Annotated in this window: 103 protein-coding genes (1 of these 103 only partly in view); 80 read left to right on the top strand and 23 right to left on the bottom strand. The window is 41.4% G+C overall.

The genetic code is table 11. From position 1 onward, the window contains the following. From CYO89_RS02255 to mraY, 4 genes are all read right to left on the bottom strand, one after another. Positions 1–1,014, bottom strand: a 1,014-nt coding sequence (locus tag CYO89_RS02255) for a hypothetical protein (RefSeq protein ID WP_141090714.1), incomplete at its 3' end; no start/stop codon positions are given. Between the two features lie 148 nt (positions 1,015–1,162). After that, positions 1,163–2,380, bottom strand: coding sequence for a UDP-N-acetylmuramoyl-L-alanine--D-glutamate ligase (gene murD, locus CYO89_RS02250; protein WP_103596989.1), 1,218 nt, complete (start codon positions 2,378–2,380; stop codon positions 1,163–1,165). 4 nt (positions 2,381–2,384) lie between these two features. Next, entirely contained in the window at positions 2,385–2,900 is a 516-nt protein-coding gene (locus CYO89_RS02245) for a hypothetical protein (protein WP_103596988.1), read from the bottom strand. A 3-nt stretch (positions 2,901–2,903) separates the two neighbouring features. Beyond that, entirely contained in the window at positions 2,904–3,968 is a 1,065-nt protein-coding gene (mraY, locus tag CYO89_RS02240; RefSeq protein WP_002941305.1) for a phospho-N-acetylmuramoyl-pentapeptide-transferase, read from the bottom strand. 79 nt (positions 3,969–4,047) lie between these two features. Between mraY and gpmI the strand changes: the two genes are divergently transcribed. The 7 genes from gpmI (at position 4,048) to CYO89_RS02205 (ending at position 10,707) form a co-directional block, all read left to right on the top strand. Then, a complete protein-coding gene (gene gpmI, locus CYO89_RS02235; protein ID WP_103596987.1) occupies positions 4,048–5,511 on the top strand; it encodes a 2,3-bisphosphoglycerate-independent phosphoglycerate mutase in 1,464 nt (487 codons plus the stop codon). 36 nt (positions 5,512–5,547) lie between these two features. Beyond that, the gene (fabG, locus tag CYO89_RS02230; protein WP_009294788.1) at positions 5,548–6,291 is read left to right on the top strand and encodes a 3-oxoacyl-ACP reductase FabG; all 744 of its coding nucleotides are present in this window, start codon (positions 5,548–5,550) and stop codon (positions 6,289–6,291) included. 86 nt (positions 6,292–6,377) lie between these two features. Then, complete coding sequence (gene acpP, locus CYO89_RS02225; RefSeq protein WP_002941395.1) at positions 6,378–6,611, top strand: acyl carrier protein; 234 nt, start codon at positions 6,378–6,380, stop codon at positions 6,609–6,611. Positions 6,612–6,645: 34 nt separating this feature from the next. Continuing rightward, positions 6,646–7,857 (top strand): beta-ketoacyl-ACP synthase II, encoded by a 1,212-nt coding sequence (locus CYO89_RS02220; RefSeq protein ID WP_021085320.1) that lies wholly within the window; start codon positions 6,646–6,648, stop codon positions 7,855–7,857. Position 7,858: 1 nt separating this feature from the next. Further along, the gene (accA, locus tag CYO89_RS02215) at positions 7,859–8,794 is read left to right on the top strand and encodes an acetyl-CoA carboxylase carboxyl transferase subunit alpha (protein WP_002941254.1); all 936 of its coding nucleotides are present in this window, start codon (positions 7,859–7,861) and stop codon (positions 8,792–8,794) included. A 204-nt stretch (positions 8,795–8,998) separates the two neighbouring features. Further along, a complete protein-coding gene (locus tag CYO89_RS02210) occupies positions 8,999–9,853 on the top strand; it encodes a CbrC family protein (protein WP_103596986.1) in 855 nt (284 codons plus the stop codon). 11 nt (positions 9,854–9,864) lie between these two features. Continuing rightward, entirely contained in the window at positions 9,865–10,707 is an 843-nt protein-coding gene (locus tag CYO89_RS02205; RefSeq protein ID WP_103596985.1) for a YwqG family protein, read from the top strand. Between the two features lie 459 nt (positions 10,708–11,166). Here CYO89_RS02205 and CYO89_RS02200 read toward each other — a convergent pair whose 3' ends face one another. The 4 genes from CYO89_RS02200 to CYO89_RS02185 all read right to left on the bottom strand — a co-directional run bounded on the left by CYO89_RS02200 (position 11,167) and on the right by CYO89_RS02185 (position 14,100). Further along, positions 11,167–11,364 (bottom strand): hypothetical protein, encoded by a 198-nt coding sequence (locus tag CYO89_RS02200; RefSeq protein WP_258032495.1) that lies wholly within the window; start codon positions 11,362–11,364, stop codon positions 11,167–11,169. 101 nt (positions 11,365–11,465) lie between these two features. Further along, on the bottom strand, positions 11,466–11,870 hold the full coding sequence (locus CYO89_RS02195; protein WP_103596984.1) for a cyclophilin-like fold protein: 405 nt from the start codon (positions 11,868–11,870) through the stop codon (positions 11,466–11,468). 15 nt (positions 11,871–11,885) lie between these two features. Beyond that, positions 11,886–13,034, bottom strand: coding sequence for an iron-containing alcohol dehydrogenase (locus tag CYO89_RS02190; RefSeq protein ID WP_103596983.1), 1,149 nt, complete (start codon positions 13,032–13,034; stop codon positions 11,886–11,888). Between the two features lie 46 nt (positions 13,035–13,080). Further along, entirely contained in the window at positions 13,081–14,100 is a 1,020-nt protein-coding gene (locus CYO89_RS02185) for an alpha/beta hydrolase (protein WP_258032494.1), read from the bottom strand. 225 nt (positions 14,101–14,325) lie between these two features. On the opposite strand from CYO89_RS02185, the gene CYO89_RS02180 reads away from it, so the two are divergent. The 13 genes from CYO89_RS02180 to argS all read left to right on the top strand — a co-directional run bounded on the left by CYO89_RS02180 (position 14,326) and on the right by argS (position 25,664). After that, positions 14,326–15,234, top strand: a complete 909-nt coding sequence (locus CYO89_RS02180) for an AraC family transcriptional regulator (RefSeq protein WP_103596982.1) — start codon at positions 14,326–14,328, stop codon at positions 15,232–15,234. Positions 15,235–15,337: 103 nt separating this feature from the next. After that, the gene (locus CYO89_RS02175; protein ID WP_103596981.1) at positions 15,338–15,952 is read left to right on the top strand and encodes a riboflavin synthase; all 615 of its coding nucleotides are present in this window, start codon (positions 15,338–15,340) and stop codon (positions 15,950–15,952) included. 10 nt (positions 15,953–15,962) lie between these two features. Further along, positions 15,963–16,682 carry a peptidoglycan editing factor PgeF gene (gene pgeF / locus CYO89_RS02170; RefSeq protein WP_103596980.1) on the top strand — a complete coding sequence of 240 codons (720 nt, stop codon included), beginning with the start codon at positions 15,963–15,965 and terminating at the stop codon, positions 16,680–16,682. Beyond that, positions 16,672–16,881, top strand: a complete 210-nt coding sequence (locus CYO89_RS02165) for a hypothetical protein (RefSeq protein WP_021092152.1) — start codon at positions 16,672–16,674, stop codon at positions 16,879–16,881. Before pgeF ends, CYO89_RS02165 begins: the two co-directional genes overlap by 11 nt. 10 nt (positions 16,882–16,891) lie before the next feature. Beyond that, positions 16,892–18,031, top strand: a complete 1,140-nt coding sequence (gene iadA / locus CYO89_RS02160) for a beta-aspartyl-peptidase (RefSeq protein ID WP_103596979.1) — start codon at positions 16,892–16,894, stop codon at positions 18,029–18,031. Between the two features lie 190 nt (positions 18,032–18,221). Next, positions 18,222–19,010 carry a 30S ribosomal protein S2 gene (gene rpsB / locus CYO89_RS02155; RefSeq protein ID WP_002941277.1) on the top strand — a complete coding sequence of 263 codons (789 nt, stop codon included), beginning with the start codon at positions 18,222–18,224 and terminating at the stop codon, positions 19,008–19,010. After that, positions 19,010–20,074: a translation elongation factor Ts gene (gene tsf / locus CYO89_RS02150; protein ID WP_103596978.1), complete on the top strand. Its 1,065-nt coding sequence runs from the start codon at positions 19,010–19,012 to the stop codon at positions 20,072–20,074. Before rpsB ends, tsf begins: the two co-directional genes overlap by 1 nt. Continuing rightward, the gene (locus tag CYO89_RS02145) at positions 20,074–20,718 is read left to right on the top strand and encodes an ABC transporter ATP-binding protein (RefSeq protein WP_002941236.1); all 645 of its coding nucleotides are present in this window, start codon (positions 20,074–20,076) and stop codon (positions 20,716–20,718) included. The genes tsf and CYO89_RS02145 overlap by 1 nt, the downstream gene beginning before the upstream one ends. 90 nt (positions 20,719–20,808) lie before the next feature. Beyond that, a complete protein-coding gene (fliR, locus tag CYO89_RS02140; RefSeq protein ID WP_103596977.1) occupies positions 20,809–21,570 on the top strand; it encodes a flagellar biosynthetic protein FliR in 762 nt (253 codons plus the stop codon). 56 nt (positions 21,571–21,626) lie between these two features. Next, the gene (locus CYO89_RS02135) at positions 21,627–23,186 is read left to right on the top strand and encodes a Highly acidic protein (RefSeq protein WP_103596976.1); all 1,560 of its coding nucleotides are present in this window, start codon (positions 21,627–21,629) and stop codon (positions 23,184–23,186) included. Then, entirely contained in the window at positions 23,187–23,798 is a 612-nt protein-coding gene (gmk, locus tag CYO89_RS02130) for a guanylate kinase (RefSeq protein WP_103596975.1), read from the top strand. It abuts the gene before it with no gap. A gap of 51 nt (positions 23,799–23,849) precedes the next feature. Then, on the top strand, positions 23,850–24,071 hold the full coding sequence (locus tag CYO89_RS02125; protein WP_103596974.1) for a Sec-independent protein translocase subunit TatA/TatB: 222 nt from the start codon (positions 23,850–23,852) through the stop codon (positions 24,069–24,071). Between the two features lie 9 nt (positions 24,072–24,080). Then, positions 24,081–25,664 (top strand): arginine--tRNA ligase, encoded by a 1,584-nt coding sequence (argS, locus tag CYO89_RS02120; RefSeq protein ID WP_103596973.1) that lies wholly within the window; start codon positions 24,081–24,083, stop codon positions 25,662–25,664. 49 nt (positions 25,665–25,713) lie between these two features. Here the strand turns inward: argS and CYO89_RS02115 are convergent, their stop codons facing one another. Then, a complete protein-coding gene (locus CYO89_RS02115; RefSeq protein ID WP_103596972.1) occupies positions 25,714–26,649 on the bottom strand; it encodes a sugar transferase in 936 nt (311 codons plus the stop codon). Between the two features lie 104 nt (positions 26,650–26,753). On the opposite strand from CYO89_RS02115, the gene CYO89_RS02110 reads away from it, so the two are divergent. Further along, the gene (locus CYO89_RS02110; protein ID WP_103596971.1) at positions 26,754–27,737 is read left to right on the top strand and encodes a YeiH family protein; all 984 of its coding nucleotides are present in this window, start codon (positions 26,754–26,756) and stop codon (positions 27,735–27,737) included. Here CYO89_RS02110 and nadD read toward each other — a convergent pair. Then, the gene (gene nadD / locus CYO89_RS02105; RefSeq protein ID WP_103557731.1) at positions 27,721–28,602 is read right to left on the bottom strand and encodes a nicotinate (nicotinamide) nucleotide adenylyltransferase; all 882 of its coding nucleotides are present in this window, start codon (positions 28,600–28,602) and stop codon (positions 27,721–27,723) included. The genes CYO89_RS02110 and nadD overlap by 17 nt on opposite strands. Positions 28,603–28,681: 79 nt before the next feature. Here nadD and gap point away from each other — a divergent pair, with 79 nt between their 5' ends. From gap to CYO89_RS02080, 5 genes are all read left to right on the top strand, one after another. Further along, positions 28,682–29,680, top strand: coding sequence for a type I glyceraldehyde-3-phosphate dehydrogenase (gene gap, locus CYO89_RS02100; RefSeq protein ID WP_103596970.1), 999 nt, complete (start codon positions 28,682–28,684; stop codon positions 29,678–29,680). Between the two features lie 16 nt (positions 29,681–29,696). Beyond that, a complete protein-coding gene (locus CYO89_RS02095; protein ID WP_021092107.1) occupies positions 29,697–30,896 on the top strand; it encodes a phosphoglycerate kinase in 1,200 nt (399 codons plus the stop codon). A 3-nt stretch (positions 30,897–30,899) separates the two neighbouring features. Beyond that, entirely contained in the window at positions 30,900–31,583 is a 684-nt protein-coding gene (locus tag CYO89_RS02090) for a triose-phosphate isomerase (RefSeq protein WP_103596969.1), read from the top strand. 168 nt (positions 31,584–31,751) lie between these two features. Beyond that, positions 31,752–32,570: an enoyl-ACP reductase FabI gene (gene fabI, locus CYO89_RS02085; protein ID WP_012140237.1), complete on the top strand. Its 819-nt coding sequence runs from the start codon at positions 31,752–31,754 to the stop codon at positions 32,568–32,570. Between the two features lie 78 nt (positions 32,571–32,648). Further along, entirely contained in the window at positions 32,649–33,317 is a 669-nt protein-coding gene (locus CYO89_RS02080) for a DUF2625 family protein (protein ID WP_103596968.1), read from the top strand. Between the two features lie 387 nt (positions 33,318–33,704). Here CYO89_RS02080 and CYO89_RS02075 read toward each other — a convergent pair whose 3' ends face one another. Continuing rightward, entirely contained in the window at positions 33,705–34,811 is a 1,107-nt protein-coding gene (locus CYO89_RS02075; RefSeq protein WP_021088649.1) for an FtsW/RodA/SpoVE family cell cycle protein, read from the bottom strand. 52 nt (positions 34,812–34,863) lie between these two features. Between CYO89_RS02075 and CYO89_RS02070 the strand changes: the two genes are divergently transcribed. The 25 genes from CYO89_RS02070 (at position 34,864) to CYO89_RS01945 (ending at position 65,184) form a co-directional block, all read left to right on the top strand. Next, positions 34,864–35,835, top strand: a complete 972-nt coding sequence (locus CYO89_RS02070; RefSeq protein ID WP_103596967.1) for an RluA family pseudouridine synthase — start codon at positions 34,864–34,866, stop codon at positions 35,833–35,835. Beyond that, entirely contained in the window at positions 35,768–36,442 is a 675-nt protein-coding gene (locus tag CYO89_RS02065) for a fibronectin type III domain-containing protein (protein ID WP_180385121.1), read from the top strand. The genes CYO89_RS02070 and CYO89_RS02065 overlap by 68 nt, the downstream gene beginning before the upstream one ends. 118 nt (positions 36,443–36,560) lie before the next feature. Next, positions 36,561–36,974 (top strand): hypothetical protein, encoded by a 414-nt coding sequence (locus CYO89_RS02060; RefSeq protein WP_103596966.1) that lies wholly within the window; start codon positions 36,561–36,563, stop codon positions 36,972–36,974. Continuing rightward, positions 36,974–38,161 (top strand): tRNA (guanosine(46)-N7)-methyltransferase TrmB, encoded by a 1,188-nt coding sequence (gene trmB, locus CYO89_RS02055; protein WP_103596965.1) that lies wholly within the window; start codon positions 36,974–36,976, stop codon positions 38,159–38,161. Before CYO89_RS02060 ends, trmB begins: the two co-directional genes overlap by 1 nt. Continuing rightward, positions 38,145–38,816 (top strand): cell division ATP-binding protein FtsE, encoded by a 672-nt coding sequence (locus CYO89_RS02050; protein ID WP_004317228.1) that lies wholly within the window; start codon positions 38,145–38,147, stop codon positions 38,814–38,816. The genes trmB and CYO89_RS02050 overlap by 17 nt, the downstream gene beginning before the upstream one ends. Next, on the top strand, positions 38,803–39,618 hold the full coding sequence (locus CYO89_RS02045; RefSeq protein WP_103596964.1) for a cell division protein FtsX: 816 nt from the start codon (positions 38,803–38,805) through the stop codon (positions 39,616–39,618). The genes CYO89_RS02050 and CYO89_RS02045 overlap by 14 nt, the downstream gene beginning before the upstream one ends. Beyond that, positions 39,615–40,832, top strand: coding sequence for a murein hydrolase activator EnvC family protein (locus tag CYO89_RS02040; protein WP_021088579.1), 1,218 nt, complete (start codon positions 39,615–39,617; stop codon positions 40,830–40,832). The genes CYO89_RS02045 and CYO89_RS02040 overlap by 4 nt, the downstream gene beginning before the upstream one ends. 73 nt (positions 40,833–40,905) lie before the next feature. Further along, on the top strand, positions 40,906–41,622 hold the full coding sequence (pyrH, locus tag CYO89_RS02035) for a UMP kinase (protein WP_103596963.1): 717 nt from the start codon (positions 40,906–40,908) through the stop codon (positions 41,620–41,622). A gap of 18 nt (positions 41,623–41,640) precedes the next feature. After that, positions 41,641–41,856, top strand: a complete 216-nt coding sequence (locus CYO89_RS02030) for a DNA-directed RNA polymerase subunit omega (RefSeq protein WP_004317259.1) — start codon at positions 41,641–41,643, stop codon at positions 41,854–41,856. After that, the gene (locus tag CYO89_RS02025; protein ID WP_021088672.1) at positions 41,843–44,032 is read left to right on the top strand and encodes a RelA/SpoT family protein; all 2,190 of its coding nucleotides are present in this window, start codon (positions 41,843–41,845) and stop codon (positions 44,030–44,032) included. The genes CYO89_RS02030 and CYO89_RS02025 overlap by 14 nt, the downstream gene beginning before the upstream one ends. 9 nt (positions 44,033–44,041) lie before the next feature. Then, a complete protein-coding gene (tyrS, locus tag CYO89_RS02020) occupies positions 44,042–45,250 on the top strand; it encodes a tyrosine--tRNA ligase (protein ID WP_103596962.1) in 1,209 nt (402 codons plus the stop codon). Next, positions 45,251–46,342, top strand: a complete 1,092-nt coding sequence (locus tag CYO89_RS02015; RefSeq protein ID WP_103596961.1) for a nitronate monooxygenase — start codon at positions 45,251–45,253, stop codon at positions 46,340–46,342. Next, the gene (locus CYO89_RS02010) at positions 46,339–47,784 is read left to right on the top strand and encodes an N-acetylmuramoyl-L-alanine amidase family protein (protein ID WP_103596960.1); all 1,446 of its coding nucleotides are present in this window, start codon (positions 46,339–46,341) and stop codon (positions 47,782–47,784) included. Before CYO89_RS02015 ends, CYO89_RS02010 begins: the two co-directional genes overlap by 4 nt. Further along, a complete protein-coding gene (gene mnmC, locus CYO89_RS02005; RefSeq protein ID WP_103596959.1) occupies positions 47,781–49,646 on the top strand; it encodes a bifunctional tRNA (5-methylaminomethyl-2-thiouridine)(34)-methyltransferase MnmD/FAD-dependent 5-carboxymethylaminomethyl-2-thiouridine(34) oxidoreductase MnmC in 1,866 nt (621 codons plus the stop codon). The genes CYO89_RS02010 and mnmC overlap by 4 nt, the downstream gene beginning before the upstream one ends. 73 nt (positions 49,647–49,719) lie before the next feature. Next, positions 49,720–50,364, top strand: a complete 645-nt coding sequence (locus tag CYO89_RS02000) for a cupin domain-containing protein (protein WP_103596958.1) — start codon at positions 49,720–49,722, stop codon at positions 50,362–50,364. 111 nt (positions 50,365–50,475) lie between these two features. Continuing rightward, on the top strand, positions 50,476–51,636 hold the full coding sequence (locus CYO89_RS01995) for a multidrug effflux MFS transporter (RefSeq protein WP_103596957.1): 1,161 nt from the start codon (positions 50,476–50,478) through the stop codon (positions 51,634–51,636). Continuing rightward, positions 51,629–52,267 carry a uroporphyrinogen-III synthase gene (locus tag CYO89_RS01990; protein WP_103596956.1) on the top strand — a complete coding sequence of 213 codons (639 nt, stop codon included), beginning with the start codon at positions 51,629–51,631 and terminating at the stop codon, positions 52,265–52,267. The genes CYO89_RS01995 and CYO89_RS01990 overlap by 8 nt, the downstream gene beginning before the upstream one ends. 232 nt (positions 52,268–52,499) lie before the next feature. Next, positions 52,500–53,744: a phosphoribosylamine--glycine ligase gene (gene purD / locus CYO89_RS01985; protein ID WP_103596955.1), complete on the top strand. Its 1,245-nt coding sequence runs from the start codon at positions 52,500–52,502 to the stop codon at positions 53,742–53,744. Further along, a complete protein-coding gene (locus tag CYO89_RS01980) occupies positions 53,741–54,190 on the top strand; it encodes an RDD family protein (RefSeq protein WP_103596999.1) in 450 nt (149 codons plus the stop codon). Before purD ends, CYO89_RS01980 begins: the two co-directional genes overlap by 4 nt. Next, on the top strand, positions 54,183–56,345 hold the full coding sequence (locus tag CYO89_RS01975; protein ID WP_103596954.1) for an LPS-assembly protein LptD: 2,163 nt from the start codon (positions 54,183–54,185) through the stop codon (positions 56,343–56,345). Before CYO89_RS01980 ends, CYO89_RS01975 begins: the two co-directional genes overlap by 8 nt. 13 nt (positions 56,346–56,358) lie before the next feature. Then, positions 56,359–57,057 (top strand): sodium:proton antiporter, encoded by a 699-nt coding sequence (locus tag CYO89_RS01970; RefSeq protein WP_002941705.1) that lies wholly within the window; start codon positions 56,359–56,361, stop codon positions 57,055–57,057. Further along, positions 57,047–59,245 carry a polyribonucleotide nucleotidyltransferase gene (locus CYO89_RS01965; RefSeq protein ID WP_103596953.1) on the top strand — a complete coding sequence of 733 codons (2,199 nt, stop codon included), beginning with the start codon at positions 57,047–57,049 and terminating at the stop codon, positions 59,243–59,245. The genes CYO89_RS01970 and CYO89_RS01965 overlap by 11 nt, the downstream gene beginning before the upstream one ends. 18 nt (positions 59,246–59,263) lie before the next feature. Beyond that, positions 59,264–60,115: a universal stress protein gene (locus CYO89_RS01960; RefSeq protein ID WP_103596952.1), complete on the top strand. Its 852-nt coding sequence runs from the start codon at positions 59,264–59,266 to the stop codon at positions 60,113–60,115. A gap of 734 nt (positions 60,116–60,849) precedes the next feature. Then, a complete protein-coding gene (gene dnaE / locus CYO89_RS01950) occupies positions 60,850–64,461 on the top strand; it encodes a DNA polymerase III subunit alpha (RefSeq protein ID WP_103596950.1) in 3,612 nt (1,203 codons plus the stop codon). A gap of 15 nt (positions 64,462–64,476) precedes the next feature. Then, on the top strand, positions 64,477–65,184 hold the full coding sequence (locus tag CYO89_RS01945) for a DUF6882 domain-containing protein (protein WP_103596949.1): 708 nt from the start codon (positions 64,477–64,479) through the stop codon (positions 65,182–65,184). Here the strand turns inward: CYO89_RS01945 and CYO89_RS01940 are convergent. From CYO89_RS01940 to CYO89_RS01930, 3 genes are all read right to left on the bottom strand, one after another. Next, positions 65,170–66,063 (bottom strand): glutamate--tRNA ligase family protein, encoded by an 894-nt coding sequence (locus CYO89_RS01940; protein ID WP_103596948.1) that lies wholly within the window; start codon positions 66,061–66,063, stop codon positions 65,170–65,172. The two genes, CYO89_RS01945 and CYO89_RS01940, sit on opposite strands and share 15 nt — an antisense overlap. Next, on the bottom strand, positions 66,041–66,286 hold the full coding sequence (locus tag CYO89_RS01935) for an RNA recognition motif domain-containing protein (protein ID WP_009294719.1): 246 nt from the start codon (positions 66,284–66,286) through the stop codon (positions 66,041–66,043). Before CYO89_RS01935 ends, CYO89_RS01940 begins: the two co-directional genes overlap by 23 nt. Positions 66,287–66,510: 224 nt before the next feature. Next, on the bottom strand, positions 66,511–67,062 hold the full coding sequence (locus tag CYO89_RS01930) for a DJ-1 family glyoxalase III (protein WP_103596947.1): 552 nt from the start codon (positions 67,060–67,062) through the stop codon (positions 66,511–66,513). Positions 67,063–67,143: 81 nt separating this feature from the next. On the opposite strand from CYO89_RS01930, the gene CYO89_RS01925 reads away from it, so the two are divergent. Next, a complete protein-coding gene (locus CYO89_RS01925) occupies positions 67,144–67,401 on the top strand; it encodes a SelT/SelW/SelH family (seleno)protein (RefSeq protein ID WP_257639680.1) in 258 nt (85 codons plus the stop codon). Positions 67,402–67,444: 43 nt separating this feature from the next. Here CYO89_RS01925 and waaF read toward each other — a convergent pair whose 3' ends face one another. Further along, entirely contained in the window at positions 67,445–68,398 is a 954-nt protein-coding gene (gene waaF / locus CYO89_RS01920) for a lipopolysaccharide heptosyltransferase II (RefSeq protein ID WP_103596946.1), read from the bottom strand. Beyond that, positions 68,395–69,426 (bottom strand): glycosyltransferase family 4 protein, encoded by a 1,032-nt coding sequence (locus tag CYO89_RS01915; RefSeq protein WP_103596945.1) that lies wholly within the window; start codon positions 69,424–69,426, stop codon positions 68,395–68,397. Before CYO89_RS01915 ends, waaF begins: the two co-directional genes overlap by 4 nt. Positions 69,427–69,615: 189 nt before the next feature. Here CYO89_RS01915 and CYO89_RS01910 point away from each other — a divergent pair, with 189 nt between their 5' ends. Together CYO89_RS01910 and CYO89_RS01905 are read left to right on the top strand one after the other, a co-directional pair. Next, positions 69,616–70,665: a glycosyltransferase gene (locus CYO89_RS01910; protein WP_103596944.1), complete on the top strand. Its 1,050-nt coding sequence runs from the start codon at positions 69,616–69,618 to the stop codon at positions 70,663–70,665. Continuing rightward, entirely contained in the window at positions 70,662–71,432 is a 771-nt protein-coding gene (locus CYO89_RS01905) for a polysaccharide deacetylase family protein (RefSeq protein WP_103596943.1), read from the top strand. Before CYO89_RS01910 ends, CYO89_RS01905 begins: the two co-directional genes overlap by 4 nt. A 9-nt stretch (positions 71,433–71,441) precedes the next feature. Here the strand turns inward: CYO89_RS01905 and CYO89_RS01900 are convergent, their stop codons facing one another. The 6 genes from CYO89_RS01900 to waaC are packed head-to-tail and all read right to left on the bottom strand — an operon-like array spanning position 71,442 to position 76,931. Then, positions 71,442–72,239 (bottom strand): polysaccharide deacetylase family protein, encoded by a 798-nt coding sequence (locus CYO89_RS01900; protein ID WP_103596942.1) that lies wholly within the window; start codon positions 72,237–72,239, stop codon positions 71,442–71,444. Next, entirely contained in the window at positions 72,236–73,309 is a 1,074-nt protein-coding gene (locus CYO89_RS01895; protein WP_103596941.1) for a glycosyltransferase family 4 protein, read from the bottom strand. The genes CYO89_RS01900 and CYO89_RS01895 overlap by 4 nt, the downstream gene beginning before the upstream one ends. Further along, positions 73,306–74,376, bottom strand: coding sequence for a putative lipopolysaccharide heptosyltransferase III (gene rfaQ / locus CYO89_RS01890; protein WP_103596940.1), 1,071 nt, complete (start codon positions 74,374–74,376; stop codon positions 73,306–73,308). Before rfaQ ends, CYO89_RS01895 begins: the two co-directional genes overlap by 4 nt. Further along, on the bottom strand, positions 74,373–75,077 hold the full coding sequence (locus CYO89_RS01885; protein ID WP_103596939.1) for a glycosyltransferase family 2 protein: 705 nt from the start codon (positions 75,075–75,077) through the stop codon (positions 74,373–74,375). The genes rfaQ and CYO89_RS01885 overlap by 4 nt, the downstream gene beginning before the upstream one ends. Then, positions 75,071–75,964, bottom strand: coding sequence for a lipid A biosynthesis lauroyl acyltransferase (locus CYO89_RS01880; RefSeq protein WP_103596938.1), 894 nt, complete (start codon positions 75,962–75,964; stop codon positions 75,071–75,073). Before CYO89_RS01880 ends, CYO89_RS01885 begins: the two co-directional genes overlap by 7 nt. Further along, positions 75,957–76,931: a lipopolysaccharide heptosyltransferase I gene (waaC, locus tag CYO89_RS01875; protein ID WP_103596937.1), complete on the bottom strand. Its 975-nt coding sequence runs from the start codon at positions 76,929–76,931 to the stop codon at positions 75,957–75,959. Before waaC ends, CYO89_RS01880 begins: the two co-directional genes overlap by 8 nt. 63 nt (positions 76,932–76,994) lie before the next feature. Between waaC and CYO89_RS01870 the strand changes: the two genes are divergently transcribed. From CYO89_RS01870 to CYO89_RS01860, 3 genes are read left to right on the top strand one after another with little or no spacing between them, the layout of a single operon-like run. Then, positions 76,995–78,005: a 3'-5' exonuclease gene (locus CYO89_RS01870; RefSeq protein WP_103596936.1), complete on the top strand. Its 1,011-nt coding sequence runs from the start codon at positions 76,995–76,997 to the stop codon at positions 78,003–78,005. A 20-nt stretch (positions 78,006–78,025) separates the two neighbouring features. Next, positions 78,026–79,084 (top strand): NAD-dependent epimerase, encoded by a 1,059-nt coding sequence (locus CYO89_RS01865; RefSeq protein WP_103596935.1) that lies wholly within the window; start codon positions 78,026–78,028, stop codon positions 79,082–79,084. Then, entirely contained in the window at positions 79,081–79,947 is an 867-nt protein-coding gene (locus CYO89_RS01860; RefSeq protein ID WP_103596934.1) for a DNA ligase, read from the top strand. Before CYO89_RS01865 ends, CYO89_RS01860 begins: the two co-directional genes overlap by 4 nt. Here CYO89_RS01860 and CYO89_RS01855 read toward each other — a convergent pair. Further along, positions 79,944–80,984, bottom strand: coding sequence for an LLM class flavin-dependent oxidoreductase (locus tag CYO89_RS01855; RefSeq protein ID WP_103596933.1), 1,041 nt, complete (start codon positions 80,982–80,984; stop codon positions 79,944–79,946). The genes CYO89_RS01860 and CYO89_RS01855 overlap by 4 nt on opposite strands. Positions 80,985–81,173: 189 nt before the next feature. On the opposite strand from CYO89_RS01855, the gene galE reads away from it, so the two are divergent. The 23 genes from galE to ftsH form a co-directional block, all read left to right on the top strand. Continuing rightward, positions 81,174–82,157 carry a UDP-glucose 4-epimerase GalE gene (galE, locus tag CYO89_RS01850; protein ID WP_103596932.1) on the top strand — a complete coding sequence of 328 codons (984 nt, stop codon included), beginning with the start codon at positions 81,174–81,176 and terminating at the stop codon, positions 82,155–82,157. An 8-nt stretch (positions 82,158–82,165) separates the two neighbouring features. Continuing rightward, complete coding sequence (locus CYO89_RS01845; protein ID WP_103596931.1) at positions 82,166–83,488, top strand: UDP-glucose dehydrogenase family protein; 1,323 nt, start codon at positions 82,166–82,168, stop codon at positions 83,486–83,488. Then, the gene (locus CYO89_RS01840; protein ID WP_103596930.1) at positions 83,485–83,928 is read left to right on the top strand and encodes an ecotin; all 444 of its coding nucleotides are present in this window, start codon (positions 83,485–83,487) and stop codon (positions 83,926–83,928) included. The genes CYO89_RS01845 and CYO89_RS01840 overlap by 4 nt, the downstream gene beginning before the upstream one ends. Continuing rightward, complete coding sequence (locus CYO89_RS01835) at positions 83,925–85,157, top strand: nucleotide sugar dehydrogenase (protein ID WP_002939912.1); 1,233 nt, start codon at positions 83,925–83,927, stop codon at positions 85,155–85,157. The genes CYO89_RS01840 and CYO89_RS01835 overlap by 4 nt, the downstream gene beginning before the upstream one ends. A gap of 8 nt (positions 85,158–85,165) precedes the next feature. Next, positions 85,166–87,295 carry an STT3 domain-containing protein gene (locus tag CYO89_RS01830; RefSeq protein WP_103596929.1) on the top strand — a complete coding sequence of 710 codons (2,130 nt, stop codon included), beginning with the start codon at positions 85,166–85,168 and terminating at the stop codon, positions 87,293–87,295. After that, positions 87,295–88,812 (top strand): MATE family efflux transporter, encoded by a 1,518-nt coding sequence (locus CYO89_RS01825; RefSeq protein ID WP_103596928.1) that lies wholly within the window; start codon positions 87,295–87,297, stop codon positions 88,810–88,812. Before CYO89_RS01830 ends, CYO89_RS01825 begins: the two co-directional genes overlap by 1 nt. Beyond that, entirely contained in the window at positions 88,813–89,574 is a 762-nt protein-coding gene (locus CYO89_RS01820) for a glycosyltransferase family 25 protein (protein WP_103596927.1), read from the top strand. It begins immediately after the preceding gene. Further along, on the top strand, positions 89,575–90,507 hold the full coding sequence (locus CYO89_RS01815; RefSeq protein ID WP_103596926.1) for a glycosyltransferase family 2 protein: 933 nt from the start codon (positions 89,575–89,577) through the stop codon (positions 90,505–90,507). Next, positions 90,504–91,562: a glycosyltransferase gene (locus tag CYO89_RS01810; protein WP_103596925.1), complete on the top strand. Its 1,059-nt coding sequence runs from the start codon at positions 90,504–90,506 to the stop codon at positions 91,560–91,562. The genes CYO89_RS01815 and CYO89_RS01810 overlap by 4 nt, the downstream gene beginning before the upstream one ends. Then, positions 91,559–92,602, top strand: coding sequence for a glycosyltransferase (locus tag CYO89_RS01805; protein ID WP_103596924.1), 1,044 nt, complete (start codon positions 91,559–91,561; stop codon positions 92,600–92,602). Before CYO89_RS01810 ends, CYO89_RS01805 begins: the two co-directional genes overlap by 4 nt. Then, a complete protein-coding gene (pglJ, locus tag CYO89_RS01800; RefSeq protein ID WP_103596923.1) occupies positions 92,599–93,723 on the top strand; it encodes an N-acetylgalactosamine-N,N'-diacetylbacillosaminyl-diphospho-undecaprenol 4-alpha-N-acetylgalactosaminyltransferase in 1,125 nt (374 codons plus the stop codon). The genes CYO89_RS01805 and pglJ overlap by 4 nt, the downstream gene beginning before the upstream one ends. Further along, positions 93,716–95,815: an STT3 domain-containing protein gene (locus CYO89_RS01795; RefSeq protein WP_103596922.1), complete on the top strand. Its 2,100-nt coding sequence runs from the start codon at positions 93,716–93,718 to the stop codon at positions 95,813–95,815. Before pglJ ends, CYO89_RS01795 begins: the two co-directional genes overlap by 8 nt. 2 nt (positions 95,816–95,817) lie before the next feature. Then, the gene (gene pglA / locus CYO89_RS01790) at positions 95,818–96,933 is read left to right on the top strand and encodes a N,N'-diacetylbacillosaminyl-diphospho-undecaprenol alpha-1,3-N-acetylgalactosaminyltransferase (protein WP_103596921.1); all 1,116 of its coding nucleotides are present in this window, start codon (positions 95,818–95,820) and stop codon (positions 96,931–96,933) included. Beyond that, entirely contained in the window at positions 96,926–97,531 is a 606-nt protein-coding gene (pglC, locus tag CYO89_RS01785) for an undecaprenyl phosphate N,N'-diacetylbacillosamine 1-phosphate transferase (RefSeq protein WP_103596920.1), read from the top strand. Before pglA ends, pglC begins: the two co-directional genes overlap by 8 nt. Continuing rightward, the gene (gene pglD, locus CYO89_RS01780; protein WP_103596919.1) at positions 97,518–98,108 is read left to right on the top strand and encodes a UDP-N-acetylbacillosamine N-acetyltransferase; all 591 of its coding nucleotides are present in this window, start codon (positions 97,518–97,520) and stop codon (positions 98,106–98,108) included. The genes pglC and pglD overlap by 14 nt, the downstream gene beginning before the upstream one ends. A 49-nt stretch (positions 98,109–98,157) precedes the next feature. Beyond that, positions 98,158–99,249, top strand: a complete 1,092-nt coding sequence (gene pglE, locus CYO89_RS01775; protein ID WP_103596918.1) for a UDP-N-acetylbacillosamine transaminase — start codon at positions 98,158–98,160, stop codon at positions 99,247–99,249. Further along, complete coding sequence (gene pglF, locus CYO89_RS01770; protein ID WP_012140180.1) at positions 99,250–101,031, top strand: UDP-N-acetylglucosamine 4,6-dehydratase (configuration-retaining); 1,782 nt, start codon at positions 99,250–99,252, stop codon at positions 101,029–101,031. It abuts the gene before it with no gap. Between the two features lie 2 nt (positions 101,032–101,033). Beyond that, positions 101,034–101,930, top strand: coding sequence for a PDC sensor domain-containing protein (locus tag CYO89_RS01765; RefSeq protein ID WP_103596917.1), 897 nt, complete (start codon positions 101,034–101,036; stop codon positions 101,928–101,930). Next, entirely contained in the window at positions 101,927–102,538 is a 612-nt protein-coding gene (gene hisH, locus CYO89_RS01760; RefSeq protein WP_103596916.1) for an imidazole glycerol phosphate synthase subunit HisH, read from the top strand. Before CYO89_RS01765 ends, hisH begins: the two co-directional genes overlap by 4 nt. Next, complete coding sequence (gene hisA / locus CYO89_RS01755) at positions 102,538–103,248, top strand: 1-(5-phosphoribosyl)-5-[(5-phosphoribosylamino)methylideneamino]imidazole-4-carboxamide isomerase (RefSeq protein WP_103596915.1); 711 nt, start codon at positions 102,538–102,540, stop codon at positions 103,246–103,248. The genes hisH and hisA overlap by 1 nt, the downstream gene beginning before the upstream one ends. Positions 103,249–103,311: 63 nt before the next feature. Beyond that, positions 103,312–103,677 carry a chemotaxis response regulator CheY gene (locus CYO89_RS01750; RefSeq protein WP_002939933.1) on the top strand — a complete coding sequence of 122 codons (366 nt, stop codon included), beginning with the start codon at positions 103,312–103,314 and terminating at the stop codon, positions 103,675–103,677. Further along, positions 103,677–104,510 carry a 50S ribosomal protein L11 methyltransferase gene (locus CYO89_RS01745; RefSeq protein WP_103596914.1) on the top strand — a complete coding sequence of 278 codons (834 nt, stop codon included), beginning with the start codon at positions 103,677–103,679 and terminating at the stop codon, positions 104,508–104,510. The genes CYO89_RS01750 and CYO89_RS01745 overlap by 1 nt, the downstream gene beginning before the upstream one ends. Next, a protein-coding gene (gene ftsH / locus CYO89_RS01740) for an ATP-dependent zinc metalloprotease FtsH (protein ID WP_103596913.1) crosses the window boundary here: on the top strand, positions 104,503–104,549 show its 5' portion. It continues 1,879 nt past the right edge of the window; only the first 47 of its 1,926 coding nucleotides appear in the window; it begins with the start codon at positions 104,503–104,505; its stop codon lies off the right edge, out of view. Before CYO89_RS01745 ends, ftsH begins: the two co-directional genes overlap by 8 nt.

Here is a 104,549-nt window from a genome sequence, read left to right as displayed (position 1 = left end):
GGTTAAATTTACGCAGTAGATATTTTCGGTACTAAATTTATTTGATGTTTGGGAGGCTAAAAGAGAATTTAGCTTATCGGCAAATGGCTTAAATAGCTCCTCGCACTTTGAAGCGGTGCTGTTTGATCTCTCTTCGTCTTTTTGCATAAATTCTAAATGAGTGACGTCTTCTTTGTGCTCTTTGCCGTTTTTGTGTTTTGTGACATACGTAGCTTTAGAGATATTTAGGTGGGTAAAGATGTCTATGCACTCGCCAAAGCTGACGCGCTCCATGCTAGCCGCACTAGATGAGTCGCTTAGAGCTCTGTTGTTTTCGTCTGACTCATAAAGGCCAAACTGAGCTGATATCTTTTTTCTTAAAAGTTTAAGGTTGTGTGGATTATCACCGCTAAAGCTCTCGAAAGCAAGCCAAAACCACGCTTTAAAGCGACTTTTGCTCTTAATGAAGCTTGCTAAGGCCGGGTCGATGTTTTTCTTGCTACTTATGTGAAGCAGGGCTAAAAGCGCCACATTCTCTTTTGAGATCTGTGACGTCCCAGATGAAGTGAGCTTGACCTCTTCTAAATTTGCAAGTGATGAGCCTCTTAGCTTATCTTGTATATCAGCTGCTAGTGGCTTTAGCTTGGACTCTAAAATGGCATTTAACTGCTCATCTTGGCTAAATTTAAACTCAGGCAACGACTCTGCACTAGCGCCGCCAGATGCCTTTGCGTAAGCAGCCCTTGCGGCGTCATTTATATTGTTAAAAAGCTTTTCTGTATCTATCTTTGAAACAACAGTTTTGGTTGTAGTATCGGTTATGGCTTTTCTAACAGCCTCGATCACTTTTGCTTTGCTAGCACCATAAATCTGAGCGCATATCGCGTCTAGATCGTCTTTGAGGCTAAAGCTATATCCCATAAGTAACTTGTCGTCAGAGATGAAAGGCTTATTGATGTCGGCACTATATGATAGTTTGATGATATCTATTAAGTTTTCTTTAAAATTTGCATCATTTCTAGGGGTAATTGGCATAAAATTCTTCCTTAATTTTTTCGCCAAATATTAGCATAAACTTAAAAAGTATTCAATAAAAAACTCTTATAGAGAAAATTTTTGCTTTTTTCTTTAAATTTAGTGACAAAATTTAGACAAAACGCCAAGATCTAAAAATAGCTTAAACTCAAAGAGCCCTTATAAACTCTTTAAATTTATCTCCTCGCTCGGCGTAGCTCTTAAACTGATCAAGGCTCGCAGCTGCTGGGCTTAGAAGCGCTATCTCGCCACTTTTAAGCTCTTTGCTTATCTCATTTACAGCGTTTTGTAAAAAGTCGCATTTTAGAGCAGGGATACCAAATTCATCGGATAAATTCATAAGCTTGTCGCTGTTTGAGCCGATGGCGTAAATTTTGACCTTAAGACCCTTTAAATTTTCAAAGAGCTCATCCATGCTAACGCCCTTGTCGTCGCCGCCTAAGATTAGGTGCATGAAGTGGTCTTTGTAGCGTTTTACAGCTTGAATGCTGGCGTCTATGTTGGTCGCTTTTGTGTCGTTTACCCAAGTTCGCCCCATTTTGTCGGTGAGCTCTTCAAGCTTGTTTGCCTCGATGACAAATGTGTTTAAAAGTGCCACGTCGCAGCGGTCAAATAAAATTTTCTCCACCGCAAGTGCCAGCAGTGCATCAAGCAAAAATGGCGTTTTAAAGGCTATATCGTCTAAATTTACACCGCAAAAACGAGCAAGATCGCTCTCATCTTTATAGGCGATCACTTTGGCTTTGGTCGGCGTGCTAGCGTAAATTTCAGGCACGATCGCTACGCTAGTTTCGCTCATGCTAGCAAGCGGCTTTAGCTTTGCCTTTTCGTACTCGCTCATGTTGCCATGCCAGCTTAGATGGTCTGGAGTGATCGGCAAAAGCACGTAAATTCCTGGTGTGGCGCGGTTTGTGTAGTGAAGCGTAAATGAGCTAGTCTCAAGTATCCAAATTTTAGTGTGCGGGTCTAAATTTGCCAGCGCGATACCGACGTTTCCGCCCATCACTGAGCCCTTGCTCTCTAGCAGGTGCTGCATCATCTTTGTAGTCGTCGTCTTGCCGTTTGTGCCGCTTATCCAGACGTTAAATGGCAAATGCGCCTTGTAAATTTCATAAAAATAGTCATATTCGCTAACTAAATTTTTAGCTTTTTTGATAAGCTCGTGGTGAGGCGGGATGCCCGGGCTTGGTATCTCTAGGCCGCTTTTTGCTGGGTCAAATTCGCTAACTGGCAAAAGAGCGTTGCCAAACTCATCTTTTGAAATTTCGCTAAATTTATCATCATAGATATCCCAAAAGCCGTCGTTTACGAAGTTTTTAGCGATAGCTTTTGTCGTGCCACCATAGCCAAATAGTGATTTTCTCATGCTTTTATCCTCTTTTGCCCCATAAAATTTCTACTATCTCATTAGCACTTAGCTCACGCATCACGCCGTCTATTTTTTGCCGTTCAAAGAGCTCAAATCTAAACGTATCAGCAAAATTTAGCTTCAAAAACTCTGCAAAATATGCGCCTTTGCAGGCAAATTTTACTCTTATATAAAATGCCTCTAAAAAATCATCATCAAATTTAGGCACAGGCGCCAACATGCGCTCTACGATCACGCTAAGTTCGTCTTTTGTTATATCAGGCACCAGTTTTGGCTCTGGCAGGGCGATGTCAAAGGCTAAATTCTCAGCCCCCTCGGCCTCCCACCACTCATGCAGGCTAAATTTACTCATATCCTTGCCGCTTATCTTGGCTAGACGCTCTTTAACTTTGCGGTACTCTTCGCCGTCCTCATCGTCATTTTCGTCGCAAAAGTCGGTGTAGGCTAAAATTTGCTCCAAAATTTCATCATATTTTTTTCTAGCACTCTCAAAGTCAGGCTCTATCTGCGCTCGCATGATCTACCTGATCTTTAGCGCCGTTAGTGCGATCAAATTTGCCAAAAGCGCGATAATCCAAAAGCGCACGATGATCTTATTTTCTGCCCAGCCTTTTATCTCAAAATGGTGATGTATAGGCGCCATGAGGAAAATTCTGCGTTTAAAAATTTTAAAGCTACCCACCTGCAAGATGACGCTTAGTGTCTCAACGACAAAGATGAGACCGATGATAATGAGCAAAATTTCATTTTTGGTCGCAACGCCCATAAAACCGATATATGCACCAACGCTTAGGCTGCCGCTATCGCCCATAAAGACTTCAGCCGGATGGCAGTTAAACCACAAAAAGCCCATGAGCGAGCCAATGAGCGCAGAGGCTACGACGACGCTCTCGCCAACGCCTGCGATCTTTGGTAAAAGCAGGTATGAGCTAAAGACAGCGTGGCCGCAGATGTAGGCAAAAACGCCAAGTGTTAGAAGTGAAAATATCGATGGCACGGCAGCAAGTCCGTCAAGTCCGTCTGTTAAATTTACCGCATTTGAGGCTGCGACGATGACAAGCGTCCAAAAGAAAATGGCAAAAATTTTCATATCAAAGATCGGCTGCTTGTAAAATGGCAGGTAAAACTCGGTGTTTAGCTCTTTGCTAAAGTAGAGAAATGCTGCGAGTAAAAAGGCGATGAGAAACTGAAAAAAGAGCTTTGCCTTTGGGCTTAGGCCGGCGTGGTTTTTCGCACCTAAAATTTTGCTGTAGTCATCCTTGTAGCCAAGCAGAGTAAAGCAAACTAGGCAAAAGAGCGAGGCTAGCACGAAAGCGTTATCAAGCCTAGCACAGATGATCGTAGCGATCACGGCTGTAAAGACAAAGACAAGTCCGCCCATGGTTGGCGTTTTAGCCTTTTTTTGGTGAGTTTGCGGGGCAAGCTCGTAGATAGGCTGAGCGGCGTTTTTTGCCTTTGCCCAGGCGATAAATTTAGGCATCAGATAAGCTGTCAAGATAAATGCTATGAAAAACGCGATGCCAGCGCGAACGGTGATATACTGAAAGATATTAAAATTTAAAATTTCGTAGATATAGTAAAACATAGGGGCCTTTATTTTAAAAAAAAGCAATTTTAGTATAATGGCCTTAAAAATTATCTAAATTTAAGGATAAAATTTAAAAATGGCTCAAAAAACTATACTTATAATAACTGATGGCATTGGATCAAACAAAAATGGTAAATTTAACGCATTTGAGGCGGCAAAAAAGCCAAACTACGATAAATTTTTTAAAGAAATTCCAAACTCACTCATAAAAACTTCTGGAAACGCTGTGGGACTACCTGAAGGGCAGATGGGAAATAGCGAAGTAGGGCACATGTGCATAGGAAGTGGGCGAGTTTTATATCAAAATTTGGTCAAAATTTCACGCGGCTTTAATGACGGCTCAGTAGCAGAAAATGAAGTGCTAAAAGCTCTTTTTAAAAAGTGCAAAAAAATCCACGTCATAGGGCTTTATAGCGACGGTGGCGTGCACTCTCACATGGAGCATTTTGATGGCATGTGCGAGCTTGCTAGCAAAAATGGCTGCGAAGTTTTTGCCCACGCTATAACCGACGGACGTGACGTTAGCCCAAATAGCGGTCTAAATTTCATAAAAAGCTTGGAGGCTAAATTTAAGGTAGCAACCGTTTGCGGCAGATTTTACGCGATGGATAGAGATAAACGCTGGGAGCGCGTAAAAGAGGCCTATGATAGCTTGGTAAAGGGAGCAAATTTAAGCAGCTTATCGCCAAGCGAGTATCTACAAAAAAGCTACGATGATGGCGTGACAGACGAGTTTGTAAAGCCAGCAAGCTTTAATGGCTTTAGTGGCATGGGCGAAGATGACGGCGTGATCTTTATAAATTTTAGAAATGATAGGGCAAGAGAGATTTGCCAGGCTCTAGGCGAAGAGAAATTTAGCGAGTTTGAGCGACCTTTTGCTATTAAAAATTTAATCACCATGACCGAATACGACGCAAATTTTAAATTTGAAGTGCTCTTTAAAAATGAAAAGATAAAAAACACTCTAAGCGAGGTCATAGCAGCTGCTGGACTAAGGCAGCTTCACACGGCTGAGACTGAAAAATACGCCCACGTAACATTTTTCTTTAATGGTGGCGTCGAGGAGCTAGCGAGCAACGAAACAAGGGTGCTAATCCCTAGTCCAAAGGTCAAAACCTACGACGAAAAGCCAGAGATGAGCGCTGCTGAGGTTTGCAAAGCCGTGCTAAAGGGCATGGATGATGAGCAAGACTTTATCGTGGTAAATTTCGCAAATGGCGATATGGTGGGACACACTGGCAACTACGAGGCTGCTATAAAGGCGGTTGAAGCAGTGGACACGGCTCTTGGAGAAATTTGCGCCAAGGCAAAAGAGAAAAACTACGCGATGATCATCACGAGCGATCACGGAAACTGCGAAGAGATGCGTGATAGCAGCGGTGAGCTACTGACAAACCACACAACTTATGACGTCTTTTGCTTTGTGATGGCTGATGGGGTTAAAGAGCTAAAAAATGGCGGCCTAAACAACATCGCGCCTAGTGTTTTAAAGCTCATGGGGCTTGAAATTCCAGCTGAAATGGACGAGGCGTTATTTTAAATTTGATAATATAAGCAAAATTTATAAGGAGAAACTATGAAATTTAGCGGAAAAAACGTGCTAATAACAGGTGCAAGCAGAGGTATCGGCGCACAAATCGCAAAGACGCTTGCAAATATGGGCTTAAAAGTGTGGATAAACTATCGCTCAAAGCCTGAAGTAGCAGACGCTTTGCAGGCTGAAATCGAGCAAAATGGAGGCAAGGCTGCAGTGATAAAATTTGACGCGACAGATGAAGATGAGTTTATAAAAGGTATAAATTTGATAGTTGATAGCGACGGCGAGCTAAGCTACCTCGTAAATAACGCTGGTATCACAAATGACAAACTAGCGCTTCGCATGAAAACTAGCGAATTTACAGATGTGATAAATGCAAATTTAACTTCAGCTTTCATAGGATGCAGAGAGGCTTTAAAAGTGATGAGTAAAAAGCGCTTTGGAGCAGTCGTAAACGTCGCATCTATCGTCGGTGAGATGGGAAATGCTGGACAGGTGAATTATTCAGCCAGCAAGGGCGGACTAATTGCCATGAGCAAGAGCTTTGCAAAAGAGGGTGCGAGTAGAAATATCCGCTTTAACAGCGTAACTCCGGGCTTTATCGAGACTGATATGACGCATGGACTAAGTGACGAGGTGAAAAAAACTTATAGCGATAATATCCCGCTAAAACGCTTTGGTAGCGCTAGCGAGGTGGCTGAGGCTGTGGCATTTTTACTAAGTGATCACGCGAGCTACGTGACTGGCGAGACGCTAAAAATAAACGGCGGACTTTATATGTAATGAAATTTCAACAAGTTTTGAAATTTAAAATAAATAAAAGCGTAAATATTATAAGATAACAGACATTTTTTATAAGGAGACCTTAAATGGCAGTATTTGAAGACGTAAGAGATGTAGTTGTAGAGCAACTAAGCGTAGATCCACAAGCGGTAAAACTAGAGTCTAAAATCATCGAAGATTTAGGCGCTGATTCACTTGACGTTGTAGAGCTAGTTATGGCTTTAGAAGAGAAATTTGAAGTAGAAATTCCTGATAGCGAAGCAGAGAAATTAGTAAGCATTCAAGACGTTGTAAATTATATAGAAAAACTAGGCAAATAATTTAAATTTGCATAGTTTGATTTAAGGAGATGTATTGAAACGAGTCGTTGTAACTGGTATTGGCATGATAAACGCACTTGGTCTTGATAAAGAGAGCTCTTTTAAGGCTATTTGCGAGGGTAAAACAGGTGTGAAAGAGATCACGAGCTTTGATGTAAGCGAATTCCCTGTTAAAATTGCTGCCGAGATAACTGATTTTGATCCAAATAGCATTTTAGACGGCAAAGAGGTGAAAAAAGTAGATCGTTTCATACAGCTTGGCATAAAAGCATCTAATGAAGCTATGGCTGATGCAAATTTTAAGGAGTTTGATGCTCATAAATTTGGCGTTAGCTCAGCTGCTGGCATAGGTGGTTTGCCAAATATTGAGAAAAACTCAATCACATATTTTGAAAAAGGTGTAAAGAGAATTTCACCATTTTTCATCCCATCTGCACTTGTAAATATGCTAGGTGGCATAGTTTCAATAAATCACGGACTAAAAGGTCCAAATTTATCAAGCGTAACAGCTTGTGCAGCAAGCACTCATGCGATATCACAAGCTGCAAAATGCATAATGATCGGTCAAGCAACAAATATGCTAGTTATCGGTGCTGAGTCAACTATTTGCGGCGTTGGTATAGGTGGTTTTGCAGCGATGAAAGCACTCTCAACTAGAAATGATGAGCCAAGCAAAGCTTCAAGACCATTTGATGCAAACCGCGATGGCTTTGTAATGGGCGAAGGCGCTGGCGCACTTGTGCTTGAAGAGTATGAGTCAGCTGTTGCAAGAGGTGCTAAAATTTACGCTGAAGTAGTTGGCTTTGGTGAGAGCGGAGACGCACACCACATCACATCACCAACACTTGAAGGTCCATTAAGCGCGATGAAACAAGCACTTGATATGGCAAAAGGCGTAAAGATAGACTATGTCAATGCACATGGTACTTCAACACCAGTAAATGATAAAAATGAGACAGCTGCACTAAAGGCTGTTTTTGGTGATAAATGCCCACCAGTTAGTTCAACTAAAGGTCAGACTGGACACTGCTTAGGTGGTGCTGGTGCGATCGAGGCTGTCATATCTATAATGGCAATGAGAGATGGCATCATCCCTCCAACGATAAACTACGAAACGCCAGATCCAGATTGCGATCTAGACTACGTTCCAAATAAAGCTAGAAAAGCTGATATAAAAGCTGTTATGAGCAACTCATTTGGCTTTGGCGGAACAAACGGCGTCGTGATATTTAAAAAGTTGGATTAAGATGTCAAATTATTTAGATTTTGAAAAGAGCATAAAGCAAATTGATGAAGATATAGCAAATGCTAAGATCAGAGGCGATGAACATGCTGTTGAAATTTTAAATAAGAACCTATCTAAAGAGATATCAAAAGTATATAAAAATTTAAACGAATATCAACGTTTACAACTTGCTCGTCATCCAGATAGACCATACGCTATTGATTATATAAATTCATTTTTAGTTGATGGCTATGAGATCCATGGCGACAGGGCATTTCGCGACGACCCAGCAATAGTCTGCTACATCGGCTATATCGGAGGCAAAAAGGCTGTCGTTATAGGTGAGCAAAAAGGTCGTGGCACTAAAAATAAACTAAAAAGAAATTTTGGTATGCCTCATCCGGAGGGTTACCGAAAGGCTTTACGCGTAGCAAAATTGGCTGAGAAATTTAACCTACCTATCTTATTTTTGATAGACACTCCGGGCGCATATCCTGGTGTTGGCGCTGAAGAGCGAGGTCAAAGTGAAGCCATAGCTAGAAATTTATTTGAATTTGCAAATTTAAAAACTCCAATAATAGCTGTCGTTATCGGCGAAGGCGGAAGTGGCGGTGCTTTAGCTATTGGTGTGGCTGATAGACTTGCTATGATGAAAAACTCTGTCTTTTCAGTCATCTCGCCAGAGGGTTGTGCAGCGATACTTTGGAATGACCCAGCTAAACAAGAGCAAGCCACAAAATCTATGAAGATAACGGCTGATGACTTAAAAAATTTATCGCTTATAGATGACGTGATAAACGAGCCGATAAATGGAGCTCATAGAGATAAAGATGGTGCCGCAAAAGCACTTGCAAACTACTTCATCTCAGAGCTAGCCGAGCTTGAGAAGCTTGATATAAACGAGCTTGTCGCAAAAAGAATAGACAAAATCCTCTCTATCGGGGCTTACGAAGAGTAAAATTTATAGTCGCAAGTGAGTTAAAAGTTTAAGTAAATTCGCTTGTGGCTCTCCTTGATGCTAAATTTAATGTACCTTTTTTTAAATTTTAAAAATTAAACAATTTTATATTTTTATCCCACTCTTTTAAATTTTAATAACTCATCTATGCGACTTTTAAGTGTTTAAAGCTAAAATTCTTAGCAAATTTCATAAAGGCTATTTGTGGATAAATTTCAAGAAAAATATATAAAGCTTTCAAAAGATTACTACAAAAATAACGGCAATGCAGCGAGCGTAGAGGCTTTGTATCAGTTCAAAGAAGAGCTTGAGGCAAGCGAGGATATGCAGGCAAAGAAAGTTCTGGTAGATCTTTATCAGCTTTTGTCTATGCAAAAGAGTGCTTACGAGCTACTTTTAAAGATACACGATAAAAACGACAAAAAGCAGCTAAAAACGCTTGGCTACCTCACGCAGTTTGTGGATGAAGGCGACAAATGGGCGGTGCCAAGGCCAAAGAGCAAAGAGCAAATTTTGGCTCAAAAGGCAAAGGCTGCCACCTTGTCAAAATTTCGCTATCACCCAGAGCCATTAAAAACTGGCGCATTTAAAGATGATATGAGTGTCATCTGCGAGTGTTGCGGTAAAAACACAGAAATTTATTACAACAATGGCGTCTATAGCGAGCAAGACGTCACCTATCTTTGCCCAGCCTGCATCGCAAATGGCGAAGCTGCTCATAAATTTGACGCTACCTTTGTGCAGGGCGCCGACAAACTCGCCACAGATGACGCCACAAAAGATAAGGAGCTCTTTGAAAGAACACCTGGCTATGAGAGCTGGCAGGGCGAGCACTGGGTGGCGTGCTGTGATGATTATTGCGCATTTTTGGGCGATGTGGGCACGAAGGAGCTTGAGGAGCTCGGCATTGCAGACGAGGTCTTTGCGGACTACGCAAAAAGAGACGATTACGACGTGAAAATGGCTCGCGAGCTACTCGTAGCGGGCGGCGATTTTGCTGGGTATTTGTTTCGCTGCTTGCACTGCAAAAAGTATCACATCTACATTGATGCTTGCTAGAAAGGGAAAATATGGATCTAAATGAAATTTATAAAGGCTGCAAAGAGCGCGGTTTGGAGGGGCTTTTCGAGTTTTTAAAGCCAATGGCCAAAAATGCTATAAAGATAGATACGCAGGCTAAAGATGACGGTGATATCGTTGTTGGAGCGTCTAAATTTGGCGGGCAGCCAGATCTACCAGCTAGCGTGCCTTGGCCATCAAATGAAAACGGCACGCTTAGCTTTGTGGCGCAGATAAATTTTGCTGAAGCTAGCAAATTTGACACCGACGGGTTACTACCAAAAAGTGGCATGCTCTATCTTTTCTATGATATAAATTTACGCATTTGGGGTTACGACCCTGCTGATAAAAAGGGCTTTGCCGTGATCTTTAGTGAGGCAGCTCAAGACCAGCTTGCTCGACAAAATGTGGATAGCGGAAATTTCACATTTGGCGCACGCTCTCTTAGCTTTAGAAACGAGCAAAATTTGCCAAGTTTGCAAAGCTCGCTTGTGCCATTTGGCAAATTTAGCGAGGAGGAGTGGGAGGCCTATCACGAGATTATCGAGCCAAGCTGGCAGGCCAAAGAAAACAAGCTCCTTGGTCACTCTGACAACATTCAAGATGGCATGGAGCTAGAGTGCGAGCTCGTGGCAAATGGCCTTGACTGCGGCGATGGCAGCGCTTATCACCACCCAAATATCGCGGAGTTTGAGAAAAATGCCGCCCAGTGGCAGCTGCTTTTGCAGATAGATAGCGACTGGGATAGCGACATGGACTGGGACGGAGAGGGCAGAGTTTATCTATGGATAAAGAGGGACGACCTGGCGGCGCGCGACTTTAGCAAGACGTGGCTAGTTTTGCAGACGAGCTAGGGGCGAAATTTAGCCAAAAGCTTTTGATATGCATCTGGTAGTAAAATTATTATTGCTGTTTTTGGCACGCTATCTAAATTTTGCGATTAGAGCGTGTGAATTTAAAGGCAAATGACAGATGAAATTTATACTGGCTAGATCAAATTTAAAATTTTTTGTAATTTGCCGCCAGTTAAATTTACCTTGCAAGTGACTTTTGCTACCAAACTAGTGGCTCATCGCTAAAATTTCCAGCGCCCTTTATGTTCTTTAAATTTCTGCTTGGCTAATCATCTCGCTCTTTGAGTGAATTTTTGCAATCTTTTATTAGTTATACTTGCAATTTTTTGGTGCAACCACTAAAAAGTTAGCCATATGCACAAAGTGCCTCATTTTACTGCAAAAGCTCTTTCTACCGTCATTGGCAAATAAAATATACCAAAATCAAAGGCAAATTTTTGATCAATTTCGTATTTTTCTTCATTTAAATGCTTTATCTACGTTATTTTTTTGCTGTCCGCTGCGCCGGTGTAAATTTTGCCCTGCGGGATGTGTATGCCACGCCGTGCGAACTCCGCGCGGACAAAGCACTAGCGCTGCTCCTGCGTTTGCATAAGGTGTCGCACCAGAAAGCAGCGTGACTTTTGGCAGACCGTCTGCAAAAATTTTACTACTCACCTTGTCGTGGGTGGCAGTTGTCTTTTTTAACTAAAATTTAAGCGTTTTAATTTTATTGATCAAGATTTTCAAGCATCCTAAAATTTATATTATTTTACTAACTAGATCTTGATCTGCCCGTCTTTTGCGACCGAGCTCACGTCGCCCTCGATCACGCCTAAGCGCACGATGCCTTCATAATAGGGCTGGTAGCCGTAGTAGATGACAAAGTTGTTCCACGGAGCAAAGTACGAGATCTCGCCTTTTTTGCCGTCGCTGCCGCTCGGAGCGCCTCTTGTATCAAGCGGTTTTGGCAGCTTAGCGACCTTTTCGTGTCCGCCGTAGTCCTCTAAATTTAGTGTTAGCGGCAGCTGTGCGGCAAAGCTTCTTGCTGCTGCCGTATCGTCTAGGATAGCCGTCGCTTCGCTGTTAGAGCTCTTTAGGATTATCTTTAAATTTTGCATTTTCTCTCCTGCTGCCAAATTTAACCCCGCAAAAAGCATTAAAACGGCTAAAAATTTTCTCATTTTCTCTCCTTAAAATTATTTTGCCAGTTCAAGGATTTGGACGATATTTTTCTTTGGATAGAGCTCTTGCATCGCCCACGCCTTTGCGTTTTCATAGGCAACACCCGCGATCTCATTTATAAGCGCCTCGCTATCTATCTTTAGCTGCGATAGACTTGTTGGAGTGCCTATTTTGTCAAACCACACTTTTAGCGCCTCTATGCCCTCATCTGCGGTTTTAAGCCCAAAAATTTCTCTCGCAAAACGCTCAAATACACCTAAATTTCTATCCTTATACCACTTCATCCACGCAGGCATCACTACGCTAAGTCCCGCTCCGTGCGCACAGTCTGTTACCGCACTCATCGCATGCTCGATCATGTGATTTGGATACTCGATGCCTGAAGTACCGACCATAGTTATGCCATTTAGCGCCATCGTCGCAGCCCAGGCAAACTCAGCTCTAGCGTCGTAGTCATCAGGGTTTGCGAGTAAAATTTCAGTCGTTCGGATGATAGTTTTGATGTTTGCTTCTACCTGCATTCTGGCGATTAGCGGATAGTTTGTAGCTGTGAAATAGCCCTCGATGCTGTGCGCGATAACGTCGCTTGCGCTATAAACTAGATAGTCGCGGCTGACGGTGGCTTGTAGCTGCGGGTTTACGACAGATACTTTTGGGAAAAGGCACGGCGCGCCCAGATGAAGCTTTAGTTTAGCCGCTTCGTTGGTCACAACGCCGTTTTGATTCATCTCAGAGCCAGTTGCCGCTAGCGTGATGATGTCAAATACCATGAGCGACTCGGCCGGATTTTTACCTACGAAAAAGTCCCACACGTCGCCATCGTATTTAGCTCCGGCAGCGACTGCCTTTGCAGAGTCTAGCACCGAGCCACCGCCAACAGCCAGCACGCTATCGGCGCCAAATTCGCGTGCTATTTTGATCGCTTCATTTACTTTGCTTAGCACCGGGTTTGACTTTACGCCGCCAAGCTCAGTAAATTCGATGCCATTTGCTTTTAGACTATCGGTAGCTACGCCAAGCAGACCGCTCTTTTTTACGCGCTCACTACCATATAGCACAAGGGCTTTTTTAGCACCAAATTCTCTCATATACTCGCCGATATGAGCCTCTTTGCCTTTGCCAAATTCTATTCTTACTGGGTTATAAAATGTAAAATTTTCCATTGTTTTCCTTTCTAAATTTACCCCTGCAAGATGCAGGGGCAGCGGTTTATTTCAAATTTGCTTTGAAAAATTCCTTAAATTTATCGTATGGGATCTTGTTGTTTTTATTGTCATATAGGTCTGTATGCACAGCGCCAGGGATGATAACTAGCTCTTTATTTTTATTGCCAAGAGATTTAAAGGCGTCCTCGCTAAAGTATCTTGAGTGCGCTTTCTCGCCGGCTACGATAAGAGTTGGAGTTCTCATCTCGCTTGCGTAGGCAAGGATTGGCATATTTATAAACGAGATAGGATTTGTAACTATCCAGCCGCTCTCACCGCTGTTTGAGTTTACGGAGCGTTTGTGATAGCCGCGTGGCGTGCGGTAATAGTCAGCATACTGAGCGACAAACTGCGGCGTGCTCGCGTCTATCTTTTTTGGATCAACATTTATCGCACCAGTATATGCTGGTTTGCCATTTTGGAGATCGAGCCAGCGTTGCTCGGCTAGCTTCTTTTTAGTTTCATATCTCTCATCAGCGCCCACACTATCGTTGTAGCCTTTTGCCATCACTCGCGTCATATCATACATCGTGCTGGTTGCAACCGCCTTTATGCGAGGATCGGCAAGAGCTGCGTTTAGAGCAAAACCGCCCCAGCCGCATACGCCTAAAATGCCGATTTTATCTCGGTCCATATTACTCTGGGTGCCTAGAAAATCCACCGCCGCACTAAAATCATCAGTGTTTATCTCTGGGCTTGCTAAATTTCTTGGCTCGCCGCCGCTCTCTCCGGTGTAGCTTGGATCAAAGGCAAGCGTGATAAAGCCGCGCTCGGCTAAAGTTTGGGCGTAAAAGCCGCTTGATTGCTCTTTGACCGCTCCAAAAGGTCCGCTAACTGCGATCGCAGCTGCTTTGCCGTGCAAATTTTTAGGCGTATAAAGATCGCCGACGATCTCAACACCGTAGCGATTTTTAAATTTAACTTTCTTGTGATCTACCTTACCGCTTTTAGCGAAAACTTTGTCCCACTCGCTTACCATAGATACCGCTTCTAGCGGTGATTTTACTACGTTTGTACTAGCCATTAAATTGCCTCCTAAAATAAAACTTGACGCTACAAGCGCCGACATAAATTTTTGATATTTTGGCGAGCTTTGGTTTTTGCTTGTCCCGCATACCCTTTTGTTGTAGTGCATTATATCTGTATTATAAATTTTACGTTAGAACGATCCTCTAAATTCCATGCCTAATCCTGCAAAATTTCTAAAAAGTTGTATAATCTTGCAAAATTTGACTTGGGGAGCGCGAAAATGGCTGATGTAAATTTACTAAAAGAGCAGACAAAAGAGTTTTTATTAGATAGATGCGGCATAGTGGGATCTACGCAAAGTGACATTGGCTCGCTTGACTTTTATATCAGTGATAAAACGCATGATTTTATCAGCACGGTTTATGAGCCGTCTTTGTGCATAATACTGCAAGGAGCAAAGGCGATTGGCTTTGGTGATGAGATGTATGGATATGACGAGCGAACCTACGCGCTAGCTTCTACTCATGTGCCCTTAAATGTAAGCCTAACAGACGCCTCAAAAGAGAAGCCCTACATCTCGCTTTGCATTAAATTTAGCCTAGATGAGGTCTATGAAGTGCTAAAAGGCGTGGATGTAAAAGAGCAGAGCTTGCAAAAAAGCGAAAAAGGCATATTTTTTGGCGAGCTAACTGATGAGATTTTAGAGCCTGTTTTGAGGTTTGTTTGGTTGCTAGAAAAGCCAAAAGATAAGGTCAAATTTCTCTCAGACCTTGCTAAAAAAGAGATACTTTACATGCTCGCAACAAACGATAAAAGCGGCTATTTTTTAAGTAAATTTGCGATGCAAGGCAGCGTTTCAAATAAAATTTCACGAGCCGTAGCAAAGATAAAAAACGAGTTTTCGCAAAAGCTAAGCATGAAAGATGTCGCTAGAGAGTGCGATATGAGCGAGTCTTCGCTATATCATAACTTCAAAATCGTAACCTCGCTAAGCCCAGTAGCCTTTCAAAAAAAGATCCGCCTTGAAGAGGCTAAAAACCTGCTCGTAAATAAAAATATCGGCGTTGCGCAGGCTGCTTTTGATGTGGGCTATGAGAGCGCGTCGCAGTTTAGCCGCGAATACGCAAGGATGTTTGGCATGTCGCCTAAAGTTCATAGCGAAATTTTACGCTCTGGCGTGGCGTCATAAATTTATTTTGGTGCGGTTTAAATTTCAAAAAACTAGCAAATCTATCCATGCGCCAAATTTAGGCAAAATTTAGTAAAATCCTTAAAAAATTTAAAGGCAAAATATGTTTAATGGCTTAATCAGAGAGCTTGCCGAGGTCATTAGCTACTCGCAAAATGTTTTACGGCTAAAGGCTAAATTTCGCCCAAATTTAGGCGACAGCATCGCAGTAAATGGCGCTTGCTTAAGCGTGACCAAACTATATGAGGACGGCTTTAGCGTGGAGCTAAGCGCAGAGAGCAGGGCAAATGTCGCGGTTGAAAATTTAAGTGGCTTGGTGCATATCGAGTCAGCGATGAAGCTTGGCGAGCGAGTAGATGGGCATTTGATGCAGGGGCACATCGACTTTATCGGCGTGATCTCGGCTATAAAAAAGCATGAAAACGGCGTTGATTTTTACATCGATCTACCGCGCGAGGCGATGGCTCTTATGGCAAATAAGGGTTCGGTGGGCGTTGAGGGCGTGAGCCTTACGATAAATGAAATTTTGCCAAAGGGCATAAGACTAACCATTATTCCAATCACGTTTAGAGATAGTCTTTTTGGCACTTTCAAGGTCGGCAGACGCGTAAATATCGAGAGTGACCTGCTGGCTCGCTACGTGGCTAGGATGCTTGAGGCTAAGCAAAATGGCGGCCTTAACTGGGACGATGTCGAGAGAATTTCGAGCCTTTACTAAGTGAGCGAAGATGCGTGAAAATTTAGAGATCGTTTTTGATAAAAATGGTATCACTGCTGGCTTTACAAACAGGCTTGGTGGCGTGAGCAAGGGTAAATTTAGCTCACTAAATTTGGGCGATCACGTGGGTGATGAGCCAAGGGATGTCATAAAAAATAGAGAAATTTTGGCTCAAAATTTAGGCGTGAAAAAGCTTAAATTTATGAAGCAGGTTCATTCAGACAAGGTCTTTGTCCTTGAAAACGAGGACGACGAGCTGCCAGAGTGCGACGCTGTGATCACAAATTTAAGCGATGTTGGCATCTGCGTTTTGGTGGCGGACTGCTCGCCAGTTGTGATGATAGATGAAAAGCGCGGTGTGATCTGCGTGGCTCATGCAGGAAGAGCTGGCGTGACGCTAAAAATTTGCACAAAAGCAGTTACGCTCATGGGCGATAAATTTGGCTCAAGAGCGGGCGACATCAGTGTCTTTATCGGAGCAAATATAAAAGGTGGCTGCTACGAGGTAGGCGAGCTTGATCTTGGGGAATTTAACACATATAAGATAGGTAGAAATTTTGATATGAACGCGGCCTTGAGAGATGAATTTAAGGCACTTGGAGTTAAAAATTTAAACTTTAGCGAGGTCTGCACGCACTGCGATGAGAGATATTTTTCGTACCGAAGAGACGGCGTGTGCGGTAGATTTTGCGGATTTGCGGTCAAATTTAAGGATAAAAATGGGATATGAGAGCTTTAAAAATCCACTAGCGGCAAAAATAGCTCAAAACGCTAGAAATTTGGGCTTTGAGCAGCTTATGAACGAAGAGTTTGTGCAGATGCTTCTTAGCTCAAAAAAGATGGAGCTAAGTGCCGTGGATAGGGAAAATGTGGAGCAAATTTTTATAAAACTGATGGAGATAGAAGAAAAAGTACAACTTAGTAAATAAAGGAGAAAATATGCTTTTGCTTAAAAATGCTAATCTATACACGCCAAAATTTCTTGGCAAGTGCGATGTTTTGGTAGGTGGCGGTAAAATTTTAGCTATCGGCGAGGGGCTAAGCTTTAGTGCAGAAGAGCTAGAAATTTACGACCTAAAAGGCAAAATTTTAGCCCCGGGCCTCATTGATCAGCATGTGCATATCACGGGTGGTGGCGGCGAGGCTGGATATCACTCAAGAACGCCTGAGATCACGCTTAGTCAGATCGTAAAATACGGCACTACGACGCTTGTAGGTGTCTTGGGGACCGATGGTGTCACCAGAAGCCTAGAAAATCTCTACTCAAAGGCAAAAGCGCTCGAGTTTGAGGGCATCTCGACCTTCATACACACCGGCTCATACGCAAGCCCCTGTGTGACATTTACCGGCGACATCGCAAAAGATCTCATATTAATCGACAAGGTGATCGGCGTAAAGATCGCACTGACCGATAACCGCGGCAGCTACGTCTCAAAAGAGGAGCTCATCAAGATCCTAAGCAAGATACGCATAGGCGGCATGGTCTCTAAAAAAGGCGGTGTGCTTCACATGCACATGGGCGGACTAAGCGAGAAATTTGACAACGTCTTTAAGGTGATAAAAGACTATGAATTCCCAGTTCATTACTTCTCGCCGACACACTGCGCTAGGACAAAAGACCTGTTTAACGAGGCTTTGAAATTTCAAAAAATGGGCGGAAACATCGATATCACAAGCGGTGGAAGTAAATTTGCCCCGCTTCATGAGGTGGTAGCATATGGCCTTGAAAATGGGCTAAATTTAGAGCGCCTAACGATGAGCTCAGACGGAAACGGCAGCGTGCCTAAATTTAACGAAAATGGCGAGCTAGTGGGATATGGCTGTGCCTCATGTGCGTCAAATTTAGAAGTATTGCAAGCTTTGGTAAGAAATAAAATTTTAAAGATAGAAGATACTTTGGCTTTGATGAGCAAAAATGTGGCGAGATATCTAAATTTAAGCCAAAAAGGCGAAGTAAAAGTTGGCAACGACGCCGATCTTTGTGTCTTTGACGAGGAGCTAAATTTATATGACGTGATCGCAAAAGGCGAGTTTTGCGTTAAAGATGAAAAGGTCGTTAAAAAAGGCTTTTTCGAGTAAATTTAAAGAAATTTGAGCTTTATTTGTAGTTAAAAATATCTTTAAATTTAGCTTCAATAAAGCCAAGTTTCAATATAATCCAAGCTTTATTTCACACACGACAATCCTAAATTTGGTTGTGCGAAAGCATTAATGGTCGTGGAGGATAAAACTAAATTCAAGGCAAAATGCCTAAAACAAGGAGAAACTCATGGTAACTATGAGAGATTTATTAGAGTGTGGCGTACATTTTGGTCACCAAACACGCCGCTGGAACCCAAAGATGAAAAAATTTATCTTTGGCGAGAGAAAAGGTATCTATATTATAGATCTACAAAAGACTATCCGCTACTTCCGCTACACTTACAACATCGTTCGTGACGCAGCTGCTGAAGGCAAGTCAGTGCTTTTTGTCGGTACTAAAAAACAAGCTATCGACGCTATCAAAGAGTACGCTGAAAAATGTGGAATGCCTTATGTAAATCACCGCTGGTTAGGTGGTATGATGACAAACTTCGGTACTATCCGCCAGTCTATCCGCAAACTAGAAGTTATCGAGACTATGGAAGAAGATGGTTCGATAAATTTACTAACTAAAAAAGAGGCTTTGATGCTTCGCCGCAAAAAAGAGAAACTTATCGCAACTCTTGGCGGTATCCGCAATATGAAAAGCCTACCTGATATGATATTTGTCGTTGATACAGTTAAAGAAAAGATCGCCGTTCAAGAGGCAAATCGCCTAAAAATACCAGTTGTAGCACCGATCGATACAAACTGCGATCCTGACGTTGTTGATTATCCTATCCCAGGAAACGATGACGCGATCCGCTCTGTTCAGCTTTTCTGCCAAGAGATGGCTGAGGCGATCAATGAAGGCAAATCACTTCTTGAGCAAGATGGTGGCGAGCAAGCTGCTGGCGAAGAAGTAAGCCAAGACGAGAAAGATGCAGTTGTAGCTGAGGCTATGAGCGAAGAAGACTTTGGCGAGGACGAAGAGTAATGGAAATAACTGCACAAATGGTAAAAGAGCTCCGCGAATCAACCGGAGCTGGCATGATGGACTGCAAAAAGGCACTTGGCGAAGCAAATGGCGACATGGAAAAAGCTGTTGATATCCTTCGCGAAAAAGGCCTAGGTCAAGCTGCTAAAAAGGCTGACCGCCTTGCAAGCGAGGGCTTAGTAAGCGTTGAGGTTTGCTCAAAATGCAAAAAAGCAACTATCAGCGAGATCAACTCTGAGACCGACTTCGTTGCTAGAAACCCACAGTTTCAAGCACTTGCAAAAGACACAACAGCTCACATCCAATCAAGCGGCATAAAAACAGTTGAAGAGCTAAACACAAGCACCTTAAACGGTGTTAAATTTGAAGAATACTTCAAAACTCAGATCGCAACTATCGGCGAAAACCTTGTAGTTCGCCGCTTTGAGACTATTAGTGCTGATGATAAGGGCGTGGTAAATGGCTATGTTCACTCAAATGGCCGTGTTGGCGTGCTTATCGGTGCAGCTTGCGAAAGTGCTGAAGTTGCAAACAAGGCAGCTGAATTTATAAGAAATTTATGTATGCATGCAGCTGCGATGAAGCCAAGCGTTATAAGCTACAAAGACCTTGATAAAGAGTTTGTTGAGAAAGAATTTATCGCACTTCGCGCTGAGCTTGAAAAAGACAATGAAGAGCTAAAACGCCTAGGTAAGCCACTTCACCACATCCCTGAGTATGCTAGCCGTTGCCAGATAGGCGACGCAGAGCTTGCAAAAGCTACAAAAGCGATCGAAGAAGAGCTAAAAGCTGAGGGCAAACCTGAGAAAATTTGGGATAAGATCATCCCTGGTAAGATCGAGAGATTTTACGCTGACAACACAGTGCTTGACCAACGCCTTACACTTTTAGGTCAGTTTTATGTAATGGACGATAAAAAGACTATCGAACAAGTTATCGAAGAGAAGAGCAAAGAGCTTGGCGGCAAGATCGAGATCGTAAAATACGTTCGTTTCGAGCTTGGCGAAGGCTTAGAGAAAAAAGTAGATGACTTTGCTGCAGAAGTTGCTGCCCAAATAGGCTAATGGAAATTTTAAGAGCGTCTAATCTAGGCTTTGCGTATGATTATACGCTCTTTAACAATATAAATTTAACCCTCAATCAAAAACAAAGCATCGCGATAACAGGCGTTAGCGGTTGTGGCAAATCAACGCTTTTACACATACTTTCAACACTTTTAAAGCCAAATTTTGGCGAGGTCATCTATCAAGATAGATCGATCTATGAGCTTTCTCAAAACGAGCTTTTGGCTATTAGAAGGCTTCATTTTGGCATCATTTTCCAGTCGCACTACCTTTTTAAAGGTTTTAGCGCTTATGAAAATATCGAGCTTGCAAGCATCTTATCTGGCGAAAATATAGAAAAAAATGATCTTGAAGCACTTAAAATTTCAAGCGTTATTAACCAAAAAGTTGGAGAGCTAAGCGGCGGCCAGCAGCAACGCGTCAGTATCGCTAGAGTGCTTACCAAAAAGCCAAAGATCATCTTTGCAGACGAGCCAACGGGCAACCTTGATAAGCAAACAGCAAATGAAGTGATGCAAGTTTTATTTGACTATATAAATGAAAACAATGCTGCTCTTGTTCTAGTCACTCACGACAACGACCTAGCCGCAAAATGTGACAACTCATACAAGCTTGAGAACAAAGAGCTTGTGCAAATTTCTTAAAATTTAGCTTCAAATTTCTAAAAACGACCGCTTAAATTTAAAAAACAAAGTAAAATTTTGTAAAATTAGCAAAAAATTTAAAAGAGCAAAATGGAACTAGTAGAATTTTTTGGAGCCGATAAGACAATAGTTTTTATGCTTTTGTTTGCACGCCTAAGCGGTCTCATCTTCTTTTTCCCATTTTATTCACACAATCAAATTCCACTTAGCGTAAAAACGCTTTTAGTTTTTGTTCTTTGTGTCGTGTTATTTCCCATCTCAAAAGCTCATGAAAACTCTATAAATTTCTTAGTCGGCGAGATATTGGGCGAGGTCATGCTGGGTCTAAGTGCAGGTCTTATGCTAACTATCATCTTTGCCACACTTCAAATGGCAGGCGAGCAGATCTCGATGGTCATGGGCTTTTCGATGGCGTCGGTGCTTGATCCGCAAACTGGCACAAACTCTCCAGTCATAGCAAACCTTATAAATTTCATCGCGCTACTAACATTTTTGGCATTTGACGGTCACCATTTGCTCCTTCAGTTTTACGCCAGCTCGCTTGCTGTGGTGCCTCTTGGCGATTTTTATCCGCGCCCTGGCATCATGAGCTATACGATAAATTTATTTACAAATTTGTTTATGTTTGGCTTTATTATGTCATTTCCCATCATCGCCCTCTCTTTGCTCTCAGACTCTATCTTTGGCATGCTCATGAAGACGATGCCGCAGTTTAACCTACTGGTCATCGGCTATCCTATCAAAGTGACGATCGGATTTTCCGTTTTGATAGCCATTTTAGCAGGCATTATGAAGATCATGAGCGACCTACTTTTAAAAGTGATAAATGATCTGCCGGCTCTGTTTTTTTAAGAAAATAGCAATGAAATTTATCATAGAATAGGCTTTTACTATTACAAGGAGGGATGATGAAAGTTGCTCTAATAAATAAAAATCCAGCAGTTTCACGTCTGATAACTTTAAGTCTGAATAAAATCGGCACTGAATATAGCGAATTTGAGGATCTAAATGGATTTGACGATGCTCAGTTTGACTTTATCATAATCGACAGTGACGTGGATAGTAGCGAGCTAGCTACAGACAAAAAGGTGATGTATCTAGCAAGTCGTGGCGAGAGCAAACCAGAATTTGCTACTTTAATGCTTGAAAAACCATTTTTACCGACTGAATTTATAAGTGTTTTTGAGCAAAATATCCCAAAAGATGAGCCAGATGACCAGCAAAATGCTAGCGAGCAGGGCGAAAGCGACTTTGGTGATTTTAGCGACGAGGCTATAAATTTTGATGAGATGTCAGGGTTTAAGCTGCCTGATATAGATACAAATTTAGAAAATTTCGCAGACCTTGACAAAGAGCTTTTAGAAAGTGGCATAGATGGCCCAAGCGAGGAGATTAGCCAGAGTGACTTACAAGAGGAAAATGAAACTAGCGATGTGGAGTCTTTAGAAGAGCTTGAGGACCTGCAAGAGCTTGCTAGCGAAGACCTTGCTGATGAGAGCGTGGATGAAGAGACTAGCGAAGCGATAAGTGATGCAAATGAGAGCGAAGAGAGCAAAGACGGTGATCTAGCAGAGCTTAGCGCGCTTGTCGATGAGATAGAAAATATGCCAGAAGAGTCTGAAGCAGATGAAGAGCTGAATAAAAATTTAGATGATATTATTAGCCAAAATGACGTTGCAGGCTTGGTTGATGAAAAGAACGCTGGTAGCGAGCTTGATGAGATAGATCAGAGTAAATTTGAGCTTAGTGAGATCGATTCGCTTGATGAAGAGCTAAATAGTGAAGAGGCTTATGAGGAAAATAAAAATTTAGATGATGCTGACGAGACTGATACTAAAAATTTAGAGCAAGAAGAGCTAAATTTAGACGAGATAGCTAAATTTGATGATGAAGATAGCCTTGAAAATGAGCTAAATTTAGAAGATGAGCCTAAAGATGAGGAGAATTTAGATGAGATCTCTGAGGCTGATGAAGAGCAAATTCAAGTAGATGATGAAAAAGCAGAAGAAGATATAGAAGAAGAGGCTCTGGATGAAATTTCAAGTGAGGAGCTAGAAAATTTAGAGCCTAGTGATAGCGAAAACGCTTCTAGTGAGATACCAGTAGAAGAGCTAGAAGATGTTAGCGAGCCAGAAGCCAAAGAAGATCTAGGCCTTGCGGACGAAACTTTTGAAGAAGAAAATGCTCAAGAAGAAAACGCACAAGATGATAGTAAAGATGCGGCATCAAGTGAGTTAAATTTTGACGCGGCATCGATAGATGATATAGATGAAAACACGATGTTAGCGGCATTTGGATTAAAAGATATACCTCAAACAAGCTCAAAAAATGATGCAAAAGAAGACTATAAAGAAGAGCTAACTAAAAAGATCACAAAACACGTCCATGAGTCACTAAATGAGAGCTCGCTAAGAGATGTGCTAAAAGATATGAACATCAAGATAAATATAAGTTTCGAGGAAAAGTAGTTGCAAGGACAAATTTTAGTAGTTTCGGGACCTAGTGGAAGCGGTAAAAGCACGCTTTTGGGCCGTCTTTTAAAGGAAGAGAAAGACCTATATTTTTCTATCTCAAGCACGACTAGAGCAAAAAGGGATGGCGAAGTTGATGGGGTGGATTATTATTTTATAAAAGAAGATGAATTTAAAAGCGGTATAGAAAAAGGCGAGTTTTTAGAGTGGGCGCAGGTGCATAAAAACTACTATGGTACAAGCTTAAAGCCAGTTTTAGAGGCACTTGAGGCTGGAAAGATAGTGATATTTGATATCGATGTGCAGGGCTTTCACATCGCACTTGAGAAATTTAAAAGCTACATCACTTCAGTTTTTATCACAACTGCGAATAAAAAAGAGCTAAAAAGGCGCTTGAAAAACCGCGGAACAGATAGTGACGAGACGATAGAAAACCGCTTAATGAACGCAGTTGGTGAGATGGAGCATATTTTAGAGTATGATTATTTTTTAGTAAATGATGATATAGAAAAGAGCTATAAAGGGCTAAAATCAATCCTTCAAGCGATGAGGTTAAAAAGTGCTAAGATAAATTTAAGAAACGTCATCGACGAGTGGATAGATTGTTAGAAATTCAGGAATTTATGATAATATTTTGAGAAAATTTGATAAGGAGAAAAGATGGGTTCTTTTAGTATTGGCCATTGGTTGATCGTTTTAGTGATCATTGTATTACTTTTTGGAGCAAAGAAGATCCCAGAGCTTGCGAAAGGACTAGGCAAGGGCATAAAGACTTTTAAGGCTGAGATGGAGGACACAACACCTGAAAAGAGCGAGAAAGTCGAGCATAAAGAAGAGAGTGCAGCTAGTCAAAAGATAGAAGAAACAACTAAAAACGCGTAGGTTTTAGAGTTGAAAGATAAAGTAAAAGCTGAAATTTCAAAGGTTTTAGAGCGAGAATTTGTACTTGAAAAGCCAAAGGATAAAAATTTAGCCCACTATGCGACGCCACTTTTTAGCCTCGCAAAAGAGCTAAGAAAGTCTCCAGCTATGATAGCTAGCGAGTTTGCTGGTAAATTTAGTGATAGCAAGATAGTTGAAGCTAGCGCGGTAAATGGCTATTTAAATTTCAAGCTTAAGAGCGAATTTTTAGATGAAATTTCAAAGCAAATTTTGCTAGATAGTGAAAATTTTGCAAAAGAAGATGTAAAAAAAGACAGCTATTTAATAGAATACATCAGCGCAAATCCAACTGGACCGCTTCACATCGGACACGTTAGAGGCGCAGTTTATGGCGATACTTTGGCAAGACTTGGCAAAAGACTTGGCTACGCTATCTCAACAGAATACTACATAAACGATGCGGGCAATCAAATAGATCTGCTTGGCACATCGATATCTCTCGCGGCCAAAGAGCAGCTTTTTAACGAAAGTGTCGTCTATCCAGAGAAATATTACCGCGGGGATTATATTTTAGATATCGCTAAGCTTGCAAATGAGAAATTTGGCAAGGAAATTTTTTATGACGAGAGCAGAAACCTTGAACTTGCTGAGTTTGGCAAGGATATCGTGCTTGAGATCATCAAAAAAGACTTGGCTGATGTTGGGATATTTATAGAGAGCTGGGCTAGCGAAAAAGCTCTTTACGACCGCCTGGAGCCAACCATAAACAAGCTAAAACGCTCAAACCAAATGTATGAAAAAGAGGGCGCTATATATATCGCTTCTACCACACTTGGCGACGATAATGATAGGGTAGTGGTTAGAAATGATGGCAGACCGACATATTTAGCTGGTGACATCATCTATCATAACGCTAAATTTGAGAAAAATTTTGACCACTATATAAACATTTGGGGCGCGGATCACCACGGATATATCGCAAGGCTAAAGGCTGCGATAAATTTCCTTGGATACGACGAAAATAGGCTTGAAGTGATACTTATGCAAATGGTTAGTTTGCTAAAAGAGGGCAAGCCATATAAAATGAGCAAGCGCGCTGGCAATGCGGTGCTGATGAGCGATATCGCGAGCGAGATCGGTGCTGAGGCGCTTAGATTTATCTTTATAAGCAAGGCAAATACGAGTAGTTTGGAATTTGACGTGGATGAGCTTAAAAAAGAGGATAGCTCAAACCCTATTTTTTATATAAATTACGCTCACGCTAGGATAAATCAGATCTTTGCAAAGGCTGGAAAAAGCGTTAGTGACGTGATAAACGCGGACTTTGAGTGCCTAGATGAAAATGCTAAAAATCTACTTTTTGAAGCGCTTATCTTGCCTGAAATTTTAGAGGATGCTTTTGCCTCAAGGCAGCTTCAAAAAATACCAGACTATCTAAAGTCACTAGCTGCTAGCTTTCATAAATTTTATAATGAAAACCGCGTAGTTGGCAATGAAAATGAAGATAGCTTGCTAAAAGTCTTTGCAGTCGTTGCTGTCTCAATAAAAACAGCATTTAATATAATGGGAATCACAGCTAAAGATAGGATGTAGCTTTATATCCACCAGACAAATTTAGTCAAAAGCGCATATACGGTTTTGACTAAACTCCCCTTTTTTCAAATATAATTGCAATAGTTTTTGTTATGATCTTTATCTCCAGCCAAAGTGACCAGTGCTTTATGTAGTAAAGATCATACATTAGCTTTTGCTTAGCGTCGTGTGTGTTTGCGCCGTAAGGGTAGTTTACCTGTGCCCAGCCAGTGATGCCTGGGCGGACGATATGGCGTTCATTGTAGTAAGGTATCTCTTTTTCAAAGAAATTTATCCAGTATCTTCGCTCTGGTCTTGGGCCTATTAGGTGCATCTGACCGCGAAGTACATTTAGGCACTGCGGCACCTCGTCGATGCGAGTTTTACGCATAAATTCGCCAAATTCAAAGACTCTCTCATCATTTTTGCTAGCAAATTTAGCCCCGTCTTTTTCAGCGTCAACCACCATCGAGCGAAATTTGATGCATTCAAATTCCCTGTTGCCCAGCCCAACCCTGTTTTGCAAGAAGTAAAGGCTGCCAGGGGACTGCTCGTCTATCTTTTTCTTTACGTAAAATTTAAGCACAAAAAGTATCACAAGAAGTAGTGAGCAGCTTACATAGTCGATCACGCGTTTTAAGGCGTATTCAAGGGCATTATAAGGCTTGATATCGTTTAAAAAGTTTAAATTTTCGCCATTTTCTGGGATGTAGCACTTTTGCAAGTAAATTTCTAAAAAGCTCTCCACATTTAGAAATTTGATATTTTTATACTTCGTCTTAAACTGTAAAAGCGTGAGAAATCTCACCAGTTTGCTATCAACGGGCTTTTGGGTATTTAGCACTATTAGCCTCTGATTACCTGATTTTATGAGATTTTCTAGCGCACTTCGCAAAGCTTTAGCGTCGCTATTTTCAGGGGATAAAAAATTCACCTGGCCAAATTTCTTCCTAAGCTTCTCTAGCTCGAGTTTGGTGAAAGTATATTTTTCGCCAAGGATGATCATAGGCCTATCCCTTTATCTTTATTTTAAATTTGCATTATAAAATTCGTCTAATTATACCCAAACGTGCTAATTGCATTTTTAAAAAAAAGAGTTAAGGTTAAAATATGTATCACAAATTTCTCGCTGTCTTGGTTTTAGCGCTCATATGCGGCGTTTCTTTTGCGCTCTCAAACACGGTCTTGGCTAAATTTCACACTAGCCCACTCATCATCTCTATCATTTTAGGTGCCATTTTTGCAAATCTTTTCACCAAACAGACTCAAATTTTAAAAAGTAGTGGCGTCGTAGCGATCGCTGGGAAGCAAATTTTAAGGCTAGGCATCATACTTTTTGGCTTTAACATAAGCCTTGGCGAGATCGCAAGTGTCGGCACTCTAGGCGTGATATATGCGGCTTTTATGGTATTTGCGACCTTTTGCTTTGCACTTTTTGCCGCTAAAGCTTTGGGGCTTAGCAAGGATAGCGCCGTGCTCATTGGCTCAGGGGCTAGCATATGCGGCGCAGCTGCTGTTATGGCTACTCAAAATGAGATAAAAGCAGACGCAAACAAGCTTGCTATCGCCATTTGCACGGTGGTGCTCTTTGGAACGATTGGCATGTTTATCTATCCATTTATCGCTAAATTTCTAGCTCTCACGCCACACCAAACTGGCTTTTTTATCGGCGGCTCGCTTCACGAGGTAGCCCATGTAGTGGCAGCTTCAGCAGCATTTGATAGCACAGCAAGTAGCACTGCCCTCATCATAAAAATGCTTCGCGTCATCATGTTAGTGCCATTTTTGTTTTTGCTAAATTTCTTAAATTTAAGCCAAAATAGCAGTAGCTCAAAGCTAAATAGCATACCTTGGTTTGCGCTATTTTTCCTAGTGGCGATCTGCGTTAGATCTTTGCCATTTTTCCCTGAAAATTTGGTGGAGATTTTAAAGCTAGCCGCTAGTATCTGCCTTTGCGTCGCGATGTGTGCTTTGGGGTTTGGGATAGATAGGAGTATATTTAAAGCGACGGGCAAAAAGCCATTTTTGCTAGCATTTTTTATATTTTTATGGCTTATTTGCTCATCGCTTGTCTTTGTTAAGACTCTTTGCTAGTTTTTAGCTTTTGCAAAAACTCTTCGATGTTGTATTTTGCTCTGTAAGCTGGGCTCAAAAGGTGTATCAAAATGTCGCCAAGGTCCATCACGATCCAATCAGGCGAGCTCTCAGTGCCTATAAATTTCTCACCAAGAGGCTTTAGCTCCTCTTTTAGATCCTCAGCCAGCGAGTAAGCGTGCCTCTCGCCAAGCGTAGTAGCGATAACTACGGCCTTTACGAAATAATCATCTCCGCTCATATCAAACACTTGTATCTCTTCAGCCTTTTTTGCGTCTAAAACCTTAACTATACTTTCGGTGCGCTCTTGCATCGATCTTTCCTGCATCTTTAATCCTTGGTAAAAATTTATAATCTCATCTTTTATCTCGCTAGGCAGCTCATCAAGCCCCTTTTGGTGTCTGATCTGCGACGAGCTAACATCTACGTGCACGTCCATTTTTTGTAAATTTTGCGGAATTTCTATGTGATTGCGCTTAGCGATCACAAACTGCACTAAATTTTTTAGCTCCTCGTAGCCATGCCACTTATCAAGCGTGGCTAGGTGGTCCGCGCCTATTATGAGATAAAATTTCTCTATCTTGAATTTCTCATACAAATACTTAACCGTCTCTATGGTAGGCACCGGGCGAGCTAAATTTATCTCATAGTCTGAGATCTCGACCTTCTCTAGGCCGCCCCAAATTTCTCTTATCCACTTTAGGCGAAGCTCTGGCGGAGCTGAAAATTCGCTCTTAAAGGGACTTATAAAAGTTGGCATGATGATGAGCTTGTCGATGTCAAGGCCGCTTAGTGCCATTTTCACAATGCTATCGTGTCCTAAATGAACCGGATCAAAGCTCCCGCCAAAAAGTGCTAACTTCATCTATTAAAGTGCCTTGTTTATATTTGTTTTAAAATTCTTTTTTGTAGAATTAGGCGTAATTATATCAAAAGGAGCTAAGATGTCAGTTAAAGTAGCAATAAACGGCTTTGGGCGTATCGGTAGGTGTGCTGCTCGTATTATTTTAGAGCGTGATGATGTTGAGCTTGTCGCTATTAACGACACCGCAACAAGGGATATGACGAGGTATTTGCTCAAATACGACAGTGTTCATGGCGAATTTAAGCAAGACGTTAAGGTGATAAGCGACGATTTTATAGAAGTAAATGGCAAAAAGATAAGAGTTTTTTCTACAAGAGATCTAAACGAGCTTAGCTACGCAGACTACGGCGTAGACGTGGTTTTAGAGTGCACTGGCAAGTTTTTAACCACTGAAAAATGTGAGCCATATCTTGCTCGTGGCGTCAAAAAAGTCGTCATGAGCGCTCCAGCAAAAGATGACACTGCCACATTTGTAGTTGGCGTAAATGACGATAAATACGCAGGCGAGGCGATCGTCTCAAACGCAAGCTGCACTACAAACGGCCTAGCTCCAGTAGCAAAGGTGCTAAACGATAAATTTGGCATCGTAAAAGGGCTCATGACTACGATCCACGCATATACAAATGGCCAGAGCCTAGTTGATGTAAAAGCTAAAGACTTCCGCCGCTCACGTGCAGCAGCGCTAAATATCGGACCAACAACAACCGGAGCTGCAAAAGCGATCGCTAAAGTGCTTCCAGAGCTAAGCGGCAAGCTACACGGCCAAGCAGTGCGTGTGCCAGTGGCAAACGTCTCAATGGTCGATCTAACAGCGGTTTTAAAAAGACCAGCTAGTAAAGATGAGATAAACGATGCATTTAGAGCGGCTGCGGAGTCAAATTTAAAGGGAATTTTATTCGTCGATGACGACTACAGAGTTAGCAGCGACTTTTGTACAAGCACCTTTAGCAGCATCGTAGCCAGCGACACTACGCAGGTTATCGCTGATGATATGGTGAAGGTCTTTGCGTGGTACGACAACGAGTGGGGCTACTCAACAAGGCTTGTTGATCTTGCTAAGATCGTGGCTACAAAGTAAATTTAAAGGGTGAAAAATGAGTGATATTTTATCGATCAACGACCTTGAGCTTAATGGTGCAAAAGTCTTTATAAGGTGCGATTTTAACGTGCCTATGGACGAATTTTTAAACATTACCGACGACCGCAGGATCCGCTCGGCGATACCAACTATCCGCTACTGCCTAGATAATGGCTGCAGCGTGGTTTTGGCCAGTCACTTAGGGCGTCCAAAAAACGGCTATGAAGAGAAATTTTCACTTCAAGGCGTGGCTAAGAGGCTATCAAGACTGCTTGATAGAGAGGTGATATTTGCTGAAGATGTGATCGGAAATGACGCTAAAACAAAGGCTGCGGCTCTAAAAGCTGGTGAAATTTTGATGATAGAAAATTTACGCTTTGAAAAGGGCGAGACCAAAAACGATGAGGCTTTGGCAAAAGAGCTTTCAGGATTTGGCGAATTTTACATAAATGACGCATTTGGCGTTTGCCACAGGGCTCACGCATCTGTCGAAGCGATCACTAAATTTTATGATGAAAAGCACAAAGCAGCGGGATTTTTACTACAAAAAGAGATAAATTTCGCTCAAAATTTGATAAAACATCCATCACGTCCATTTGTCGCAGTCGTGGGTGGCTCAAAGGTTAGTGGCAAGCTTCAAGCCCTACATAACCTTCTGCCACGCGTAGATAAGCTCATAATTGGCGGCGGTATGGCATTTACATTTTTAAAATCACTTGGCGAAAACATCGGAAATTCGCTTCTTGAAGAAGAGCTCATCGAAGATGCAAGGCAAATTTTACAAAAAGGTAAAGAGCTTGGTGTAAAAATTTATTTGCCAGTAGATGTCGTCGCTGCTCAGACATTTTCAGCTGAAAGTGCCGTAAAATACGTCCCTGCCCAAGAGATCCCAAATGGCTGGATGGGACTTGACATTGGGCCTGCGTCGATTAGGCTATTTAAAGAGGTCATCGCCGATGCGCAAACCATTTGGTGGAACGGACCTATGGGCGTTTTTGAGATGGATAAATTTAGCAAAGGTAGTATCAAAATGAGCCACGCTATCATCGACACTCACGCAACAACCGTCGTTGGCGGTGGCGATACGGCTGACGTGGTCGAGCGCGCTGGGGATGCTGATGAGATGACATTTATCTCAACTGGCGGCGGTGCTAGCTTGGAGCTAATAGAGGGCAAAGAGCTGCCTGGCATAAAGCCGCTTAGAAAAGAGGAGTAGGTCTTGAAATTTCTAGCGAATTTAAAGTGCAACCACACAAGAGAGAGCTTTAGAGAGTACGCGAAAATTTTAGACGAAAATTTAAGCGCAAACGATGATGTGAGCGTCTTTGCTCCGGCTAGTGCCTTTAATGAAAAAAGGCATATTTTTAGGCTTGGGGCGCAGAATTTCTACCCGTGCGAGAGTGGGGCATTTACTGGCGAGATCGGCAAGGCGATGCTTGATGAATTTGAGATCAAAGATGTGCTGATCGGCCACTCTGAGAGGCGTGAAATTTTAAACGAAAGCGAGGAGTTTTTGCGAGCGAAATTTGACTTTGCCGCAAAAAATGGCTGGAATGTCATCTACTGCATCGGCGAAAATTTAAGCACAAATGAAAGCGGAGCGACCAAAGAATTTCTAAGCCGCCAGCTTGAAAATATAGACCTAGATTATAAAAATTTAGTCATCGCCTATGAGCCGATCTGGGCGATAGGAACTGGCAGGAGCGCTAGCATAGAGCAGATAGATGAAGTGCTAAGTTTTTTAAAGACAAAGGCAAATGTGCCGCTACTTTACGGCGGAAGCGTCAATGCAGCAAACATCGCTGATATCGCAGGTATAAAGAGCTGCGATGGGGTTTTAGTAGGCACGGCCAGCTGGGATGCGAATAATTTTCTAGGGCTTATTAGCGCGGCATCTCGCTGATAAATTTAAACGATCTTGCAAATTTCACCCTGCGACAGGCTATTTGCCTAGTCTTGGGATGAAATTTACTGCGAAACATTTAAATTTACCTAGCGATATATCCGCTTGTTGGTTTGTGTTTAAAATTTAAATATCGCTTAAAAGTCAAACAAAATAAAAGGAGAAATGATGATTTTAAAAGGTAAAAAAGGTCTAATCGTAGGCGTTGCCAATGCCAAGTCAATAGCTTACGGCATCGCAAAAGCTTGTCACGATCAAGGTGCGCAGATGGCATTTACATACCTAAACGACGCTCTTAAAAAGCGCGTAGAGCCGATCGCTGAGGAGTTTGGTAGTAAATTTGTCTACGAGCTTGATGTAAATAACCAAGCACACTTAGACGGCCTTGCTGATAGGATCAAAAAAGACCTTGGCGAGATCGATTTTGTCGTGCATGCTGTGGCTTACGCACCAAAAGAGGCGCTTGAGGGCGAGTTTGTAAACACAACAAAAGAGGCATTTGATATAGCGATGGGCACTAGCGTTTATTCGCTACTAAGCCTTACTCGCGCGGTGCTACCGGTGCTAAAAGAGGGCGGCTCGGTGCTTACTCTTACATACCTTGGCGGACCAAAATTTGTGCCACACTACAACGTCATGGGCGTTGCCAAAGCGGCACTTGAAAGCTCAGTTCGCTACCTAGCGCACGACCTTGGCGCTAAAAATATCCGTGTAAATGCGATCAGCGCAGGCCCTATCAAAACGCTTGCAGCAAGCGGAATAGGTGACTTTAGGATGATTTTACGCTACAACGAAGTAAATAGCCCGCTAAAACGTAACGTCACCACTGAAGACGTCGGCAACAGCGCTATGTACCTACTTAGCGACCTAGCTAGCGGCGTAACAGGCGAAGTTCATTACGTAGATTGCGGCTACAACATCATGGGCATGGGCGACGTGGCTACCGACGCCGAGGGCAACACGATCCTAGCTTGGGACGCAAAATAATCTACTGACATAAATTTGGCGGGGCGACTCGCCAAATTCTTCTTTTAAATTTCACCAAATTTATCGCAAGGACAGAAAATGAGAGCTTTAGACGAGCTTATAGACACAAATGAACCAGGCTGGGCGCTGATCGAAGAGTGGCTAAAAGAGGCCAAAAATGGCTATGAAATTTTACCTAGAGATGAGAGTAGGGCGCAAAGCGAGCTTTTAGGGCTTCAGGTCACCACTCGCTCGCCTATGGGAGCGCTTGTTTATGGGTGCGGCGGCATAGTGATAGATGGCGGTTGGTTGCGCCTGCTTGGCTCAGGATGCGAGCAGATGAAGCGCGGAATTTACAGCTTCAACCTTGGAAAAAGTTTTAGCGAAGCAGGGCAGATGCCTAGCTATTTGCTCGTGGCGGATGATGTTTTGGGCGGATTTTTTGCGGTAAATGGCGGCGCTTTTGGTGGCAAAGCTGGCAACGTCTTTTACTACGCACCAGATAGTGGCAAATGGGAAGATACACAGCTTGGCTACTCTCAGTTTTTATACTGGGCGCTATGTGGGGATATATCTAAATTTTACGAGCTTTACCGCTGGGATGGCTGGCACAATGATGTAAGAAATTTTAGCCTTGATAAGGTTATGTTTGCGCTACCACCGCTTCTTTGGCAAGACGCCGACATAAGGCTAAGGCTAAAAGATATGAAAAAAGATGGCATTAATATCGATGAACATTTTGTTTCTTTGTTTAAAGGGGAGAAATAGGATTGATTTTGTAAATTTCGGCTTTTACAAATTTTAAAATTTGTTATAAATTTTTAGAACTAAATGCATGCAGCGCTTTAGCGCTGAGGCATGCCACTCATAACGTTATCGGGGTTAGGGGATTGTTAAGGGGGAAGGGAGCTCTTTTACTTCGCAAGCTCGTAACTGCAAGCAGACCGTAATTCAAGCCTCTTCCCCTTTAACGAAGAAATAAAAATCTAAATTTATACTCGTAAATTTTAAAATTCCATTCACTCGCAAGAATTGACTACTAAAATTTGGCTTCGCTTACAGCTTAGCTCAAATTTTAGAGCCGAAATTGCTCGTTTATGAAATTTTAGAATTTACCTGATACCCACCTGATTTGACAAAGTAAATTTACAAATTTTAAAATTTAAATTTCACCGAGCGGTAGGTCTGATCAAACCTAAACGTTAGCAGATTTTGCAGTATCCCAAAAAGTACCATGAAGGTGACAAAGCTGCTTCCGCCGTAGCTAAAAAACGGCAGTGGCACGCCCACAACCGGCGCAAAACCGATCGTCATCGAGACATTTACCCCCACGTAAACAAAGATGAGTGCGGCTATGCCAGTGGCGGTCACCTGCGTGAAATAATCATTCTTAAGCCCGTAGTTTAGGCTAAGTAAGTGCGTTATAAGCGCTCCATAAAGCCCCAGTAAAAGAAGCGCTCCGTAAAAGCCAAAACGCTCGATATTATAGGCAAAGATGAAGTCACTTGTGGCGATTGGCAAAAATTTAAAGTGTGTCTGCGTTGCCTCGTCCTTTGGCTTGCCTTTTAGTCCGCCGCTACCTATGGCGATGATACTTTGTTTGACGTGGTAGCTTGGCTCTTCTGCGATGAAGTCGTGGATCCTCTTTTTTTGATAATCATGCAAATTTTCATACAAAACCGGTGCCGAAAAGCCTATGGCAAGGATGATGCAGATCCAAATTTTCTTATTTACGCCGATGACAAAAAGGATGGTGTAGCCAACTATCAAAAGTATGAGCGCGGTGCCAAGATCAGGCTCTTTCATGATGAGCGCAAATGGCAAAAGTATGTAAAAACTAAGCCTTAAAAAGTCTTTTAGCCCATACCCATCGACCTCTGGAGGGCGCTGCTTAACTAGATAGGCTAGCATCAACAAAAAGGCTGGCTTCATGAGCTCTGAGGGCTGAAGCGTGAAGTGAACGAAGGGAATTTCCAGCCAGCGCCTAGCTCCAAGCTTGCTAACGCCAAAGATATCAACGCTTAAAAGCAGCACGATGCAGACCCAGTAAAACATCGGGATGATCCAGTCGATACGTCTAATAGGCAGCAAAAATGCGATACAAAATGAGACAAATCCGATGCCAAAATATACAAGCTGTTTGTTTGCCAAAATGTCGTTTGCTTCGGAGACTAGGATGTATGATATGGCTATGATTGGGATGATCAAAAACGGCTGAATAAAATCAAAATGTGTTAAAATACGCCGATCTAGTTTTATCAATAAGCAAACCTTAATTTTTGGGCTAGATTATATCACAAACAAGGCTTTGATTTTGGTTAAATTTAATGTTTTAAATAGCTCAAGACTCGACGTTGCAGTGGCCAAAGAGCTTCAAATTTCACGTAATCAAGCTTTAAATTTGATAAAAGACTCCCTTGTAAGCGTAAATTTAAAACCAGTCTCAAAACCAAGCTTTTTACTGAGCGAAAACGATGAAATTTGCATAAATTTTGCCCCAAAAAAAGAGGTACAAAACGAATACGAAGTAAATTTTGACATCCCGATCATCTACGAGGACGACGATCTCATAGTGCTAAACAAGCCCCCGCAAATCGTCGTTCACCAAGCCCCAAGCGTCAAAGAGGCGACACTTGTTGAGTGGCTAAACAAAAAGGGCTTTATGCTCTCAAATTTAAACGGCGACGTAAGAGCTGGCATCGTCCACCGCCTAGATAAGGGCACGAGCGGCGCTATCGTCGTTGCTAAAAACAACTTCGCCCACGCAAAACTAAGCGAGCAGCTAAGCGATAAAAGCATGGGGCGAATTTATCTAGCGCTGACCGACCTGCCTCTAAAAGAGGACGTCATCATCGACAAGCCAATCGGCAGAAATCCAAACAACCGCCTAAAAAAAGCGATCGTCGCGGACGCTAAATTTGCAAAAAGCGCCTTTATAAATTTGCTAAGTGAAGGCGGAGTAAATTTGATAGCGGCAAAGCTTTTTACAGGCAGGACGCACCAGATAAGAGTGCATCTTGCTAGCATAAATCGCCACATTTTAGGCGATGATTTATACGGATTTAAGAGCCAAGGCGATAAAATAAGCAGGGTTATGCTTCACGCTTATATGCTCTATTTTATCCATCCGCGAACTGGCAAAAGGGTAGAATTTACCGCAAAAACGTATGATGACTTTAACCAGATAATTTACAAAAAAATTCCCAAGGAGATTTTTGATGAAAAAATTTGCCCTACGCATATTGACACCATTTTTAGTAGCTTTCTTAGCGGGATGCGGCTCTAGCGTACCGACTCAGCAAAGCACGTCACTACCAACGATTACAAGCTTAAAAACTATTTCAGATATGACAGAAGTTGGCTTTGAGTGGAACCCAGTGACCGATGAGAGCGTCGTTGGCTACTACCTTTACCGCTCAAATCCAAACGATGCAAACTCAAAAATGCAACTAGTTGCAAACATAAAAGACCGCTTTGCTACGCACTATGTGGATCGCGACCTAGCTCCAGAGACGACTTACTCATATCAGATGAGAACCTACTCAAGCAACGCCATCTCTCAACCAGGTGCGATTGCAACTGCGACAACTAAGCCACTACTTGACTCTGTGCCATTTGCGCAAGCTATCACAGGACTTCCAGGCCGTGTAAAAGTGATCTGGAGACCACATCCTGATAGCACAGTAGCAAGCTACATCATCCAAAGAAGCGATGCAGGAGCTAATAAATTTAGCCAAGTAGCAGAGGTAAATGGCAGACTAAATGCCGAGTATATCGACACTGAGGTAAAACCTGGTAGGTCTTATGAGTATAGGATCTTAGTTAAAACTTCTTCTGGCGTCATCTCAAAACCAAGCCAAAACATAAGCGCCACAACAAAGGAGTTACCCTAAATCAGTAACGAACGTCCAAGCAACCAAAAATGCGCCAAAAAAGATCATCTTAACGTGGGATTACGCGCCAGCTGAGGATTTTGCTTATTTTAAGGTTTATAGAACGACAAGTAAAATTTTGCCTTACACATACCTAGCAAAAACGACTAGCAACACCTACGAGGACCTCATAAACACAAACGCAGCGACAAGGTATTATAGAGTCACAGCTGTCGATAAAGACGGTCTTGAGAGCTTGAAGCAAGAAGAGCCGATCGTTGGTAGCACACTTAGCGCACCAAAAACTCCAAGCATAAGTGCTAGCTACGATGGCAGCGGCGTAAATGTAAGCTGGAGTGCAGTTGATAGAGCTAGCTCATATACAGTTTATAGAAGCGGTGCTAGCGAGAAAGTCTTTAGCGGCATAAGTGATACTGGGCTTAGAGATGACAGCGTCCAAAAAGGAGCTAGCTACTCTTACAGCGTCGTAGCAGTCGATGAATACGGCATCGCCTCTGATAAGTCGTCAAAAGCAGAAGTTAGCATAAAATAATGCCAAATTTCATCGCTTCGTCCTTAAAAGAGCTCTCGTTTCCATTTGGTAACGACAAGATCAAATTTCTTTGGCAGGCAAATGGCCGAAACGAGAGGCTCATCTACACAAAAAATGAAGAAGAGGGCTTTTTTCTAGTCGTAAAGCCAGGCAAAAATGGCGTCGTCGTAAAGGGAGAAAAGCTTACAAAGCCTGCTAAAGTCGGACTTTTACAAGAGGCACTGGAGCTTTTTAAAGAGCAAAGTTGTAACGACATCATCAGTCAAGCATTTGCTGTAAAAAAGACAAATTTGACAAAAAAAGTTAGTGAAATTTTAAACCTTGAAGAGTTTGTGCCAGCTTTTTGCGAGCTAAAAGATAAATTTAAAGAGATTTTTATCGAGATCGGCTTTGGCTCTGGCAGGCACTTGCTCTATCAGGCTAAAAACAACCCAAATGCCCTAGTTATCGGCATAGAGGTCTATAAACCAAGCATCGAGCAAGTAGCAAAGCTTGCTAAGGCAAATGCCCTAGAAAACGTGCGGCTTATAAATACCGACGCAAGGCTCTTGCTCTCACTTGTTGGATCAAATTTAGTTGATAGAGTATTTTTACACTTCCCAGTACCTTGGGACAAGGCTGAGCATAGACGCGTAGTCTCATCGGCGTTTGCGCTTGAGTGCGAGAGGATACTAAAGCTTGGCGGTAAATTTGAGCTACGGACTGATAGCAAGGAGTATTGCGACTTTAGTTTGAGTAAATTTTTAGAGCCCACAAACTCAAAGATAGAGGCTTTTAAAAATAGAAATTTAGAAGTAACAAGCAAGTATGAGGACCGCTGGAGACGCCAAGATAAGGACATTTACGATGTTATTTATACTTGTGAGGTTGAAAGTAGCCAGAGCGTTTTGGCTGGGGATTTTAGCTTTAAAGAAAAGACAAGCGTAAAAAATATCATTAAAAATTTCAAAAATTTCATCATAAAAAAAGAGGATCATTTTTTACATTTTGAGGAAATTTATACCATAAACGAGAGTGAAATTTTGCTAAAAGTCGCCTTTGGAGCGTTTAACAAACCAGAGCAATGTTTCATCAAAATAAGCGATGAAAAAAGCGAATATTTTATAAAAAAACCGATCTTAATACGTGAAAATTTAGCAGCACACGAGCTTTTGAAGGAGTATTTGGCTGATGCAAGAGATAATTAGCGCAAGAAATTTAAGCCTAGCTTACGAGCGCAACGAGGTTGTGATCAATAGCGTAAATTTAGACATCTACGCAAATGACTTTGTCTTTATCACAGGCAAGAGCGGAAGCGGAAAGAGCACGCTTTTAAAGTCATTTTACGGAGAAATTTCACCACTTGCAGGCGAGCTAAATGTCTGCATGACGCAAATGGACGATATCGATGACAAAAGACTTTGCGAGCTTAGGCAGCGAGTTGGCATTATATTTCAAAACTACCGCTTGATAAATGAGTGGAATGTCGAAAAAAACGTCATGCTGCCCCTCATCATCAAAGGCGTCAATCAAAATGTGAGCAAAAAGCAGGTGGCTAAACTTTTAAAACATGTAAATATGCTTCACAAAGCCGATAAATACCCTCGCGAGCTAAGTGGCGGCGAACAGCAAAGAGTTGCCATGGCAAGAGCACTCGCGCACAATCCAAATTTGCTTTTATGTGACGAGCCAACGGGAAATTTAGACGAATACTCAAGCGATGTCATCTGGTCGCTTCTAAAATCAGCCAGAGAATTTCTAGGCACAAGCGTCGTCGTGGTGACGCATCACATCCCATCAACGCTTCGCATCCCATACCGCCACTTCGTCATAGAAAATGGAGGCGTGCATGAGATCGCTTAAAAACCACCTTGGATTTATCCTGCCGTTAATCGCGCTTTTATTTTCAGTGCAGTTTAGCCTCACAGCAGACAAGATCGTAAGAGAGTATGAGAGGCTTATGGGAAATGACTACAACATCGTGGTGGTCTCAAACAAAGAGCTAAGCGAGCCAGTGCTAAAGCCAGTGGTTAGCACGCTAGCAAGTGTAGAGCCACTAAGCCCACAAAAGATCATCGACCGCCTATCAAACGACATCTCGGCTAAAAATTTATCCATCCTTCAAAACGCCTTGCCTAAATTTTACTCGCTAAGACTAAGCGAATTTCCATCGCCAGAGTATATGGAGGAGATAAAGCAAAAGCTTTTGAAATTTGATGGTATAAGCAAGGTCGAGACGTTTTCAAAGACCCATGATAAGGTCTTTAAGATGCTAAATTTAGCCAAAAGCATATCTTATGCATTTATGGCGATACTTTGCGTCGTTGGGCTTATGCTTATGCTTAAGCAGACTAAAATTTGGCTATTTGAGCATAGAGAGCGCATCGAGATCATGACGCTTTTTGGCGCGCCATTTTGGCTAAAATCAGCCATGCTCTATAAATCAGCCATGGTTGATAGCATAGTTGCGACCATTGTTGTTGGCGTGTTTTTCTTTTTCTTGCCAAATTTTGAAATATTTAGAGAAAATGCCGCAAGCATCGATGTAGTCTTGCCTAGTCTTGATATTTCAAGAGACATATTTATCTTATTTGGCGTGGCTGTGGTTTTAAGCATTTTTGCTGTTAGTTTAGTGATGAGTAAGGCTAGAAAAAGCACGATATGAAAAAAGGAATTTTTACACTTTTGCTAGCTTTTAGTCTAGCTTTTGCATCAAATACTAAAGAGAAGATAAAAGACTCCAAAAACTCGCTAAGATCGACGCAGGCGATGAGCGAGCAGCTTAGTAAAAAGCTTGATGACTTGGCTGGCGATATTGTAAATGGCGAGAAAAAACTGCGCGGCATAAGCGGCGATATCACAAATTTAAAAGGTCAAATTTCTGTTCTTGAGACAAATGCTTCAAAAGCGCTTCTTGAGCTTGATGATCTAACAAAGCAAAACAAAGAGCTAGAGCGCACCCAAAAAGAGCTAGAGCAAAATATGATAAGGATCATCGCAGAAGATCTCTCATTTGATCTCATGATGTCTGCAAGCGAGGGCAAACAAAGCGAAGAGAGCATCATCTCATCGCAAATTTTAACCAAGCTAAATGCCATAGCAAAAGAGGACTTTAAAAGGCTTAGTGAGAACTACGAAGATACGATAGAAAAGATAAAAAATAAATCAAGCAAGATAAATGAGATAAACTCAAGCATAAAAAACTATAGGCGCAAGCAAAATGATCTACAAAGCCTAGAGAGCACGCAGAAAAATACAATAAACGGGCTAAAACGTGATAAAGAAATTTACAGCAAAAAGCTAGCCAAGCTTCAAGCTCAGCAAGACGAGCTAAGAAAGACACTTGAGCAGCTTGCTATCATGCAAAAGCAAGAGGATGAAGCAGCTAGAGCTGCCAGAGAAAAACAAGAAAGAGCAGCTAGTAAAGGTGGCAAAAAGGGCGAAAAGAGCCAGCCAATGGGTGGGGGCTATCAGACAAGCTCGGTTAAAAGATACTCAGGTGCAAGGACGATCGCTCCGCTTGATAGCTACTCTGTAAAGCAAAAATTTGGCAACTACGTAGATCCGATATATAACATCAAAATTTTCAACGAATCAGTCATACTTCGCTCAAGCACGCCAGATGCGAAGGTTAAAAGCGTGCTAAATGGCAAGGTCGTCTTTGCAAAAGCAACTCCGATGCTTGAAAATGTCGTCATCATCGAAAACGAAAACGGCATCCACACGATCTACGCCCACCTAAGCCAGATCGCGCCAACTGTAAAGGTCGGCTCAGTCGTGCAAAAAGGCTATGTTATAGGTAGGGTAAGGAACGATCTAACCTTTGAAGTAACGCAAAGAAACTACCATATCGACCCGCTTGAAATGATCTCAAAATAGTCACTTTGTAAGCGTTATTAGCTAAATTTAAAGCCTTTTTGGCTAAAATGCGTGAATTTCAAGGAGCATGACAATGAGTAAGAGAAAACGCGTATTGGTCAAATTTTCAGGCGAGGCCTTGGCTGGGGAAAATGGTTTTGGTATAGACACAGCTGTACTTAAATTTATAGCAAGCGAGATAAAAGAGCTCATCGACAATGGAATCGAAGTTGGCATCGTAATAGGCGGTGGTAACATAGTGCGCGGCGTGAGTGCTGCAAAAGACGGTATCATCAAACGAACGAGCGGCGATCACATGGGCATGCTAGCAACCGTTATCAACTCGATCGCGATGCGTGAAGCGCTTGAGAGAAGCGGGCTTGAAGTAAGAGTGCAAAGCGCGATCAAGATGGAAGCGATCTGTGAGACGTTTATCGTGGGACGTGCGCAGCGTCATTTAGAAAAGGGCAGAGTTGTTATCTTTGCAGCAGGCACGGGCAATCCATTCTTCACAACAGACACCGCAGCCACGCTAAGAGCTATCGAGATCGGCTCAGATATGATCATAAAAGCGACAAAAGTTGATGGCGTTTTTGACAAAGACCCAAAAAAATTCAAGGATGCAAAACTTTTAAAATCACTAAACTATGAAAAGGCGATGAGCGATGATATCAAGGTTATGGACGATACTGCCATAGCTTTGGCAAAGGACAACGCACTGCCGATCTTAGTTTGTAATATGTTTAAGGCTGGAAATTTATTAAAAATAATAAATGAAGAAGAAGCAGCCCTATACTCAGTTGTAAAATAAATTTCAAAAAGGATAAAAATGAGAACAGAACAAATCACAGCAAGAGCACTAAAACAAGTAGGAGATGACAGATATAAGCTTTCACTTATCGTTGCAAAGCGCGCAGAAGCGCTAGCAAATGGTGCAATAGCTTTAGTCGATGCTGATACTTCAAAGATGAAATTTGCCGACATCGCACTACTTGAAGTGGCTGAGGGCAAAATAGGCTTAGAGGCAATAGTTGAAGGAAAATAGTCTTTTTTTAGAGCAGTTAATAGAGCAAATTTTAGCTTGTAAAAACGTTTCAGAAGCGATAAAACTGCTCTTTTCTCTTTGTGAAAGAAGTGAAATTTTAGACAAAGCTATCGACAGCTGCGTCACATCTCACGCTGGACAATACCGCAAAAGTGGCGAACCATACGCCATCCATCCCATCTTAGTAGCCTCTATCGTAGCAAACATGGGCGGCGATGAGAGCATGGTCATAGCTGCACTTCTTCATGACGTGGTCGAAGATACCGACGTAACGCTAGGTGAGCTTCAGGCTGAATTTGGCGATGAGGTGGCAAAGCTGGTTGAGGGGCTTACAAAGATAGTTGCCATTAGAGAAAACAAGCTCGCAAGCTCAGATAGCAACGAAAAACTAGCAAGCTCAGCGCTAACTTTTAGAAAGATGCTCTTAATCTCTATAGAAGACGTCAGAGTCCTTGTCGTAAAGCTTTGCGACAGACTTCACAACATGCTAACTCTTGAGGCGCTAAGGCCTGAAAAGCAAAAACGCATAGCCGAAGAGACGCTTATGGTCTATGCTCCGATCGCTCATAGGCTGGGAATTTCATCGATCAAAAACATGCTTGAAGATCTAAGCTTTAAATACGCGATGCCAGAAGAATACGCAAAGATCGATAGCTACCTAAACAAAAATAAGCAGCAACTTAGCTTAAAACTAAATGCTTTTCACGAAAAGGTAAGTCAGATTTTGCTTGAAAATGGCTTTATTGAAGGCACTTTTGAGATACAAAAACGCATAAAACACTACTACTCGATCTATCTAAAGATGCAAAGAAAGGGCATTTCTATCGAAGAGGTGCTTGACTTGCTTGCCATTAGGATCATCGTGCAAAAGCCGCTTGATTGCTACCTTGCACTTGGAAATTTGCATATAAATTTTAATCCTCTCATCTCAAGATTTAAAGACTATATCGCGCTTCCAAAGCAAAATGGCTATCAAACGATACACACAACCATTTTTGATAACAAAAGCATATTTGAGGCGCAAGTTCGCACTTATGATATGCATAAAACCGCTGAATACGGCGTCGCTGCTCACTGGAAATATAAAAACGGCGAGGGTAGCTTACTCAATCCAAAGCTTGACTGGCTAAATGACATCAGCATGCAAAATAGCGAGAACGAGAGCAATGTCGAAGAGCTATATGAATATGCAAAAGATAGCCTTTATATCGAAGATATCGCAGTTTATTCTCCAAAGGGCGAGGTCTTTACTTTGCCACGAGGTGCAACGGCGCTTGATTATGCTTATGAGATACACTCAGAGATCGGACTTTACGCAAAAGAAGCTTATATAAACCGCGTTAGAATGCCACTTCTAACAGAGCTAAAAAATGGCGACATCGTTAGGATAGTAACTGGCGAAGAGGCTAAATTTCGCTGTTCGTGGATAAATAGCGTGCGAACAGGCAAGGCAAAGGCGACGATAAGGTCATTTTGTAAGCAAAAGATAAGAGATATAAACTACAAAATGGCGATAGATATCTTAAAATCAGTATTTAACGTCTCAAAAGATAGAATTTTAGAGTGGGTAGAGAGTGAAAATTTAGGCAAAAAGGTCTTTCGTGCAGCAACCGATAGCGAGTATCTGCAAGAAGTGGCAAATATGCTTAAAAAATACATCAGAAAAGAGCGTCCATTTATGATCTCTTTGGGCGACAAGTACCAGATCAAAAAGCAAAAATTTGAAAATATAGTGATCTACTCAAACCACAAAATTTCAAATGTCGAGTTTGATTATTGTTGTAATCCAAAAAGGGGCGATAGTATAGTTGGCTTTAAAAATGGTCACACCGTGACGGTGCATCACAAGCTTTGCGAGCGTGCTGGCAAGCTAATGGATAAAGGCGATGAGATCATCTTTGTCAAATGGACGAGAAATGCCCCGCATAGGTATAAAATTTTATTAAATTTAGAAAACAGAAAAGGTGCGTTGGCTGAATTTTTAACATATCTTGCTAGACTTGATATAAATTTAGCTACAATCTCGCTAAACGAAGCAAATGATCTTAGCGGAGATACGTTTGAAATAAGCGTCGAAATAGCAGAAAACATCGACGCAAACGAGATCAAAGAGAAGATCAAAGATAGATATAAGATTATTGATTTTGTTTCGCAAAGCGATCCATATCATAATTAGGAGAGAAAAATGGTTCAAGATATAGACGATATTTTACAAGAGATAAACCGCGGCGTTGCCGAGATGATCGATGCTGAGAGAGTTGAAAATTTGGTTAAAAATTATTATGAAAAAGGCGAAAATTTCTACGTAAAAGCAGGCTTTGACCCAACAGCTCCAGACCTTCACCTAGGTCACACAGTCGTTTTAAACAAGATGGCTTTGCTTCAAAAACATGGCGCGATAGTGCAGTTTTTGATAGGCGATTTTACCGCTCAAATAGGCGATCCAACAGGCAAGTCAGCTACTAGAAAAAAGCTAGATCAAGAGACTGTTTTAAAAAATGCTAAAACTTACGAAGAGCAAGTTTTTAAAATTTTAGATCCAAAAAAAACCGTGATAATGTTTAACTCAAAATGGTCAAATGAGCTAGGAGCTGCTGGGATGATCGAGCTAACTAGCACATTTTCAGTAGCTAGGATGCTAGAGCGTGATGACTTTGAAAAGAGGATAAAAGCGGGCAATCCTATATCAATCTCAGAGTTTATGTATCCGCTTCTTCAAGGCTATGATAGCGTTGCTATGAAGTGCGACATCGAGATGGGCGGCACAGATCAGAAATTTAACCTTCTAATGGGCAGAACTTTACAGCGAACATATAATATCGGCAAAGAGCAAGCTGTCATCATGATGCCACTTCTTGAGGGGCTTGATGGCGTAAATAAGATGAGTAAGAGCCTTGGCAACTACATCGGCGTAACTGAAAATGCAAATGATATGTTTGCAAAAACGCTTAGCATAAGTGATGAGCTTATGTGGCGCTGGTACGAGCTACTAAGCACAAAAACTCTTGGCGAGATAGAAGAGCTGATGAATGAAGTAAATAGTGGCAAATATCATCCAAAAAAGGCGAAAGAGGATCTTGCTTATGAGATAACAGCGAGGTATCACGGCGAGGAGGCTGCTAAGGCTGCTATGGCTGAATTTAACAGTGTTCACTCTCAAAATCAGCTCCCAACTGACATGAAAGAATTTAGCTTAAAAGCGCCGATTTGGATAGTAGAGGCCTTATCTCAGTGTGGGCTAAGTGAGTCAAATTCTCAAGCAAGACGCGACATAAAGGCAAACGCAGTTAGCATCAATCAAGAAAAAATTAGTGATGAGCAGTTAAAATTAGGAGCAGGCGAGTATATCTTGCAGGTTGGAAAGCGTAAATTTGCAAAAGTAAAGGTTGAATAAATGGAGTTAAAGCCATTAAAAATAGGAAAATATGAGATAAAGTATCCGATATTTCAAGGCGGTATGGGGCTTGGTATCAGCTGGGACAAATTAGCTGGCAGCGTGAGCCTAGAAGGTGGCCTTGGTATCATAAGCTCCGTTGGCACAGGCTACTATGAAAACCGCAAATTTATAGATAAAGAGCTAAATGCAAAGCCTTTTGGAAGCGAAAATTTCTACTCTACAAGAGGTCTTCGAGCAGTCATAGAAAATGCACGTAAAATTTGCGGCGATTTGCCACTTGGCGTAAATATAATGTATGCTGCAAACGACTACGCAAGGGTGGTTAAAGACGCCTGCGAGGCTGGTATAAATATCATAGTCTCAGGTGCAGGCTTGCCTACAAATTTACCTGAATTTACACAAAATTTTAAAGAGATAGCACTAGTGCCGATCGTCTCAAGCGCAAAAGCACTAAAGATCATCTGTAAGCGCTGGCTTCAAAGATATGAGCGCTTGCCAGATGCTGTCGTGCTTGAAGGGCCGCTAAGTGGCGGCCATCAGGGCTTTACATACGAGCAGTGCCTTGATCCTGAGTTTTCACTATTTAATCTCATCCCACAGGTAAAAGCTGAGATCAAAGAGTGGGGCGACTTCCCGCTCATCGCAGCTGGTGGAATTTGGGATAAAAACGACATCGAAAAGGCGATATCGCTTGGAGCAAATGGCGTTCAGATGGGCACACGCTTCATCGGCACTCACGAGTGCGACGCAGACATCGGCTTTAAAGAGATCTTGCTAGCGGCTGAAGAGAAAGACATCGAGCTTATAAAGAGCCCAGTTGGCTATCCAGCTCGCGGGATAAGAACAAATTTGATAAATTTAGTCGATAAAAGAATGGGTCCAAAGATCCAGTGCATAAGCAACTGCGTGAGCCCTTGCCAAAGAGGCAAAGAGGCAAAGCAGGTGGGATACTGCATCGCGGATAGGCTATTTGACGCATATAGCGGCAAAAAAGAGAGCGGGCTATTTTTCACGGGAGCAAACGGCTACAAACTAAAAGAGCTAATAAGCGTAAAAGAGCTAATGCATAAGCTGGTACATGGTGAATGAAACGGGTTTTAATATCTCTTTTTCTAGCATTTAGTTTTCTTTTTGCGGCGACAAATTCGGAGACTTTTGCCAAATTTGATAGAAATTTTATGGCTCTAAACAGAAGTGCTAAGATCAAGCTTCACAACGATATAAAAAATATCTACGTCGATGCGATCATTAAAAACGACAAAAACACGAAAAAGCAGGCACTCACTAGGCTCATAACAAGCTCAAAGGCGCTTGGCTTTGACTCAAGCGCATATATAAGAGACCTAAATGCGATAAATGGTGTAAAAGGTGCCAGCGCGCCAGCGGTTTTGCCAGCTTTAACGCTACTAAGTGCCACAAAGGTAAATGATACCTTGGTGCTTAAATTTAACACAAAGCTAGATACCGCAAGGCTAAAAACATCGTTTGTCAAACAGCAAAATGCCTACAAAAATATCATGGACATCGATGGCAGGCTAAATGGCAACCCACTAACTTATAAAAATTTCATCTCAGACTACATCCACATCTCGCAGTACGACAAAAACACCGTCAGGATCATCTTTTCTGACAAGGTGCAAAAGACAATAAAGGCAAATGCGACTGGGGATTTGCTAATAATCAGCGCTCAAAATTTCATCTCAAATGAAAATGTAAGAGCACCACTTCATAAGCTTAAAAATAAAAATGAAAAGCCAGCACAAAGCGCAATAGAGCCAAATTTAAAGTCTGAGCCAGCACAGAGTGAGCCAGTAGAAGAGCCTTTGCCTCCAGTTGCTGCGGGTAAATTTTCACGCAACAAAACGATCGTCATCGACCCAGGGCATGGCGGCACAGACCCTGGTGCTGTAAATGGCAGTTTAAAAGAAAAAACAGCCGTTTTAGGTGTAGCCAAAAAGCTTGGCGAGATACTAAAATCTCGTGGCTACAAGGTCTATTTCACCAGATCAACTGACGTTTTTATAAATTTAAGATCAAGAACAAAATTTGCAAACGACAAGATGGCTGACCTCTTTGTCTCCATCCACGCAAATGCCGCTCCAAACGCTGCTAAAGCAAAGAGCATGCACGGCATCGAGACATTTTTCTTATCGCCTGCAAGGAGCGAGCGCAGCAAAAACGCAGCCGCACTTGAAAACAAATCAGACATCGAAGAGATGAACTACTTTTCGCAGCAAACGTTTCTAAACGTGCTAAACCGCGAGAAAATCATCGCCTCAAACAAGCTTGGTATCGACATCCAAAAAGAAATTTTAGCAAGTGCTAGAAAGGTCTATGCAGCCAGCGACGGCAGCGTGCGAGAAGCGCCATTTTGGGTGCTCGTGGGCGCTCTTATGCCGGCGGTTCTTGTAGAAATCGGCTACATCACACATCCAGTCGAGGGCGAAAAACTCTTTGACGAGGCCTATCAAAAAGCCCTTGCAAACGGCATCGCAAACGGCATAGATGGATATTTCGCAAAAAATAGATGAAAAATGCAAATTTAAGCTTTAAAGGACAAATTCCATTTAACGAAGAGTTTGGCGATATCTACTTTAATACCGACAAGCCTTGGCTTGAGAGCGAATTTGTCTTTGCAAGCGCACTTGATGAAATTTGGCAGAGCAAAGATAGCTTTATAGTCGCCGAGACTGGCTTTGGTGCTGGGTTAAATTTCTTCACACTTTGCAAGAAATTTAAAAATAGCTTTAAAAAACTTCACTTCGTTAGCATCGAAAAAAGCCCCATTAAAAAAGAAGATCTTTTAAAAATTTATGAAAATTTAGGCATTTTTAAAGCTTATGCTAAAAAGCTAGTTTCGCTCTATCCGCCGCTAATTTCTGGCATACACCGCATAAATTTCGCCCCAAATATCACCCTTGATCTTTGCTACGGCGAGGCAGATCAAATTTTGCCCGAGCTTGATTTTGCCGCTGATATCTGGTTTTTAGACGGCTTTGCCCCAAGCAAAAATGGCTCGATCTGGAGCGAAGAGGTCTTTAAGCAGATCGCAAGGCTAAGCAGGGTTGGCACCATAGTTAGAACCTACTCGTGCGCAAAAATGGTAAAAGATGGACTAAAAAATGCTGGCTTTTTGCTGAGCCTAAAAGAGGGCTACGCTAGAAAACGCCAGATGAGTAGCGCCGTGCTAGAGAAAAAGGATGAAAATTTAAAGGACGCTTGGTTTGCGAGGTGTGAGCCAGTTGCCAGCATAAAAGGTAAAACGGCGCTTGTTATAGGAGCAGGTGTGGCTGGACTTGCCACAGCTGGCGAGCTAGCTAAAAATGGCTTTAAAGTGGTGATCGCCGAGGCAAAGAGCGAGGTCGCGACAAATGGCTCAGGTAATCACTGCGGCGCCTTGATGCCATTAGTTACGAAGCCTGGGGTAAATTTAGGCCGCATGCACATAAATGCGTTTTTGCAAGCAGTGAGATTTTACAAGGCAAATTTACCAAAAAGCCTCATCAAATTTAATGGCTGCATCGACTATGCATTTGATGATGAGCTCGTTAAAAGATACGCTTCATGGCAGGATCAAAGTGCGGAGGATCTTTTTAAATTTGACGAGAGTTTAAAGCCATATCCTGGGATATTTATAAAAGAGGCGGCATACGCTAGACCAAAAGAAATTTGTAAATTTCTATCAAGTAACTTTGAAATTTTATTTAACCACGAGTACGAAAGCAGGGCGCACCTGAAAAATGGCAAGATAAGCGTTAAATTTAAAAATAAAAAAAGCTTGGAGGCTGATATCTTGGTCTTTTGCACAGGTAGCAAGAGTAGCGAGATATTTAGAAGTTACGACATGCAAATAAGTAGTGTCAGAGGTCAAGTCACGCACCTAAAACCAGTGCTAAAAAACACCTTGCCACTAAGCGCAAAAGGCTACATATGCCCAGCCGTAAAAGGTGTGCAAGTCATCGGCGCAACCTACGCTAGAAATGAAATTTGCGACACGCCTAAAGATGAGGATAATGCTAAAAATTTAAGCGACGTGAGCGAGTTTTTTGACGCCACAAAAGCCACCATCATCGGCTCACGTGTGGGATATAGAAGTTACAGCGGAGATAGGTTTCCAATAATTGGCGCCCTGCATGACGAGGAGTTTTACAAGCAAAACTACAAAGGGCTATTTTGGAGTAAAAATAAAGATAATAATCCAAAAGCAAGCTACGAAAAAAATGTATTTGTAAATTTCGCTCACGGCTCACGTGGCCTTGGCACGGCGATACTTGGAGCAAATTTGATAACCGATCTTGTGCTTGCACGCCCACTTTGCATAGAAAGATCGCTATTTTTTGAGCTTCATCCTGCTAGATTTTTGATAAGAAAGCTAAAAAAAGGACTAAAATAGTCAAATTCCTTAACATAAGTTAAGAACTGTTATCAAAACTTGCATTATAATCCTTCGCAAAAAAGGATATAACTTGAGCAAAATTTATAATCTTGACAAAGACACAAAGATAGTTGAAAAAAGCGTCGTTAGCAAAAGGCTCTTTCAAAACAAAAACGCAAGTGTCGATATATACGCATTTGACGAGGGCGAGGAGCTTGATCACGAGATGCTTTTTATAGATAGCCTTGCCTTCGTCATTGACGGCGAAGCGCAGCTTGAATACGGCGAAAAGCAGATGAGGCTTGGGCGTGATGAGGCCTGCCTTATCGAGGCAAAAACCTGGCGAAAGCTCAAATTTACAAAGAAGACAAAATATTTACTAATAGATTTTAAGGAGAATGTTATGATAGATCATTTAGACAAAGCGAGTGTCTTTAGTCTCGCAGATGCCGTTAGCTACGAGAGTGGCAAGATAGTTAGCAAGACGCTTGTCAAAAACGAAAATGGCTCGATGTCGCTGCTTAGTTTTGACAAAGACCAAGAGCTCTCAACCCACGCTGCCCCTGGCGATGCGCTACTTATCGCGCTTGATGGTGAGCTTGATTTAAAGATAGCTGATGAGAGCTTTCATCTAGTAAAGGGTGATAGCATCGTGCTTCCAGGCAAGATCCCACACGGCCTAAAAGTGAAAGATAAATTCAAAATGCTTCTAATCGTCACAAAAGACAAAATGTAAAAATAAGCCCTATTTTAGGGCTTTTCTCTTTTATAAATCACATTAAATTTACCCTTAATAACCCAAAAAGCAAAGTCATAATATAATCCCTTTAAAATTTAAAGAAGAGCTATGAAAAAAGAAAATTCCAAACTATTTTTACTACTATTTTTGGGTGCGCTTTCAGCATTTGGTCCATTTGTCACAGACCTTTACCTGCCAGCACTTCCAGCCATAACTGAGTGGTTTAGCACAAGCGTTTCAGCAACCCAGCTAACCCTTACAACCTCGATGGCAGGCCTTGCGATAGGTCAGCTAATAGTTGGTCCAATAAGCGATAAATTTGGCCGAAAAACGCCACTTACCATCTCGCTCATCATCTACACGATAAGCACGATTTTTATATTTTTTGCGCAAAACATTCAGTTTTTTATCTTTATGCGCATCATCCAAGGGCTTGCAAGTGCGGGCAGTCTGGTTATCTCAAGAGCCGTTGTGAGCGACCTTTACAAGGGCCATGAGATGACAAAATTTTTTAGTCTTATGATGGTTGTAAATGGTCTTGCTCCGATATTTTCACCAATAGGCGGCAGCTTGCTACTTAAATTTACCGACTGGCGCGGTATCTTTATGGCGCTAACGATCATCGGCATTTTGCTATTTATCGCAAATTTTTACTTCAAAGAGAGCCTAAGCCCTGCTAACCGCCTAAAAGTGCCTTTGTTTCAGACCTACAGCGTCTTTGGCAAAATTTTAAGAAAAAAGAAATTTATGCTATTTATTGCGATCCAGACATTTACGATGGCTGCGATGTTTGCCTATATCGCGGCATCATCTTTTATCTTACAAGAGTTTTACCTGCTAAGTCCAGTAAGTTATAGCTTTTGCTTTGCCGCAAATGGCCTAGCCATCGTCATAGGTGCTAGGCTTGCAAGCTTGCTAAATGAACGTAAAGCGCTAAAAACTGGGCTTTTTGGCACCTTGTTTGCTAGCATTTTTATAGCGTTTATGCTTTGCTTTAAATTTGAAGTGATCGGCGTTATCATCGCATTTTTCTTGCTTTTACTCTTTACTGGCTTTATCTTGCCAACGGCCTCATCACTCGCGATGAATGAGGGCAGAGAGTACGCTGGCTCGGCCTCAGCAGTGCTTGGATTTTGCCCATTTTTCTTAGGTGGCATCATCTCGCCACTAGTTGGTCTTGGTGACATTTTTTACTCGACTTCGATCGCCATTTTAGCTTGCAGCGTGCTTGCCTTTATCTCATTTTTAGGGCTAAAAAGAGTTGCGTAAAATTTATCTTGTCTCAAACACAAAAACGGCCGATGAGAGCGTTGTAAATTTAAGCGTTAGCAAGATAGAGTTTTTGAAATTTGAGATAAATTTAAGCGAATTTGACGCGCTTGTGGCAACCTCCAAAAATGCCTTTAAGGCTTTAAAATTTAATGACATTTCGCCTATAAATTTACCAGTTTTTGCTATCGCAAATAGTTGTGCAGCGGCTGCAAGAGAGTTTGGTTTTAGCGAAATTTACACTGGGCAAAATGCTCATGGAGATGACTTTGCAAGAGAAATTTTGCCACTTTTAAATGGCAAAAAGGTTCTTTATCTAAAAGGCAAAGATAGCGCTTCAAACTTCTTAGAAATTTTACAAAATGGTGGCGTAAATATAAAGGCGGTCGTTGCCTATGAAAATGTCTTAAACCCTTGCAAAATGGAGCTAAAACCGCCAAAAAATAGCATTTTGATCTTCGCATCTCCGATAAATGTGAGAAATTTTCTAACTAATTTTGGCTGGGACGAGAGCTACCAGACGATAAGCATCGGAAAGGTCACTGCAAAAGAGCTAAAATTTACCACGCCAATAGTGAGCCAAAACCAAGATATAAACGCTTGTATCGCACTTGCCAAAACGTTACTTTAAGCAAAAAATTTATATAATTTTGTTGCCTGAGTGAAGCGAGTCAGCATTTTACGGGGTCCAACACTTTTTTGTTAGCGAAAAGGTATGAGTGTCTTGTGATGTGGCTTCGTTTGAGCCTTAACCAGCGAGAAGTTGCAACCTTTTGGCATTCATCTATTTGCAAGATTGGCTTTGTTTATGGGCCACTCTTTTATGCGACGCCCACTTGGGTTTTTAATTTTACGGAGATAATATGAACATTCTCATAATAGGAAGTGGCGGCCGCGAATACGCCATTGCTCTAAAACTAAAAAGCGAAAAAAATATAAATTTATACTTTGCACCTGGAAATGGTGCGACCTCACGCCTTGGTGAGAATTTAAACATAAAAGACTTTCATGAACTAGCAAATTTTGCCAAAAAAAATAGTATCGAGCTAACTATCGTTGGACCTGAAGCGCCTCTTAGCGAGGGCGTGGTAGATATCTTTAAAAAAGAGGGTTTGCTCATCTTTGGGCCAAGCAAAGCAGCTGCTAGACTTGAAGCTAGCAAGGCCTATATGAAGGACTTTTTAGCTAGAAATAACATAAAAACTGCAAAATATTTAAACACAGACGATAAAGAAAAAGCATTTAAATTTATTGATACATTAAGCGTGCCAATGGTCGTAAAAGCTGATGGACTTTGCGCTGGAAAAGGTGTCATCATCGCAAATTCTAAAGAAGAAGCCAAAGAGGCAGTTAGCGACATGCTAAGCGGTGCTAGCTTTGGTGATGCTGGTAAATTTGTGGTGGTTGAAGAGTTCTTAGACGGCTTTGAGCTTAGTTTTTTTGCCATTTGTGACGGCGAAAATTTCGTAAGCTTGCCAGTGGCGCAAGACCACAAACGTTTGCTTGATAACGACGAGGGCCCAAATACCGGCGGTATGGGCGCTTACGCTCCAAGTCCGCTTGCTTCGAAAGAGCTAGTAAAAAGGGTCGAAGAAGAGGTTGTAAAACCTACGTTAAAAGGGATGAAAAACGAGGGTAGTCCGTTTTGTGGAGTGCTTTTTGTGGGGCTGATGATCGTGAAAAATGAGCCTTATGTGCTTGAGTTTAACGTGAGATTTGGCGATCCTGAGTGCGAGGTCTTGATGCCATTAATCGACGGAAATTTGAGTGAAATTTTACTAAACGCTGCAAAAGGCGAGTTAAAGCCTATTAGTTTAAAAGATGAATTTGCTGTTGGCGTCGTGATGTCTAGCAAAAATTATCCTTATAAAAGTAGCCCAAAGGCTAAAATTTCAGTTTTAAATGATGTAAAAGATGCACATATAGCTTACGCAGGCGTGAGCAAAGATGGTGATGAAATTTACGCAGATGGCGGTAGAGTGCTAGTCTGTGTGGCGACTGCAAAGAGCATAAAAGAGGCACGTGATAAGGCCTATGAGCTTTGCGAAAATGTCAAATTTGACGGAGCACACTATAGAAAAGATATCGCGTGGCAGGCTCTAAAATGAGTATGCAGATAGAAGAGAAGCTTCAAAACGAAGAAATTTCACTTGCTCCTTTTGCTAAGAGGATCATGGCGTTTTCTATCGATGAGATCATAGTTTCGTTTCTTTTTATGATCATCTATTGGGAGCCTCTTTCTACTAGCACTAACTATGATGATGCTAGAAATTTAGTATTAAATTTATTTTGGCAAGTGGTAGCTTTAAAAGTCATCTATCACACATTTTTTGTTTGGTATTATGGTGCAAGCCCCGGGCAGATGATAACAAAGACGATGTGTATAAATGTAGAAATTTTAGATAAGCCAAATTTAACTCAAAGTCTTGTTAGGGCGATATTTAGGATAGTTAGTGAAGCTTGTTTTTATCTTGGCTTTGCGTGGGCACTTTCAAACCCTGCAAGGCAGACGTGGCAAGACAAAATAGCAAAAACAGTGGTGATAAATGCGTAAAATTTTATTTTTGATTCCAATTTGTGTTTTTAGTTTAAGTGCAGCAGTGCAAGATGTGCAGCTATTGGCTGATGATGTGAAGCAAGATAAGGGCATCGTAACGGCAAACAAAAACGTCGTTGTATATTCGCAAGAGTATCTTGTGACGGCTGATTGTGCTGTTTATGATCAAAACAACTCAGTCATTGAGCTCTTTGGCAATGTCAATATGATGAAGGGCAAAGATGAGGTCTCTCGCTCAAACTACGCTAAGCTAAATTTGAAAAACAACAACGCTGCCTTTGAGTCGCTCTTTATGATGAATAAAGACATGGAAGTGTGGATGAGAAGCGATGAGAGCAGCTCTGATAGCGAGTACTACAGAGTAAGAAAGGCGATGGTTTCAAGCTGTAATGTCCAAGATCCTGACTGGAGCATCACCTCAAGCTCAGCCATGCTAAACAAACAGAGTAAATTTCTGCATCTTTTTAATCCAGTCTTTCGCATAGCAAATGTGCCAGTCTTTTACCTGCCATACTTTGGCTTCTCAACTGATACTACAAGAAGGACAGGACTTTTGCCACCAGAGCTTGGATATGGCAAGTCAGAGGGCTTTTACTACAAACAACCAGTCTATTTTGCTCCTTATAATGAGTGGGATCTGGAGTTTGATCCGCAGATAAGGACAAACAGGGGCGCTGGAATTTACGGTGCTTTTAGATTTACTGATTCGCCTGATTCAAGAGGTGAGATCAGCTTTGGTTCATTTACTGATAAAAACAGCTACCGAGCCAAGCAAAAAAGCGAGACTTCAAACAGAGCTGAGCTAAAAAACAAAACTCACAAAGGTGTCGGACTAAAATATGAAAGAGATAAACTCATAAAATACCTTAGCGAGGCCGATCTGCAAGAGGGCATGTGGATAGATGCAACCAAGCTAAATGATATAGACTATCTAAATTTAAAGGGCAGAGATGATGACTATGACTCGCTTGTGACCTCTAAATTTAACTACTTCATAGCAAATGACGATCACTACTTTGGTGCCTATGCAAAATACTACATAGATACCGAAAAGATCGGCTCAAAGAACGAAAACAAAGATACGCTTCAAGAGCTTCCATCGCTTCAGTATCATAAATTTACAGACGATATAGTCTTGCCAAATATCTTATACTCGCTCGATCTTCAATCGCACAGATATGATAGAAAGATAGGCGTTAGAGCAACTCAGTATGAATTTACTTTGCCAGCTTCAGTGCATGTGCCACTGTTTGATGATAGCCTAACATTCTCGTTTTACGAGTACCTTTACGCTTCAAGGATAAACTACGAAAACAAGATAAATTCATTTGATGACAAAAGAGAAGATAAACACGCAAATTTTGTAAATAACTACCATAAATTTGCTCTTCACACAGACCTTGCAAAGGCGTATGAGAGCTTTTATCACACTTTAAATTTTGGTGCTGAATATTTGCTACCAGGCTACAGAAAAGGAAATTTAGACGACGAGTTTATCTATGACAAAGATCTAAATGAGTATGAAAATTTCTTAGCTCAAGATCAGAGCAAAGAAGAGGTTTCTGGCTATTTGACGCAGTATTTCTTTAACGGCAGTGGCAGAAAAGTCGTCAAACACAGCATCTCACAAGGTTACTACACAAAAGATGATGAGTATTCGAATTTAAAAAATGCCATCTATCTATATCCGTTTGAGAATTTTAGCGTTTATAACAAGCTTGAGTACTCGCACAAAGATAGAGAGCTTAAAAAGGTGCAAAACGGACTTTACTATACGCACGATCTATTTTGGATAAATATGCTCCATACGATGAAAAAGAGCGACAGCAAGGCTAAAAATAGCGCAACAAAAGATAGCTACTTTACAAGTAGTGCTGGCGTGAAGCTCCCGCATCAATATAGCTTAATTGGCGGCTGGCAATACGACCTTGAGAGAAGCTACACAAAGAGCTGGAGAGTTGGCGTGCTTCATCAAAGAAAGTGCTGGAACTACGGGCTGATCTACCAACACGATGTCGAGCCGACAACAACGACAAATGGCTCAGCCTCAACTAAGAAAAGTGGCATCTACTTTACTATAAATTTCTATCCGATGGGCGGCTTGCACTATGACTTTTCACAAAGCAGCACCACTTCATCAAGTAGCAAATAAGATGGCTAGATAAATGGCAAGCGTTAAATTTAAAGATCAACTAGATGCAGCTAACAAGCTCATCGAGATCTTGCCAAAAAAAGAGCTAAATGACGCTAAGACGATAGTTCTTTGCATGTCGCTTGAGTCAGTTATCCTGACTGATGTGGTTTGCAGGGGGCTAAATTTAAGCTATGAGATGCTCTTTAGCGAGCCAATCCCTGCGCCAAACAACAGCGAATGCGACGTAGCGATAGTTAGCGAAACTGAGGATATAGTGCTAAACGATCCTCTCATAAAAGCTTTTAACATAAGCTATGACTACATCTACGGCGAAGCACATAGAAAATATGAAGAGAAAATTTTAAAAAATGTCTATAAATATAGAAAAGGAAATTTGATAGGAGAGCTAAAGGGCAAGAATATTTTACTGATCGATGAGGGGTGTGAGACTGGCATGACGGCACTCATTTGCATAAAGACGCTGCTTGATGTGAAGGTAAAATCCATCTCATACGCAACGCCGATGATAGCCACTGATGTCTTTGCAAATTTAAATGATATGGTCGATGAAATTTACACGATAAACAAGATCGTTGATTTTATCGATGTGGATTCGTATTACGAGAAAAAGATCGAGGCTACGAGCGAGCGCATCATGTCGATATTAGAAGAGAGCCCTCACTATTTACCGTTACAAAAACAACAAGGAGATAAAAATAATGCAATATAGTATAGAAGTCAATAATCAGGTCGAAATTTTTGACCTTAATAAAGTAGCCAAACAAGCTAGTGGGGCAGTGCTTTTAAGGGTGAAAAACACCGTAGTTTTAGCAACTGTGGCAAGAGAAGATGTGCAAGTTGAAGAGGACTTTTTGCCTCTAACGGTGCAATATATCGAAAAAGCTTACGCAGCTGGCAAAATACCAGGCGGTTACGTCAAGCGTGAGACCAAGCCAGGCGACTTTGAGACGCTAACTGCTCGCATCATAGATAGATCACTTCGCCCACTTTTCCCAAAAGGCTACGCTTACCCAACACAGATCGTTGTCATGGTGCTTTCAGCTGATCCTGAGGTTGATCTGCAAGTTGTGAGCCTGAATGCGGCTTCAGTTGCACTTTACCTTAGCGACATCCCTGTAAATCGCCCAGTTTGTGGTGTAAGAGTTGGCTATATAGATGATAAATTTGTTATCAACCCAAGCAACTCTGAGTTAAAACAAAGCGCGATTGATCTTTATGTTGCTGGTACAAAAGATGAGCTTTTGATGATCGAGATGAGAAGCTTGCCTCAGCAAACTACGCAGCTCATACCGATGGTAGCTATCGAGCCGATGATAGATCCTAGCCTAAGCGATAGCATGGCGCAAAAGCAAGTGATGAATGAATTTAGCGAAGATAAGATGGTTGAGGCGATCGACTTTGCTGGCAAAGCGATACTAAGAGCTAGCAGCGCTTACGAAGAGGCATTTAAAGAGCATAAAAAAGAGGATGCCGCACTTGAGCTAAAACCAGAGATAGAAAACGAAAATATCGCTATTTACATCGATAAATTTTATAAAGCAGAGGTTAAAAATGCGATCAACCAAATGGCAAAGAGCGAGCGTGCAAGCGAGCTTGGCAAGATCGCTAAGCAAATTTCAAGCGATGAGGTAGCTCAAAAAGAGGGCTGGGACGAGGCTGTCATCTCAAATGTTCTTGGTAAATATAAAAAGAAAATAGTAAGAGAGCAGATCATAAACGAGGGCGTTAGAGCCGACGGACGCGGGCTTGAAGAGGTTAGACCTATTAGCATCGAGACAAACGTACTTCCAAATGCTCACGGCTCATGCCTCTTTACAAGAGGTCAAACTCAAGCGCTAGTTGTTGCCACTCTTGGCACAGATAGCGATGCTCAGATGTATGACATCCTAACCGAAAAAGCTCCTTTGGTTGAGAAATTTATGTTTAACTACAACTTCCCAGGCTTTAGCGTCGGCGAAGCAAGCCCACTTAAAGCTCCAGGCAGACGTGAGCTTGGACATGGAAATTTAGCCAAACGTGCCCTTGCACCAAGCATCGACCTAGCTTCTCCATATACGATAAGGGTCGTTTCAGAAATTTTAGAGAGCAACGGCTCAAGCTCAATGGCTAGCGTTTGTGGTGGTTCGCTCGCACTTAGAGCTGCTGGGGTCAATACCCAAAAACTTGTCGCTGGCGTTGCTATGGGTCTTATATTTGAAGGCGAGAAACACGCAGTTTTAACTGATATCATGGGTCTTGAAGACCACGACGGCGATATGGACTTTAAGGTTGCTGGCACAAGTGATGGCATCACAGCGCTTCAGATGGACATCAAGATTGGAGGCATCAGCCTAGAAGTGCTAAAAGAGGCGCTTTATCAAGCAAAACGTGGCAGAGAGCACATCCTTGCTCTAATGACACAGGCTGATAAAAATATAGAGATAAACGAAGATGTATTGCCAAAACTTGAGCTATTTAACGTCGATCCAAGCAAGATCGTAGATATCATCGGTCAAGCTGGCAAGACTATAAAAGAGATCATCGAGAAATTTGAAGTTTCGATCGACCTTGATAGAGAAAAAGGCGAGGTCAAAATCGCAGGTGGCGCCAAGAAAAACGTCGATGCAGCAAAAGACTACATCATCTCAATCACTTCAAAAGAGAACTCTCGCTCGTTTGGCAAAAAGCCGTTTAAACACGACAAAGACCGTGTAAAACCGACATTTAATATCGGAGATGAGTTTGTTGGAAGCGTAAAAAGCGTGGTTGATTTTGGAGTATTTATCGAGCTAAAAGACGGAGTTGATGGTCTGCTTCACATCTCAAAGATAAAGAGCCCATTAAACGTAGGCGATCAGGTAAAAGTGTGTGTGAGCGAGCAAAAAGGAAACAAAATTTCGCTCTCTTTGGTTGAATAAATTTTTAAAGGATAGATGATGAAATACAAAAAGTTGCTTTTTCCAATAGGAGCAGGGGACGATATCGAGCCAAGAATTTACGGTGCTTTAAAGGTTGCACAATGGTTTAAAGCTCACATGGAGATCCTCACTTGCCAACTAGATCCAAGCGTAGTTTATAATATGAAAATGACGCTTCGTGGTGGAGTGCTTTTTGAGGAATTTTTAAAATCAGCCAAGTCTGAGCTTGCGGTTGAGCACGAAGAGAACGAAAAGCTCTTTAATAAAATTTGCGCTGAGCTTGGCATAAAGGTGAGCGATGAGGTCATAGAAGATGTCTGCACTGCAAATTTCACGATCCATAATGGAAAAAGAAGCGCTATAGTCGAGCAAGAGAGTAAATTTTGCGATCTAGTCGTAGCTGCAGTGCCACTTGATGGCAAGATCACTGGCACATTTGAGTCAGCTGTTTTAAAAAGCGGCAAAAATGCGATCGTTATCCCAAGAAAGATGCGTGAATTTAAGGCTGACAATATCCTTGTAAGCTGGACAGGAACGACTCAAAGCTCAAGAGCGCTAACTGGTGCGATCGATCTTTTAAAGAGCGCTAAAAAAGTTCAGTGCATCACTTCAAAGGCAAGCCTTGGCGATAACGCTGAGCTAAATCTTAAAAAACTTGAAGAGTATTTTAAGGTTCATAATATCAGTGCTAGTTTTGAAGTTATAGCGACTACAACGATACCTGGCGAGGCACTTTTAAAAGCTGCAAATGATAGAAATGCAGACCTTATCGTAGCCAGTAGATACGGCGAAAACGGACTAATGGAGATGGTCCTTGGCGGAACATCAAGATTTTTCTTAGAACATACAAATATCCCAGTTTATCTATAATGGATTGCGGCTTAGTCCGCGATCTAATTTAATAAATTCATCTTTTCGTTTTGCAAATTTTAAAATCTTACTCGCTCGTCTTAGCAACTTACTAAATTTAGGTCTCGTAAAACTCGCCACTAAATTTAGAAGCGTGATATACTCACTCATAAATTTTAAAATTTGATGGAGGCTTTTTTGAATAAAACGCATGCAGTGCGTAGCACTAAAGCATGCCCCTCTAACGTGCGAGGGGTTTGGGGGATTTAAAAAGGGGGATAAGGAGACGGCTTTACTTCGCAAGCTCGTAACTGCGAGCAGACCGTAACTCGAGTCCCCTTGTCTCCCTTTTGATAAATTTATATCGCAGAGCAAATTTTAAAATTCCACTCACTCGCAAGAATTGACTACTGATTTTAGGTCTCGCAAAGCTTGCCACTAAAATCAGAGCCGAAATTACTCGTTCATGAAATTTTAAAATTTGCTTGAGTTTATTTGTCATAAACCGCATGCAGTGCGTTAGTACTATCGCATGCCGTTTAAAATTTTATCGAGGTTAAATTTGACAATGTAATATGCCTGCTCTAATTTTAAAATTTCTCAAACGCTAAATAGCGCAGCGTAACAGCTTAACCAAGCGCTTTGCTCTTGCCACAGACTAAAAAATCTCTAAATTTTAAAGCTCCCGTTAAGCTTTCATCAAGCGCCTTATTAGCCAAAATTTTGTAAAATCCGCTCATTAAAAAGGATAAAAAATGAGTGAAAATTCTGGCTTTACACACCTACATTTACACACCGAATACTCCCTACTAGATGGAGCTAACAAGATAGAAGAGCTAGCCCACATGCTCCATGACAGAGGCGACACGGCAGCAGCGATCACGGATCACGGCAACATGTTTGGCGCGATTGATTTTTACAAAAAGATGAAAAAAAATGGGATAAAACCGCTAATTGGCATCGAAGCATACGTGCATAACGGCGAGCAGCTTGATGATAAGAGCACCAAACAGCGCTTTCACCTCATCCTAATCGCCAAAAACGAGACTGGCTATAAAAATTTGATGTATCTTAGCTCCATGAGCTATATCGAGGGATTTTACTACTATCCTCGTATCAATAAAAAAATCTTAAAAGAGCACAGCGAGGGCCTAGTTTGTAGCTCTGCTTGCTTGCAGGGCGAGGTGAGCTGGCATCTAAATTTAAGCGAGCGTAACGTCAAATTTGGCGCTAAAGGCTACGAGCGGGCAAAAGAGGTCGCGCTTGAGTATAAAGAAATTTTTGGAGATGACTTTTACCTTGAGATCATGCGTCACGGCATCGGCGATCAAAGGCGCATAGACGATGACATCTTGCGTATCGCAAAAGAGACTGGCATAAAGGTCATCGCCACAAACGACACCCATTACACTTTTAAAGAAAGAGCCGCTGCGCACGAGGTTTTCATGTGCATCGCGATGAACAAAACTCTAGATGACCCAAACCGACTTCGCCACAGCGTCCATGAGTTTTTTGTTAAAAGCAAAGAGCAGATGAATGAGCTATTTTTAGACATCCCAGAAGTGATAGAAAACACCCAAGAGATCGTGGATAAGTGCAACCTTGAGATCAAGCTTGGCAACCCAACTCCGCCAAATTTTAAATTTACTCTTGAGTGCGCTAAGGAGAGAAATTTGACCCTCCCAGAGCCAGAAAACAGATACAGCTTCAAAAATGACGCTGTATTTTTCGAGCATGAGTGTAGAAAGGGGCTTGAAGAGAGGCTGAAATTTGTCCCTGAAAATTTACACGAAGAGTATAGAAAGCGCCTTGAGATAGAGATCGGCATCATCAATAAGATGAATTTCCCAGGATATATGATGATCGTTTGGGACTTCATCAACGAAGCCAAGCGCAGAGGCGTGCCAGTTGGCCCAGGACGTGGCTCCGCGGCTGGTAGCTTGGTCGCTTACTCGCTAAAGATCACCGACCTTGATCCTATCCCATACAACCTGCTTTTTGAGAGATTTCTAAACCCAGAGCGCGTTAGCATGCCAGATATCGACGTGGATTTTTGTCAAAGCAGACGTGGCGAGATCATCGACTACGTCACGCAAAAATACGGCAAATTTAACGTTGCTGGCGTTATTACATTTGGTAAATTGCTCGCAAAGGGTGTCATTAGAGATGTGGCTAGAGTCTGCGATATGCCTTATGCCGAGGCTGATGCGATGGCAAAGCTTATCCCTGATGAGCTTAACATCACGCTAAAAGACGCCTACGAGAAAGAGCCAAAGATAGCTGAGCTAATAAGTCAAAATCCAAAGGCGGCAAAAATTTGGAAATTTGCGCTTGATCTTGAGGGGCTAAACAGAAACGCCGGCCAGCACGCAGCGGGTGTTGTCATCTCAAACGAAGAGCTTTGGAACAAAACTCCGCTATTTCGCCAGCCAAACAGCCCAGAAGATCGCTTTGTGACGCAGTATAGCCTAAAATACCTAGAAGACGTTGATTTGATAAAATTTGACTTTCTTGGCCTTAAGACGCTAACGGTTATCGACAACGCGATCAAGCTCGTTAAACAGCGCACCGGCAGAGACATCATCTGGGAGCAGGTCGATAAAAACGACTCTGGCGTTTATAAAATGATACAAAGTGGCCAAGCCATCGGCATCTTTCAGATAGAGGGCGAGGGCATGAGAAAGCTAGGAACCAGCTTGCGCCCAGACTGCTTTGAGGATATCGTCGCGATGCTAGCACTCTATCGCCCAGGACCGATGGAAAGTGGTATGCTTGATGACTTCGTCAAGAGAAAACATGGCGAGGCGGAGATAACATACGCATTTAAGGAGCTTGAGCCGATCCTTGCGCCAACATACGGCGTCATCGTCTATCAAGAGCAAGTCATGCAGATCGTGCAAGCCATAGGCGGCTTTAGTCTTGGTGGGGCGGACCTTGTGCGTCGTGCGATGGGTAAAAAGATCAAAGAAGAGATGGATAGGCTAAAGGGCGAGTTTGTAAAAGGCGCTGAGGCAAAGGGACTAAATGGCCAAAAGGCGGACGATCTTTTCGAGCTGATCGTTAAATTTGCAGGATATGGCTTTAACAAGTCTCACTCGGCAGCTTACGCTTATGTCACATTTCAGACGGCTTATCTGAAAGCTTACTATCCGGCTGAATTTATGGCGGCACTTCTAACAAGCGAGGAGAGCAACGTCGATAAGATCGTTCGCTACATCGATGAGATAAAGCGCATAAACATCGATACTTTGCCACCATCTATCAACAAATCAACCAAAGAATTTAGCGTAGTTAAAAATGGTGATCACGATGGCATTATATTTGGACTTGGAGCGATTAAGGGCGTTGGCGGAGCAGCAATTGAGAACATCATCGCTGAGCGCGACGCAAAGGGCGAGTTTAAGAGCATGGATGACTTCGTCTCAAGGATCGATCCATTTAAGGTCAATAAAAAGGTCTTTGAAAGCCTCATAAAAGCTGGCTGCTTCGATGAGTTTGGCTTTAGCCGCAAGATGCTTTTACAAAATGTAGAAAATATCGTAGAAGCTTGCAAAAATGCAGCCCAGATACGTAAAAATGCGGCTGAGAGCCTCTTTGGCGAAGATGATAGTATGAATGATGTGAAGATAAATTTCGTCACTATAGATGATGAATTTGACATTAAACAGATCTTAAAATTTGAGCAAGAGAGCGTTGGCATCTACCTCTCAGGTCACCCGCTTGATGACTATAAGGACGAGATAAATAAGATCAAATACACGCTAAGCTCGGAGTTTGAGACCTTGCCACAAAGTGCTGAAATTTTGGTAGTTGGCAAGATCGAGGACTTTAGCACAAGGATCACAAAAAGCGGCAAAAAAATGGGCACTATAAATGTGCTGGACTTTCACGGCAATATCGAGATCGCCGTCTTTGAAAGAGAGCTTGGTAACATCGAAGATATCGTAAAAGACGAGGCAAAACGCGATCTGCCTTATGCATTTAGGATAAACATCTCGCGCGACGATCAGTTTGTAAGGACAAATTTAAATGAGGTTTATAGCCTAGAAGATGCACAAAATTTAGACTTTAAGACAAGAAAGCTAAAGCAAAACTCTAAATTTGGTAAAAACGAAGAGGCGAGCGCCCCTCAAAAAGTAAGAGAGTATGCCGAGTTAGAGGTGCTTTTAAGCCTTAGCGAGCTTAGCAGGCAAAAGCTGGAGCAAATTTACTCGCTAGTTTTTAGCAAAAATGCGCCAAATAATCAAAAACGGCTAATTTTGAAGATAAAAAATGAAACAACTGGCGAAATTTTCATCTATAAGACTGAGTTTATCATAAGTGACGATGTGGGCGAAGAGATAGAAAAGCTCGCTGCATCAGCGTAAATTTAAGGACAAGAAATGTTTGATATTTTTAGAAAAAAGGGCCATTTTTTAGATGAGCTTGGCATAGATAAAAGTAACTGGAGCGAGCTTTTTAGCGCTTGCCTTGGCAGAGCGATGCTGCTTCAAAAACGGCTTTTTAAGCAAGTGGTTGAGGCTAGCAAATGGCAGGCTGACTTTGAAAGCAGCAAAATTTGCTTTGACAAGCAGGAGTTTGATATGCAGTTTATCGGCTCTGAGAGCTTTTCGTCAAATACTTGGCTTTGGGGCTATGAAAATGTAAATGGCTTTGATGAGCGCTTGCTTAGCCTTGCAAACAGGGCGCGTGAGTTTGGCGAGAAATTTGGGCTTGAAGCGTTTAGCACGGCGCAGTTTGAGCTAGATGAAAATGTAAATGGTCATACGATTAGCTTGGTTGCTTGCGTGGCGCTTGGCGAGGAGCTAAGCTACTATAGGATTGATTACGACGGAGGTGCTGCGTACGTGGCATTTAGGGCGGAGACTATCTTTAAAGAGCCAGTTTTAGCAAGCGAAGTAGTAAGCGTAGTAAATGAGTGCATAAGCGCCTATGAGCTAGACCACAAGCTTTTTATAAAAGGGCTTTTGCTGGGTTGTGAGATAAAATTTAGTGAAAACAAAGATGAGATAGTAGCTAAGTTTAAAGATGAACTTAGCTTTAAATTTGATGATCTTAATAGGCTCGTAAATATTTCAGGTGCGATTTAGCAATAATTCAGCTATATTTTTAAGCCTAAATTCATAAAGCAGGTTTGAAATTTTATCTGCTGAGTTTAAATTTAGTCCAAGGTCACTTGCTAACATTTTGTAATAAATTTGAGGATTTTGGCTTAGATCTATTGGTGGCGATTTCGAGCTTTTAGAAAGCTTTTTAGCTCCGTCTAAAAGTAGCTTGTGGTGGATAAATTTAGCATTTAAAAAGCCAAAATTTAGCCTTTTTGCAAGGTATCTTTGAACTAGCGTGCAAGGCAGCAAGTCCTCGCCTCTAACGACCAAATTTACCCCCATATCCTCATCGTCAATGACACTTGCAAAGTTGTAAGCTGGGGTAAAATCCTTTTTATAAATAACAAAATCACCCATCTGCGCTGCCACTTGCCTGCCAAGCTCATCATTTTCATCCACGCTTAGCCTGATAGCGGTTTTATCTTTTATAAATTTTAACTTTTTATCTTTGCAAATTTTAGTGTAAATGCCGTTTTCATAGGCATCTTTGCTAGCTCTTGTGCATTCACAAATGTAAATTTCATCTAGCTTTTCAAGTGTGTTTTCATATCTTTTTGCTCTTATCTTGAAGCTAAAATTTTGCTCAAAGTCATTTATGTTTTTAGCACCTTTGTCATAGCAAAGCCCCAGAAATTCTAAAACGTCAAAGATATTTTGAACAAATTCGCGCCGGTATCTACCAAGGTCATAATCATCAATCCTTAAGTGCAAAATGCCGCCCAATGAGCGCGTCAGAAGATAAGTCAAGATGAAGTTGTAGGCGTTACCAGCGTGCAAGTAGCCGCTTGGCGTCGGAGCTATGCGAGAGACTACGCCACCAGATGGTGGCAAATAGTCATTAATCCCTTGGTCTAGCCTCATTTACTCTTAAAGTGCGTCCGCCAAGTTCTTTTTCATTTAGTGCGTCGATCGCCTTTTGGCCCTCGTTCGCGTCGTCCATTTCAACAAAGCCAAAGCCCTTTGAGCGGTCTGTCTCTCTATCTTTTACGATTTTTGCGCGCCTTACTTCACCAAATTGTGCAAAAGCTTCCTTCAACTCTGCCTCTGTCGTTCTATACGACAAATTTCCTACATAAATGTTCACAGGATTATTCCTTAAAAAAATTATCGATCTGATCGATTAGAGAAATAATAGCTTATTTCCGTCAAAAAGATGTAAAAACCAAGAAAAATATTACAATTTTTTAAAAAATATCCTTAAATGCAACAAATCGCAACAATACGGCATTATAATATCTATCACTAAACAAAATTTATCCTTAAGTTTAAGTAGAATAATTAAATAAAAAATTACAATTTTTTTATAAACTATTTATAAAGTAAATCATTTTTTACTTTATGGTAAGCCTCTTCGCCAAGCAAATTTTTCACTATAAAAAGCGCAAATTCCATAGAAAAAGCTGGCCCCTTGCCAGTGATGATGTTTTGATCTTTTAGCACGTTTTTATCGCTCATGTAGCCTCTTTTGTCGCTTCTTACATTTTCTTCAAAGCCAGGATAGCAAACAAAATGCTCTTTAAGCACACGAGCTCGCTCAAGCACCATAGGAGCGGCACAAATGGCACAAATTAGCTTACCTTTTTTATCAAATTCTTGCAAAATTTCTCTTAGCTTGGCGTCATTTGCGAGATTTTCTGCACCAGGCAGACCTCCTGGAAGCACGATCGCATCATAGCCTAGCTCCTCCACCTCACGAAGTGTGACATCAGCTTTTACATTTATATTGTGAGCACCTCTGATCTGCGCGTCCTTCAAGCTAGCGATAGATGCTAAAGCTCCAGCTCTACGCAAAACATCGACGGAGGTTAGCGCCTCGATCTCCTCAAAACCATCAGCTAGGATTACGGCTACCTTTTTCATAAAATCGTCCTTTCTCGTGTTATCTGTTCGTTAGGATAAATTTTATATAATCAAAGCTTATTTCACAAGAAAGGACAGAGCATGCAAGTAAAAATTATTTACTGCAACTCTTGAAACTATCGTCCGGTAGCTTCTCGTGTAGAAGATGAAATAAAAGCGAACTTTAGTGATGCAAGAGTCGAGTTGGTTGTAGGAGATGGTGGAAATTTCATCGTCGAGGTTGATGGAAACGTTATCTTTTCTAAAAAGGATCGCATCGGAAACGATGAGTCAAGGTTCCCACACGGCGAAGAGATCACAACTCTTATAAACAAATATCTCAAAGAAAAGTCGGCTTAATGCTAACTAGCGGGGCAGGCAACTGCCTCGTTTTATTTTTTACCTAAATCCCACTCTCTTTTCTTAGTAAATTTATCTCATCTATCACCATTTGTGGCTTTAGATCTCTCATACAAGCATGCGTTTTTAGCGGGCAAACTCGCTTCATACAGGGCATGCAAGCTAAATTTAGATGCACTATCTTTGCAAATTTATTACCCCAGGGCGAGGTCTCGCTAAATTTTGTCGGTCCAAAAAGAGCGATCGTTGGCACATGAAAGGCGGCAGCTACGTGCATAGGGCCGCTATCATTTGTAACGAAAATGCCATTTTTACTAAGCCCAGCTATGTGCTCACAAAGCTCTTTGACACTGGTTTTGCCAGCTAAATTTTGGCAGGCTGCGCCATTTTCTTTTAAAATTTGCTCTATTTTTTCACAAATTTCTTGCTCGCCTTTGCCACCAAAGATGACAATCTCAAACTCATCTTTAAAATTTAAAGCCACCTGCGCAAAGTATTCTGGGTACCATCTTTTCGCACTTCCGTAGCTCGCACCTGGATTTAGAGCTAGTGTTTTTTTAGCTGAAATTTGAGGTGTAAAATGTAGCTTTAGCTGAGTGGAGATTTCGCCCAAGCCAAGGGCATTTTTTACAAAATTTGCATATTTTAGCACCTGATGAAGGATGGTTTTACTCTTTTTAAAAACAGCCTTTTGCCTAGCGTTTATAAAAAATAGCAAAAATTTACTAGCAAACGAGCTTCTAAAGCTAAGCGCTAGATCAAATTTACCAAGGTTTTTTGCACTTTTAGCAAGAGATAAAAATCTAAATTTAGCCTTTTTGCTCTCATCAACGACCACTTTTTCGCAGTTTGGATGGCTTTTGTAAAGCTCGCAAGCTACAAATGAGCCAAAAAAAACGATTTGTAAATTCTTCTCATTTTGCACTAAATTTTCGATCGCAGCGCTTGCCATCACGCTATCACCTAGCCAGGTTGGAAGCTCGATAAAAACTCTCATTTTAAGGCGTCTTTTATAACATCAAGCGTAAGAGCGGCGTTTTTTTCGATGCTAAAATTTAAAGAAAGCTCGTAAGCCTTCTCTTGCAGGCTCGCCATGAGCCCATGGTTTGCGAGAATTTCATCTATAAACTCTATCGCGCTCTCGTCGTTTGGGCTTTGAAGTACAAATTTATCTTCCAAAATCTCACTAGCGCCATTTTGAGCTGTCGTAAAGACCACGTTTTTAAAGCTAAGTGCCTCTAGCACGACATTTGAAAATGGCTCATAGTGCGTTGGAAAGATAAAAATATCACTCGCCTCGTAAAATTTAGCTGTGCTCTTTTGCTCGCCAACAAAGTAGGCGTTTAGTCCAAGTTTTTTAGCTAGGCGTTTGTAGCTTGAGATGTTTTTGTCTTTTCCCACAATGAGCGTATTTACGGGCGTTTTTAGCTTTGAAGCAAGGAGCAAAAACTCTTTTAGCCCCTTTCTTTTAAAGCCATTTCCCACAAAAAGCAGGGTCGCAAGCTCAAATTTAAGTCCGAATTCCTCACAAAGTGCTAGCTTTGCCTCGGCTTTTTGCACCCTTTGGGGTAAATTTACGCCGTTATAAATGGTCGTGATCTTTTCAGACTCTATGCTGTAAGTCGCGATGATCTGCTCTTTGATGAAATTTGAGTTTGTGATGATCTTTTGGGAGTTTTTAAAGCACTTTTTCTCTAAGTATGGATATACGAAATTTAGGGGGTTTAGCCACCAAAAGTTCTTTGTCGCCCTATAAACCTTATGTACGCCATCTCCAGCCCTGTAGATATCGGCGCAGCTTACTCGCTCTAGGCTAAAGTAAAACTCATCTTCTTTTTTTTGGCGTTTTACTTGGCGGTTAAAATTTAGAGCTTTTTTCCAAGAAGAGATGCCAGCATCTCCAAGATATGAGCGAATTTCTGCTTGGATACCAAGCTCATTTATGGCCTTAACAAGCCTTCTTAAGTATCTTTCAGCACCTCCAACTGCGTTTGGATTAGTTCTTAAAAATACTATTTTTTTCATCGATAACTCCTAAAGCCAGTGCCCAGATAAGTAGCATTAATAATTATTAATAAGGCATTTGATTTTTATTTTAAGGGATTTATTTTATCAAAAACAAATAGTAAAATGCTTAAAAATAAAATTAAAAAAATTTTAGCTATAATGCCCTAAAAATCGCTAATTTAAGCGATATTGAAGCTAGGAAAAATAATGATAAACATACTTGAGCTTGAAAGCTCTTTGGGATTTGGCGGGCAAGAGCACCGCACACAGCGCGTGATAAATGGGCTAGATAAGAGCAAATTTAAGGTTTTTTATGGGCTAAATCCTGGCTCAAAAAGCCTTGAAAAGCAGATAGAATGTGAATTTGTCGAGTTTAACCTCAAAAAATCTTTTAATATCTTTGAAATTTTAAAAATTTGCAAATTTGTAAAACAAAACAATATAAAAATCATCTCAACTCACTCAGGCAAAGACGGCACCATAGGCGCTATCGTGGGCAAAATTTGTGGAGTTAACGTGGTTCGCACTAGGCATTTGCAGCTGCCTATAAGCTCTCCCATACCTTACAACCTAAGCACCAAAGTGGTTGGCGTTTGTAACTCAGTTTGCGCTGATCTTATCAAAAGAGGTGTGAAAAAAGAGAAGGTGCTAAAAATCTACACTGGCATCGACACGCAAAAATACACGCCAGAATTTAAGATAAATATGAAAAAAGAATTTGGTCTAAGTGACGATGTAGTAGGCGTTTGCATCGTTGCAGTGCTAAGAGCTGCTAAAAATCATAAGCTCTTAATCGATGCATTTAGCGAGCTAAATTTAGAAAAATCAGCCCTTTTTATCGTGGGCGACGGTCCTCAAAATAAAAATTTACACGAGTATATAAAAGATAAGAAAAATATCTTCATGCTTGGCAACAGAACCGATGTGAGCGACTTTTTGGGCTCGCTTGATATCTGCGTGCTACCTTCAGACATGGAGGCTATCGGCGGGGCGCTACTTGAGGCATCTTCGTGTAAGCTAGCTACCATCGGAAGCGATGTGGGCGGCCTTGGCGAGGCAGTGAGTAATGGTAAAAGCGGATTTTTATTTGAAAATGGCAACAAAGAGGAGCTGAAAAAGGTGCTTGAAAGGCTTATTTTAGATGAAAATTTAAGAAAGCAGATGGGTGAGTTTGGCAGAGAGTACGTCAAAGAGACATTTAGCATCGAAAAAATGATAGAAAACACACAAAATTTATATATGGAGCTTGTAAAATGAGCGTACCAGTTTTGATGTATCACCACGTGCTTGAAAAGAGCGGATTTATCGCTAGTAGCGTGGATGAGTTTAGATCGCACATGAAATTTCTAGCCGAAAATGGCTATAAAACGTTAAGTATAAATGAATTTATCGCGTACAAAAAGGGCGAGCTTGAGGTGCCCAAAAAGAGCGTTTGCATAACATTTGACGATGGCTGGATGGATAACTACATCTATGCCTATCCTATCGTGAAAGAATTTGGACTAAAAGCAAATATATTTATAATAACTGGCTGGATAGAGGCAGCGCAAAAGGCCCATGAGTTGAGGCCTGCTAGCTTTTTAAACGTTGATCACAACGAGTGCAAGAGGCTTGCTCCAAGTAGGCCGCAAGATGTGATCTTAAATTTAGAGCAGATCGAGAAGATGAAGGACTGCTTTTATTTTCATTCGCATACGCACGGGCATTTTGATGGATATTTTGGACAGCTTAGCTTGGATGAGGAATTTGGTCTTTGCCGTGAGTTTATGAAGAAAAACTTTGGCTTTGAAGATGAGGCACTTTGCTGGCCAAGAGGCAAATATAATGACGAGTATCTAAGCGCTGCCAAAAAGCATGGCTACAAGGCGTTTTTCACGACAAAGCGTGGCATAAACAAGGCCGATGGCAACTTAGAAGAGATAAAACGCATAGTGACAAAACGCGATGAAAAATGGCTTAAAAAGACCATGTTTATATATCAAAATGACTTTTTGGGATCTATTTATGCTTTTCTTAGGAGTTAGAACTAAGCACTATTTAAAGCTTCTATTTCTAAAGTCTGAGTAAATTTTGCCAACAAAAGGAGTCGAATAGATAAAAAGCTTCTTTTTGATCCTGAAAATGTAGTCGCTCTCGCTCTTTGCGTTGTTTGAGATATCGATACGCCTTATCTTAAATTTATCATCTCCCATGCAAAATCCGCCATCTATCACGCTAAAAGCAAAGCCGTAATACTCTTTAATTATCCTCTGCGAAAGCTCGTTAAAATGCCCTTTTGGAAAGCAAAAGCCAAATTCTTTTTTTTCTGGAAATAGCTCTTTTATCTTAGCAAGCGAGCTAGAAAACTCCTCTCTTAGCTTTACCTCATAGTCACTCCTGCAAGAAAAGTGGCTCGCTGTGTGACTATCAAATTCAAAGAGCCCACTCTCTTGCATCTGCCTGATCTCATCTAAATTTAAAAAATACTCCGCATCTTTATCATAGTCGATCTCTTTGTGCTTTTTAAACGAAAAATCGTAATCCTGCCTTTTAAAATCCTTGATCTTATCTGTTATCAAAAAGCAAACGGCTGGGATATTTAGCTCTTTTAAGATGGGATATGCAAATTTGTAATTGTCAAAATATCCATCATCAAAAGTTAGCAAAATGCTCTTTTTGCGAGCCTTTGCTCTGCCAGCCACGATATCTTTAAACTGGCCATAATTTATAAATTTATAGCCCTCGTCAAGTGCCATGAGAAGTGCTTTTTTAAATAGCTCTGGCTTAATGGCAAAGTCGTTTTCATTGTTATTGCAGTGGTGCATCGTTAGCACGCAAACTGGGTAGTTCATTTTTGCTCCAGTAAATTTCTTATAGCCTCTTTTAGCGCCTTGTGGCTAAAGTTTTCATCCACAAATTTAAAGGCGTTTTGAGAGTAAATTTTGGCTTTTTCAGGCTCATTTATCAGCTCTAAAATGCACTCTTTTAGTGAAATTTCATCTAAATTTATAGCACAAAGCCCACGCTCTTTATCTTTAACCAGCACGTTCATCGGAGCATTATCATAGACCACGACTGGCACCTTTGAGCTCATTGCCTCAAGCAAGACCGTACCAAGCCCCTCAGAGTGCGAGGCAAATACGTAGATATCAAAGCTTTTTATAACATTTGCCGCATCATTTCTAAAGCCAGTGAAGATGATCTTATCTTTTTCATCAAACATAGAGGTGATCTGCTCTTTTGTGCCATCACTAATGTTGCCAGAAAATACAATAGTCGTATCCTTTGTCTTTAAAATTTCTTTTGCAGCACTTGCGAAGTCAAAGACCCCTTTTTTGCGGTAAAGTGAGGTAAAAGTGCCGATGACTAGCTCATCTTTGGCGATATGAAATTCATCTCTAAAAGTGCTTTTTGTGCTACCAATCTTTTCGACATCAACCGTGCTTGGCATAAAAAAGAGCCTATCTTCGCTAACGCCGATGCTTAGGAGATACTCTTTGACGCTACCTGAGATGTATAAAATTTTGTCAAAAAGCTTTTTATGCATAAATTTAGAAACAAACCCATTTATAGGGAAAAGATTGTGTCTTTCTTTATAAAATTTAACGCCTCTTTTGCGGTAAAAAAGCCCAGCTATGGCGCCGACCCAGCTATCAGTTGAGCTATGTGTGATCACGACATCTATCTTGTTTGATCTTATCGCTTCGCAAAGTGCTGGCACGCTTTTATGAAAATTTTTCTTATTCATCTCGTGCGTGATGACCTTAAATCCATCTTTTTTAGCGATGCTTTCGATCTGCGAATTTGGGTTGCAAAAGAGCATCACTTCATGACCCATTTCACGCATGAAACGCATCTCGTTTAGCGTCTTGTTTTGCTCGCCACCCCAGTTAAAAAGTGTCTGTGTGTGGAGGATGTTCATTGTGCTAGCTCCAAATTTGATCTTATTTCCGCCTTTATCTGTCCCATCTCATCGCTAAAGTCCATTAAAGTCTTCTCGATGCCGTGCTCTTTTATGCCCTCTTTGTCGCAAGGCACAAAGTCCCAGTCCTTTTGATAGACGATGTGTTTGCCCATGCTTTGGATGCCATTTTGCGCTGTGTAGCCATTTTGCATCAAGCCATTGTCCCAAGGTCCCCACTCAAAAGCATTGCTTGGGCCAAAAAGGGCGATCACTGGCACGTCATTTGCTGCAGCTATATGCATGATAGCAGTATCTACGCCGATAAAGAGGCTTGAGTGCTTTGAGAGAGCGATCGTTTGTTTTAGGCTTAGCTTGCCACCTAAATTTATAGGCTCGCTTTTGCAAATTTTTAGCACGCTTGCAAGTTTTTCAAGTTCATTTTCTTTGTTATCGCTTGTTAGTACGACTTTTACGCCAAGCTCGTTTTCGCAGTAGTCGATGAGCTCTGCCATACTCTCGTCGTTTGCGCATTTAAACATCCAGCGGCTTGTTAGATGCACGTGCACAAAGCGTTTTGGTAAATTTAGATGCTCCACGCTCTCGTCTGAAAAAACGCTCACTTTTTTACTAACCGGCTCAAAGCCCAAAGCCCTTAGTGCGTTTAAATTTAGATCAACCGTGTGAGAGAAATTTTCGTAGTATTTTGCCTTTACGCTTAAAAGCTTATTTATCGCCTTATGCTTGCCTAAAAAGCCAACTATCTTTTTGATCTTGGCGTACTTTGAGATGATGACACCTCGGTCTCCAGTGGTCGTTTGCACCGCCATATCGTACTTCTCTTTTTTGATCGCTCTTATAAATTTTAGCTCGGTCATTAGCTTTTTAAAAAAGCCAGAATTTGCACTTTGCCTATCGTAAATGTGGATTTTATTTATGTAGGGATTGCCTTCTATCATCGCCTCTGTGCCTTTATTTAGGGCAAAGTCGATGGTCGCGTCTGGGTAGTAGTGGTGCAAATTTTCAATGAGCGGCGTTGTCAAAAGTACGTCGCCGATGTTTCTAAATTTAATCACAAGTATTTTCATTTTATATATTTCCAAAATGTGTACTGGGCGTAAAGTCTAGCGATAACGTAGCCCACAAAGCCCTCTTTAAAGCCGCCTTTTAGCACATAAAGCTTAAAAAATGTCCAAGCCGGGCTTGTAAGTGCCTTTAGCAAATTTCTTTTTGCGCCCATGCTTGAGTAGCGATTTTGCTTGGCGATAAACTGCTCGATACTCTCATACGCGTAGTGCAAGAAGTGGTTTTTAAGCGCGCCAAGCCTTTGTGAGCCGTCATTTAAAACGACCTTTTCATGCACGGCTCTGCCATCAAATTTGGCAAAATTTTTATTAAAAAGCCTCACCGTGTAGTCTGGATATAGCCCCATGTTTTTTATCGCTTTGCCAAAAAAGAAATTTAGCCTAGCAACGTTATAAGCCATAAATTTAGGCTCTTTTAACGTGCTAATGATCTCATTTTTAAGCTCGTCTGTAATCACCTCGTCGCTATCAAGCACAAAGACCCACTCGTTTTTGGCTATATCCACGCCCTTTTGCTTTTGCGCGCCAAATCCAAGCCAAGCTTGCTCGTGAAATTTCATGTTGCTAAAGCCATCACAAATTTGCCTTGTGCCATCTTTTGAGCCGCTATCAACCACGATGATCTCATCAGCAAATTTAGCGCTTTCTAACACCTCTTTTAGGTACTTTTCGCTGTTAAAAGTCAAAATGACAACGCTTAGCATTTGTACTCATTTTCGTAAAATCTCTTAAACCTTTGGTGAAACCAAAAGTACTCTTCTGGCCTTGCTCTAACCATCTCTTCGCACGCACTGCACTGCATCTGCGTCGCTTTTTGCACGGCATCTTCTTTATCAAATGTGCTTATATCTATAGGCTGCTCAAAGCAAATTTCATTTAAATTTTCACCTTTTTGGTAGATAAATGCGTTTATGATAAGGGCATTTGTCTTTTGAGCTAGCACGCTTGCAGCTGGCGTGTGAAGCACATCTTTGCCAAAAAACTGCACCTTTATGCCATCTTTTGGTGCGGTGTTTTGATCGACTAAAATTCCTACTATTCGCCTAGCTTTCAGCGCTTTTAAGATATCTTTTGCGCCGCCATCTTTGTCGATTAGCTCCACATCAAACTGCGCTCTATTTGCCCTTAAAATTTTATCCATGACGCTGCTATCAAGCTTTCTGCCAAGCACTGAAGATGGCCCAAAATGCGCTGCAACTGCTAGAGAAAATATCTCCCACTGCCCAAAGTGCGCCGTTGTGACGATGATAGGCCTGCCAGATCTTATCGCATCAAGCAAAAAGTGCTCATTTTTAAAAACAACTTGCTTAAGTATCTTTTGCTTTGTCGTGTTTTGATTGAGGATGAAATTTATACCAAGATATTTTGCAAAGTTGTAGTAGCATTTTTTGGCGATTTCTAGCTTCTCTTCTTTAGTTTTTGTCTCGCCAAATGCAAGGTCTAAATTTGTCATCACGATATGAAATCTCTTTTTTTTAAGCTTCATAAAGGCAAATGCTAAAAATTTAGCAAGCAGGTTTTGAAGCGAGCTTGGCAATATAAATATAAGAAATTTCAAAGTATAAAAGCCAGCTAGATAGAGCCTATCCATTTAGCAGCCTTTTTGCAAAATTTGCAACTGTTTCAGGGTAAATTTCTCTTATGCAAAAGTCGTTTTTATCGATACTTCTAGCATCTATCTCCTTACCCATATCAACGACAAGATTTTTGTCCGTGACGTAGGCATTGCGGTGGCTTGGTCGGTTACCAAAAAGCGTGATAGAAGGCCTATTTACAGCCCATGCAAGGTGCGTTAGACCGCTATCGTTGCCGATTACTAGATCGCAGCTCGCGATAAAATCTATCATATCTTTTATGCTTAGTTTTTCAAGCAGTTTTGCTTTGGTGCCTGAAATGATCGCCTCGGCCCTTACTTTTTCGCTCTCACTCCCGTAGCAAAGGTAAATTTCACAACCTTCAAGCAGTCTGATCACATCTTTAAATTTGTCATAAATTTTGCTCTCTTCACTTGCAAAGGCAGCAATTAATACGCGTTTTTTACCGCTTTCATTTTTAAATTTTTTGCAAATTTCAAAGCAGGACGATTTTTTTAAAATTTCACTTTTTTCAAAGCTAAAATTTAAGGCGTATCCAACGAGGCTTAGGTTTCTAACTATGATATTTTCGTTGTAGTCGATCTTAAATTTATGCCTATAAAGCCTGGCTGCGATCTTTTCTTTGACGCTTTCTCTGCTAAAGCCATAAATTTCTTTGCCAAGTAGTTTTGCGACGACGGCTGATTTGAAAAGTCCTTGCAGGTCGATGATCTTGTCAAATTTGCCAAGTGTTTTTATGATCTTGTAGCTCTTTTTAAAGCTCTCTTTAAGTGGCAAAATGACTAGTTCGTCGATTAGGGGATGATCTTTTAAAAGGCTTGCAAAACGGGCATCAACCAGCCATGTGATGTGAGTATTTGGGCAGTGCTTTTTGATAAACTGAAGCACGATGGCTGCATGGACGATGTCCCCAAGTGCCGAAAGCTTTACGATGGCTATTTTTAGTTGATTTTTATCTTGCATTGGCTACTTTAAATATAAATTTTTGGTATGATTTTAAAAAAAAATGCTTAAAAAAGGGCTAAAATGGCGAAAAGTTACATCTGCGTCTTTGACTGCGAGACGATACCTGATGCAAATCTGATAAGAAAAATTTACGGCATCGATGGAAGCGACGAAGATGTGAGCGTGCAGGCGATGTCCTTGCAAAAAGAGGCCAGCGGGAGTGAGTTTTTGCCTGTGATGTTTCATAGAGTTGTGGCGATCTCTGCGGTGATGGCCGATGAATACGGCAAATTTTTAAAAGTTAGCACGATGGAGGGCAAGGACGAGCGCGAGATCATCGCTAAATTTTTAAAATTTATAAATGATTATAACCCAAGGCTCGTTAGCTTTAACGGCCGTGGCTTTGACCTGCCAATGCTTATGGTGCGTGCGATGCGCTACAACCTAAACGCAGCGGCTTACTATGAGAGCGAAAACAAAGAGCTAAATAAAAACAAATGGGAAAACTATAGAGCGAGGTATTCGCCTAAATTTCACCTTGACCTGCTTGATTTTATAAGCGATTTTGGGAGTGTTAGAGGGCTAAAGCTTGATAAGCTTTGTGCTAGCTTAAATTTACCTGGCAAGTACGACGTGCACGGCGATCAGGTGCTTGAGTTATACTACGCAGGCGAGCTTGATAAGATAAACGAATACTGCGAAAGCGACGTGCTTAACACATACTGGCTATTTTTGAAATTTGAGCTTTTGCAGGCAAATATCTTGCAAGATGACTACATAAATCACCTAAGCGTAATGAGCGAATTTCTAGCCAAAAACTGCACTCACAGGGGATATAGTGAGGTTTTTTGCTCTGCGATAAGCGACGAGCTAGCAAGGCTTAGCGGGCAGCTAGACTATGAGATAAAGGTAGATAAAGAGGCTTTGGAATTTAGTGAATTTGATGATGTAAGGCCCATTAGCAAAGAGGAGCTAAACCGCGATATGCTGGGCGGTCTGCTTAAAAAAGCAAGCGATCTAAAGCCAAAAGAGCCAAAGAGCAAGACACTTTTTGAAGAGAAAGTGCCTGAGATAAATTTAGACGACGAATAAGTCAAAATGAAAGGAAAAATATGAAAATTTTAGTAACTGGAACAGCTGGATTTATAGGATTTCACCTTGCAAATGCCCTTGTGGCTCGTGGGGATGAGGTCGTTGGATATGACGTGATAAATGACTATTACGACGTAAATTTAAAGCTTGCACGCCTAAAAACGGCAGGTTTTGACGTGAGCGAGATAGAGTATGGTAAGCTTATCACCTCAAAAACGCATCCAAATTTAAAATTTATAAAAGCAGACCTTGCTGATGAAAAGACGATGAAAGAGCTTTTTACTAAGGAGAAATTTGACGTAGTGGTAAATTTAGCCGCACAAGCTGGCGTTCGCTACTCGCTCATAAATCCAAAAGCCTACATCGACAGCAACATCACGGGCTTTATGAACATCCTCGAGTGCTGCCGCCACAATGAGATCAAAAATTTAGTCTATGCAAGCTCTAGCTCGGTTTATGGACTAAATGAAAACATGCCATTTTCTACACACGAGGGGGTCAATCACCCTATAAGCCTCTACGCAGCGACCAAAAAGAGCAACGAGATGATGGCGCACACTTATAGCCATCTATTTAACGTGCCAACGACTGGACTTCGCTTTTTTACGGTTTATGGACCATGGGGACGCCCTGATATGGCGCTATTTTTGTTTGTTGATGCGGCACTTAAAGATAAGAGCATCGATGTTTTCAACTACGGCAAGATGAAGCGCGACTTTACCTACGTGGACGACATCGTAAAGGGCATCATCAAGTGCATCGACAACCCAGCTAAGCCAAATCCAAATTGGGACGCAAAGCACCCAGACCCTGCCACTTCAAAAGCGCCGTTTAAGGTCTATAATATCGGCAACAACAGCCCTGTAGAGCTCATGGACTACATCAAAGCAGTTGAGATAAAGATCGGCCGCGAGATCAAGAAAAATTTCCTCCCACTTCAAGCAGGCGATGTGCCAGCGACATTTGCTGATGTGAGCGATTTGGTGGCTGACTTTGACTACAAGCCAAATACAAAAGTAAACGACGGCGTGGCTAAATTTGTCGAGTGGTATAGCGAGTTTTACGGCATAAAAATTTGAAATTTATAGCCCTTTTTTTAGCATTTTGCCTTAGCTTTGCCTTTGGAGCAGGGCAGGGCAAGCTTGAGTTGCTGCGCCTTAGCGAATTTAAAGATCAAAACGTCTCAGGCTGGCTAGCTAGCGAGAAGCTTGACGGAGTGCGTGCCTACTGGGACGGAGAGAATTTACTCTCAAGGCAGGGCAAAAAGCTAAATGCACCGCAAAGTTTTACTAAAAATTTCCCAAAATTTGCACTTGATGGCGAGCTTTACGCAAAGGGGCTTAAATTTGAAGAAATTCAAGCGACCGTGATGGACAGGCTGCCAGATGAAAAGGAGTGGAGCAGGCTTAAATTTCACGTTTTTGACGTGCCGGAGGCAAGTGGCGGCTTGCTTGATAGGCTTGAAGTTTTGGCCAAATTTCTAAAAAATGAGCCAAATGACAATTTAATCATTATAAAACAGATAAAAATGCCTGATAACGCCCAGTTTTTAAAATTTACAAAGGACATTATCGCAAGAGGTGGCGAGGGAGCAGTCGTGCGTGAGCCAAATGCGTCCTACGAGCGAAAACGAAGCAAAAATGCACTTAAATTTAAGAAATTTAAAGATGCCGAGTGCGAGGTGGTCTCCATAAACAAAGGCAGCGGCAAATACGCAAATCTTGCTGGCTCGCTCACTTGCAGGGCGCTTGGTGGCAAAGATGACAAAGAAAAAGCTGGCGAGCCAAAAGAGGGCACTATCTTTAAAATAGGCTCAGGACTAAGCGACGAGCAACGCACAAATCCCCCAAAGATAGGCTCTATCATCACATATAAATTTCAAAATTTATCGTCTTATGGCAAGCCAAGATTTCCTATATTTTTAAGGGTTAGAGAGGATTAAATTTCATCTATGGTCTCTTTTAACGCCCTAAAAGAGCTAAGCTGCGCCTCCTCATCAAAAATGAAACTTTGAGCCATGATCTCATCGACTTCAAGCCTATTTTGAAACTCTAAAATTTGCTCTTTAACGCTTTGCTTTGAGCCTATGAAAGAGCACGCCATCATCTCTTCGGTGACGATTCTCTCTCTATTTTTTAGCTCTATTTGCCTAAAGTCGATCGGCCCAAAATGTGGAGCTTTGGCGCCTCTTTTGCAAGAGGCAGCAAAGACCTCGTCGTTATCTTTTTTTGGTGGTTGCAAATACTCTTTTTCGCCAGTGACCACGTTTAAGAAAAACTGCGTTTGCGTAGTTGCTAAACTCTTTGCTAGCTCGTCACTTTGGGCTATTATCACATTTGCTCCTGCGATGACATAAGGAGCGGCAAGAAACGAAGAGGGCTTGAAATTCTGACGATAAATTTCTACTGCTTTTTCTAGCGCACGTGGTGCAAAGTGCGACGCAAAGGCGTAAGGCAGGCCAAACTCAGCCGCCACGTATGCGCTATATATGCTTGAGCCAAGTATGTAGATGGGTGGAATTTTGTCTACTTTTGGATAGGCTTTCACGGCCCTTTTGGCGTTAAAATAGTCCATTAGCTCGTTTATCTGCATGTCAAATTCTATCTCTCTTGCGCCTCGTCTAAGCACTGCAGCTGTCTCTTGATCAGTCCCTGGAGCTCTGCCTAGCCCAAGATCGACGCGGTTTGCAAATATCGTCTCAAGAGTGGCGTACTGCTCTGCTATAGAGTAGGGGCTGTGGTTTGGTAGCATCACGCCGCCAGAGCCCACGCGCAGGCTTTTTGTATGCTCTAAGATGTGCGCGATGATGAGCTGCGTGGCTGAGCTTGCTAAGTTTCTCATATTGTGATGCTCTGCGACCCAGTAGCGTTTCATGCCGATATCTTCGGCAAATTTAGCCAGTCTAACAGCTGCATCTATGGCGGCTTTTGCATCACCGCCTTGCTTTATCGGCAGTAAATTTAAGATCGAGACATTCATTTTTATCCTTTTTTTGTAGATAAAAGATTATAAAGATTAAATTTAAAATAGATTGTAAGTCTATTTTAAATTTATAAAGGCAAAGATCTATTTTGCAGCTTTTAGGCAAATTTTAAAAACTAACCTTGCTTTACTTTTGCTTTACTCTATTTTTGATAAAATTACACACTTTTAATGAAAGGCTTAAACTTGAAAATTTTAGTAACAGGTGGAGCTGGATACATCGGCAGCCACGTAGTAAAAGCACTTTTAAAGCAAGGCAAAGATGAGATAACCATCATCGACAATCTCTGTAAGGGCTCACAAAAAGCACTTGAAGCACTCCAAAAGATAGGAGATTTCAAATTTATAAATGCAAATTTAGAGGATGATCTAAGTGAAATTTTCGCAAATGGCAAATTTGATGCGATCATCCATTTTGCAGCGTTTATCGAGGTCTTTGAGAGTATGAGCGAGCCGCTAAAATACTATCTAAACAACACCGCAAACGTCGCAAGGGTGCTAAGATATGCAAAAACTTACAATGTAAATAAATTTATATTTAGCTCAACTGCCGCAGTTTATGGCGAGCCAGACGTGGCGGAGGTGAGCGAAACAACGCCTACAAATCCGATAAATCCATACGGCAGAAGCAAGCTCATGAGCGAGCAGATCATAAAAGACTACGCTGCGTCAAATGAAAATTTCAAATTTGCGATACTTCGCTATTTCAACGTCGCAGGTGCAGACGAAGAGGGGCTTATCGGTCAAAACTATCCAAACGCCACGCACCTTATAAAAGTAGCCGTGCAAACAGCACTTGGCAAGCGTGAGAGCATGGGTATCTTTGGCGATGACTACGCGACAAAAGATGGCACATGTGTAAGAGATTACATCCACGTTAGCGACCTAGCAGACGCTCACATAAGCGCGCTTGATTACATCAGTCAAAATGGTAGTGAAACTTTTAACGTGGGATATGGTAGGGGATTTAGCGTAAAAGAGGTCATCGAGACCGCAAAAAAAGTAAGTGGGGTAAATTTTAAGGTGTTAAATGCGCCAAGAAGGGACGGCGACCCAGCTATCCTTATCTCAAACGCAAGCAAACTGCGCTCGCTAACAAGCTGGAAACCAAAAAGAGACGATCTAGCGCTCATCATAAAAACCGCCCTTGAGTGGGAAAAGAGAATTTAAGGATAAGCATGAAAATAGCAGTAATTGGAACTGGATATGTTGGGCTAGTAAGCGGTGCATGCTTTGCTAAGATGGGCAACAGCGTGATCTGCGTCGATGTCGATAGCAAAAAGATCGAAGCGCTAAAAAACGGCGTCGTGCCGATATATGAGCCTGGGCTTGCTGATATCGTGAGTGAGTGCTACAAAAATGGCTCGCTTAAATTTAGCACGCAGATAACCGAGGCGCTAGAGCATGCAGATGTGCTATTTATCGCAGTTGGCACGCCTATGGGCGCTGATGGACAGGCGGATTTAAAATATGTCCTTTCAGTTGCAAAATCTATCGGAGAAAATTTAAGCAAACCACTAATCGTAGTCGATAAATCAACCGTTCCAGTGGGCACTGGAGCTAAGGTGCACGAGGTGATCGAGGCTGAGCTTAAAAAGAGAAATGTAGAGATCAAATTTGAAGTAGTCTCAAACCCAGAGTTTTTAAAAGAGGGTGCGGCGGTTGAGGACTTTTTAAAGCCAGACCGCGTAGTTATCGGGGCTAGTAGCGAGTGGGGCTTTAGCGTGATGAGAGAGCTTTATGAGCCATTTATGAAAAATCACGATAGGCTCATTTGCATGGACGTAAAATCAGCCGAGATGACAAAATACGCTGCAAATTCGATGTTAGCAACCAAAATAAGCTTTATAAACGAGATAGCAAATATCTGTGAACGCGTAGGCGCTGATGTAAATTTAGTAAGAAAAGGCATCGGCAGCGACTCAAGGATCGGATATAGCTTCATCTACCCAGGCTGCGGATATGGCGGTAGCTGCTTTCCAAAGGACGTCGAGGCGCTCATCTACACAGCTAGACAAAATGGCTTTGAGCCAGAGCTTTTAAACGCGGTCGAGTCAAGAAATAAGGCTCAAAAAAGAGTGCTTTTTGATAAAATTTATAACTTTTTTGGCGGCGATCTAAAGGGCAAGAGGATCGCACTTTGGGGGCTTGCGTTTAAACCAAATACCGATGATATGAGAGAGGCTAGCTCGCTAACATTGATAAAACTTTTAGATGAAGCTGGCGCAAAAGTGGTCGCTTACGATCCAAAAGCAAGTGAAGAAGCTAAAAAATATATGCCAAATTTAGATGTGAAATATGCCAAAAATAAATATGACGCTCTTAATAACGCCGATGCAATGGTGCTTGTGACAGAGTGGAGTGAGTTTAGATCGCCTGATTTTATGGAGATCAAAGAGAGGCTAAAAAATGCCGTCATATTTGACGGACGCAACCAGTATAACGCTAAAGCTTTGGCTGAGCATGGATTTAAGTATTTTCAGATAGGCGTCAAAGCGTGAAGCAAATTTTATCTCTCATAGCTTGTTTGCTACCTTTTACGCTCTTAGCTAGCGATGAGGTAGGTAAAAGTGAAGCCAAGACGCAAAAACAGGTTTTTGAGTTGCCCGTCTCAAAGATGCCGAATGATTATTTTAAATATGAAGTTGCATTTTTTAAAGAGGTGCAAACGGATTGTGAATTTGCTATGCTAGAGGGCGGACATTTAGATAAAAAAGAGGATAAAAGCGGGGTTTATTATGAATTTAGCGCAGATGATGAACCGCTTAAGCCTTGCAATGGCAAAAATAAAAAGAGGCAAATTTATTATGAATTTACTCAAATTTTGCCTGGCATTAGCCCCATTAAGATCGTAACCCCACAAAGCGTGGGCGCAGAGATAAGAATTTATGAACGTGTAGAAATAATAAAACCAAAAATTTTAAAAAGGAAAGAGAAATGAAAATAGCAGTAGTAGGACTTGGATATGTGGGACTTCCACTAGCAGCAGCTTTTAGTGAAAAGTACGAAGTAGTCGGCTTTGACGTAAATGCAAAACGTATAGAAGAGCTTAAAAGTGGCTATGACAGAACGCTTGAGCTTAGCAACGAGCAGATGAAAAAAGCGATCGATAATGGCATGAAATTTAGCCTAAATTTAGATGACATCAGAAGTTGCAACTTCTTCATCGTAACCGTCCCAACTCCGATAGATAAGAACAAACGTCCTGATCTAACTCCAGTGGTAAAAGCGACTGAGAGCGTGGCAAAAGTGCTTAAAAAAGGCGACATCGTTGTCTATGAAAGCACCGTTTATCCAGGCGTTACAGAAGAAATTTGCGTGCCACTTCTTGAAAAGAGTGGGCTTAAATTTAACAAAGACTTCTTCTGCGGCTACTCTCCAGAGCGCATAAATCCAGGTGATAAAGAGCACACTGTTACAAAGATCAAAAAGATCACAAGTGGCTCAACCCCAGAGATCGCAGACAAGGTCGATGAAATTTATCGCTCGATCATCACAGCTGGCACTCACAAAGCTTCAAGCATCAAAGTAGCAGAGGCTGCAAAGGTCATCGAAAACACTCAGCGCGACATCAACATCGCCTTTATAAACGAGCTTGCGATGCTGTTTGAAAAGCTTCACATCAACACTATCGACGTGCTTGAGGCTGCAGGTACGAAGTGGAATTTCTTAAATTTCCGCCCAGGTCTAGTTGGCGGTCACTGCATCGGTGTAGATCCATACTATCTAACTCACAAAGCTCAAGAGGTAGGCTACAACCCTGAAATGATCCTAGCAGGTCGCCGTATCAACGATGATATGGGCAGATATGCAGCCGATCAAGTGATAAAACTAATGATAAGAAAAGGTGTGCTTATCAACAAAGCGCGCGTGCTCGTTCTTGGTATGACATTTAAAGAAAACTGCCCAGATATAAGAAATTCTCGCGTTATAGACGTGGTTGATGAGCTAAAAGACTTTGGTTGCAAGGTCGATGTGACTGATCCTTGGGCTGATAGCGCTGAGGTAAAACATGAGTACGGCTTTGATCTAGTAAAAGAGTATAACCTAGACGACTACGACTGCATCGTGATCGCCGTAGCTCACAATGAATTTAAAAAGCTCAACCTAAAAGGCCACTTGGTTTATGATATAAAAAATATCTACCCAGAGGCTGACGCTAGGCTGTAAGGAATTTAGTGCACAAAGTAAGCGTAAATTGTAAAATTTTACTTATCTTTCTGGCTGCTTATCTGTTTGGATTTGCAGCTAGGATGCTTTGGGTATTGTGGGCAAAGGATATGCCAGAGTTTTACTTTAATGGCGAATTTATGCTTACGACAAATGACGCATACTATTACGCAGAGGGCGCTAGAGATATGCTTGCTGGCTTTCATCAGCAAAATGACTTTAGCCCCTTTAATCACTCAATCTCAACCATAGTTTTTTATATTTGCAAAATTTTACCTTTCAAGATCGAAAGCGTGATGTTTTATATGAGCGCGCTTTTAGCACCCCTTATCGCGCTTCCAGTTATCTTGATATCAAATGAGTTTAAAGCTCTAAAAGCTGGGGCCGTGGCGGCATTTATGAGCGTTATTTTGCCAGGCTATCTTGTAAGAACGTCTCTTGGTTACTTTGATAGCGATATGCTAAATGTCACATTTGCGCTTTTTATCATCTATCTTTTGATCAAGCTTTTAAATGCAAATGAACAAAAATTTATCGTTTTGCCTGGAGTTTTTGTATCGCTTTATCTTTGGTGGTATCAAAGCTCTTATGCTCTTATTTTAAGCATTATTTTTATCTTTTTTATCTACACGCTTGCTTTTATGCGAAGCAGGATAGAAAACTACCAAGCGATATTTTTTATGTTTATAAGCATCGTTAGCTTCAATATTTTTTCAAAAGATCCACTCATCGCAAATAAAATTTTGATTTTAAATTTAGCGGTCATTGCTTCATTTTACGCCATTTTTTGCAAATATAAAAAACTACTTTCACCTAGAAATTTGAGCATTTTTATAGCTATTATGCTGGCTATTTTTATCTATTTTGGCGGCTTTGATCTTATCATCTCAAAGATTGGCAGTTACGTTTTAAAAAGCAGCTCAGAGGTTGCAAATAAATTTCACTTTATAAGCGAATACACGCTAATTGACGAGGTAAAAAGCGCTAGCCCTTTATACTTTGTCTATTTCATGGCTGGAAATATCCTTATTTTACTAGCGGCAGTGATTGGATATCTGGTGCTTTGCTTTAAATTTCGCCCATTTTTACTTAGCTTGCCACTGCTTGGACTTGGCATTTTATCGCTATTTGGCGGAGTTAGATTTGCTATGTATGTAACGCCGCTTGTCGCACTTGGTTTTGGGTATTTCTTGCACTTTTTTTTAAATTTATTTGACCTTAGAAATTCTCTTAAAAATTTATCCTTTTTTATCTTTGCGGCTGCTGCGCTTGCTCCAAATTTAGAGATCGCTTACTCTTATAGACCTCATACTTTGATCACGCACGATGAGGCAATGGCGCTTGATCAGTTAAAAAAGGCTACTAAGCGCGATGACTACGTGCTTTCGTGGTGGGATTATGGATATGCGGTAAGATACTTTGCTGATGTTAAGACGCTAAATGATCCTGGCAGGCAAGGCGGCGAGAACGGCTATTTTGTTAGTCTTGCATTAAGAAAGGATGAGGCAACCTCAGCCAAGCTAGCTAGAGTAGTGAGCGAGTATAGCGACATATCGTTTGAGAAAAAGAGTAGAGCGCTAGAAGAAATTTTAAAAGATCACAATACAAGCGATCTAAATCTCTTTTTAAGCCAGCTTGAAAGCGCAAATTTCACTCTGCCAGCGGCAAAAAAAGAGGTTTTTTACTATCTTGTGCCAGACATGATAGATATCGCTCCAAATATCTTTAGGTATAGCTACATCGATGTTATGAGTGGCGAGCGGCCAAAAGAGGAGTTTTTTTACTACATTAGCCCTATAAATAGCATTAGCGAGGCAGGCATAGACCTTGGAAATGGCTATATCTTGCCGCTAAAAGAGCCAAAATTTATCACACAAAACGGCGAAAAAGTGGCGGTAAAGTCCTTTTATAAGATAAAAGGCTCTGGTAAAGAGCTACAAATAGACGAGAAAACTATCGACGAAAAGGCGAAAATTTCTGTTTTGTTTTTGGAGGACTATGCGCGTGTGGTTTTAGTTGATGAAAATGCCTTAAATTCAGCCCTTGTGCAGCTTTTTATATTTGAGCGAGCAGATGAGCGATACTTTGAGCCATTTATCATCTCAAGTGGCGTAAAAATTTACAGGTTAAAAGTCTAATGCTAATCAATCTAATAAGCTCGATCGTCGTTTTTATCGTATCAATGGGCATAAATTTCTTTCTTACGCCATTTATCTTAAAAAGTCTTGGCAACGAGGCATTTGGTTTTGTGGGGCTTAGTAACGCCATCGTTAGCTACGCAGCGGTCGTAAGTGTAGCCATAAACTCGGTCAGTGGGCGCTTTGTTGCTCATGCGTGGCACAAAAAAGATCTAAGCCTTGCAAACACCTACTACTCATCAGTGCTTGTTGTAAATATCTTTTTTTGCGCCGTTATCGTGGTGCTTAGCTCTGTTTTCATACTAAATTTGCAAAGCTTTTTAAACGTCCCTGAAAATTTACTCTTTGATGTTAGAATGACCCTTGTTTTTTACTTTATAAATTTCTGCGTTGGACTATTTAACGGCGTTTTGACGGTTTGTGCTTTCGTGACAAACAAGCTCTATCTACTCTCCATCAGAAACGCCATCTCAAGCGCGATCCTAGCAGCCCTTATCGTGGCGCTCTTTTTCTTTTTTAAGCCATTTATCTCATACATCGCCATTTCGGCGCTAGTTGCTAGCCTTTTTGTCTTTTTTAGCACCATTTTTATGTCAGCTCGCATCACGCCAGAGCTAAAATTTAGCCTTAGCAAATTTGACTTTTCTAAGATCAAAGAGCTTCTAAGCTCTGGCATTTGGAATAGCTTTAATGCGCTAAATCGCATACTTTTAACAGGCATGGACCTATTTATCTGCAACATTTTCGTAAATGCAAATGCCACTGGCCTTCTTTCAGTCGCCAAGGCCGCTCCTATCATACTTGAGAGCTTTGTAGCACAGCTTAGCGGTATCTTTGCACCAAAATTTGTCGAGCTTTACTCTAAAAATTTGATCACGGACCTTATAAAAGAGGCTAAATTTTCGATGAAGGTGATCGCCTTTGTGATGAGCGCTCCAGCCGCATTTTTCGTCGTTTTTGGGCTTGATTTTTACACGCTTTGGCTACCTTTTAAAAGCGCAGATGAGGTTAAATTTATCTACAATGTCTCGATGATCACGCTAGTGCCTATCGTATTTATAAGCTTTGTTTTTTCGCTTTTTAACCTTGATAGCGCGACAAACAAGCTTCGCCGACCAGCCATTGCCAACACTATCCTTGGCGTTAGCACGATCATAGCGCAGATCGCACTGCTTAAATTTAGTGACTACGGCGTTTATGGCATCGTCATCGTCGCAGCCATTTTTTATAGCATAAGAATTCTTGGCTTTGACCTCATAAATGCCGCCTTAAATTTAGAGGTGAAACTCACCACATTTTACGGGGTTTATTTTAAAAATTTAGCCGTTTTTGCGCTATGCGTGCTTGCGATGTTTGCCTGCAAGGACTTTGTAAGCCTAAATAACTGGCTAAAATTTGCTATCTTTGCTGCGATATACGCCGGCGCAGCTTATGTTTTGGGATATTTTTTGTTTTTTAATGCCTTCGAGCGAGGCATAGTTTGGCGTAAAATTTTAAAAAAATTTAAAAGGTCTTAAATGGATGAAATTTATCTGATCTCTTTGGCTAAAGATACCAAAAGGCGCGAGCTTTTACAGCAGAAATTTAGCTCATATGATAGCTTTAAGCTAATAGACGCAGTTGATGGCAGGGAGCTAAACGCGAGGGAGTACTATAAGATCATTTCGCCGTCATTTAAAGCTTACGGCAAGGTCTTAAGCCCGGCAGAGGTTGGCTGTTCGCTCTCGCACGTGAAAGCTTATGAGGCATTTTTGGCAAGTGAGGCGAAATTTGCCCTCATCTTTGAAGATGATGTGATCGGAGATGATAATGCCATAAAAGAGGCATTTTTGGCAGCTAGCAAGATGCCTGAAAATAGCGTGCTGATATGCGGCATGCAAGATGGGCTAGAGGGCAGGTTTAGCGCCTTTGGTAAAAAGGTGGATACTAGCCTAAGTAAGCCGCTTTGGCAGGTCTCAAAACACTCATTTTCAAGCATTTATAGAGCAGGGGCTTATGTGCTAACTAAAAAAAGTGCTAAAAATTTGCTTGAAATTCATAAAAGTGCGCTTTGCACGACCGATGTTTGGGACTATTTGCTTGGCGTTAATGATATGCAGATGTATTTTTGCGATCTTTTTGCGCACCCAACTGATCTTAGTGGCTCAAACATCGAGGGCGAGCGCCTTGAGAGGGGATACAGGGCAAATTTAAAGGCATACATAAAAACATTTAAATTTATACTTTTCTCACGACTTGAAAAGCTTCAAGGCTATGAGAGAATTTTTAAAAGGGGCTAAATGAGCGAGCCATTAATCAGCATCGTAACTGCGACATACAAGCGTCCAGAGCTTTTAAAAAAGGCCATAAAAAGCGCTCTAGCTCAAAGCTATAAAAATTTAGAAATAGTTGTAACAGATGACGGCGATGACGAGAGTGCGAGTGAAATTTGCAAGAGTTTTAACGACGCAAGGATCAAATTTGTAAAAAACAGCGCTCACAAAAAGAGCCCAAATGGCAACAAAAATAACGGCTTTGACAACGTAACAGGCGAGTTTGTCTGCTTGCTTGACGATGACGATGAGCTTTTGCCAGAGGCGATAAAGGAGTGCTATGAAATTTTAAAAAGTGGCGAGTATTCGTGCGTTTTTGCAGATGCGATCTGCGAAAAAGATGGCGTGATGACCGAGGTCGTGGCTGGTAGAAGCCCGTATAGCAAGAGTGGGGCGATGAGCAAGGTTGATTATCACTGTGGGCGGATAAATGGCGAGTATTTTAAGCTTTTTTCGCGTGAATTTATAGACGGCTTTAGGTTTGATGAGAGCAGTTTTGGCGGCGAAAATGAGCTTTATATCCGCTTTTTTGAAAAAAGTGTCTTCTATCTTAAAAAGCCACTTTACATCTACCGCATCGCAAGAAGTGACAGTGCGACACTAAATGCTGGCAAACACGCGCTAAACGTGGCAAACGCTTACATTAAAACTGCAAATTTGCACTACGACATCGCTATAAAAAACGAGCCAAAATTTCTAGCTATGCAGTATAAAAACGCCGCTTACTACGCCAAAATAGCAGGCGAATATGGCCTTATGCTAAGGTGTATCTTTAAAAGTCTTAGCATTAAATTTAGTAAAGAAGCGTTTATTTTCTTACTACTTAGCCCGCTTCCAAGTGGCATTTTACCGGCACTTTCAAAGCTTAGAGTGAAGATAAAACAAAGGTTTGGCGTATGAGGGTATTATTTGTCACATCAACGCTTAGAAGTGGCGGTGCGGAGCGAGTTTGCGCAGTGATCGCATCAAGATTTAGCGTGGATCACGAGGTAAGCCTTGTTAAATTTGACAAAGATGAGCCATTTTACGAGCTGGCAAGTGGCGTAAAGCTCATAAATTTAGGTGTTGGGGCTGATGAGCTTGGCTTGGTTGGAAATTTAAAAAAGAGAGTTTCAAAGGTGCTTGCCTTAAGAGCGCTCATAAGAGAGGGTAAATTTGACGCTGTAATATCCTTTTTAGACGCCGTAAATACCTTGGTTCTCTTTAGCTCGGCTGGGCTAAAAACGCCTATAATCATAAGCGAGCACACAAACTATCTTGCGCCAAAAAGAGCTATTTTTAAGGTGCTAAGACGCATAAGCTATCCATTTGCTAACGCACTTAGCGTCCTAAGCGACGAGGATCTAGGCTACTACTCTAAATTTTGCAAAAATGTGATGAAAATTTACAACCCACTCTTTGAAGAGGTGTGCAGTGAGAGCTTTGCTAAAGAAAATTTAATCATCTTTGTTGGCAGGCTAAATAAGATAAAAAACTGCGAAATGTTTGTAAGAGTGGCTGCAAACTTAAAACAAAGCGGCTATAAATTTGCTGTCGCTGGAGATGGTGGCGAGAGAGCAAATTTAGAAAATTTAGCCAAAAATTTAGGCGCTGATGTCCAGTTTTTAGGCAATGTAAGCGACATCGCCTCGCTTTATAAAAGGGCAAAGGTGCTGCTCTCTTGCTCAAATTTCGAGGGTCTTGGAAACACCTTGATAGAGGCGATAAACTATGACTGCGTGCGTGTTGCGACAAGGACTAGCGGAGCAAAAGAGCTTATAAAAGATGGTTTTGATGGCTTGCTTTGCGAGATAAATGACGCTGATCAGATGAGCAAAAAGCTTGCAAATTTGCTGCAAGATGAGGCAAAAATGGGCGAATTTGTCAAAAACGCAAGGGCTAGACTTGATGAGTTTAGCGTGGAGCAAATTTATAAAAAATGGCTGGAGCTTTTAAGGCTTGGAGGTGTGAAGTGAAAATTCTTTTTGTCATAGCCGCACTTAGAAATGGTGGAGCCGAGCGCGTGCTAAACGTGCTTGCAAATGAGCTTTGCAAAGACAATGAGATCACTATCGCTCTTCTTGAAGAGGACCTTGGGCTTTATAAATTTAGTGAAAAGATAAATATCATAAATGTTAGCGTCACTGGCTCAGGGCTCGCTTTAAAATTTAAGAAAATCCTCGCTCTTAGAACGCTTTTTAAAGAGCAAAGGGCTGATCTCATAATTAGCTTTATCGACTGGACAAACGTCGCTTGTGTGCTGGCAAATGCTGGGCTAAAGAGCAAACTAATAGCAACTGAGCACCACGAGCACAGCTACTTAAAAAGCAAAATCACAAGCGCCATGCGTGATATTAGCTACCGCTTTGTAGATGGCTTAAGCGTGCTAAGTAAAAGCGACTACGACTACTATAAATTTGCCAAAAATCGCGAGGTCATCCACAACCCACTCTTTATCGACGTGCCTGAAAATTGCGAGAAGCAAAACGTCATCTTAAGCGTGGCGAGGCTGGAGGCGGTCAAGGGCTATGATATCTATTTTGAGGCGCTTAGCAAGGCGGATAAGAGCTTGCTTGATGGCTGGGAGATAAAGATCGCAGGTAGTGGCAGGCAAGAGGCCGAACTGAAGCAAATGGCGTCAAATTTAGGGCTTAACGTCAAATTTCTAGGTCACATGAATGACGTCACAAAGCTTTATAGCGAGGCAAAAATTTTCACTCTTTGCTCACGAAGCGAGGGGCTTTCAAATGTGCTAATAGAATCAGGCGCTTTTGGTTGCGCTAGGCTAAGTAGCGACACCGTGGGCGCAAGAGAGCTTATAAGTGACGGCATAGACGGGCTTATCTTTAAAAATGGCGACGCAAATGATCTAAAAAATAAGCTTGAAATGCTTTTAAAAGATGAAAAATTAAGGCAAAAACTAGCAAAAAACGCCAGCGAAAGTGCAAATTTATTTAGCAAAGAAAATATCATCAAGCAGTGGCGAGAATTTATAAAAAAGGTTGTTAGCAAGTGAAAAAATTAGCCGTTTTTTTATACTCGATGGGGCCTGGCGGGGCTGAGCGAAATGTGGCAAATTTGCTGCCATTTTTGGTTAAACGTTATGAAGTTCATCTCATCTTAATGAGCAAGGTCATCGCCTATGAGATCCAAAGTGAGGTGCAGATCCACTTTATAGAAAATAGCGATCCTTACGAGAGCGGACTAAAGAAGCTTGCAAGGCTCTTTTTAGCGATGCCAATGCTTGCCTTTAAGTATAAAAATCTTTGTCAAAGCTTAAACATCGACACGCAGTTTGTGCTGATGAACCGCCCTTGCTATATCGCTGGGGTTGCTAGGATTTTAGGGCTAAAGGCTAGGCTAGTTATCAGCGAGCGAAGCTGTCCATCGATCCTATATAAAAACGATCTAAGCGGCAGAGTTAATAAATTTTTACTCACTCATCTTTATAAAAAAGCTGATCTAATCCTCGCAAATGCAGCTGGCAATAAAGAGGATCTGGTGCGAAATTTTGGCATGAGCGAGGCAAAAACAAAGGTGCTTTATAACGCCCTTGATCTAAAAACTATAAATTTGCTAAAAGATGAGCCACTTGAGGATGGCTTTAAGCCATTTTTCATAAACATAGGCCGCCTTGATAGCGGTAAAAATCAAGCCATGTTAATAAAAATAATAGCTTCGATTAGCGACCCTCGTGCCACGCTTGGCATCCTTGGCAAAGGACCTTTAAAGGATGAGCTGCAAAATTTGATAGACAAATTTGGCGTTGGCGAGCGAGTAAAGCTTCTTGGCACTGATAAAAACCCTTTTAGGCATATAAAAAACGCCTCTTGCTTGCTTTGTGCCTCGCGTTTTGAGGGCTTTTCAAATGTCCTGCTTGAAGCACTAGCGTGCGAGAAAACCATCATCTCAACCGAGCACAAGAGCGGCGCAAAGGAGCTTTTGGGCGATAGCGAGTTTGGCATCTTAGTGCCAGTTGGTGACGAAAATGCGATGAAAGAGGCGATGATAAAGGTGCTTAACGAGCGTGAAATAAGGCAAAATTTTGAAAATGTTGCGTATAATCGGGCTAAATTTTTTGATAGTGAAAACATAGCGAGCGAGCTTATAAATTTTTTGGAAAATCCTAATGAATAGAAATTTATTTTTTAAAAATTACTCTTTATACCTTATGATATTTGCCGCAGTCATCTTTGGCATGGTTTGCAGGCTTTACTGGGTCTTTTGGGCGAGTGAGTATCCAGTCTTTTTTTGGAACAACGAACTGATGATCAGCACAAACGACGGCTACGCATTTGCCGAGGGCGCAAGGGATATGCTAGCTGGCTTTCACCAAGAAAATGACCTTAGCTACTACGGCTATCCGCTCTCGACGCTTACTTACTGGATCGTGAAATTTCTAGGTGTCAAGCTTGAGACGGCGATGATTTATATGAGCGTCTTTTTCTCATCGCTTGTGGCTGTGCCTGTTATCTTGATCGCAAATGAATACAAAGTAAAAATGGCTGGCTTCATCGCTGCACTTCTTGCAGTGATCGCAAATAGCTACTACAACCGCACGATGGCTGGTTACTACGACACCGACATGCTCATCATCACTCTTAGCGTCTTTGTCGTTTGGGGGCTTGTTAGAGTGCTTGAGAAAAAGGACGCAAAGAGCCTGATAATAGCACCTTTAAGCGTGCTTATCTATATGTGGTGGTATATGAGTGCCTTTTCGCTTATTAGCATTTTAACTGGGCTATTTTTACTTTACACGCTCATTTTTGATAGGAAAAATCCACTTTTTTACCTTGAAATTTCGCTGCTTTTACTCGCTATCTCAAATCTTGATCTAACTCTTAGATTTATCGCTGTTATCGTTATTTACACACTTTACCTACTTAAAAAAGAGGCGATAAATTTAAAAATTGCTCTTGGCATTTTGGCAATTATCTTTGTCATTTTTGTCATCCGTGGCGGGCTAAATCCGATAATCTTTCAGCTTAAATTTTACGTCTTTAGAGATGCGCCTGAAGTTGGCGGCATGAGCTTTCACTTTTTTAATGTCAATCAAACTATCCAAGAGTCAAGCGTCGTTGATTTTACGCTATTTTGCGAGAGGATCAGCGCAAATGTCATCACATTTTTGATCTCGCTTGCTGGTGTTGCTCTTTTTTGTTACAAGCACCGCTCATTTGCCGTCTCGCTTGGTATGCTCGCACTTGGCTTTTTAGCCTTTAAAAGTGGCCTTAGATTTACCATTTATGCTGTGCCTATCATGGCACTTGGCTTTGGCTACTTAGTGGAGTTTGTGCTTGCAAATTTAAAGCTAAAAGGAGCCGTGCTAAATCTCATAAGAGCCTTCATAGCAGCTCTAGTGCTTGCTCCAGCGCTCATTCACATCTATGGCTACAAGGCTGAGCCAGTCTTTGTAAATAAAGAGGTTGAAATTTTAAATAAGCTAAAAAGCATCGCAGGACGCGAAGACTACGTGCTTGCGTGGTGGGACTATGGATATCCGATTAGATATTACAGCGATGTTAAGACGCTAATTGACGGCGGAAAGCACCTTGGACGTGAAAATTTTGCCGTGAGCTTTGCGCTTGGAAGCGACGAGATGAGCTCGGCAAATATGGCAAGGCTCGATGTCGAATACACTGAGCGAAATTTCAAAGAGCACTTTAATGGTAACTTGGCTCAAATTTTAAAAGATAGAAATTTAAGCGTTGATCAGTTTTTTAGCGAGATAAAAGAGGCAAATTTTAGCCTACCAGCAAAGAGCAGAGAGATATATTATTACCTGCCAGATAGGATGCTTAGCATCTTCCCGACCATTTTGCAGTTTAGCAAGATCGATCTAAAAAGTGGTAAAAATTTAAACAACGGACTTTTCATCACCACTAGAGCGATCTCGCAAAGCGAAAAGGGCATTAGGCTAAGTGGTGGGTTTACTCTAACAAGTGATGTCACAAATTTGATCTATGATGGCAATGTCTTACCACTAAGATCTTTCATAGAGACCGACTACAACGAGGCTGGCAAGCTAAACGTAAAAGAGTATAAAAATAATGAAAGCTCAAACATTTCTGTCATTTTTATGAGGGATTATGGTAGATTTATCATCCTTGATGAGAGCATTTTAAATAGCGCCTACATCCAGCTTTTCGTGCTTGAAAGATACGATCCAAAAGTCTTTGAGCCAGTCATACTTGACGGGGCGGCAAAAGTTTATAGGCTAAAGAGGTAGAGATGGCAAGGATAGGATTTTTAAGCCACGCTGATATGAGCATACACTTTTTTAGACGCCCTATAATGCAGGCTTTAAAAGATATGGGGCATGAGGTTTTTGCTATCGCTCCAAAAGGAAATTTCACTAATGAGCTTGCTAAAAGCTTTCACACCGTCACCTACGAGCTTGATAAGGCGAGCCTAAATCCGCTAACCGTGATAAATAACTCAAAAAAACTATCTCAAATTTTAGGAGAGCTAAATTTAGACCTGCTTCAAACTGGCGCTCACAAGTCAAATGTCTTTGGCACATTTGCCGCTAAAAACGCTGGCATAAAGCACGTGATAAATTTGGTTGAAGGCCTTGGTAGCTTTTATATCGATGATGATCTTAAGACAAAGGCCGTGCGTTTTGTCATGGAGAGTCTTTATAAGCTATCCTTTGCAAAAGCTGATGCTTGCATCTTCGTAAATGACGCAGATCCAGACTATCTGATCTCAAGAAATTTGATAGATAAAAGCAAGGTGTACCGCATAAAAAGTGTCGGCGTCGATACTGCTAAATTTGACCCAGCTATCACGCAGGCAGCGGACTTGGGTGAAAAAAAGGTTATTTTAATGATAGCAAGAGCCATGTGGCACAAGGGCGTTCGTGAATTTTACGAGGCAGCAGAAATTTTAAATGGCTATAAAAACTGCGAATTTGTCTTTGTGGGCGAGGGCTTTGCTGGTAATAAATCAACCGCAGACGAGAGCTTTTTAAAAGGTGGCAAGGTGCGATATCTTGGCGCTAGAAACGATATACCACAGCTTTTAAAAGCTTCTTACTTGCTGGCTTTGCCAAGCTACAAAGAGGGTTTTCCTAGAACGGTTTTAGAGGCGATGAGCATGGCTAAAGCAGTCGTTGCAAGTGACGTGACAGGCTGTAATGAAGCTGTAAAAGAGGGCTACAACGGACTATTATGTAAGGTAAAAGACGCAAGTGATCTTGCTGGTAAGATAAAAATTTTACTTGATGATGAGGAGCTTTGCGCTAAGCTTGGAGCAAATGGCAGGGACTGGGCAGTTAGTGAGTTTGACGAGAAGCAAATCGCGAAAAGATATATAGAAATTTATAGGAAATTTATAGATGTATAGAAATTTTTTAAAGAGGGTGATTGATATTTTGGGAGCTTTGTTTTTGCTCATTTTAACATCGCCCATCATAATAGCAACGGCGATTTTTATCTATTTTAAGGTTAGTCGTGACGTCATTTTTACGCAAGCAAGGCCAGGGCTAAATGAGAAAATTTTTAAAATTTATAAATTTAAGACGATGAGCGACGAGCGTGACGCAAATGGCGAGCTCTTGCCAGATGAACAGCGTCTTGGTAGATTTGGCAAGCTGATCCGCTCACTTAGCCTTGATGAGCTACCACAGCTATTTAACGTGCTAAAAGGCGACATGAGCTTCATTGGACCAAGACCGCTTTTGGTTGAGTATCTACCCATTTATAACGAAACGCAAAAGCATCGCCACGACGTGCGCCCTGGTATCACAGGCCTAGCGCAGGTAAATGGCAGAAACGCCATAAGCTGGGAGAAAAAATTTGAATACGACGTATATTACGCTCAAAATTTAAGCTTTATGCTTGACGTAAAGATCGCCTTGCAGACCATCGAAAAGGTGCTAAAACGAAGTGGTGTAAGCAAAGAGGGGCAGGCGACGACGGAGAAATTTAATGGCAAAAACTAAGAAAATTTACATCTACGGAGCAAGTGGGCATGGCCTTGTGATCGCTGACATCGCTAGAAATAATGGCTATGATGAGATAGTTTTTTTAGATGATGCTAGCGAGCGTAAATTTAGCCCAGAGCTTGAAAAAGCTGACATCATAATAGCCATCGGACAAAATAAAACTAGAGAGATGATAAGCAAAAGAGTCGAAGCTGCTGGCTTTGAGATAGTAAATTTGATCCATAAAAGCGCTGTTGTGAGCCAGAGTGCTGTAATAGAAAAAGGCGTAGTGGTCATGCCAAATGCCGTGATAAACGCAAAAGCCCATATAAAAGAGGGCGCCATCATAAATTCTGGTGCAGTGATAGAGCATGAGTGCATGATAGGCAAATTTGCTCACATCAGCCCAAATGCAGCCCTTGCTGGAAACGTTAGCGTGGGAGAATTTACACATGTTGGCATTGGCTCAAGCGTCATTCAAGGCATAAGCATCGGCAAAAACTGCATTATTGGTGCTGGAAGCGTAGTAGTTAGAGATATAAAGGACGGCATAAAGGCGTATGGCGTGCCTGCATGCGAGCGTGCTAAGATATAAATTTAAAAATAAGTGCTAAAATCGCCAAAAAATCACGAAAGGTATGAAAATGGATAGGGTTTTTTTATCTCCACCAAATATGAGTGGAAAAGAGCAGGAATATATAAAAAAAGTTTTTGAAAGCAACTACATAGCGCCACTTGGCGAATATGTCAATAAATTTGAAGATAGCATAAAAGCTTACACTGGCGCTAAAGATGCGCTTGCACTATGCGCTGGAACTGCGGCACTTCACCTAGCGCTTCGCGTCCTTGGCGTGAAAGAGGGCGATTTCGTGCTAGCTTCTAGCTTTACTTTCATGGCTTCAGTCTCGCCGATACTTTATGAAAAAGCAACTCCAGTCTTTATAGATAGCGACGAGAGCTGGAATTTAAGCCCAGAACTACTAAAAAAAGCGATCTCAAATTTACCTAAAAAGCCAAAAGCACTAGTCGTCACTCATCTTTACGGACAAGCTTCAAAGATGAAAGAAATTTGCGAGATTTGCCAAAATGAAGGCATCGCTTTGGTTGAAGATGCAGCTGAAGCGCTTGGTGGATTTTACGCTGGCAAGGCACTTGGCACATTTGGCGTGATGGGTGGATATAGTTTTAATGGTAACAAGATCATCACCACTTCAGGTGGCGGCATGCTAGTTGGAGATAGTGAATTTGTAGAAAAAGCTAGATTTTACAGCACGCAAGCAAGAGAGCCGCTGCTTCACTACGAGCATAAAGACTACGGCTACAACTACCGCTTAAGCAACGTCCTAGGCGCTATTGGCGTGGCTCAGATGGAGGTTTTAGAAAAGAGAGTCGAGCAAAAGAGAAAAGTCTTTGAAATTTATGAAAAAGAGCTTGGCGATATTTTAGAATTTATGCCAGAGTTGCCAAATTCTCGTGGCAACAGATGGCTCACAACTGGCGTTTTTGCTAAAAAAGATGCACATTTAAAAGTTATAAAAGCACTAGCTGATGCAAACATCGAGAGTCGCCCACTTTGGAAGCCTATGCACTTACAGCCAGTATTTAAAGGCGCGCTAAGCTTTGTTGATGGATATAGCGAAGATCTATTTTCAAGAGGAATTTGCTTGCCAAGTGGCAGCGATATGAGCGAGCAGACACAAGAAAGAGTGATAAAAATAGTCAAGGAAAATGCGTAAATGTTTCATGCAACGAAGTTAAAAAGGCTCGTATTTTTCCTTCTTGGTGATGTTTTTATATTTGTTTTTTCGATATATGCAGCTTATCTTTTAAGATTTAACGCTGACATCCCAGATATCTACGTGCAAGGACTTTTTGTAACTGCTGGATTTTTGATCGTATTTAAGCTCTTTTTCATGTGGATGTTTAAAATTTACAAGGTGCCATGGAGATTTTTTGGCTTAAATGAAGCACGTAAAATTTTCCTAGCTCACGTTTGTGCGGCGATCTTATTTACGATCGTATTTTTCATCATACAAGATTTTTTAAATCCTTACCCAAGAAGCGTCATCTTTATCGATCTTCTTATCTCATGCCTACTCATCGGACTTTTGAGAATTTCAAAGCGTATGGTGCTTGACTTTTCAAATAGACCTCACAAAGGCGAGCCTTGTATCGTTATAGGCGCAACCTCAAAGGCACTTCACGTCTTACGTGGCTTAAAGCAGGGCTATCTTGACTACTACGCAGTTGGCGTGGTAGATGGCAGAAGCGACCTTGTTGGCACATATTGTGATGGATTTTTAGTTCAAGATAAAAAAGATATACCAAGCCTTATAAAAGACTACGACGCAAAGACTGCTATCATCGCACTAGCACTTGATCAAGACGAGCTTCAAGCTTTAGTTGATGAGCTAACTGGATATGGCATAAGAGATATGAAGCTCTTTTCGCTTATCGAAAATGAGCCGATCAAAGATATCTCGATCGAAGATTTGCTCGCTAGAAAGCCAAAAGACCTTAATCCAGAAGCCATTTCAAATTTCTTAAAAGATAAAAAAGTGCTTGTCACTGGAGCTGGCGGAAGTATAGGAAGCGAAATTTGTAAGCAGTGCTTGAAATATGGCGTAAGCGAGCTTATAATGGTCGAGCACAGCGAGTTTAACCTTTATAAAATAGGCGAAGATACAAGAGATAAAAGAACTGTTAGCAAGCTTGTAAATATCACAAATTTAAAAGATTTTGAAGAGGTTTTTGAAGAATTTAGACCAGAGATCGTCATCCACGCTGCAGCCTACAAACACGTGCCACTTTGCGAGCTAAATCCTCGCTCAGCAGTTGAAAATAACATCCTTGGCACAAAAAATGCAGTCGATCTTTCTAAAAAATATGGTGCTAAGAAATTTGTCATGATCTCTTCAGACAAGGCTGTGCGCCCAACAAATATCATGGGCACAACTAAGCGTGTTTGCGAGCTTTACGCACTAAATTCAAACGAAGCAGGTGTGTGCGAGATAGTTTGCGTGCGCTTTGGTAACGTCCTTGGCTCAAGTGGCTCAGTCATACCTAAATTTAAGGCGCAGATCGCTGCAAATAAGCCACTAAGCGTCACGCACCCAGAGATCACAAGGTACTTTATGCTTACATCTGAAGCGTGCCAGCTAGTCCTTCAAGCAGCCTCTATCGCAAAAGGTGGAGAGCTTTTCGTGCTTGATATGGGCGAGCCAGTTAAGATTGTTGATCTTGCTAAAAAGATGCTTCTGCTTTCAAATAAAGAGCATTTAGGTATCGAATTTGTAGGGCTTAGACCTGGCGAGAAGCTTTATGAAGAGCTACTTATCAACAAAGATGACGTTCAAACTAAGTATGAGTCGATCTTCGTGACACATTCACAGCCATACGATCTAACCCTTTTAAATTCACAGATAAATGGACTTTTGCAGCTTGAAGATGACGAGGTAGCACCTGCTCTTAAGGTGATCGTGCCAGAGTTTAACCATGCATTAAATTTAAAAGGCTAGTTTTGGTTATAAAAGATATTAAGAGATTTAGTGACACGAGATACAAGGCAAGGGCGTATATCTGCTATTTATTTAGTAGAAATTTGCCAAACAGACTACCTGGAGTGTGCTTAGAAAACATAAAAGCTGGCTTTGATAAGATCAGCCACGAGATAGAAAATTTTGACGCACTATATATTTTAGACGAAAATGGCATACAGATCGAAGACTCGATCAGCCTAAACGAAAAGTATAAAATTCCAAAAGGCGAAAACCGGGCAAATAAAGCCTACTACTACACCGCTGTGCGCGAGAAAAGGTGCATTTTAAGTGATCCATATCCATCAAGTCTAAATGGAGGTTTGTGCGTCACAGCAAGCGTGCCTATCTATAATGAAAAAAATGAGCTTAAATTTATCGCTTGCATCGATATAAGCCTAGAAAATATCCTAAATATGGTCGATAGCGGCTTTGTCGAGGAGCATTTTGGTAGATTTTTAAAGACAGTTTATGCGCTCTTTTGTGCATCGCTTTTTATGATCTGTGCATTTTTATTTTGGCACGGTGTAAAGAGCTTTATCTCAAAGAGCATCGAGCATATAAATGTCGAAGAAATTTTTGAATCAACCATCATTTTAACGCTGGCTCTTGCCATTTTTGACCTTGTTAAGACGATATTTGAAGAAGAGGTTTTAGGCAAAAATCATGAAGAAAATAGCGTTATTTATAAGACGATGGTTAGATTTATCGGCTCTATCATCATCGCACTTGCGATCGAAGCGCTCATGCTAGTCTTTAAATTTGCCATAACTGCACCTGAAAATATCATAAACGCTATCTATCTAATAGGCGGTGTGGCGATGCTTATGGCAGCACTTAGCTTTTATCTCTTTAGCGTAAAAAGACAAGAGAACAAATGATCGCTATTATTGATTATGGTGCTGGAAACATCAAAAGCGTGATAAATGCTTTTAAATTTCTTGGCCATGAGTGTGTTTTACTAAGTGAGCCTGGGAGCCTAAAAGAGCACTCTCACATCGTTTTACCAGGTGTTGGGGCATTTGGTGAGGCGATGAAAAAGCTTAAGATTAACGGCATGGATGAAGCGATAAAAGAGGCTGTAAAAAGTGGAAAAGCCTTTATAGGAATTTGCCTTGGTATGCAGCTTTTGTTTGAAAAAAGCTTTGAATTTGGCGAGCATGAAGGGCTTTCTCTTTTGCCAGGAGAGGTTGTTAAATTTGATGAAGCTAAATTTGATAAACCGCTAAAGATCCCACACGTTGGCTGGAACACACTCGAGTTTAAACAAAATAGCCCTTTAAGATTAGGACTAAAAGAGCTTGAGTATTTATACTTTGTGCATAGCTACCACGTGGTTTGTGATGATAAATTTGCGCTTGCAAAGACAACTTATGGATATGAATTTACAAGTGCGGTGCAGCATGAAAATCTCTTTGGTTTTCAGCCTCATCCAGAAAAAAGTCATGAGGTTGGGCTTAAAATTTTAGAAAATTTTGCGAGGTTGTGATGGAAATTTTCCCAGCGATAGATCTAAAAGAGGGGCAAGCAGTTAGGCTTAGCAAAGGGCTCATGCAAAGCGCTAAAATTTATAGCAGTGAGCCAAGTGAGCTTGCTAAGAGGTTTGAAGATTACGGCGCAAAATGGCTGCATGTGGTCGATCTTGACGGAGCGTTTGCAGGAGAAGCCATAAATTTTAACACGATAGAAAAGATAGTGAAAGCTACAAATTTAAAGGTGCAAGTGGGCGGCGGCATAAGAGATGAAGAGCGAATAAAGCGCTATTTGGACCTTGGAGTTAGCAGGGTGATCCTTGGCTCAGTTGCGCTTCGTGATCCAGAATTTACAGCAAAAATGGCTGGAATTTACAGGGTCGTAGTTGGTATAGATGCCAAAGATGGCTATGTGGCGGTGCAAGGCTGGGGCGAGGTTTCAAACATAAAAGCGGTCGATCTTGCAAAAAAATTTGCAGAAGTGGGTGTAGAAGCTGTGATTTGCACCGATATTAACAAAGACGGAATGCTTGGCGGAGTTAATGTTGATTTTAGCTTGCAAATAGCTAGAAGCAGCAAGCTTGAGACCATAGCAAGTGGCGGTGTGAGCGATATAAACGACATTTTAGCGCTAAAAGAGACAAATGAGATTGGCGGCGTGATCGTTGGTAAAGCTTACTATGAGGGACGACTTGATTTGAAAGATGCTTTCAAACAAGTTGGCTAGCGTTAAAGCTTTTATAAATTTTAATTAGCTAGAATAGGGCAATTTTTACTAAAAGGATATTATGTGAAGATTTTGGTTGTAGATGACAGCTCAACAATGAGAAGGATCATAAAAAATACTTTGCAAAGGTTAGGACATCAAGAAATTCTCGAGGCTGAGCACGGGCTTGAAGCTTGGAATATCTTGACACAAAACGAGGGTATTGAGGTTCTTATTACTGACTGGAACATGCCTGAGATGAATGGTCTTGAGCTTGTTAAAAAGGTAAGAGCTGAGCAAAAATATGTTGATATGCCTATCATAATGGTAACAACAGAGGGCGGAAAAGCCGAGGTTATAACAGCTTTAAAAGCAGGTGTTAATAACTACATCGTTAAACCTTTTACGCCACAAGTTTTAAAAGAGAAGCTTGAAGACGTTCTTGGTTAATGAAAGATAAATTTTACGAATTAAGCATCAAAACATCAAATTTTTATGATGAAATTTTAGAGTTAGTTTTTTCTTTTGGGGTCACCTGTGTAGAAGAGCTAGACCATGAGATCATCATCAGGGAAGAGTATGATCTAAAAGATATAGCTTGGGGTGTCGAAGAGTATGCAAAAGGGCTCTCTAGCGTTCGTAAAATTTCAAATGATTTAAAAATTTCTCTTAATTTAAAAGAAAATAAAGACTGGCTAGGCGAATATAAAAAGGCAGTTAAGCCTATTTTGGTTGATAAAATTTATATTAGACCTAGCTGGGAAGAGCCACTTAATGGCGTAAAAAATATCATAATCGACCCAGCTCTAGCCTTTGGCTCAGGGCACCACGAAAGCACAAATTCTTGCTTGCAACTTTTACAAAAATATGCAAAAAGTGGCAATACCGCTTTAGATGTGGGATGTGGAAGCGGGATATTAAGCATAGCTTTAGCAAAGCTTGGCTGCAAGGTCGATGCCTGCGATACAGACGAGCAGGCCACGCAAAGCTCACTAAGTAACGCCCAGCTAAATGAGGTTAAATTTAATAAAATTTGGACAGGTTCTATTACAAATTTAGAGCAAAAATATGATATCGTCGTAGCAAATATCATTGCTGATGTCATTTTTATGCTCTCAAATGACTTGAAAAAATCGCTTAAAAAAGGCGGCTATTTAGTATTGTCTGGAATTTTGAACAAATACGAAGATAGGATTAAAGACACGTTTAAGGATTTGGAGCTAGTTGAGATAAAACAGGCTAATGATTGGGTTAGCTTTGTTTATAAGGAAATGGATGAATAATCAAAATAATAACCAAAATAATGGCGATAATAACGGGTT

Origin of the sequence: Campylobacter concisus (assembly GCF_002913765.1) — a bacterium.
Classification (GTDB): Bacteria; Campylobacterota; Campylobacteria; order Campylobacterales; family Campylobacteraceae; genus Campylobacter_A; species Campylobacter_A concisus_BB.
The sequence above is the reverse complement of the archived record's forward strand: the minus strand, read 5'-3'. Positions and strand labels throughout refer to the sequence as shown.

Coding starts and splice junctions, on each gene's coding strand:
- tsf (WP_103596978.1), top strand. CDS start 19,010: ATGGAAATAACTGCACAAATGGTAAAAGAGCTCCGCGAATCAACCGGA.
- murD (WP_103596989.1), bottom strand. CDS start 2,380: ATGAGAAAATCACTATTTGGCTATGGTGGCACGACAAAAGCTATCGCT.
- CYO89_RS01960 (WP_103596952.1), top strand. CDS start 59,264: ATGAAATACAAAAAGTTGCTTTTTCCAATAGGAGCAGGGGACGATATC.
- CYO89_RS01895 (WP_103596941.1), bottom strand. CDS start 73,309: ATGAACATCCTCCACACACAGACACTTTTTAACTGGGGTGGCGAGCAA.
- tyrS (WP_103596962.1), top strand. CDS start 44,042: ATGGTTCAAGATATAGACGATATTTTACAAGAGATAAACCGCGGCGTT.
- CYO89_RS01945 (WP_103596949.1), top strand. CDS start 64,477: ATGTTTGATATTTTTAGAAAAAAGGGCCATTTTTTAGATGAGCTTGGC.
- waaF (WP_103596946.1), bottom strand. CDS start 68,398: ATGAGAGTTTTTATCGAGCTTCCAACCTGGCTAGGTGATAGCGTGATG.
- waaC (WP_103596937.1), bottom strand. CDS start 76,931: ATGCAAGATAAAAATCAACTAAAAATAGCCATCGTAAAGCTTTCGGCA.
- purD (WP_103596955.1), top strand. CDS start 52,500: ATGAACATTCTCATAATAGGAAGTGGCGGCCGCGAATACGCCATTGCT.
- CYO89_RS01975 (WP_103596954.1), top strand. CDS start 54,183: ATGCGTAAAATTTTATTTTTGATTCCAATTTGTGTTTTTAGTTTAAGT.
- CYO89_RS02195 (WP_103596984.1), bottom strand. CDS start 11,870: ATGAGAAAATTTTTAGCCGTTTTAATGCTTTTTGCGGGGTTAAATTTG.
- CYO89_RS02125 (WP_103596974.1), top strand. CDS start 23,850: ATGGGTTCTTTTAGTATTGGCCATTGGTTGATCGTTTTAGTGATCATT.
- CYO89_RS01795 (WP_103596922.1), top strand. CDS start 93,716: ATGAATAGAAATTTATTTTTTAAAAATTACTCTTTATACCTTATGATA.
- CYO89_RS02185 (WP_258032494.1), bottom strand. CDS start 14,100: ATGGCTAGTACAAACGTAGTAAAATCACCGCTAGAAGCGGTATCTATG.
- CYO89_RS01965 (WP_103596953.1), top strand. CDS start 57,047: ATGCAATATAGTATAGAAGTCAATAATCAGGTCGAAATTTTTGACCTT.
- CYO89_RS01870 (WP_103596936.1), top strand. CDS start 76,995: ATGGCGAAAAGTTACATCTGCGTCTTTGACTGCGAGACGATACCTGAT.
- CYO89_RS02165 (WP_021092152.1), top strand. CDS start 16,672: ATGGGATATGAGAGCTTTAAAAATCCACTAGCGGCAAAAATAGCTCAA.
- gpmI (WP_103596987.1), top strand. CDS start 4,048: ATGGCTCAAAAAACTATACTTATAATAACTGATGGCATTGGATCAAAC.
- mraY (WP_002941305.1), bottom strand. CDS start 3,968: ATGTTTTACTATATCTACGAAATTTTAAATTTTAATATCTTTCAGTAT.
- CYO89_RS01980 (WP_103596999.1), top strand. CDS start 53,741: ATGAGTATGCAGATAGAAGAGAAGCTTCAAAACGAAGAAATTTCACTT.
- fabG (WP_009294788.1), top strand. CDS start 5,548: ATGAAATTTAGCGGAAAAAACGTGCTAATAACAGGTGCAAGCAGAGGT.
- acpP (WP_002941395.1), top strand. CDS start 6,378: ATGGCAGTATTTGAAGACGTAAGAGATGTAGTTGTAGAGCAACTAAGC.
- CYO89_RS02135 (WP_103596976.1), top strand. CDS start 21,627: ATGAAAGTTGCTCTAATAAATAAAAATCCAGCAGTTTCACGTCTGATA.
- CYO89_RS01995 (WP_103596957.1), top strand. CDS start 50,476: ATGAAAAAAGAAAATTCCAAACTATTTTTACTACTATTTTTGGGTGCG.
- CYO89_RS02095 (WP_021092107.1), top strand. CDS start 29,697: ATGAGTGATATTTTATCGATCAACGACCTTGAGCTTAATGGTGCAAAA.
- CYO89_RS02180 (WP_103596982.1), top strand. CDS start 14,326: ATGGCTGATGTAAATTTACTAAAAGAGCAGACAAAAGAGTTTTTATTA.
- CYO89_RS01915 (WP_103596945.1), bottom strand. CDS start 69,426: ATGAAAAAAATAGTATTTTTAAGAACTAATCCAAACGCAGTTGGAGGT.
- CYO89_RS01835 (WP_002939912.1), top strand. CDS start 83,925: ATGAAAATAGCAGTAGTAGGACTTGGATATGTGGGACTTCCACTAGCA.
- CYO89_RS02040 (WP_021088579.1), top strand. CDS start 39,615: ATGAAAAAAGGAATTTTTACACTTTTGCTAGCTTTTAGTCTAGCTTTT.
- CYO89_RS01885 (WP_103596939.1), bottom strand. CDS start 75,077: ATGCTAAGCGTTGTCATTTTGACTTTTAACAGCGAAAAGTACCTAAAA.
- CYO89_RS02080 (WP_103596968.1), top strand. CDS start 32,649: ATGAGAGCTTTAGACGAGCTTATAGACACAAATGAACCAGGCTGGGCG.
- CYO89_RS01815 (WP_103596926.1), top strand. CDS start 89,575: ATGAGCGAGCCATTAATCAGCATCGTAACTGCGACATACAAGCGTCCA.
- mnmC (WP_103596959.1), top strand. CDS start 47,781: ATGAAAAATGCAAATTTAAGCTTTAAAGGACAAATTCCATTTAACGAA.
- CYO89_RS01930 (WP_103596947.1), bottom strand. CDS start 67,062: ATGAAAAAGGTAGCCGTAATCCTAGCTGATGGTTTTGAGGAGATCGAG.
- CYO89_RS02205 (WP_103596985.1), top strand. CDS start 9,865: ATGGATCTAAATGAAATTTATAAAGGCTGCAAAGAGCGCGGTTTGGAG.
- pgeF (WP_103596980.1), top strand. CDS start 15,963: ATGCGTGAAAATTTAGAGATCGTTTTTGATAAAAATGGTATCACTGCT.
- CYO89_RS02175 (WP_103596981.1), top strand. CDS start 15,338: ATGTTTAATGGCTTAATCAGAGAGCTTGCCGAGGTCATTAGCTACTCG.
- CYO89_RS01745 (WP_103596914.1), top strand. CDS start 103,677: ATGAAAGATAAATTTTACGAATTAAGCATCAAAACATCAAATTTTTAT.
- CYO89_RS02110 (WP_103596971.1), top strand. CDS start 26,754: ATGTATCACAAATTTCTCGCTGTCTTGGTTTTAGCGCTCATATGCGGC.
- CYO89_RS01900 (WP_103596942.1), bottom strand. CDS start 72,239: ATGAACTACCCAGTTTGCGTGCTAACGATGCACCACTGCAATAACAAT.
- CYO89_RS01905 (WP_103596943.1), top strand. CDS start 70,662: ATGAGCGTACCAGTTTTGATGTATCACCACGTGCTTGAAAAGAGCGGA.
- pglD (WP_103596919.1), top strand. CDS start 97,518: ATGGCAAAAACTAAGAAAATTTACATCTACGGAGCAAGTGGGCATGGC.
- fabI (WP_012140237.1), top strand. CDS start 31,752: ATGATTTTAAAAGGTAAAAAAGGTCTAATCGTAGGCGTTGCCAATGCC.
- CYO89_RS01820 (WP_103596927.1), top strand. CDS start 88,813: ATGGATGAAATTTATCTGATCTCTTTGGCTAAAGATACCAAAAGGCGC.
- accA (WP_002941254.1), top strand. CDS start 7,859: ATGTCAAATTATTTAGATTTTGAAAAGAGCATAAAGCAAATTGATGAA.
- CYO89_RS01880 (WP_103596938.1), bottom strand. CDS start 75,964: ATGGATAGGCTCTATCTAGCTGGCTTTTATACTTTGAAATTTCTTATA.
- hisH (WP_103596916.1), top strand. CDS start 101,927: ATGATCGCTATTATTGATTATGGTGCTGGAAACATCAAAAGCGTGATA.
- CYO89_RS01810 (WP_103596925.1), top strand. CDS start 90,504: ATGAGGGTATTATTTGTCACATCAACGCTTAGAAGTGGCGGTGCGGAG.
- hisA (WP_103596915.1), top strand. CDS start 102,538: ATGGAAATTTTCCCAGCGATAGATCTAAAAGAGGGGCAAGCAGTTAGG.
- pyrH (WP_103596963.1), top strand. CDS start 40,906: ATGAGTAAGAGAAAACGCGTATTGGTCAAATTTTCAGGCGAGGCCTTG.
- nadD (WP_103557731.1), bottom strand. CDS start 28,602: ATGAAGTTAGCACTTTTTGGCGGGAGCTTTGATCCGGTTCATTTAGGA.
- CYO89_RS01910 (WP_103596944.1), top strand. CDS start 69,616: ATGATAAACATACTTGAGCTTGAAAGCTCTTTGGGATTTGGCGGGCAA.
- CYO89_RS02010 (WP_103596960.1), top strand. CDS start 46,339: ATGAAACGGGTTTTAATATCTCTTTTTCTAGCATTTAGTTTTCTTTTT.
- CYO89_RS01845 (WP_103596931.1), top strand. CDS start 82,166: ATGAAAATAGCAGTAATTGGAACTGGATATGTTGGGCTAGTAAGCGGT.
- CYO89_RS02245 (WP_103596988.1), bottom strand. CDS start 2,900: ATGCGAGCGCAGATAGAGCCTGACTTTGAGAGTGCTAGAAAAAAATAT.
- CYO89_RS02050 (WP_004317228.1), top strand. CDS start 38,145: ATGCAAGAGATAATTAGCGCAAGAAATTTAAGCCTAGCTTACGAGCGC.
- CYO89_RS02065 (WP_180385121.1), top strand. CDS start 35,768: ATGAAAAAATTTGCCCTACGCATATTGACACCATTTTTAGTAGCTTTC.
- pglF (WP_012140180.1), top strand. CDS start 99,250: ATGTTTCATGCAACGAAGTTAAAAAGGCTCGTATTTTTCCTTCTTGGT.
- dnaE (WP_103596950.1), top strand. CDS start 60,850: ATGAGTGAAAATTCTGGCTTTACACACCTACATTTACACACCGAATAC.
- iadA (WP_103596979.1), top strand. CDS start 16,892: ATGCTTTTGCTTAAAAATGCTAATCTATACACGCCAAAATTTCTTGGC.
- CYO89_RS01865 (WP_103596935.1), top strand. CDS start 78,026: ATGAAAATTTTAGTAACTGGAACAGCTGGATTTATAGGATTTCACCTT.
- rfaQ (WP_103596940.1), bottom strand. CDS start 74,376: ATGAAAATACTTGTGATTAAATTTAGAAACATCGGCGACGTACTTTTG.
- CYO89_RS01855 (WP_103596933.1), bottom strand. CDS start 80,984: ATGAATGTCTCGATCTTAAATTTACTGCCGATAAAGCAAGGCGGTGAT.
- pglC (WP_103596920.1), top strand. CDS start 96,926: ATGTATAGAAATTTTTTAAAGAGGGTGATTGATATTTTGGGAGCTTTG.
- CYO89_RS02045 (WP_103596964.1), top strand. CDS start 38,803: ATGAGATCGCTTAAAAACCACCTTGGATTTATCCTGCCGTTAATCGCG.
- rpsB (WP_002941277.1), top strand. CDS start 18,222: ATGGTAACTATGAGAGATTTATTAGAGTGTGGCGTACATTTTGGTCAC.
- trmB (WP_103596965.1), top strand. CDS start 36,974: ATGCCAAATTTCATCGCTTCGTCCTTAAAAGAGCTCTCGTTTCCATTT.
- fliR (WP_103596977.1), top strand. CDS start 20,809: ATGGAACTAGTAGAATTTTTTGGAGCCGATAAGACAATAGTTTTTATG.
- CYO89_RS02030 (WP_004317259.1), top strand. CDS start 41,641: ATGAGAACAGAACAAATCACAGCAAGAGCACTAAAACAAGTAGGAGAT.
- pglE (WP_103596918.1), top strand. CDS start 98,158: ATGGATAGGGTTTTTTTATCTCCACCAAATATGAGTGGAAAAGAGCAG.
- CYO89_RS02115 (WP_103596972.1), bottom strand. CDS start 26,649: ATGATCATCCTTGGCGAAAAATATACTTTCACCAAACTCGAGCTAGAG.
- CYO89_RS01940 (WP_103596948.1), bottom strand. CDS start 66,063: ATGAGGCTAGACCAAGGGATTAATGACTATTTGCCACCATCTGGTGGC.
- CYO89_RS02015 (WP_103596961.1), top strand. CDS start 45,251: ATGGAGTTAAAGCCATTAAAAATAGGAAAATATGAGATAAAGTATCCG.
- CYO89_RS01970 (WP_002941705.1), top strand. CDS start 56,359: ATGGCAAGCGTTAAATTTAAAGATCAACTAGATGCAGCTAACAAGCTC.
- gap (WP_103596970.1), top strand. CDS start 28,682: ATGTCAGTTAAAGTAGCAATAAACGGCTTTGGGCGTATCGGTAGGTGT.
- pglA (WP_103596921.1), top strand. CDS start 95,818: ATGGCAAGGATAGGATTTTTAAGCCACGCTGATATGAGCATACACTTT.
- CYO89_RS02145 (WP_002941236.1), top strand. CDS start 20,074: ATGGAAATTTTAAGAGCGTCTAATCTAGGCTTTGCGTATGATTATACG.
- CYO89_RS01825 (WP_103596928.1), top strand. CDS start 87,295: ATGCTAATCAATCTAATAAGCTCGATCGTCGTTTTTATCGTATCAATG.
- CYO89_RS02190 (WP_103596983.1), bottom strand. CDS start 13,034: ATGGAAAATTTTACATTTTATAACCCAGTAAGAATAGAATTTGGCAAA.